The sequence below is a fragment of the Rhodobacter maritimus genome (assembly GCF_058747975.1).
In genome coordinates, this window is the sequence record NZ_CM179095.1 from 3,282,251 (window position 1) to 3,397,593 (window position 115,343).

Here is a 115,343-nt window from a genome sequence, read left to right on the forward strand (position 1 = left end):
CGGGCTGTCGGCACCGAAGGTCGGAGGCAAGCTCTCACTCCGGGCTTCGGTGACCGGCGAGATCGTGATGAAGGATGTCGAGGTGGGCGAGGATGCCCTGCTGCCCGGCGTCGAGGGGCTGAAGGGCCCGTTCGGCTGCCTCAACCGGGCCCGCTATGGCATCGCCTGGGGCGTGATGGGCGCGGCCGAGTTCTGCCTGAATGCCGCGCGACAATACGGCCTTGACCGCAAGCAGTTCGACCGCCCCCTTGCCCAGACCCAGCTTTTCCAGCTGAAACTGGCCAACATGCTGACCGATGTAAGCCTTGGCCTCCAGGCCTGCCTGCGCGTCGGCCGTCTGATGGACGAGGCCAATGCCGCGCCCGAGATGATCTCGATCATCAAGCGCAACAACTGCGGCAAGGCGCTTGAGGCCGCGCGCCACGCCCGCGACATGCATGGCGGCAACGGCATCCAGGAGGATTTCCAGGTGATCCGCCATATGGTCAACCTGGAGACGGTGAATACCTATGAAGGCACGCATGACGTGCACGCCCTCATCATCGGGCGGGCCATCACGGGGTTGCAGGCCTTCTACTGAGAACGACAGAAAGGGATTTATGCCACGTTCCCAGATCGTCCATGACAATTTCCTGCGTCGCGTTGCGGCGCAGGATTTTCCCGTTGGAAAAGACCCTGTTGCAGGGCTTTCGGCCCCAGAGGCGGTGGCGCTGTTTCGCGCGCAATGCCTTAGCCGGGCGCTGGACCGCACCAGCCGGGCGATGCAGAAGGCGGGCCAGGGGTTCTACACGATCGGCTCGTCGGGGCATGAGGGGATGGCGGCGGTCGCCCATGCGCTCAGCCCCGCGGACATGGCCTTCCTGCATTACCGCGACGCGGCCTTCCAGATCGCGCGCGCCGATCAGGTGCCGGGGCAAAGCATCACCTGGGACATGCTGTTGTCCTTCGCCTCGTCCTGCGAAGATCCGATTTCGGGCGGGCGGCACAAGGTGCTGGGCTCGGCCGCGCTGAACATTCCGCCGCAGACATCGACGATTGCCAGCCACCTGCCCAAGGCGGTGGGCGTGGCCCATTCCATCGGCCTTGCGCGCCGCCACCCGCCCGAACACCGCGTGCTTGGGGACGACGCCATCGTGATGTGCTCGTTCGGAGATGCCTCGGCCAATCACTCGACCGCGCAGGGGGCGTTCAACACGGCAAGCTGGACGGCCTATCAGGCGCTTCCGATGCCGATCCTCTTCGTGTGCGAGGATAACGGGATCGGCATTTCCACGAAAACGCCGAAAGGCTGGATCGCCGCCGCGATGCAGGCGCGTCCGGGGATACGCTATTTCCATGCCGACGGGCTGGATCTTTACGACACGTTCCGCGTGGCCTCGGAGGCGGCCGATTTCGTGCGCCGCCGCCGCAAGCCCGCCTTCCTGCATCTGCGCACCGTGCGGCTTTACGGCCATGCCGGGGCCGACATGCCCACCACCTACATGGCCCGCGAAGAGGTCGAGGCAGAGGAAGCCAACGATCCGCTGCTGCATTCGGTGCGCCTGCTGCACCAGGCCGGCGCGCTTTCGCCCCAGGAGGCGCTGAAGATCTATACCGAAACCCAGGATCGCGTGACCCGCGTGGCCGACAGGGCCGTGACCCGGCCGCGGCTGAAAAGTGCTGCCGATGTCATGGCCAGCCTGATCCCGCCGCCGCGCCGGTGCAGGCCCGACAACGGCCCCGGCACCGACACCCGCGCGGCCGCCTTCGGCCCCGAGCTTGCCGCCATGGCCGAGCCGCAGCCGATGTCGAAGCTGATCAACTGGGCGCTGACCGACCTGATGCTGGAACACCGGGAAATTGCCCTGATGGGCGAGGATGTGGGCCGCAAGGGCGGGGTCTATGGCGTGACGCAGCGGCTTCAGGCGCGCTTTGGCCCCGACCGGGTGATCGACACGCTGCTGGACGAGCAATCCATCCTTGGCCTTGGCATCGGCATGGCCCAGAACGGTTTCCTGCCGATCCCCGAGATCCAGTTCCTGGCCTATCTGCACAATGCCGAGGATCAGATCCGCGGCGAGGCGGCGACGCTGCCCTTCTTCTCGAACGGGCAATACACGAACCCTATGGTCCTGCGCATCGCGGGGCTGGGCTATCAGAAGGGGTTCGGCGGGCATTTCCACAACGACAACAGCCTTGCCGTGCTGCGCGACATTCCGGGGCTGATCCTTGCCTGCCCCTCGAACGGCGCCGACGCGGCCATGATGCTGCGCGAATGCGTGCGCCTTGCGCGCGAAGAACAACGCCTTGTGGTCTTTCTTGAACCCATCGCGCTTTACCCGATGCGCGACCTGCTGGCCGAGAAGGACGGTGGCTGGATGCGGCTCTATCCCGCCCCGGATACGCGGATCGGGCTGGGGCAGACCGGCCAGCACGGCACCGGGCGCGACGTGGCGATCGTCACCTATGGCAATGGCTGCTACCTGTCGCATCAGGCGATGGCCGCACTTGCGCAAAAGGGCGTGCAGGCCCGCGTGATTGACATCCGCTGGCTTGCGCCGCTGCCCGTCGACGCGATCCTGCGCGCAACCGAAGACTGCGCGCATGTGCTGGTGGTGGACGAATGCCGGCGCAGCGGAAACCTGTCCGAGGCGTTGATGACGCATCTTGCCGAAGCGGGGCGGCGGTCCTTCGCGCGCCTCACCGCCGAGGACAGCTTCATCGCCACCGGCCCCGCCTACGCGGCCACGCTGCCCTCGGCCGAAGGCATCGCAGAGGCCGCGCTGCGGTTGGCGGGCAAATGAGGGCGGTCGTGATCTGCCCCGGCCGGGGCACCTATACCAAGACGGAACTGGGCGTCCTGTCGCGCCATTTCCATGACCGCGCCCTTCTGGCCCGCTTCGATGCGCGGCGCGCAGCACTTGGCCTGGAAAGCCTGACGGCGCTTGATGGCGCGGCAAGCTATTCCGTGGCGCGCCACACGCGGGGGGACAATGCCTCGGCGCTGATCTATGCCGCGACGCTGGCCGACTTCCGCGCCCTTCGCGAGGTCGAGGTGGTGGCGGTCACCGGCAATTCCATGGGCTGGTATTCCGCGCTTGCCTGCGGTGGCGCGCTTGATCCCGAGGGCGGCTTCGAGGTGGTCAATACCATGGGCACCCTGATGCAGGAGGCGCTGATCGGCGGCCAGATCATCCATCCCTTCGTGGAAGAGGACTGGCGCCCGAATCCCGCCCGCAAGGCCGCGCTGCTTGCGCTGGTTGCCGAGATCGCCGCCCGGCCCGGCCATGTTCTGGGCCTGTCGATCGACCTTGGCGGGATGCTGGTCCTGGCCGGGAACGCGGCGGGGCTTGCGGCCTTCGAAGCCGCCGTTCCGCCTGAACAGGGCCGCTTTCCGATGCGGCTTGCCAATCACGCGGCCTTCCACAGTGCCCTTCAGGCGCCCGTGGCGCGCGCGGGGCGCGAACGGATTTCGCCCGGCCTGTTCGGGCAGCCGCAGATCCCGCTGATCGACGGGCGCGGGGCGATCTGGTGGCCCGGCGCGACCGATCCTCAGGCGCTTTGGGACTATACGCTTGGCCATCAGGTGCTGGAGCCCTACGATTTCACCCGTGCCGTCACCATCGCCGCGCGGGAATTCGCACCCGACCTCTTCATCGTCACCGGCCCCGGCACAACGCTTGGCGGCGCGGTGGCGCAATCACTCATCCTGGCCGACTGGGCCGGAATAGGGTCGAAATCCGCATTTCAGGCGCGCCAGAAGGAACGTCCCATCCTTGTCTCGATGGGGCTTGGGGAGCAGCGCGCCACCGTCACAACACAGGGAGAATGACATGACCACAGACGAGATCTTCAAAGCCCTCGGCCTTGATGCTTCGCAGGTAACGGGCGGCACGCTGGCGGTGCATTCTCCGGTCGACGGGGCCACGCTTGCGACGCTGCGCGAAACCCCCGCGGCCGAAATGCCCGCCGTGATCGCCCGCGCCCAGGCCGCCTTCCGCGCCTGGCGCGAGGTGCCCGCCCCCCGGCGGGGCGAGCTGGTGCGCCTTCTGGGCGAGGAGTTGCGCGCCTCGAAAGACGCGCTTGGCGCGCTTGTGACGCTGGAGGCGGGCAAGATCACCTCGGAAGGGCTTGGCGAGGTGCAGGAGATGATCGACATCTGCGATTTCGCCGTGGGCCTGTCGCGCCAGCTTTACGGCCTGACCATCGCAAGCGAGCGTCCGGGCCACCGGATGATGGAAAGCTGGCACCCGATCGGGCCGGTCGGCATCATCTCGGCCTTCAACTTCCCCGTCGCGGTCTGGAGCTGGAACGCCGCGCTTGCGCTGGTCTGCGGCGATCCGATCATCTGGAAGCCCTCCGAAAAGGCGCCGCTGACGGCCATGGCCTCGATGAAGATCCTTGAACGCGCCATCCGCCGCTTTGGCGCCGACGCGCCCGAAGGCCTTGCGCAACTGGTCATCGGCGGGCCGGATCTGGGCGAGGCGCTGGTGACCTCGCCCGAGGTTCCGGTGATCTCGGCCACCGGATCGACGCGGATGGGGCGGATCGTGGGGCCGAAAGTGGCCGAACGCTTCGGCCGCTCGATCCTGGAGCTGGGCGGAAACAACGCGATGATCGTGGCGGAATCGGCCGATCTCGACATGGCGGTGCGGGCCATCGTGTTCTCTGCCGTGGGCACGGCGGGGCAGCGCTGCACCTCGCTGAGGCGGCTGATCGTGCAGAACCCGATCCGCGCGGCGCTGGTGGAGCGGCTGACCAGGGCCTATGCCAGCCTGCCCGTCGGCGATCCGCGCAAGGCCACCACGCTTGTCGGCCCGCTGATCGACCATGCCGCGCGCGACCGGATGCTGGGCGTGCTGGAACAGGCCCGCGCCGAGGGCGGCACGGTGCATGGCGGGCGCGCCGTGGCCGAAGGCGTGCCGCAGGGCGGCGCCTATGTCGAGCCCGCCATCGTCGAGATGCCCGGCCAGAGCGCCTGCGTGCGCGAAGAGACCTTCGCCCCGATCCTTTACGTCATGGGCTACGACACGCTGGAAGAGGCGCTTGCGATGCAGAACGACGTGCCGCAGGGCCTGTCCTCGTGCATCTTCACGCTGAACATGCGCGAAGCGGGGGCCTTCCTGTCCGCGGCCGGTTCGGATTGCGGCATCGCCAATGTGAATATCGGCCCCTCGGGCGCCGAGATCGGTGGCGCCTTCGGCGGCGAGAAGGAAACCGGCGGCGGGCGTGAATCCGGCTCGGACGCCTGGAAGGGCTATATGCGGCGCCAGACCAATACGGTGAACTACTCGGCCGCGCTGCCGCTGGCGCAGGGCGTGAAGTTCGACTTCTAGGCCCCCGGTCCGGCCGCGCGGCGCCCCCGCGCGGCCAGTTCCGCATTCAGCGCGGCCCCCAGAAGAACCGAAAAAGCCGAGAGATAGAGCCACATCAGAAGCGCGATGACCGCCCCGATAGAGCCGTAGATCTTGTTGTAGGCGCCGAAATTGGTCAGGTAGAAAGTGAAGCCCAGCGACACCAGCGCCCAGACCAGCGTGGCCACGACCGCACCATAGGTCAGGAACGGATCGCGGTGCCCCTCGGTATTGGGGCCGTAGCGGTAAAGGATGCCAAGCGCACTCAGCATCAAAAGCAGCATCGCCCCCCATGGCAGCGCCGAAAGAAGCCAGCCCGTGAACGCCCCCAGCGGCAGGAACTTCAACGCGACGGGAACCACGACCACGGTTGCCAGCGCCGCGAGCATCACCGCCACAAGGGCCAGCGTCATGACATAGCCGGTGATCAGGGTCCAAAGCGTGGTGCGCTGACGCGTGCCATGGATCACGTTGAGTGCGCGCACCAGCGCCCCCACCCCCGCCCGTGCCGAGAAAAGCGCGATGGCGACGGGAAAGATCGTGGTCAGGCCGATCCTTGCGCGCGGCGCCGCCAGCAGGGACATGATCTGTTCGTTCAGGATCTCATAGGCCTCGGGCGGGATGAAATCATCGGCAACCGCAAGGTAGGATTCGATCACCGCCGGGTCGGCCACCATGCCCCAGACCGATATGGTCGCCGTCAGGCCCGGAAAGACGGCAAACATCGCGTAAAACGCGACCCCGGCCGCGACGAGCGAAAGGTTCGTGGCCTCGACCCGGCCCGAAAGCCCCCGCAGAAACGCCCAAACTTGCAATAATGCCGACACCATCGGTCCCCCTTTGGGCCAACTTGGCAAAGCCGTGATGCAAGCGCAACTTGAACGCGGCCTGCCGCTGTGGTCTGTTTACGCTATCACCGATTGGGGGGATGGAATGGGCTACACTCCGGCCGCGGATCGTTACGAACGCATGCAATACCTGGCCTGCGGCAGGTCGGGCCTGAGGCTGCCGCGCATATCCCTGGGCCTGTGGCACAATTTCGGCCATGACACCGCGCATGCGACAAAGCAGACGATCTGCCGCACGGCCTTTGACCACGGCATCACCCATTTCGACCTGGCCAACAATTACGGCCCGCCCCCCGGCAGCGCCGAAGCGGCGTTCGGGGAAATCCTGCGCACCGATTTCGCCGGATACCGCGATGAGCTGATCATCTCGTCCAAGGCCGGCTACGACATGTGGCCGGGGCCCTATGGCGAATGGGGCAGCCGCAAATACCTGATCGCCTCTTGCGACCAGTCGCTCCGGCGCATGGGGCTCGATTACGTCGACATCTTCTATTCGCACCGCTTCGATCCCGACACCCCGCTGGAAGAGACGATGGGCGCGCTGGAGCACATCTGGCGTTCGGGGCGCGCGCTTTACATCGGGATCTCGTCCTACAACGCCCACCGCACGCGCGAGGCGGCGCGGATCCTGATGGATCTGGGCGTGCCCCTGCTGATCCACCAGCCCAGCTACAACATGCTCAACCGCTGGATCGAACGCGACGGGCTGAAAGAAACCCTGGCCGGGCTGGGCACCGGGGCGATTGCCTTCACGCCGCTGGCGCAGGGGATGCTGACGCGGAAATACCTTGGCGGCGTGCCGCAGGGGTCGCGCGCCACACAGGGAAAATCGCTGCCCCCCGAGGCGCTGAGCCCCGCCGCGATCGACAAGATCCGCGCGCTGAACGCCATCGCCGAGCGGCGCGGGCAAAGCCTTGCGCAGATGGCCATCGCCTGGGTGCTGCGCGACGATGCGATCACCAGCGCGCTGATCGGCGCCTCGCGCCCCGAGCAGGTGGTGGATTGCGCCGGCGCCATCGGCAATCTTCGTTTCAGCGATGCCGAACTGGCCGAGATCGACCTTCACGCAACCGACGAGGCAATCAACCTTTGGGCAAGATCCTCGGAAACCGAATAGCGCTTTGGGCCGCGGGCCTGATGCTGGGCGGCCCGCTGCTGGCCCAACCGGCGGACCTGCCCCTGCCGCGCGCCGTCATGGATGCCGATTACGCCCCCGTCGACATGGCCGAGGCGATGCTGGGGCGCGATCTGTTTTTCGACCCTGTCCTGTCGGGAAATCGCAATATCTCTTGCGCAAGCTGCCATCATCCGCGCTTTGCCACCTCGGACGGGTTGCCGCTTGGGCTTGGCGAAGGCGGCATCGGCCTTGGGCCTGCGCGCCGGGCCGATCCGGCCAACCTGCCCGAGCAGCGGATTCCGCGAAACTCCCCCGCGCTGTTCAATCTTGGCGCGCTGGAGTTCACGCGCCTCTTCCATGACGGCCGGATCGAGGCCGATCCCGCCCGCCCCTCGGGCCTGCGCACCCCGATGGAGGAAGAGATGGTCACGGGCTTCGTCTCGGTCCTGTCCGCGCAGACGATGTTTCCCGTGCTGTCACCCGACGAGATGGCCGGCCATTACAGCGAGAACGATATCTCGAAGGCCGTCCGCTCGGGCCGGATCACGGGGCCGGGCGGGGCCTGGGACCGGATTTCCGCGCGGGTGGCGGCCCTGCCCGCCTATCGCACGCGGTTCGAAGAGATCTACCCCGAGATCGCCGCCGGGCGCCCCATCGCCTTTACCGACATTTCGAACGCAATCGCCGCCTTCATCGCCGCGGAATGGCGTTCGGACAGCAGCAGGTTCGATGCGGTTTTGCGCGGAACAGAGACGTTTTCAGCGACCGAAGCGGAAGGGGCTGCCCTGTTCTTCGGCCCAAAGGGATGTTCGGAATGCCATTCGGGCCCGTTCCAGACGGATCACGATTTCCATGCCATGGCCGCGCCCCAGATCGGGCCGGGCAAGGCCGAACGCTTCGAGAACCACAGCCGCGATGACGGGCGGTTCCGCGTGACCGGGCAGCCCGGCGATCGCTTTGCCTTCCGCACGCCTTCGCTGCGCAATGTCGTGCAGACCGGCCCCTGGGGGCATGCCGGGGCGCATGCCGACCTGCGCGCCTTTCTGGCCGATCACGCCGCGCGGTCCGAAGGGCTTGCGCAGTATCGCCGCGATGCGCCCCTGCCCGATCTGCCGGGAACCAAGCCGGACTGGGCCATCCTTGACGCCCCCGCCGAGGTTGCCGTGATCGCCGCCGCCGCCGGTCCGGGCCAGATGCTGAGCACGGCCGAGCTGGACGCGCTGATGGCCTTTCTTGCCACGCTGTCCGATCCGGTGGCCCTCAGGGGGCGCATGGGCATTCCCGAAACCGTGCCAAGCGGCCTGCCCGTCGACCGCTAACCCCCGCGGGGGATCGCGGTGACGCGGTTCAGCGGAACGACCTGCCACGGCCCGGCGGTGCCATCAGGCCAGATCACGCGAACCTCGGCCCGGTCGGCCCGGCCCAGCCCGAAATGCAGCGGTAGGGCCTGCCCGCCCGCGTGACCGCCGCCCACGGTGACCTCTTGCGCCTGAACGCCCGCTTCGCTTCGCAGCTCCACCCAGGCGCCGACGGCGTTGCGGTTGGGGGCAGGCATCATAGGCTCTATTCCAGCCCAATTTCCCGTTTCCACCGTGGTATTGCGCCAGATTTCCATTGCGGCGCGGCGGTTGACCACGACGATATCCAGGCGCCCGTCACCGTTCAGATCGGCAAGCGCCGCGCCCCTTGCCCGCGCGGTGGTGGCGATGCCGGCATCAAGCGCCGCTTCGGTGAAACTGCCATCGCTGCGCTGCATCAGCAGGTTGTTCGGGTCGTGCATCGCGTTGCCGGGCATCTGATCCACATTCCCCTTGGCGATGAACAGATCCGCACGGCCGTCATTGTCGACATCGCCGAATTCGGCATGCCACCCGGTCGAGGGGCGCCCGTCATCGCCCAGAAACGGGCGCTGCGCATAAGTGCCGATCGTGTAGGGCGCGTTCTCGAACCTGTCCCCGCGATTGATCTGCAAAAGCTGATCGCCCATCGAGGTCATCATAACCTCGGGCAGGCCATCGCCGGTCAGATCCCGGCTTGCGATGCCCATGCCCCAAAGCGACACGCGCGCCCAGTCCTCACGCTCAGACAGGGGCGACAGGCGGAACATCTGCTCGTATCCGCCGCGCACATAGTAATGCCGGTCGTTCGAAATGCGCAGCTCGGGCGTGCCCGCGCGCCGCCAGTCCGAGATCAGCATGGAAAGCGCGCAATATCCCGGCGAAATCGGCTCTGTTTCGGCATAATTTGTGCTGTCTGGCCGCAGGATGTCATGGCTGTCACAGGCCTCGAAGGGGCCGTCCGGGTTGCTTCTGTCGACATAATTTCCAAAGACCAGCGTGGGGCGGGCCTGCCCCTTCTCCCATGTCGCGCTGAAGGCGGTGGTCCAGGCGTCGCGCGGGGGCAGACCCCAGCTTTCGGTGGCATCGGCAAAGCTGCAATCGCCACCGCCGCGCAGGATCAGGTTCGGACCGACCCGCAGCACCACCAGATCCATCGCCCCGTCGCTGTCGATATCCAGCGGATAGGCGCCCGTCACGCCGGTCAGATCGGCCCGGCCCGCGCGGTCGAAGCGGATCGGGCCGTCCGGGGCGCTGCGGTTGACGAAAAGCGCCGCGGGCCCGGCCCCGCCCGCCGCGAAAAGATCAGGCAGCGCATCGCCGTTGCAATCGAAGACGGCCACGCCGCCGCCCACGAAATGCTCCCACCCGCCGGAATAGACATGCGGGGCGGGCAGGCCGGCGCTGTCATCGGTGAAAACCGGGCCGGCCGCGGCAGGAAAGGCCAGAAAGAGGCCCCAGACCCCCTTCATTGCGCGGCCATTTCCCGCGCCGGGCCAAGCAGGCCCGCCGTCACCTCTTGCAGCGCCAGGGCTGCGGCGCCATGCGCCCACAGAAGATCGCCCCAGGCATGGGTCTCGATCCGCGGGGCGGGGCGGCCGGTATTGAGGCACATGCCCGTCATCTCGGACAGGGTTTCCTTGGCATAGAGATAGTCATAGCGCATCCGCTCGCCCGACAGGATGATCAGCTCGGGGTCGAAAAGGTTCACGACATTCGACAGGCCAAGCGCCAGATAGCGCCCGGCGCGGTGAAAGATCGAACGCGCCGCGGCATTGCCGGCCTTGGCATGGTCGTAAAGGCTTTCCAGCAGAATCCCCACGGACTGGGTTTCACGATGGGTCAGGTTCAGCGCGGTCTGCGCCTCGCGCACAAGGGCGTAATCGGCGACATAGGCCTCGAGGCAGCCCCGCTGGCCGCAACGGCACAGCGCGCCGTCAAGCTGCACCTTGGTATGGCCAAGCTCCATCCCAAGGCCCTGCGCCCCGCGATAAAGCCGGTGGTTGATGACGAAGCCCATGCCCAGGCCATGCTCGATCGTGACCACGGCGAAATCCGAAAGCGTCCGCCCAGCCCCGAACCACAGCTCGGCCAGGGTCACGAGGTTGGCATCGTTGTCGATATGCACGGGCAGGCCGAACCGGGCGGTGGCCGCAGCGGCCAGCGGCACACGCCGGGTGGACAGGACCGGGGACCAGTGCACGATCCCGCCAGGGCTGTCGACAAAGCCCGGCACGCCAAGGCCGACCGCGCTCAGATCCGCGCGGACGATCCCGGCTTTTGCGCAGATCCGGTTCAAAAGCGTCTCTGTTGCATCCAGAATTGCGGCAAGATCCATCGCGCCGGGCACGCGCGCAATCGCCTCGTCGGCAACCAGGTTCCCGGCGAAATCCACGATCACCGCGGTATGTTCACGATCCGAAAGCTTGATCCCCGCCACATAATGCGCCCCCGCCCGCACCCCGAGCGCGGTGGGCGGGCGGCCGCGCCCGCCCTCTGCCTCGCGCGCGGTGCGGACCTCTTCGAGATAGCCCGCCTCGATCAGTTCCGAGGTGATCGTGGTGACCGATGCGGGGCTGACCGAAAGCTCCTTGGCAAGCTGGACCCGCGCGATCTGCCCCGCGGCGCGCACACGCTCGAATATCTGCTGGCGCAGGGGGCGCGCGGTTTCCGACAGGGGCGGAATCAGCGGGCCGCAACCCGGCGCGGGTTTGCGCCTGCGTGGCATGGCGCTTCTTTCGGCCCGCTCCATTAGTTCACCCCGCAAATAAAAGTTATCGCATGTAGCCCATTATTCATACTATCCATGCCGCAATGCGGCAGATTTTCAGTCATCACGCGCATATTCCCAGATTGCCCCGGCATTTTTATTTTGACAACTAAATTTATTACGCGCAGGCTCCTATCATCCCCGCGAATCTGCCGGGGCAGGCCTCCGTGGCCGTGTAACGGGAGGAAAACATGCACAAGACCATTCTGGCCGCCGTCGCCCTGACGGCAGGCTTTGCAAGTTCCGCATTCGCCGACATGACGGTCGGCGTGTCCTGGTCCAACTTTCAGGAAGAGCGCTGGAAGACCGACGAGGCGGCGATCAAGTCGGCGCTGGAAGCGGCCGGGGCCACCTATGTCTCGGCCGATGCGCAATCGTCCTCGGCCAAGCAGCTGTCGGATATCGAATCGCTGATGGCGCAGGGCGTCAACGCGCTGATCATCCTTGCGCAGGACACCGCCGCAATCGGCCCCGCCGTCCAGGCCGCCGCCGACGAGGGCATCCCCGTCATCGCCTATGACCGCCTGATCGAAGACCCCCGCGCCTTCTACCTGACCTTCGACAATGTCGAGGTCGGCCGGATGCAGGCCCGCGCGGTGTTCGAGGCCGCGCCCAAGGGCAATTACGTCATGATCAAGGGCTCGCCCACCGATCCGAACGCCGATTTCCTGCGCGGCGGCCAGCAAGAGGTGCTGCAAGCCGCCATCGACGCGGGCGACATCACCATCGTGGGCGAGGCCTATACCGACGGCTGGCTGCCCGCCAACGCGCAGCGCAACATGGAACAGATCCTGACCGCGCAGGACAACAAGGTCGATGCGGTCGTCGCCTCGAATGACGGCACGGCGGGCGGCGCCATCGCGGCGCTGACGGCGCAGGGCATGGTCGTTCCGGTCTCGGGCCAGGACGGGGATCACGCCGCGCTGAACCGGGTGGCGCTTGGCACCCAGACGGTCTCGGTCTGGAAGGACGCGCGCGAGCTGGGCAAGGCCGCGGGCGAGATCGCCGTGGCCCTTGCCGGCGGCACCGAGATGACGGCGGTCGACGGCGCGATGGAATGGACCTCTCCGGCGGGCACCACCATGACCGCGAAATTCCTGGCCCCGATGCCCGTCACCAAGGACAACCTCGGCGCGGTTGTCGATGCGGGCTGGATCACCAAGGAAGCACTTTGCCAGGGCGTGAGCGGCGGCCCCGCCCCCTGCAACTGAGCCCGAAGGCGGCCCCGGCATTTCCGGGGCCGCCACGCCAGGACGGCCCCCGGCCGCACCTTTTTTGCGGGAACATACCATGACCCAATCGGCCAATCGCCAGACACAGGGCGCAAAGCGCAGCCTTTTCCAGACACTCGAACTCGACACCCGGCTTCTGGGCATGATCGGCGCCTTCGTGCTGCTGTGTCTGGTGTTCAACATCGTGACCGACGGGCGCTTCCTGACGCCGCGCAACATCTTCAACCTGTCGATCCAGACCGTCTCGGTGGCGATCATGGCCACGGGAATGGTGTTCGTGATCGTGACGCGCCACATCGACCTGTCGGTGGGGGCGCTGCTGGCAACCTGCTCGGCGGTCATGGGCGTGTTCCAGGTGCAGCTTTTGCCGCAGGCGCTTGGCCTTGGCATCGGCCATCCGCTGATCGCGCCCGTGACGATGGTGGCGGGCATGGCGACGGGGGCGCTGATCGGCGCGTTCAACGGCTGGCTGGTGGGGTATCAGCGCATTCCGGCCTTCATCGTGACGCTTGGCGGGCTTCTGGTGTGGCGCAATGTCGGCTGGTATCTGACCGACGGGCAGACGCTTGGCCCGCTGGATTCGCATTTCCTGCTGTTCGGCGGGATCGAAGGCACCCTTGGCGCGACGCTGTCCTGGATCGTGGGGATCGCGGGGGCCGGTTTCGCGGTCTGGGTGATCTGGCGCGCACGGGCCGACAAGCTGCGCCACGAATTCCCGGTCAAGCCCGCCTGGGCCGAGGTCACGCTGGCCGGGATCGCCAGTGCCGCGATCCTTGGCTTCATCTGGATCCTGAATTCCTACGAGGTGCCCGCCGCGCGCCTGCGCCGCGCCTTCGAGGCCCGCGGCGAGACCATGCCCGAGGGCCATTCCGAAGCCTTCGGCCTGCCGGTTTCGGTTCTTCTTCTGCTGATCGTGGCGGTGGCCATGACGATCGTGGCGCGGCGCACGCGGCTGGGGCGCTATATCTTCGCCACCGGCGGCAACCCGGACGCAGCCGAGCTGTCGGGGATCAACACGCGCCTCCTGACGGTGAAGGTCTTCGCGCTCATGGGGTTTCTGTGCGGCCTTTCGGCGATTGTCGCGCAGGCCCGCCTTGCCAACCACACCAATGACATCGGCACGCTGGACGAGCTGCGCGTGATCGCCGCCGCCGTCATCGGGGGCACCGCGCTTGCCGGCGGGATCGGCACGATCTACGGCGCGATCCTGGGGGCGGTCATCATGCAGTCGCTGCAATCGGGCATGGCGATGGTGGGGGTCGACGCGCCCTTCCAGAACATCGTCGTTGGGGCGGTTCTGGTCTTCGCGGTCTGGGTCGACATCCAGTATCGCAAACGCACGGGGGAAAAGGTATGAGCACCGAACGCGGCACGCCTCTGGTCGAGATGCGCGACATCTCGATCGCCTTCGGCGGCATCAAGGCGGTGGACCATGTGTCCATCGACCTGCATCCCGGCGAGGTCGTGGGCCTTCTGGGCCATAACGGCGCGGGCAAGTCCACGCTGATCAAATGCCTCTCGGGCGCCTATCAGATGGATACGGGCGAGATCTTCATCAATGGCGCAAGGGCCGAGATCCGCAATCCGCGCGACGCGCGCGCGCTCAATATCGAGACGATCTACCAGACGCTGGCGCTTGCCGACAATCTCGATGCCGCCTCGAACCTGTTTCTGGGGCGCGAGCTGGTGACACCGGCGGGATTTGTCGACGACGCCCGGATGGAGGCCGAGACGCGGCGGATCATGGGGCGGCTCAACCCCAATTTCCGCAAGTTCAAGGACCCGGTCAAAGCGCTTTCCGGCGGCCAGCGGCAATCCGTGGCGATCGCGCGCGCGGTCTATTTCAACGCCAGGATCCTGATCATGGACGAGCCGACGGCCGCCCTTGGCCCGCAGGAAACCCAGATGGTGGCCGAGCTGATCGAGGAGTTGAAGGCCCAGGGCCTTGGCATCTTCCTGATCGAGCATGACATCCACAACGTCATGAAGCTGTGCGACCGCGCCAGCGTGATGAAGAACGGCCAGCTTGTCGGCACCGTCAACGTCAACGAGGTCACCGACGAGGATATCCTGGGCATGATCATCCTGGGCAAGAAGCCCGACGGGGTGGCAGGCTGATGTATCTCGGGCTGGATCTTGGCACCTCGGGGCTGAAGGCCGTCCTGATCGACGCGGATCAGAGCGTGCTGGCCGAGGCGTCGGCGCCCCTCAAGGTCTCGCGCCCGGCGGATGGCTGGTCCGAGCAGGCCCCCGCGGACTGGATCGGCGCGGCCGAGACGGTTCTGGGACAGCTGGCCGCGCATGGCCTTGGCGCGGTGCGCGGGATCGGGCTTTCGGGGCAGATGCACGGGGCGACGCTGCTTTCGGCCTCGGACGATGTGCTGCGGCCCTGCATCCTGTGGAACGACACCCGCGCCCATGAAGAGGCCGCCGAACTGGACGGTGATCCGATCTTCCGGCGGCTGAGCGGCAATATCGTCTTTGCGGGCTTTACCGCGCCGAAACTGGTCTGGGTCGCGCGGCACGAACCCGCGATCTTCGAACAGGTGACCCGCGTGCTTCTGCCCAAGGATTACCTGCGCCTGTGGCTAAGCGGCGAGCATGTGGCCGAGATGTCCGATGCCGCCGGCACAAGCTGGTTTGATACCGGCGCGCGCGACTGGTCGGACGATCTTCTGGCCGCGTCGCGGATGACGCGCGCGCAGATGCCCCGGCTGGTCGAAGGCTCCGAGGTGTCGGGCACGCTGCGCGCCGAGCTGGCGCAGCGTTTCGGCATGCGCCGCGATGTAGTGATTGCCGGCGGCGGGGGCGACAATGCCGCCTCGGGCATCGGGGTGGGGGTGGTGCATGCGGGGCAGGCCTTCGTGTCGCTTGGCACCTCGGGCGTGCTTTTTGCCGCCAATGACGGCTATCGGCCCGATGCGGCCAGCGCGGTGCACACCTTCTGCCATGCGCTGCCCGGCACATGGCACCAGATGGGCGTGATCCTGGCCGCAACCGATGCGCTGAACTGGTTTTCGCAGCTTGCGGGCGTTCCGGCACAGGATCTGACCTCGGGGCTCGGCGCACTTGCGGCACCCGGAAAGACCCGCTTCCTGCCCTATCTGGGCGGAGAGCGGACCCCCTTGAACGATGCCGCGATCCGCGGCGCCTTCATCGGCCTGGAACATGCCACGGACCGCGCGGCCGCAACGCGCGCCGTGCTTGAAGGGGTGACCTTCGCCATCCGTGACTGCCGCGATGCGCTTGCCAGCACCGGAACCACGCTTGCAAGCCTTCTGGCGGTGGGGGGCGGATCGCATTCGGACTACTGGTTGCAGGCCATTGCGACCGCGCTCGACATGCCGGTATCGGTTCCGGTCGCGGGCGATTTCGGCGGGGCCTTCGGCGCGGCGCGGCTTGGGCTGATGGCGGCCACCGGCGCAGGGGCCGAAATCGCCACCCAACCCCCCGTTTCCCGCGAGATAGAGCCTGTTTCGGCCCTGAAATCCGCATTTGACGACGGCCATGCCCGCTATCGCGCGGCAGCGGCAGCAATCCGAGGACTGACATGACCGAGTTTTTCAAGGGCATCCCGCATCTGCGTTACGAGGGGCCAGACAGCCGCAACGAATTCGCCTTCCGCCACTACGACCCGGACGAGATCGTCATGGGCCGCCGGATGGAGGATCAGCTGCGCTTCGCCGTTGCCTGGTGGCACAGCTTCGCCTGGCCCGGCGGCGATCCGTTCGGCGGCCAGACATTCGAGCGGCCCTGGTTCGGCGACACCATCGCCCTTGCCAGGATGAAGGCCGATGTCGCCTTCGAGATGTTCGACATCCTGCAAGCGCCCTTCTTCTGTTTCCACGATGCCGATATCCGCCCCGAGGGCCGGGATTTCGCGGAGAACACCCGCAATCTTGAAGAGATCACCGACTATATCGGCACGAAGATGGAAACCTCGCGCACCAAGCTGCTTTGGGGCACGGCGAACCTCTTTTCCAACCGCCGCTTCATGGCCGGCGCCGCCACCAACCCGGACCCCGAGGTCTTTGCCTGGTCGGCCGCGACGGTGAAGACCTGCATGGATGCCACGCAAAAGCTGGGCGGGCAGAACTATGTCCTGTGGGGCGGGCGCGAGGGCTACGAGACGCTTCTGAACACCGATCTGGGCCGCGAAACCGAACAGATGGGCCGGTTCCTGAGCATGGTCGTCGATTACAAGCACAAGATCGGCTTCAAGGGCGCGATCCTGATCGAGCCAAAGCCGCAGGAGCCCTCAAAGCATCAGTATGATTACGACGTGGCCACGGTTTACGGTTTCCTCAGGCGTTTCGGCCTTGAAAACGAGGTGAAGGTGAATATCGAACAGGGCCACGCCATTCTGGCCGGTCACAGTTTCGAGCATGAGCTGGCGCTTGCGGCAAGCCTCGGGATCCTCGGCTCGATCGACATGAACCGCAACGACTATCAGTCGGGCTGGGATACGGACCAGTTCCCCGACAGCGTCCCCGAGATGGCCCGCGCCTATTACGAGATCCTGCGGGCGGGCGGATTCACCTCGGGCGGGACGAATTTCGACGCCAAGCTGCGCCGCCAGAGCCTTGATCCCGAGGATCTGATCCTGGCCCATTCCGGCGCGATGGATGTTTGCGCGCGGGCGCTGAAGGCCGCGGCCGCCCTGCTGGAAGACGGTGCGCTGGAGGAAAACCGCCGCGCCCGCTATGCCGCGTGGGACACCCCCGAGAACAAGGCGATGCTGCATTCGGACCTTGCCACGATCGAGGCGCGCGTGCGCGGCGAAGGCATCAACCCGCAGCCGAAATCGGGCCGGCAGGAGCGCCTTGAGAACCTGTGGAACCGCTTCGTCTGAGCGCAGGTTTCCCGCCATTTCCTGCCGGAACAGAGACGAAAAGGCCCCGGACGGATGCCGGGGCCTTTCCTGTTTCTGGATGCGTCAAGGTCATTTCAGGCGCGACACGACATTGTCGGCGAAAGCCTCGATCATCGCGCTGTAATATTGCGCGCTGTCCATCGTCAGCGTCGAGATATCCGTGCCCTCGGGCAGGAACACCATCGCATCCTTGAAGGCGACATCCAGCGAATAGGAATCGAACTTGGAGTTGTCGCTTTCGCTGGTGATGTTCACCTGCCCGACAAGGCGCGATTCCGCCATGTCGGTAACGTTGGCCCAGGTGCTTGCCAGCTCGATCTCGTCGATATCGACATGGATCTCGGAGCCGTCGGCATCGGGGCCGACAAGGCGCTCGGGCGCCAGACGGGCCGCGATCGCGGTTTCAAGATCGGGCTCGAGATTGGTCCAGTAGGTGGCCGCAGCGGGGTTCTCGATCGCGGTCAGGTCGGTGGTCACGTCGATCAGCTTGACCGGCGTGTCCTGGGCCTGGGCGGCGCTTGCAAGGAACAGGGCGGCGATACCTGCGGAAACGGATTTTCTAAGCATGGTCTTCTCCTGCATCGTTGGGGGCGGCATGTGCCCGCCCGGATGCAGATAAAACGCGTCAGCCCCGGCACGGTTCCCGCACGATGCATCACGAAAACAAGAGAAAACCCCGAACTTCTTCGGGGTTTCAAATGCTTGCAAAAAGGCGCGCGTCAGGATGCCAGGGTCTCGGTCGAGGCAAAGAACATCGCCTGGCTCAGCGCCGAGCGGACCTGATCCTCGCTATAGGGCTTGGTGATCAGGAAGGCCGGCTCGGGCCTGTCGCCGGTCAGCAGCCGTTCGGGGAAGGCCGTGATGAAGACCACGGGAAGCGTGTCGAACTGCCCGAAGATGTCCAGCACCGCGTCGATGCCGGACGAATTGTCGGCCAGGTGGATATCGGCCAGGATCAGGTCCGGGCGGTCCTTCGCGGCCAGGCGCACGGCCTCGTCGCGGGTGCGGGCGATGCCGGTGACGGCGTGGCCCATCTCTTCTACGATCGAGCGGATGTCCATGGCGATGATCGCCTCATCCTCGATGATCATGACGCGGCCCGCGATCGCGCGCTCCATCTCGCGCTGCGCGATGGCGATCAGTTCGGCGGCCTCATCGGCATCACAGCCCATGATCGCGCCGATCTGGTCAGGGCGAAACCCCTCGATCGTGTGCAGCAAAAGCGCCTCGCGCGTGTTCGGGGTCAGTTGCGCCATATGCTCCTGCGCGCGGGCGGAAAGGGGATCGTCGGGTGTGCCCAAAGGCGCCCCGGCCGAGGTCCAGACAAGGTGAAAGGCCCGGAACAGGGCCTGTTTTACCTCCGAAGCGGGGTCGAAGGGCCGGTCTTCCGCCAGGATCGCCTCGAGCGTGGCGGCCGCGAAAAGATCCCCGGTCTGCTGGCTGCCGGTCAGCGCGCGCGCATATCGGCGCAGGTAGGGAAGGCTGGCGCCGATGGCACCGGCGATGTCGTTGGGCATGAAAACTCCCCTTTCATGTTTTTCGGGAACCGAACGCCGTGGCGGAACGTTCGGTTCCGTGCAAAGTTGACGGGATCGGAATTCAGGTATGGCATCGGGCATGGCGGACGAGAAGGCTAAGGCCAGGATCGAAAAACAGATCAACGAGAATCTGAGGCGCGTCTATGAAGAGACGCTGACCGAGGAAATCCCGGATCGGTTCAAGGATCTGCTGGCAAAGCTGAAGGAAAAGGAGAGCGGCAAATGACGTCGCGCACCGCACAGGCGGATGGCACGGCGCCGCGCCCCGAAGTGATGGACCCGCGCGACGAACTGCCCGATCACCTTGGCGCGCTGCGCGCCTTCGCGCTGTCGCTGACCCGCAATTCCGCCGCGGCGGACGATCTGGTGCAGGACACGATCGTCAAGGCCTGGACCAATATCGACAAGTTCCGGCAAGGCACCAACCTCAGGGCCTGGCTGTTCACCATCCTGCGCAACACCTTCTATTCCAACCGCCGCAAGCTGAAGCGCGAAGTGGCGGACCCCGACGGGATCCTTGCCGCCACGCTTTACGAAAAGCCCGCGCATGACGGGCGCCTTGCCATGGGCGATTTCCTTCAGGCCTTCGACCAGCTGAGCCCGGAACACCGCGAGGTGCTGATCCTTGTCGGGGCCTCGGGCTTTTCCTACGAGGAAACCGCCGGGATGCTCGGGGTGGCCGTGGGCACGGTCAAAAGCCGGGCGAACCGGGCGCGGGCGCGGCTGGCAGAGTTGCTGCACCTTGACGAGGGCGAAGATATCCTGTCGCAGGCCGATGCGGGATCGCTTGCCATGATGGGGCGGTCAGGCGCAGCCGCTTCATGACCGGCACGCCAGAGCGGCCACGGCTGTTCGAACGGCTGGGGGTGCGGCTGGCGGTTATGCTGGCCATCGCGCTGTTTCCGGTTCTGCTGATCTCGATCCTGCAAAGCCGCACGCTGCTGAACGAGGCCCGCGCGCGTTCCGAGGCCGCGCTGATGGGCGAAACGATGCGCGCCGTGGCAGGCGAGACACGCCTGATCCAGGAAGCCCAAGGCACCGCACGGGTGCTGGCGCGGGTGCTTAACACCGGCCTTCTTGACCCAGGTGCGGCGGATTGCTCGGCGTTGATGCGCAGCGTGACCGAGGGGGCGCCGTTCATCTCGTTGGCGGCTTTCGTGCCGATGTCGGGGAAGATGACCTGCTCTTCGAACGACACTCCCTATGATTTTTCGGGCAATCCACTGTTCAACGAGATGGCTGCGAAGGACACGCCTTCCTTCGTCGTGAATCGCAACGGCCCGGTTTCCGGAACATCGGTTCTGGGCATCCTTCACCCGGTTTTCGATGCTGCCGGGCAAAAGACCGGGATGGTTTCGCTGTCTATTCCGCATTCGGCGCTTCAGGTATCCGAAGACGGCCCACTTCTGGAAGGCTCCCGCCCGCTTGTCATCATGACCTTCGATCATCAGGGCACGATCCTCACCTCATCGAGCGGGCTGGATTTCGCCGAGGACCAGCTGCCCCGGAACCGGTCGCTGAAGGCACTTGCGGGGCCGGTGGCCGCGACCTTCTCGGAGACCTCCCGTCTTGGCCTCGACAGGGTCTATTCCGTGGTCGAGCTGGCACCCGGCCTGCTTTATGCGCTGGGAAGCTGGCCCGCGGTCGACGCGGTGTCCTTCGGGCCGATGAACACGCTTCCGCCGATCCTGTTTCCCGTGGCGATGTGGCTTGGTAGCCTTCTTGTGGCCTATTTCGCGGTCAAGCGGCTGGTGATCCAGCATATCCGAAACCTGGGTACCGCCATTCTGGGCTTTGCCAGCGGAAACCGGATCGTCGGCGATCTGGACATGGAGGGCGCCCCGCTTGAAATCCGCCAGCTTGCCGCCGCCTATGACCGCATGACCGACACCATCCTGCGCGACGAGGCCGAACTGGAGGATCTTCTGCATCACAAGGAGGTGTTGTTGCGTGAAGTCCATCACCGGGTGAAGAACAACCTGCAACTGATCGCCTCGATCATGAACCTTCAGGCGCGGCAGGCCCGCACCCCCGAAGCCAAGGAGCTGATGCGCGGCCTTCAGGAGCGCGTCATGAGCCTGGCGACGATTCACCGCGGCCTTTACCAGACCACCGGGCTTGGCGATATCAGCGCGGCCGAGCTGTTCCCCGACATCGTGAACCAGATCCTGAAACTGGGAACCGGGCCGGGGCACCATTTCGATGTCTCGACCGAGGTGGACGATATCCGCCTGACGCCCGATCAGGCGGTTCCGCTGGCGCTTTTGCTGACCGAGGCGATGACCAACGCGCTGAAATATGCCGGCAGCGAAACCGGCACGCCCTGGATCCGGGTATCGCTGAGCCACCCGGCCGGGGAGACCGGGGCAGAGCTGCGCATCGCCAACAGCCTCGGCCCGCGTGCCGCGGGTAGTGACGTGTCCACAGACGAGGGCAGCGGGCTTGGCACGCAACTGTTGCGCGCCTTCGTGCAGCAGATCGAGGGCACCCAGAGTGTCACCGAAAGTGACGGCGTTTACGACCTGCGCGTCCGCTTCTCGCTGCGTCCGCTGAATGAGTCCGAGGCGCGCTTTGACGAAAGAGCCAGGGAAAGGGGCGCCGGGCAATAGCTTTTCGGAACCGATATGCCGCATGCGGCGTTCGGTGATACGGGAGGGGACGGGCAAGGCGACGGGAAGTACGATGGAAAGGCTTATCAGGGCAGGGATCAGGGCAGCACCAAGAACCCGCATCCTTTTGACCGCGGCCGAGGCCTATCCCGCGCTGGAACGCGCTTTTCTGGACGCCCGTCATGAAATCTGGGCAAGCTTTCGCGTGTTCGACCCGGCGACGAAGCTGCATTCGGCCCGCGCGAAGGCAATTGGCACGACATGGTTCGACCTTGTGCAGCATGTCCTTGCGCGCGGCGTGCGGCTCAATCTTGTGATCGCGGATTTCGACCCCTGCGCGCGGCCCGATCTGCATCGCGGCACCTGGCGCAGCCTGCGCATGCTTCATGCCGCGGCCGAGCTTGCAGGACCGGGCGCGCGGCTGACTCTGCGCGCGGCGCTGCATCCTGCACGCACGGGGATCTTACCGCGCCTGCTGTTCTGGCCGGTGGTGGCGCGCAAGCTTTTGCACGAGGCCGCAAGCCTCAACGATCTTGATCCAGCCCGGCGCAGGGCGGCGCTGCGCGACATGCCGGGGCTTGCGCGACTGATGCGGCATGGCGTTCAGGGGAAATGCACGCCGAATCTTCTGGGTTTTCCGCAGCTTTGGCCCGCGACGCATCACCAGAAGCTGGCCGTTTTCGACCGCAGGCAGCTTTATATCGGCGGGCTGGATCTGGACGATCGCCGCTTCGACACGCCCGAGCACCGGCGCGAAGGCTCTGACACATGGCACGATGTGCAGCTGATGATGGAAGGCCCGGTGGTGGCCGAGGCGCAGGCCCATCTTGAAAGCTTCGCGGATGTGGTGGCCGGCAAGGCCGATCCGCCCCCGCAACGCCGGCTGCTGCGCACGCTGGCGCGCAAGCGGCGCTTCAACCTGTTCCGGTTCGGCCCCCATCCCGTCGCGCAGGAGATCCTTTCGGGCCATGAAATGCTGATCCGCCGCAGCCGGAAGCTGATCTACCTCGAAACCCAGTATTTTCGGGATACCGGGCTTGCACGCGCACTTGCCCGCGCGGCACGCGCCAATCCCGATCTGGGGTTGATCCTGATCCTGCCCGCCGCGCCCGACGATGTGGCCTTCGAGGGCGCCGACAGCCTTGATGCGCGCTATGGCGAGTTTCTTCAGGCCCGCGCGTTGCGCATCATCGGGTCGGCCTTCGGGCCACGGCTGTTCGTCGGCGGCGCGGCCCAGCCCCGCCATGCGGCACCCCTGCCCGACGGCAACGGCCGTGACAGGATGAACGGCGCGCCGCTGGTCTATATTCACGCCAAGGTCTCGGTCTTCGACGATACGGCGGCCATCGTGTCCTCGGCCAATCTCAACGGCCGGTCGCTGCACTGGGATACCGAGGCGGGCGTCTTCCTGCACCGGCGCGAGGATGCCGCGGCCCTGCGCGAACGCACGATGCGGCACTGGCTGCCCCGCGATGCGGGCCCCGGGTTCCTGTCGCTGGACGAGGGGGTGGCGCACTGGCGCGCGCTTGCACTGTCGAATGCCCGCAAGCCGCCCGATGCCCGCAAGGGGTTCATTCTGCCCTACGATCTGCGCGCCGCCGAGGAATTCGGCCAGGCGGTCCCGATCGTTCCCGAAGCGATGGTCTGACCGCTAAACCTGGGTGCGCGATCTGTCGGGCAGCGCATCGTTCAGCACCAGCACCCAAAGCAGCAACGGAATGGCCACGATGCCTCCGATCGGACCCCAGAGCCAGATCCCGAAGACAAGCGCCAGGAACACCAGAAGCGGGTTCAGCGACATGTGCCGGCCAACCATTGTGGGCGTGACGAACTGACCCTCGATCGCGTTCAGCGCCATGAAGGCCAGCGCGGGCAAGGCTGCCTGGCTGCCGTCGAAGGCGGCAACCCCTGCAAACAGCAGCGATACCGCAACCAGTGCGGGCCCAAGATAGAGAACGAAATTCATCAGGAACGCCACAAGCCCCCATAGCGGCGCACCGGGCAAACCGATGAATTGCAGTGCAATCGCCGTAAAGACCCCAAGCCCCGCATTCACCAGCGTGATCGTCAGGAAATAACGCGACACCCGCCGTTCCGCCTGCCGCAGGCGCGCGGCGGTATCGGCACGTTTCGACGGCTCGACCAGGCGGCTTGCGGCCCAGGAATAGATCTCGTTCCGGCTGAGCAGAAAGAAGAAAAGCGCCCCGGCAAAGATCATGATCTGCCCCAGAACGGATGGCGCGATAAGGATTGCGTCGGTCAGGCTGGGCAAGGCGACCTCCTCGCCCGACGATGCCGGGGCGGCGGCGGCCGAAGCATCGGGGGAGATGGCCTGCGCAACTTCTCCGGTGGCGTCGCGAAGGCCCTGAAGCATATCGCGCAGCCCCCAGATCGTCATGCGCATGTCGGACCAGACCTTCGGCGCCTGATCGACCAGTTGCATGACGATCGGCTGCAGCACAAGGATCAGCCCGCCCGCCAGCACAAGCGTCAGGACAAGCGAACTGAGCGCCCCCCAGGCCGGCGGAAACCCGACCCTTTCCCATGCATCCGAAATCGGTGACAGAACGACACCTGCCACAAGCGCAAGCGCGAGGGGGGCGAAAATACCCTCTACATGGTCAAGAGCCGCAACCAGTGCTACGGCGCCGATCACGACAACCGAGGCGCGCGAGAGGGATTCCAGTCGACGCATTATGCATTCCTCATGGGTGGGCGGCCAACGCCCGAAGCTGCATCTGGTTCCACGAAGTTTTCAAATACTTTCCGGAACATACCGCCGGATTTCCGCGTTCTTCCGATATCGAGACATGAAACCCACGAACTGGAGGACATCATGAACTGGGATCAGATCGAAGGAAAGTGGAAGCAATACAAAGGCAAGGCCAAGGCCAAATGGGGCGAGCTGACCGATGACGAGCTTGACCGGATCGAGGGCCGCCGCGAAGAGCTGGTGGGCCTTGTGCAGGAACGCTATGGCCAGGCACGCGAAGCCGCCGAGAAAGAGGTCGACGACTGGCTGCGCGACGCCTGATCGCCCTTCGCCATGAAATCACGGTGCGCGCCGATACTGGCGCGCACTTTACGTTTGCGGCCCTTCGGTTTTGGCGATTCAGGCTGGAACAGAGCCTTTTTGTGGCCCCGTGCTGGCCCGCACGATCAGCTCCACCTCGATGATCTCGGACGGGCAGGTGGTTGCGCCCGCGTCGATCATGCCCAAAAGCAGCTCTGCCGCGCGCAGGCCGATATCGGTGCGCGGCTGCCGGATCGTGGTCAGCGCCGGTGTCAGGTGGCCGACCACCTCGATATTGTCGAAGCCGATCACCGAAACATCGCCGGGCACGTCGAAGCCCGCATGCTGCACCGCCCCCATGAATCCGATCGCCATCTCGTCGGACGAAAAGAACAGCGCGCTTGGACGGTCGGGCGCATTCAGCCACCGCTTCGCCGCAAGCGCCCCGGAATCCATGCTGAAATCGCCGCCATAGATCCAGTCTTCGCGCAACGTCAGGCCCCGGCGACCAAGCGCCCGGGTGAACCCCCTCAGCCGCGCATCGGTCAGCACGTTGCCGCGCGGGCCGGTGACATGGCCGATGCGTTGATGCCCCAGCCCTGCCAGATGCGCCACGGCCAGCTCGGCCCCGTGTTCGTTATCGACCCGGACATAGGGGATTCCGGTCTCCAGCCACTCGCAGGCGGAAATGATCGGCGGGCGGCCAAGGATGCGGCGGCTGTCCAGCGACAGCGCGGCATCGAACAGGATCAGCCCGTCCGCCACCCCGTTTCTGAGGTAATGCTCCAGCCGTTCGTGCGGATCGGGGCCGAACTGGGTGTCGGCAATCAGCAGACTATACATCGCCGGCGTCAGGACCGACGAAATCCCCGCCATGATCTGGGAAAAGAACGGGTTGGCCAGGTTCGGCACCAGCGCGATCACGCTGCCGGTGCGCTGACGGCGCAGGTTGCTGGCAAGGTGGTTCACGCGATAGCCGGTTTGCTCGACCGCCTGCAAGACGGCGGTCTGAGTCGCCTCGGCCACCACGGAGGGGTTCGACAGGGTGCGGCTGACGGTGGCGGTGGAAACCCCCGCCGCCCTGGCAACATCCTGAATCGTGGCGATTTTGCGGTCCATGTCCGGCCTGTGCTGTTGGCCGGAGGATGGCGCAAAAAAAAGTTGTTGTAAACGTTTGCACCTTCTGCAAGCCTTTCATGCAAACGATTACACGCGCGGCCGGGATCGCCCGCGGAATCGCCACAGGGAGGAGAGCCTGTGAAGACAATCAAGGGGCCTGCGCTGTTTCTGGCGCAGTTCGCCGGTGACTCGGCGCCGTTCGACAGCTGGGATGGCATCACCCGATGGGCGGCCGATTGCGGCTATCTTGGCGTTCAGGTGCCGGGCTGGGACAAGCGTCTGTTCGATCTTGAGACCGCCGCCGCCTCGAAGGACTATTGCGACACGTTCAAGGGCCGGGCCGAAGAGAACGGCGTTGTCGTGACCGAGCTTTCCTCGCATCTGCAAGGCCAGCTTGTCGCGGTGCACCCGGCCTATGACCTGGCCTTCGACGGCTTTGCCGCGCCGCAGGTGCGCGGCAATCCGGCGGCCCGGCAGGAATGGGCGGTCGATCAGGTGCGCAAGACGCTGACGGCCTCGCGCAACATGGGGCTGGGGGCGATGGCCACGTTTTCGGGCGCGCTTGCCTGGCCCTATGTCTATCCCTGGCCGCAACGCCCCGCCGGGCTGATCGAGGCCGCTTTCGACACGCTTGCCGCCCGCTGGCGCCCGATCCTCGATCATGCCGAAGAGATGGGCGTGGATGTCTGCTACGAAATCCACCCCGGCGAGGATCTGCATGACGGGATCTCGTTCGAGATGTTCCTGGACCGGCTGGGCGGGCATGCGCGCTGCAACATGCTTTACGATCCCAGCCATTACGTCCTGCAATGCCTCGATTACCTCGACAATCTGGACATCTATGCCGAAAGGGTCCGGATGGTCCACGTCAAGGACGCCGAGTTCAACCCGACCGGGCGGCAGGGCGTCTATGGCGGCTATCAGGGCTGGGTGAACCGCGCGGGGCGCTTCCGCTCGCTTGGCGACGGGCAGGTGGATTTCGGGGCGATCTTCTCGAAGCTGGCCGCGATGGATTTCGACGGCTGGGCGGTGGTCGAATGGGAATGCGCCCTGAAGCACCCCGAGGACGGGGCGCGCGAAGGCGCGCGCTTCGTGCGCGACCATATCATCCGCGTGACCGATCATGCCTTCGACGATTTCGCCGCCGCGGGCACGGATGCCGCGCTCAACCGCCGAATGCTGGGGATCGACAGATGACGGGGGACGCGCCGATCCGGCTGGGAATGGTGGGCGGCGGCATCGGGGCCTTCATCGGGCAGGTGCACCGCATCGCCGCCCGCATCGACGGGCATTACACGCTGGTGGCGGGGGCGCTGTCCTCTGCGCCCGAGCGCGCACAGGCCTCGGGTCAGGCCCTCGGGCTGGCGCCCGGGCGGATCTATGACGATTTCGCCCGGATGGCCCGGCACGAGGCCCGCCGCAAGGACGGGATCGAGGCGGTGGCGATCGTCACGCCCAACCACATGCATTACCCCGTCGCGCGCGAATTCCTGAAGCGCGGCATCCATGTGATCTGCGACAAGCCCCTGACCGCCACCCTGCCCGAGGCGCGCAAGCTGGTTCAGCTGGCCGAAAGTTCGGGCGCGATCTTCGCGCTGACGCATAACTATACCGGCTATCCGCTGATCCGGCAGGCCCGCGCGCTGGTGCAGGCCGGCGATCTGGGCCGGATCAGGGTCGTACAGGTGGAATATCCGCAGGACTGGCTGGCCATGCCCGCCGCGCCGGGAAACAAGCAGGCCGAATGGCGCACCGATCCCGCGCGCAGCGGGCCGGGCGGGGCAACCGGCGATATCGGCACCCACGCCTACAACCTTGCGCGGTTCGTCACGGGGCTGAAGCTCGAGGCGCTTGCCGCCGATCTGCAAAGTTTCGTCGCGGGCCGGGCGCTGGATGACAATGCCCATGTCATGCTGCGCTTCGAAGGCGGCGCGCGCGGCATCCTGTGGTGCAGCCAGGTCGCCACCGGCCATGAAAACGGCCTGCGCCTGCGCGTCTATGGCGAAAAGGCCGGGCTGCAATGGGCGCAGGAAAACCCCAACGAGATGTGGCTCACGCCGCTTGGCGAACCGGCGCGCCGCCTGACCCGCGGCGGCCCCGGAACCGGGCCCGAGGCCGCCCGGCTGACCCGCATCCCCGCGGGCCACCCCGAGGGGTTCCTGGAAGCCTTCGGCAATATCTATGCCGAGGTCGCCCAGGCCATCCGCGCCCGCAGGGACGGCCGCGACATCCCCCCCGAGGTGTTGTTTCCCGGCCTTGCCGACGGGCTTGAGGGGGTGTCCTTCGTCGATGCCTGCGTGCGCTCTTCGGCGCGCAACGCGGCATGGGTGGCGCCAAGATGACCCATCCGGTTCTTGCCGCGCATCAGGTGACACGGTGCTTCGGCCCGATCGAGGTGCTGCACGGCGTGGATTTCGCGCTGAACGCCGGAGAGGTCCATGCCCTGATCGGCGAGAACGGGGCGGGAAAATCCACGCTGATGAAGATCCTGGGCGGCTATCTGGCGCCCAGCGGCGGCACGCTGCGGCTGGACGGCGCGCCGGTGCAGTTTTCCAGCCAGCGCGCGGCCGAAGAGGCCGGGATCATCATGATCCACCAGGAATTCAACCTCGCCATGCAGCTTACGGTCGAGGAGAACATCTTCCTTGGCCGCGAGATCCGCCGCGGCCCGTTTCTCGATCATCGCGCGATGCAGGCGCGCGCGCGCCGGCTTCTGGCGCGGCTTGAATGCGATGTCGATCCCCTGGCGCGGATCGCCGATCTTTCGGTGCCCGACCGCCAGATGGTCGAGATCGCAAAGGCGCTTGGCCGCGCGGCGCGCGTGCTGATCATGGATGAACCCACGGCGGTTCTGACCAACCGCGAAACCGACATCCTGCTGGCCCAGATCGAGCGGCTGCGCGCGGCGGGGACGGCGGTGCTTTATACCTCGCACAAGCTGGGCGAGGTGTCGCGGATCGCGGACCGGATCACCGTGCTGCGCGATGGCCACCATATCCTGACCGCGCCCGCCGCCGATCTGGACGTGGACCGCATGGCCACCGCCATGGTCGGCCGCGAGATGACCGACCTTTTCCCCGCCCGCGCAAGGCCGCAGGACGAGACGGTGCTGGAGGTGCGCGGGCTAAGCGTTCCGGGGCGCGTGCAGGACGCCAGCTTCTCGTTGCGCCGGGGCGAGGTTCTGGGCTTTGCCGGGCTTGTCGGCGCGGGCCGGACCGAGCTGATGGAGGGCATCGTCGGCCTGCGCCCGGCCACGGGGCAGGTCCTTGTGAACGGCACCCCCCTGAAGCCCGGATCGGTTCTTGCCGCGCGCGAGGCCGGGCTGGTCTACCTGACCGAGGACCGCAAGGAAAAGGGTCTGTTGCTGGGCAAATCGCTGACTGAGAACCTCACCATCCTTGCACTGGACAAGTTCGCCCGGATCCGGATCGACACCCGGGCCGAGGATCGCGCGCTTGACCGCGCGATCGCGGAATTCGACATCCGGGTGAACGACCGGGCGATGACCGCGGGCAGCCTTTCGGGCGGCAACCAGCAAAAGCTGCTTCTGGCAAAGACGATGCTGGCCGAGCCCGACATCGTGATCATCGACGAACCGACGCGCGGCATCGACATCGGCACCAAGCAGCAGATCTACGGCTTCATCGCGGATCTCGCCGCGGCGGGCAAAAGCGTCATCGTGGTCTCGTCCGAACTGCCCGAGGTGATCGGCCTTGCCGGGCGGGTGGTTGTGATGGCCTCGGGGCGCATCGCGGGCGAGCTTTCGGGGCCGAAGATCACCGAGGACGCCATCCTGAGGCTGGCAATGGAACTGGGCGAGGAAAGGACCGGCACGGCATGACAGACGCGACGAACGCGGCGCAGGGCAGCAGATCGCGCCGCAGGATCAACTTCCACATTCTCGGCCCGCTTCTGGCGCTGGTGGCCCTTGTGGCGCTTGGCGCGGCGCTGAATTCGAACTTTCTCAGCTATGGCAACGTGACGAACGTGCTGGCGCGCTCGGCCTTCATCGGGATCATTGCGGTGGGCATGACCTTCGTCATCACCGCGGGCGGGATCGACCTTTCGGTGGGCTCCATGGCGGCCTTCGTGGCGGGGGTGATGATCCTTGCGATGAATTCGCTGATCCCGGTGATGGGGGTGGGCGTGCCGATCATCCTTGCGGGGATGGCGGTGGCGCTTCTGACCGGGCTTGCGGCGGGCTGGCTGAACGGCTTTCTGATCGCCAAGGTGCGCATCGAGGCCTTCATCGTCACGCTCGGCTCGATGGGGATCTATCGCAGCCTTGTCACATGGCTGGCCGATGGCGGCACGCTGTCGCTGAACTTCGATCTGCGCGGGCTTTACCGTCCGGTCTATTACGACGGGCTTCTGGGCGTCAGCTGGCCCATCATCGTCTTCGCCCTTGTCGCCCTTTTGGGTGAGCTTGCGATGCGCCACACGCCCTTCGGGCGGCATTGTGCGGCCCTTGGCGCCAATGAGCAGGTGGCGCGCTATTCCGCCGTCAAGGTCGACCGCGCGCGCATGCTGACCTATGCGCTGCTGGGCATGCTCGTGGGGCTGGCCACCATCATGTATGTGCCGCGGCTCGGCTCGGCCTCGGGTTCGACCGGGGTTCTGTGGGAACTGGAGGCGATCGCCGCGGTGATCATCGGCGGCACCGTCCTCAAGGGCGGTTACGGCCGGGTCTGGGGCACCGTGGTCGGCGTCCTGATCCTGAGCCTGATCGACAACATCCTCAACCTCGCCTCGATCGTGAGCCCCTATCTGAACGGCGCGATCCAGGGCGTGATCGTCATCCTCGCTGTCGTGTTGCAGCGGGAGAACAAGGCCGCTGAGTAGCGGCGAAACCTGAAGGGAGCGAGATCATGAAACGCAGACATTTCCTGACCGGAACCGCGCTTGCGGCGGCGCTTGTCACCGCGGCCCCGGTCCTGGCCCAGGACGAGACGAAGACCATCGGCGTGGCCATCCCCTCGGCCACGCATGGCTTCATGGGCGGGCTGAACTTCCACGCGCAAGAAACGATCAAGCGGCTTGAGGAAACCTATCCGCAGCTGGATTTCGTTCTGGCGACGGCAGGCGAGGCCGGCAAGATGGTCAACGACATCGAGGACATGGTGGCCACCCGCAATATCGACGCGCTGGTCGTCCTGCCCTTCGAGAGCGAGCCGCTGACCTCTCCGGTGCAGGCGGTCAAGGAGCAGGGCATCTGGGTCACCGTGGTGGACCGGGGCCTTTCGGTTCCGGGGATCGAGGATCTTTATGTCGCGGGCGACAATCCCGGCTTCGGTCGCACGGCGGGCGAGTATTTCGCCGCAAATCTGGAGGCGGGGCAGAAAATCGTGGTGCTGCGCGGCATTCCCACCACGCTCGATAACGAACGCGTCGATGCCTTCATGGCGGCGATCGACGGCTCGGGCATCGAGGTGCTCGACATGCAGCACGGCAACTGGAACCGCGACGACGCCTTCAACGTGATGCAGGATTTCCTGTCGAAATACGATCACATCGACGCGGTCTGGGCGGCCGATGACGACATGGCCATCGGCGTGCTCGAGGCGATCGCGCAGGCCGGGCGGACCGAAGAGATGTGGGTCGTGGGCGGCGCCGGGATGAAAGAGATCATCAAGCGCATCATGGACGGCGATCCGCAACTGCCCGTGAACGTGACCTACCCGCCGGCGCAGATCTCGACGGCGATCGAGCTGACGGCGCTTGGGCTGGTGTCCAACACGCCGGTTTCGGGCCGCTTCATCATCGGCTCGCAGATCGTCACGCCCGAGAATGCAGAGAACTACTACTTCCCCGACAGCCCGTTCTGATCCCCTGCGTATCCCAAGGTGCGGCCTTCGGGCCGCACCCGCCCCCGGCCCTGCTGTCCGAGCACCTGCGCAACCTTTCGCGCAGCCGACAACCGCGATTCGACGCGGCAGCGATTTTCCGATAGGCTCGTGCCGAAAATAACCCCGGCGGCGTCATCCACGGGCCATATTTTTTGTGTCTGTTAGCGTATCCCGGTGAAGCGGAAGCCATCGCCATGCCCACGAGTTATACTGACCAGTTCTTCATTATCGACCCCGGGAACCCTCCTCCGCGGGGCACAACGCTGACGGTTCAGAACTATGGCCTGCTGGATCAGAACGACGACGGGTTGATCTCTGTCGGGGTCGGCGACCAGGTGAACGGGCTGACCGTAACCTCGGTCTGGTTTGGCGACCAGATCCGCGTGGTGATGGACGGAACGTTGCAATGGATCACCGGCGTCACCTTCTATCTCAGCGGCGGGCAGGCGATCTTCACACCCACCGATGGCACGATCCTGTCGACTGCCACATACAGAAGCTCGAACTACGTCAGCACGTCGACCCAGGTTCCGGTCAGTGCGTTGGGCCCGCCCTGTTTTACGCCGGGCACGATGATCCTGACCCCCGCGGGCGAGGTACCGGTCGAGGATCTGGTGCCCGGCGACCTGGTCCTGACGCGCGATGACGGGGCCCGGCCGCTGCGCTGGACCGGCAGGCGCCGGGTCGATGCAACGGGGGATTTCGCGCCGGTCCGCTTTGCAAAAGGCGCAATCGGGAATTCCCGCCCGCTTCTTGTATCGCCGCAGCACCGCATCCTGATCACCGGGTGGCAGGCCGAACTGGCCTGCGGCATCGCCGAAGTTTTCGTTGCCGCCAAGCATCTTGTCGACGGCCGCCGGATCACCCGCGCACCGCAGGACAGCATCGACTATATCCACCTGATGTTCGACCGCCACCAGATCGTCACCTCGAACGGCGCACCCACGGAAAGCTTCTTTCCCGGCGATGTCATTCTTGACGGAGATCGCGCGATCCGCGCCGAACTGAACGCGCTTTTCCCCCTCCTGGAGGCGATGCGCCCCCCAGAAGAGTGGCAAACCGCGCGGCCGGTTGCGCGTGGGGCAGAACTTCATTGCCTGGCCGCTTGACCATCGCGCAGGCGCATGACTTATGGCCGCATGGCGCGAAAAACGAAAACTTCTTCTCGCAAATCGAAACGGGCCCGAAGCCGCGGCCTGTTCGTCCGGCCGCTTGTCGACTGGCTGAGCCACTGGGCCACGCGGATCGGGCTTGCCATCGCGGCCGGGGTGCTGGCGCTGATCGTGCTGTTCAGCTTCGTCAACCCGCCCACCACCCTGACGATCCTGTCCGAGGCACGCCGCCTTGGCACGGTGGACCGGCAATGGACCCCGATCGAAGAGATCGCGCCGGTCATGCTTCGTTCGGTCGTGGCGGCGGAGGATGCGAATTTCTGCGCACACTGGGGTTTCGACATGAAGGAAATCCGCAAGGCAATGGACGATGGCGGCACGCGGGGCGCCTCGACGCTCAGCCAGCAGGTGGTGAAGAACGTCTTCCTGTGGCAGGGGCGCAGCTGGCTTCGCAAGGCGCTGGAGGCCGCGCTGACCCCCGCGGTCGAGGCGATCTGGTCCAAGCGGCGCATCGTGGAGGTCTATCTGAACGTGGCCGAGTTCGACGAGGGCGTGTTCGGCATCAACGCCGCCGCCTTCCGCTATTTCCGCACCACCCCCGATCAGCTGAGCGCACGCCAAGCGGCGCTTCTGGCCGCGGTCCTGCCCGATCCGAAGGGCCGCAGCGCCGCGAAGCCCTCGAATTTCGTCTCCCGCCGCGCCCATCAGATCGAGGACGGCGCGGCAACCATCCTGAAGGACGGGCGCGCCGCCTGTCTGGATTGACGCGGCCGGACTGGCCCTTGCCAGCGGGGCGCGCATCGCGCACAACTTGCATCGCCATGGCGGAGTAGAGGTATGAAGTTACTTGTTACGGGTGGGGCGGGTTTCATCGGTTCGGCCGTGGTGCGCCGCGCCATCGGAATGGGCCATGAGGTGGTCAACCTTGACGCGCTGACCTATGCGGCCTGTCTGGAAAACGTGGCCAGCGTGGCGGATGCCCCCGGCTACAGCTTCGAGAAGGCCGATATCCGCGACCGCGCGGCGCTGGGCGCGATCTTCGCGCGACACGCGCCCGACGCGGTGATGCATCTTGCCGCCGAAAGCCATGTCGACCGCTCAATCGACGGCCCGGCGGCCTTTATCGAGACCAATCTCGTGGGCACGTTCAACATGCTTGATGCCGCGCGCGCCTATTGGCAGGACAGGGGCCGACCCGAGGGCTTTCGCTTCCACCACATCTCGACCGACGAGGTTTATGGCTCGCTCGGGGCCGAGGGCAAGTTCACCGAAACCACGCCCTATGATCCGCGTTCGCCCTATTCGGCCTCGAAGGCGGGGTCGGATCATCTGGTGCGGGCCTGGGCCGAAACCTACGGGCTGCCGGTTCTGGTGACGAATTGCTCCAACAATTACGGGCCGTTCCACTTTCCCGAAAAGCTGATCCCGGTGGTGATCCTGAATGCCCTGGCCGGAAAGCCGATCCCGGTTTACGGCGATGGCGGCAATGTGCGCGACTGGCTTTACGTCGAGGATCATGCCGATGCCCTGCTGACGGTGCTTGCGCGGGGCAAGGTCGGCCGCAGCTACAACATCGGCGGCGAGAACGAAGCCCGCAACATCGACCTCGTGCACATGATCTGCGCCGAGCTGGACCGGCTGCGCCCCGGCGGCGCACCGCATGCGCGGCTGATCACCTTCGTTACCGACCGCCCCGGCCATGACCGGCGCTACGCGATCGACCCCGGCCGCATCCGCGAAGAGCTGGGCTGGCGGCCCTCGGTCACGCTGGCCGAAGGGCTGGTGCGCACCGTCGCATGGTATCTTGCGAACGAGGACTGGTGGCGCCCGCTTCAGGCACGGCAGGGCGTGGGCGAGCGGCTTGGGGTTGCGAAATGACGCTGCTGGTTTTCGGCGCAACGGGGCAGGTCGCGCGTGAATTGCAGCGACTTGCGCCCGATGCGCAGTATCTTGGCCGCGACCGGGCCGATCTGTCCGATCCCGCCGCCTGCGCGCGCGCCCTTCGGGACAGCGATGCCGACTGCGTCATCAACGCCGCCGCATGGACCGCCGTCGACGCGGCCGAAACCGCCGAGGCCGAGGCCTTTGCCGTCAATGCCGACGCCCCCGGCGCAATGGCCCGCGCGGCGGCCGAAAAGGGCGTGCCTTTCGTCCATATCTCGACCGATTACGTCTTCGACGGCACGGGCGACGGGCCGCGCGCGGAAGATGCGCCCACCGCGCCGCTCGGGGCCTATGGCCGCTCCAAGCTGGCGGGCGAGGCGGCGGTGCGCGCGGCAGGCGGCGCCCATGCCATTCTGCGCACTTCCTGGGTGTTCTCGGCCCATGGCGCGAATTTCGTGAAGACCATGCTGCGCCTGTCGCAAAGCCGCGACCGGCTGGGCATCGTCTCGGACCAGATCGGCGGGCCGACCCCGGCGGCGGCCATCGCGCAGGCGGTGCTGCGCGTCGCGGCAGGGCTGCGCGACGGCGCGCCCTCGGGGCTTTGGCATTTTTCCGGGGCGCCCGATATTTCCTGGGCCGGTTTCGCGCGCGAGATCTTTGCCCAGGCCGGGCGCGACGTGACGATCGACGAGATCCCGACCGCCGATTACCCCACCCCGGCGCGGCGGCCGCTGAACTCGCGGCTTGATTGCAGCGCCATCCTGGCGGATTTCGGAATTGAACGGCCGGACTGGCGCAAGGCGCTGTCCGATGTATTGCGTGAACTGGAGGTGTAGGATGCAGCGCAAGGGGATCATTCTGGCGGGCGGCACCGGATCGCGGCTTTACCCGATCACGCTTGGCATCTCCAAGCAGCTTCTGCCGATCTATGACAAGCCGATGATCTATTATCCGGTCTCGGTCCTGATGCTGTCGGGCATCCGCGAGATCGCCATCATCACGACACCCGAGGATCAGCAGCAGTTCCAGCGCCTTCTGGGCGATGGCAGCCAGTGGGGCCTGTCCTTCACCTGGATCGTGCAGCCTCGCCCCGAAGGCCTTGCGCAGGCCTATATCCTGGCGGAAGAGTTCCTGGCGGGCGCGCCCTCGGCGATGGTGCTGGGCGACAACATCTTCTTCGGCCATGGCCTGTCCGAGCTTTTGACTCGCGCGAATGCGCGCGACACGGGCGGCACCGTCTTCGGCTATCGCGTCTCGGACCCGGAACGCTATGGCGTGGTGGATTTCGATGCCGACGGAACCGCCCGCGCGATCGTCGAAAAACCCGCCGTGCCGCCCTCGAACTATGCGGTGACGGGGCTATACTTCCTTGACGGCAGCGCGCCCGCCCGCGCCCGCGACGTGCACCCCTCGGATCGGGGCGAGCTTGAGATCGTGACATTGCTGGAAATGTATCTGAGCGATGGCAGCCTGACGGTAGAGCGGATGGGCCGCGGCTATGCCTGGCTTGATACCGGCACCCATGCGAGCCTTCTGGACGCGGGCAATTTCGTGCGCACGCTGGAACAGCGGCAGGGCATGCAGACCGGCTGTCCTGAAGAGATCGCCTTCATGCAGGGCTGGATCACGCGCGAAAAGCTTCTGCAAGAGGCCGCGCGCTATTCCAAAAACTCCTACGGGGCCTACCTGTCGCGGCTTTGACCCCTCAATCCTTGAAAAAGACGACCCCGGGCTGGCCTGATAGCCGCCCGTCCGCAAAATCCAGGCCCAGATCGGCAAGATCCGCGCGGCCAAGCGCGCGCAAAAGCCCTGTGCGCGTCAGATCGCGCCCGCCTTCTGCAAGTGCCCGTGTCAGGATCTGGACGACAAGCCCGGCATAGACCTCTTCGGCGGAGCCCGGATGCACCGCCCCGGCACGCAAAAGGGCGCCACCGCCAAAGCCCGCCACCACGGGAACACCGCGCGCCTGTAGCGCCGGGCGATGTTGCGCAACGACCTCGAGCGGGGCGTAAAGCGGAATACCCGACGGCAGGCGAGCAAGATCGCCGGGCGTAAGTTCGGCGGCCAGAACCGCCACCGCCGCCGTCGTAACCCGCCCCCCCGGCGCGACGGGCAGGGCGCGGCCACCCAGCCGGGCCAGAAGGGCCCCCGTCAATGCCGGATCTCCAACCGGTAAAACCGCCACCGGCCCATCGCCATCATCCAGCGCCCGCGCGGCAAGGGCCTGTATGACCTCGGCCTCGGTCGCGGCAAGGCTGCGAAGCACCGTAGGATCCTCGGCCCCGCTCAGGGCGGGCAAAGGGAAAAGCACGGGCAGCCCCGCACCACTTGCCACCGTCAGGCTGATCCTGTCCGAGGCCACAAGACCGACCATCGCCGCCGCCTCGTTCGCAATGGTCGGGATCATCGTGTCCGGCCCGCCCGCAATGCTCCGGATCTCAAGCCGGCGGCCAAAGATGCCTGCCTCGGGCACGGCTTCGGCGGCGCGCGACAAGGCCTCTGCGATCTGCGTGGCGCGGGCCGCATTGTCGGGGGGAATCGGCACGGCAAGGACGATCCGATCGGGCAGGATCCCGCGCCGTTCCAGCGAAGGCAGGGTTGAAAGATGCTGGATTAGAGACGAAACTGTGGGATCATCCAGCCTGTATCGCGGCATTTGCCGACTGAGCGCGCGGCCCGCCGGATCCTCACCCGACGACAAGAGCCGCGCAAAGGCGCGCGCGTCATACTGCGGCCGGTTGGCCGCGGGCCGCGCAAGAACATCCCAGGTGATCGGCGGCACATCGCCTTCCGTCCCGCCCGCTCCGTCGCGCCCGTGGCAGTTGCGGCAGGCAAAGCGCGTGGCCTCGGTCGGGGTATTCCCGATCAGCGCCTGGCCCGGCGCGCCGGAAAGTCCGTCAAACAGCGCCCGGCCAGCAGAGGGCGGTTCGGCCCGCACGGCATGCGCCAGGCAAAGAACGGCAAGCGCAACAAATACGGCTTTCATGACCGCAGGCTGGTCAGCATCGCAATCAGCTCATCGGCATCCGGCATCGAGAGAGAACGATAGAATCGCCCCGAGTCCGGGTTTCCCACAAGAAAAATCGGATCATGAAGCTGGATATCGGCCACGTTCGCCCCCGCACTTCTGAGCACCCGGTCAATGGCCGCCCCGCTGCCGGTCAACCAGTACCAGTCGGCGCTTGCGCCGAAGCTGCGGGCGGCCGCATCCATCCGTTCGGGCGTGTCGGTCGTGGGGTCGATGGTGATCGAGACAAGCCTGACCGGCTGACCGACCTCGGTCCGGCGTTCGTCCACGAATTGCAGGATCTGATTGCCAAGCGGGCAGATCGACTCGCATGTCGTGTAGCTGAAATTGACCACGACAAGGGCATCATCGGGTAACAGCGCGGCCAGTTTCACCGGCCGTGCATGGCGATCCAGCAATTCGACATCGGGCAATTCGATTCGGGTCTGACGGAAATTGTCGCTGGCGACCGGCGCCCCCGAAAGGGTCAGCACGGCCGTGCCCACGATGGCAATCAGGACGGCAAGCCCGGCCAGAACGGGGCCGATCGTATTCCTGACGATCTTGCGCATCACTTCACCTCCAGCAAGACGGCACTGCCGAGCTTCAGATCGGGCGGCAGGCCCACGGGATAGACGGCAAAGGGCCCGGCATGTGGAAAGCGCAACCGCGCTTGCAAACGCCCGTCCGGGCCAAGGCGCGCCACCAGCCGCCCCACCCATGAGGTGGACAGGCTGGGCACCACGAACTCGGCCCGTTCCACCCGGATAGGTGTTCCCGAGATGTCTTGGAAGATGAAGCTCAACGCCTCTTCCCGTCCGGCCCGATAGCCACCGTCGGCCGAGACAACGCTAAGCATGATCGCCTGGGCCTGTGCGCGATCTGCCCCGCCCCGCACGTCGAAGCCAAGGCAGGCGGTCAGCCCACCGATCCCGGTGGTCAGGATCAGCTCATGCGGGCCGCCGGCGATCACCCCGACAGTTTCAAAAACACCGCCTTGCACCTCGCGAAAGCTGCGATCGGCCACGGCAACCTTCTGTGGAATGCCGCTGCGCAGGCGCAGCGATTCCATCGGAGGCATCTCTCCGACAGCCTGCGCATCATGCAGGATCCAGCCGGTCTGGGTTTCGGGATCGACTGCCAGAACTTGCGGCGAAGGCCAAAGCGGCATCAGAAGCTGCGCGCCGGCGGGCGGGGTGGCGGATTTCCGGCCCAGATCAACCTTGCGGATCTGAGCCCCCACCCCTTGACGGATCGAGCCAAGGTCGATCAACCCGGCAAAGCCGCCATCAAGCGAAAGCAGGTAACCTGCATCATCGGTAAAGACGAAATCCGTCACCCCGCCGTCGGTCAGCTCAAGTGCCTGAAGAACCTGCGCACGCGCCGGATCAAGAAGAGCGATGCCGCGCCCGCCGGGGGCGAAGGCCGCGGCAAAGCGCCCGTCGGGACTTATCCGCAGCCGCGCGGCCCTAAAGCCGAGCGGAACCGTGATCTCGCGTCCCGGATCGTCGGGAAAGAGGATCCGGCCCTGACGCCCGTCCCCGGACAGGCCAAGCACGGTGCCATCGGGCAGAACACCCAGATCGGCAAAGGGCGCGCGGGCCGGATCGGACAACACGATCCTGCCCGTCGCCCCTTCGACGACCACAAGGCCGCCCCCACGACCAAAACCCGCAAGCAACCCCGCATCGGGATCAGCGGGCAGGCGCAATTCCACCGGCCCGGGACCGGGGGCAACCGCAATCGGCGCAAGTGCCGGGCCGCCGATGCGACGGATGGTGCCATCCCCGGAAGCCGCCCAGACCCCGATCCCGTCCGAGGCGACAATGTCCGAAGGCTGCGAAAGATCCGGCGCAACCGGCGTGACCGCACCCGTCAGCAGCGAAAACGCCGTCAGACCGTCCTTCCCGGCAAAGCGCAACAGCGCACGCATCCGCGCAGTATCGACCGCAATCGTGTCCGGCACCTGCGTCTGCACCGCCGCCGCGATCATGTTCGAACTTTGCAGATTGAGCTTCGGGTCGATCACGCCAAGGCTTCCGTCCCGGTTCGCACTAAGCAAAAGCACACCGTTCAGATCCGTTGCACCAAGGGGAATGCGCCGTGTGACACGAAAGCCGCGTGCGGCATCCTCGCAGCTTGTATTCCCCGCGGAATCGGGCCGAATCCAGCCCGCAAGCGCAACCCCGCGCGGTGCACGTCCGGTCACGGCGTCGCGCAACGTCACCCGCAGACCCACCGGGCGGCCGCTTTCGGGCCGCATCACCGCGCCGGTATCGGGATCGAAGAACTCCAGCCCCGCGGTCAGGCTGGCGACGCGGTCTTCTGCCCGCGCCGCGCCTGGCGTCAAGCAGACTAGGGCGGCAATCATCGCCGCGCGGATCGCCTCAGGGACAGCTGGACGCATCGGCATTGCCGAACTCCGCCTCTGGTACGACATCGAGAAGCCCCCAGGTGCCGCCCGCGCGCAAATGCGTGGGTCCATCATGCCACAGATAGCAGCCCTCCCGCATCGACTCATGCAGCGACGCGGTCAGGGATTTTCCGGGCGCCAGCAGTGCGGCATGGGGGAACCCGAAGCCCGGGAAAAGATCGTTGTAATCCTGACCGATGGTGATGAAGGCCCGTTGGCGCGCCCGGCCGCCCGGATGCACGAGGTGGATCACCACCTCTTCGCCGGCGGCTGCCCGCAACACTGGGACCGGCTGATCCTTGCGGAACACGCCCGCACCGAAATCGAACGCATTCAGGTTGAAGTGCCGCTCGGCCAGGGCGCCATTGCCCTGCGTGCCACGCAAGGCACGCGCAAAGCTTGCACTGCGATAGTTCACGCCCTGCTCACCCCAGTCATAGCTGTCATCGCAGACCTGGCAATTCGCAACCAGACGGGGGAAGACCGCCTGCGTCATGGCGGGCGGCAGATAACCCTCGAACCGGTCGGCAGAACCATTGTCGCGCAGGTTCAGCCCATCCTGCCAGAACAGGGTGAACTGGCGAATCCGGTGTTCCTGACCGGCCTCGGGGCGGGTCACGATCCGGCTTTCCCAAGGTTTGCTGTCGGGTCCAGGAACCAGCACGAAATCGCGGCAACCGTTCGGCACCTCTCCCGCCTCGCACGGCAGAAGATCTGTCCCGCCCTCAAGCTCGATCCGCGACACGTCCCCCGACAACTCGGCGCTTTGCGGATTGACGTTCACCGCACCGAAAAGCCCGTGCGTGCCATGCCCGATGACATCGCCCGCGGATTTGAGCGGCAGTGCCCCATAAGCATAGGGAATGAAGTGAATCCCGCCTGATGCCGCACCCGCGGCGAAATTCGCCAGAAGCAGGGCCATGTTCCCCCGATCGGCTTGCGCCACCAGCGCGGCCCCGTCCGAAGGCCCGGCCCCTGTCAACACGGTCATGGCAACCGGCCGGCCGGCGGCAAAAAGCGGAAAAGCGGGGTCAGGTGCGGGAATTGGGCGGATCTCGGCACTGATCGCGCCCAATGCACCAAGACTTGCAACCAGCGGATGCGGCACGCCCGACGGCGCCTGGAACGCGGCCTGCAAGGCGGTATTCGTGACCGCCACGGGATCGTAATCCCTGGGCGCCGAGGCGCGGCCCGCATAGAAGCTCAGAAGCTCGATCTGGCCGCTGCGCGGCGCGTCGGGAGCATCGGGCACCATCGACAGCGGCGCATCCGGCCCCGCCGCCAGACCAATCCCCGCAAGGGCCCAAGTCGCATTTGCACCGAAGGGCATCGCCACCGATTGGCGATGGTTCAGCACCGGCAACGGCAGCACAAGTGCGAAGCGCGCCGAAGGCCGGACATTCGCGGCATCCTGCTGCACGAAGGTGGCGGGTTGGTTCCCTTCGCCCTCGGGCCCGGACCAGTCCGGCTCGATGTTCAGCGGCACGATCTTCGGCATCGGAGCATCGCCCAGATCGTCCAGAAGCCCTGTGCTGCGCCCCTCCCCCGTGTCGCGCAACGCGTTCAGCACGGCAAGCTTCACGCAATCGCCCGCATTGACGGGCAATACGAAAGGCTCTGGCCGGGCATAGGCTGCACGTACCGCGGCCCGCACGCGCGACAACGGAATGTTCTGCCAGCTTGCGGGATCTTCAAGCATGGCGGGGGAAACACCGGCCTCGGCCCCCGGCGCGATCAGGGTGCGCGGATCGACCAGCGCCAGAAACAGCCCGTTGCGGTCAAACAACCCCGGCGCGTAAGGGGTGCCCGTGGCGCCCGTTTCGGGGAAGGGCGAGAAGACGGCCGCGACCTCGATCGCAACGGCGGCGGCATGAACGACAGGGGCGCGATAATCGCAACCCGCGACGATATTCACCGGCTCCCGCGCGGGGGTCGGGCTGGCGGCCTCGGCCCCGCCACCGGTCCGCGCGATACCTGCGCGGGCGGCCACTTCATCGAGCGTGGGAATCTTGCGCGCGGCAACACAGGCGGCGCGCGCCGCGGAGTCCTCGCCTGCCTCCGCCGCGCATGCCTGCTCGGTCCGGGCAAGGGCGGCCATGCGGCCGGCATGGACACGAAACAGCCCCCAAGCCCCGTTCCAAAGCGCGTCGACCGATCCGAAATGCAGCAGTGTATCGCTCGGCCCGTCTTGCGGAGCGGTGGCCTGCGGCGGACGCAGGGCGCGTTCGATCATAATGTCCTGGCGAAAAGCGCTCTTGAACTCGAAATGCTCCGAGATACCCACTTCTTGCGCGGCAATCCTGCCCTCTGCATTGAAACACTCGGCCAGGAAGGCCTCGTGCCGGTGCCAGAAGGGCGCATCCGCCGCCCCGACCCCGCCCGGGCCAAAGCCATGGCGCAGCCAGGTGGAATACTGGTCGGGCCGCCCCGCGCGGGCGGCGGCCAACCCTTCGCAGGCCTGCGTCAGGGTGTTGCCGGACGATACATCCTCAAGCGGGGGCATCGCCGCGGCGAAGGCCTGATCGACGTGACGCGGCCATGTAAAACCTTCGAGTGTAAAGCTGTGCTGAACCTCTTGTGCGCCCTGGATCAGGCGGAACTGCACCTTGTCTCCCGACAGGCTTTCCAGAACCGGCGTTTCGGGATCACCGTGCAACGCCGACAGGAAGACATTGGCCATATCACCCTGCGCACCCGCCCTCTGGCGGTGAACCGAACAATGCTCCTCCACGCCTTGGGCAAGCCCCTCGACCCAATGTTCCAGCGGCCTGAGCGCACAATCCTCGCCTTCCGACAACCCCTCGCCAATGCGCAGCGGAATGGGCGCGCCGCGATAGTTCACAAGATAGGGGTCGTGGTGATCGACCGAGATGCTTTCAGGTCGTTGCGGGGCGGCGATGGGGCGAGCCAAGGGCGCCGTGGGCGCAGGCGCAAAGCCCGCGGCCTTCTGGCGATAGGCCAGCAGGTGCTGTTCCAGCGCGGCGGCCTCGGCAGCGGTCACAAGATCGGGAATCAGCCCATCGCGATGCGCGGCGAGATCGCCGGGCCGCCCCGCCGCTAGCCAGGCCGGGGGCAGATTTCCGGCAAGGCCGTGGCTGGTCGCGGCTCCGACCTCGACAGCCGCGCCGCACACCGATTTCAACGCCTGCGGATCGCCGGCATGACGCAGTTCGCATGCCAGCGTGGCCATGCCCTTGAGGGTCGTTTCCGACCCTGTTCCACCCGAAAGTGCCGCCTCCAGCGCGGCAGGGGTCGTCTTGTCCCGCGGATCGTAGAGCGTGGCGAAATCGGCCACGGCAAGGGCAAACTCGCGGTAGCTGCGGTCATCCCCGTCGATCGCATCGGGATCGAGGATCACCTTGCGCGCACCCACATCGCCCGCACCCGCCACCACAAGTGCGCGGTCATTGCGCTGCGCCGTGCAGGCACCGTCGCCCCTGTCCGGGCAGGTCTGAGAGCGTTGTGGCTCGATCACCAGGGCGGTGTAGAAACCGTGCTGCTGGATCGAGGAGGGGCCGAAATGGTCATGGCTGAAGACCGTCTTCAGCGTCCGGTCCGCCTGTCCGCCCGTCCCGTCGCCATCGGCGCGCGTGGCGCTGAGGATCGGATCGGCGAACCAGCGCTGCACCGTGGTCTGGAACAGGCGCGGATCGGCACCGCGCGGGCGGCGCCAGATTTCCTTGAACCCGTCCGAGACGACCCAATGCGTGGTGCCACTTTCAGGGTCCGTGACCTCGGTGCAAAGCCCCGCCACCTCGCGCAGTTCAAGCGCGAAGGGCGCGCGGGCGGGGTTGGTGGTCATCCCGGCCTCTTTCGCGGCGCAAATCCGGGCGGCGATCTCATCGGCGGCCAACGTGCCGTCTTCGTAATTGAAGCCGTTGCCCGAGCCGTCCGAAGAGGTCACGTCGAATTTCACCAGATGGATATGCTGGCCGATCGTGTCGGTCGGGGTTCTGACCTGGAAATCGTCCAGTTCAAGGTCTTTGGGCAGTTCGTTGGTGTGGCGGAACTCGATACACTCGCCCGAGAGCGCGCGGAAAAAGAACGGTTCCTCCCCGGCACTGATACGCGGCGAAATACGGCCCGTGCCTTCCTTGTAGCTGTCCGAAACCGCCGTCAGTACGTTGATGCGCGCCTGCGGATCGTGCCAGCCCGCGCGATTGGTCACCAGATCGAGCTGCACAGCCGAAGCCGCATAGCGCCTGTATCCGATCACGCCGGGGTCCGAGGTAAAGCTGGCCGGAAGATCCGTTCCGGTCACGAACGGATCGGCTTCATGCAGAAGGACGGGGCCGGATAGCGGCTCTGTTACACCGGAATTCACCGTATAGAGGATTGGCCGGTCTGCCTCGGAGGGCAGCAGTTTGCGCACCCAGTTCGACACTTCCCGCGGTGTGGCACGCACGCGCTCTGCCTCGGGGATGCCGGCGGGATCGGTGCCGGCCGCGGAAAAGAAGACCGGACGGCCCTGATGGCTGTAACCATCGGCCTCTTCGGTCAGGGTCGCAAGGCTGTCGGGCGCCCCACAGGGGTCGGCGAAGGGAGCACCAGGCTTGGGAGGCGCGCCATTCACCGCGAAAACCCCGCCGGCCGAAGCATAGCCCCCCAACAGCCTGTCAAACACCGACGGAGTGCCGTCGGGCTGCGCAAGGTTGGGCCCCGCCGCCCCGGCATGGAACGCCATGGCCGCGCGCTCCAGCGCGGTACCGTCATAAGGCAGAAGCTCCAGCTCCAGCTCTTCGGGGTGCATCGTCATGTCCCCAAGCGCGAGCGCCTTTGCCACGATCTGCGAAAGCTGCTTTTCGCGGGGCGTCTTCTGACCGCCGTTGCGGGCCTCGGACATGGCCCCGGCATCGGGGACAGCCGGCAGTTCGGGCACCGAGAAGGGGAAAACCCGCGTGCCACCCGCAACCACATGGCGCGGCAGACCGCCATCAAGGAAGCCGTCCTCCCCGGTCGGATCGACATTGCGCGCAAGGTCCATCGGCGCCTGCGGAGGGCGATGCCCCGGTCGGCCCGCGACATAGAACGGATAACCCGGCATCGCATCAAGTGATTCAGGCTCTGTTCCAGCGATTTCTGGCACATTTCCATAGCTGGGAAGAATCGGCCAAGGCTGCCCCGGAAGCGGAACGACAGCCGGTATCGGGGTGCCAAGCGCGCTTGCAGCACCTTCGGCGGGCGCGATCCAGACCCCGTTTTGTGGATCGACCGAACCGCTGCGTTTCATCGCCCTTGTCTCGGCGCTCATCTCAGCCAGTGACAGGGCGGGCTCATGCTGGCCATCGGGCAGCTTGCGGCTGCCATCCTCCAGAACGTCATGCACGCGCCACAGCTCCCACATGCCTTGGGCGAAGTGGGGGTAAAGGTGGCAATGGAAAATGGAATCGCCCACCGTGCGGTTGCGATTCCCTGCCCCAAGCGTGTCATACCATCCCTGCGCCCCGTCCGTTCCACGGCGATACAGCTCGGCCCCGCCGCCATAGATGCGATAGGTGAAGCCTTGCTGCGGCGCCACCGTCTGCGAATCGAGGTAGGCCCCGCGATTGGCGTCATTGCCGCTGAACCATTGATGCGCATGAAGGTGGAAGACATGCGTCTCTTTGGGGCCCGCATGAAAATTGCGAAACACCACCGGATCGTTGAGATAGGAGTGGTGGACATTCGACGGATCGTCGCTGAACTGTTCCAGCAGGGCGGGGTCGCCATTGGCCCAGGATGTCAGGAAGAACTCCTCATAGAGGCATTCGATGCAGTCGGCCGCAGGCCCAATACCCTTGCGATTGGCCAGAAGCATCGCCCCCATGCCGCTTGCACCGTAATTTATCGCAAACCCGTCGCGCACTCCGGCCAGTTGGCCCTCGGCAAAGTCGTTCAACTCTTCGAAATTGCGGGTAACGAAGGTTTTCAGCTCATCATGGAAGAAAACCGAGAACTCGCGGAAGATAACCCCTTCGCGCGTGCCTTCGGGCGGGCGATGCACGATCGCGTTCAGGTCCGAATGCACCAGTTCGTAAGCGCCCGCACCTGCATCGCGCAACATGTTGAGAATGGGGATACCGTCCTGCGCGGCCTCATAGGCGGCAAGATCCTGGGCGTTCTCGACCGCGTCCAGCCGTCCATCGGCGGTACGCGTCAGTTGCCAAGCATGCGCAAAGGCCGCGCGGGTCAGCTGGCTGCGATACCATTGCGTTCCGCCCGGTTCGGCAACGATCGCACCGAAAAGGCCATGCGTGATCGAGCCACCACCGCCCTCACCCCCCGAGGGCGCCGCGTTCGAGGCCATGAAATACGGCCCCTCTCGCTTGACCGCATAAAAACAATCCACCGCTTCGCCGGGGGCAAGCGCGCCAAACCCGGTGCAACGCATGTCCGGCATTGCATCCGCGGTCCGGCCAACCGGGGTCAGCCCCTGCAACGAAAAGCTGACCCCGCGCGTGCGAGGCCAATCACCATCAGCGGAAAGCGGATCCGTGCCGTCGACATCCTGGGCAGGCTGCGCCGCCTGTGCAGTATCGCAAGCTGCTTCGCCATGCTGGACCTCGGCCGAGTCGCCCCAGGAAACCCAGTCCCGAAGGGTCTGGAACAGCGCGCCGGGATGGGCCGCGGGCATGCGGCAGAAGGTCTGTGAAAAACCCGGCTGACCGGGACGCAACAGGTTGGTGACGCGAATATGCAGCAAGTCGCCGACATTGGCGCGCAACGTCAGCGGACGGGGCCGCTTGCAATCCTTCAGCCGCACCGCCCCAGCCTCGAGCGGTGCATCGAGGCTTTCCGTGCCCAGCATCGCATCGCAATCGTCGGCGTTGATGGCGGTCGGCGCTACAGTCATCGGCACCACGTCCCGGCGCAACGCGAAGATCATCCCGAAGGGATTGAACGATCCGAACCGATTATAGACCAGCGCCTGATCCAGCGCGACGACATCGGCACAGACGGTCCGGCCAAGCCCCTCATGCCCGCCATGCAACGGCGCGCAATCCAGCACCGACATATCGTCGGAATCGGTTTTCGCCGCAGCCTGAGCAGCACCCGGAACGGCGCCGAAAGAGGCGGCAAGAAGTAATGCAGAAAGCGAAGCATAACGCATTTTAATCTTCTCCAGGTTTAGTCAATCCGGAGGCGCCTGATCGTGAATATCATCACTAAATCAGTGAAATTGGCGTCACTATTCGGAAATCCTACTCCGAACTTGACGTTAGGTCAAATTCGGAGAACTCTACCTATTCTAGAAAAGCCAGATTCCGCCGGATTTGCAGGGGGGTGCAGATCATGCCGAACCGCAAGGAAAAGGCCGTCCGAAAGCTTGTCACGCAATTGCGGCCCGGCGTCCCGCTAAGCCGCGTCGTGCCGCAGGAAATCCGGCGGCGTCACCTGACACGCGCATCGGAACTCGACCGGCTGGGAGAGGCGGTTCTGGCGGGCCGGCCGCTGGACGAAACGGAAAGCCGGATCATGTTCTCGATCCTCTCGCCGGGGTTGCGGCCGCTGATCGAGGTGCTGGACGATCTGCCCGCCGACACCGGACATCCGCTGTGGCCCGAACTGACCGAGGCGCCGGTGCAGTCGGTGATTGCGCAGGTAGCCAAAGCGACCGGCCGGATCGAATTCAGCGGCGGGGCCGAGTTTCGAAACGCCGGGTCGGGGTTTCTGGTAGGCGATCGGCTGATCGCAACCAACCGCCATGTGGCCGAGATCTTCTGTGTGGAATTCGCCGGCTTCGGCAGCTTCCTTCGCCCGCAATTCAGCGCACGCATCAACTTCTGCCGCGAAGCACGCCGTTGGGACACCAATCCGACACGGACATTCTTGATCACCCGGGTCGAGATGATGCATCCCTGGTTCGACCTGGCATTGCTGCGGCTTGGCGATGCGCCCGACGATATTGCGCCACTGAAACTTGCCACCGGCGATGCGGCCGAGGGGCAGAAATGTTGCGTAATCGGCTATCCATCCTTCAACCCTGACGAAGATACCGACATTCAGCGCGAGGCGATCACCGAGTTCGATGCCAAGCACCTCTCGCCGGGCCTGATCGACACGATCACCTCCTTGACCCTGCGCGGGCGGCACATGCGAGCCCTTGGTCATGACAGCTCCACCCTGACCGGAAATTCCGGCGCACCTGTGGCCGATCTTGCGACCGGCACCGTTCTGGGGCTGCATTTCAACGGAAATGTGGAGGGCCTGAACTGGGCCATCCCGGCGGCGGATATCGCCGCGGACGCGCGGATCATCGACGCGGGCGTCGCCTTCGATGGCGTACCGGTCCCATCTGACGGGCCATGGGCCACCGCCTGGGCGGCATAGCCATCCGAAAACCCGCCCACCCGCTGTCGCGGAGGGGCGGCTTACCCTTGGCCGGGGCGATCAGAACTTCGCGACGATGTTCAGGAAGACACCCCTGTCATCATAGGTCAGATCGGTCAGATCGTCCGAGAAAGATCCGAAGTTATAGCCGATCCCCGCTTTGATGCTATTGCCGAAATGGCGATAGACCGCGACCAGCGCTCCGGTTTCGCGCGTATTGGCCTGAACGGTGTTCAGCTGGCGCAGCTCGAACAGCATGTCCCAGTTGTGCACGACATGATAGCGCGCGTTGAACACACCCAGCCAGGCATCGTTATCGGCATAGATAGTGCTGCCCACATCCGCGCTTTTGGATTTGCGGTAGCCAAGCTTGCCGCCGATCGTCCAGTGATCGTTCAGATCGTATTCCGCGTCGATGCTGAACACATGGCTGACCTGCTTGGGCCCACGCGCATCCGTACCGTCCAGATCCTGGCCGTATTTGTCGTAAAGGAAGCGGTATTTCGCAAGGATGTTCAGCTTGTCATTATCCACGGGACGCAGCGCATAGCCGATGACCGCATCGGCATAGGTGCTGTCGGGCAGAGAGCTTTCATCCGTGTCCGAATCCACGGCATCGAGGCTGAACAGAAACCGCTGGCTTTCGTCGATCTGGTAGCGCGCCTTGGCGGTCAGCGCGACGGTGCGCCCATCGCGGTTCGTGCCGTTCAGCATGCCATCGTCCTGCCGATATTCAAGGCGTCCGCTTGCGGCGATCTTCTGATCCTCATAGCGCGCACCGAAGGAAATCGCCCAACGGTCCATCTCGCTTCCGACGGTGTCGTCGATCAGCCTGGCCTTCTCGAAACTGGCCGAATAGGTCAGGTAGTCGGACTGCTGATATTCGACCCCGTAGGAATTGGTCAGGGTGCGGGCCTCACCCAGCAGGTCGTAGCTGCTTTCACCCGTGAAGCTGAGCGAATCGTTGATCTGATCGCGCGCACCGATGACGAAACGGCCGTGATCCTCGCCATCGAGTTCGTCGCCCGCGATGGTGCTGTCGGGATCGAACTCATATCCGAACCAGCGCGAACGCCTCTCGCCGTCGCGGTAGGTGGCCAGAACCCGGCCTCCGGCCCCCAGCGTGCCGTCGGAGACCTCTCCCTCCACGGCCCATTTGTCGTTGATCTTGTAGCTTGCGCCAAAGCCAAGGCGGTTGTTCTTGCGCAGACCGTCCGTCACCGCCGAGGCCTGGCCCAGAACGAACCAGCTGAAATCGGCAGATTGCTTGCGGTCGAACCGCACGGCCACATCGGTGCGCGTGCCCGTCTCCGACGAGGTATCGCGGTCGATCTGCTCGATCCCGACCGAGACAGTATCGCGCGCATTAAGTGCGTAAGACAGCTCCAGCCCGCTTTCACGTTCCTTCTTGCCGTCATCGTTCTTGTACTGGTCGTTATAAAGAACCCAACGCAGCTTCTCGGACTGCTGCACATCAAGCGCGAAACCCCACAGCTTCTCGTCATAGAGCGACGAGTAATCCAGGGTCGAGAAGCCTGCATCCCGGCTTTCGCCATAGGCAGTGAAGGTGCCGTCCAGATCCAGCCCAAGCTCGCGCAGTTCCATAAGCGTCTCGAAACGGCGGGCAGCACCTGTGCCGGCGGTGGCGGGATCGGTTTCAAGGATCAGGCCGCCGTCATAGGAATAGGTGCTGCCAAAACCGGGACCGTCGCTTTCGGCGTATTCCAGCTCGATATAGCTACGCTCGCCCAGCCGGTAGTGCAGGTCGACCCCACGGGATTTCTGATCCGCATCGCCGGTCGTTTCATTCTGCACGGTCACGCCGATGCGCAGATCGTCCGTCGCCCAGGCTTCGACACGCCCGCCCGTGGAATAGCCGTCGATATCGGTCGCAACGGGGGTGTATTCGTATTGCACGATAAGGTTGACGTCGAAATCGCCGCCCGGATTGGTGATCACCACCCCTTCGGACGCGCTGCTTGAAAGCGGCGCGTTCAGCGACACGATGCCCTGAACGTAGTTGATCGTGTAGTCGGTGGTATAGGTCAGATACTGATAGCTGACAACGCGCCCCGTCGTCCGGTCGCGCAGCTCGGCGATGACCGTTTCCGACCCGCGCGAGATATCCTGGCGGCTGAGGAAATAGACCGAGCCGCCGGTGCCGCGGAACACGTCCCGCTGTGGCAGGTTATCGGGCTGCGCGACATAGCCGCTCAGCGCAACGCGTGGCTCACCCCGGCTGGTCTGCTGCTTCGAGGCCCATTTCCCGCTCAGCCCGTAAAGCATGCGTTCGTTGCGCAGATATTCCGAGCCGGCAACCTCGGACTTGCCATTGCCCCACATCAGGTAATTGCCATCCTTCTCGACGCGCAGGTAGAAACGCCCCGAGGTCGGCGCGTCCTCGGTAAAGGTCGAGTCGTCGCCATAGACCGGGTAATATTCCGCGGGATCGATGCGCAACAGAAGGCTGCGCGGATCCTTCTCGTCAAGCATGCTGAAGATGTCGCCCAGATCCTCTTCCTGGGTATCGACCGATCCGGTGATCGTATAGCCACCCGCGGTGATCCCCTTGGCATAGCCCGAAAGCCGCCCGCGCTTGTAGGTTTCAAAGCCGGCGCCATCGGTCTTGTGCCGCCCCAACGTCAGGTCGGCAACGCCGAAGCGGAACCATTCCGACTGCGGGATCTGCACCTCGCGCGACAGGCTGAGCGGACGGGACGCCCCATCCACCGAGACCGCAACCTGATGATCGCCCGGCGGCAGAATGCGCTGGATCACGAAGCGGCCGCTCGGGTCCGGGCGGATGGCCTCGCCCAGAGTGTGGACAACCGCCCCGCCCTGCACGGACTCGCCCGAGACGGTGACAGACCCTCCGCGCACCGGGATGCGGTCCACCGCCATCGCGTTCGAGCCGTCTTCGACGCCAGGGACAAGGCCACGGTCATCTGGGCTTTCGAGCGAAAGCGCGATGGTTTCGTCATAACGTCCCGCAGCATCGTAGACGCGGTGAATGACGCTGAGGTTATCGCCCTCGGGCAGATCGACCGTGACCGCCCCGTTGGGCGCGACCGGCACCACCGCGACGGTGGCCGGACCGCCGCGCGCGGCAAGATCGATCACGCGCATCTCGGCGCGGGAAATGTAACCCGGATAGTTCAGACGGCTTTGCAGCATGACCCGGTGGCCCCTGCGGTCGAACTCCAGATCGAGCCGCTTCTTCGTCTCCAGCCCGTCGAACCGGATCTGGATGTCGGCGGCCTCGAGGGCAAGGTCCGTGGCGCGGATCCTGTCCTCGATACGGGCGTCCCCGACAAAGGTATCGCCGTCGATGGACAGCACGAAGCCTTCGGGCGCCCGAGGGGACGAACGGTCCCATTCGGAGCCTTGCCCGGTAGGCATGTCTACGGCCGTGCCCTGATTGGTGCGGGTGCAGGCATCGGTCTGCATCCCGTCCACCAACACGCAATCGGCTTCGTCGGCACGCAAGGCCCCCGAAACGACCCCGGTCCCGAACACCACCAGGGTCAGCGCAGTCGAGCCTTTGAGCATGGAGTGCAGGAGAGATTTCATCGTGACACGCTGTTTCATCTTACTGCCTCACTTCACTGCACATACTTGATCGTGCGTTCCACGATCAGCTTGCCACGGCCCACGCGCTTCCACTCTTCACGCATCAGCCTTTCCACCACATCAAGCCGTTCGCGGATCAGCGCGCTGTCCTCGCCCTGCTTGAAGTAGGAAATCCTGAGCACCGCAGGGGTATTGGCGAATTTCGCCACAAACGGGCCGATCGCCTGTTTCAGCGCGGCTTTCGGTTCGCTGCTGCCCGATGCGAAGGCCGCATCCATCAGGTCGATATCCACGACCTTGCCGATGCTGACACCGAAGTTCAGCTTGGCCATCTTACCGGCGGTCAGGCGGACAGTGCGCGGGTTCTCGGTTGTCACGCGGTAGCCGGTGGGCAGCGACCGGGTGTCGAGCTTCATCGTGAAGTTCGAACCGATATCCTTCGGCAGTTCCGCGCAAGGTACATGGAAGCGTCCATGCTCGTCGGTGGTGATGATTACACCCCGCGTGGTGACCACACGAACATGCGGCATCCCCGGTTCGCCTTCGCGCAGCACCTGGTCGCGGCTGGTATCGCGGCCGGCCAGAAGCGCGGTCAGAATGCTGCGATCGGTGATCTGGCGGCCGTGGTCGTCATAGACCTTGCCGCCCCGCAGAACGATGGGCCCGTCCTGATAGCCGTCGCGATCACGGTCGTCGAAGACCTTGCCGATCACGTCCGAACAGTCGAACACATGCTCGGGCGCAAGCCGCACGGTCGCCGTTGCCGTGGGCGCAAGGGCCGCGCCGCTTACCGCACCCAGCGCATCGGCACGGTTCACCAGATCGCCCGGCTCTGCCGTCGAGGCGACGCGCGCGCTCAGCATGATCGTGACGGTTTCTTCCGGGGCTAGGGTGATCGCATCGAATGTCAGGCTTTGGCCGGACTGATCGGGCGTGACCGCCACACCGCGCAAGGTTGCGCTGCCGGGCGTGAACAACATCCCCACCGGCAGCGTATCGCGCACGACCAGCGGCCCGATGCCGAACAGGGTATTGTTCGTCACGGTGATCGTATACGGCACCGTCTGACCAATCAGCACCGTATCCACGGGGGTGCTCTTCTCGATGGTGACATCGCTTTCGTCCGCGGGCACCAGCTCCGGATCCACCGGGATATGGTTGCCAACGACGTCGGGATCGCCCGCTGCGAGCAGGAAGGCCAGGTAATAGGGCACGCTGGTACCCGCCGGAGGCGCACTGCTCGAGGACGAGACGTTGCACGCTCCGCCCGGAACCGCGTCGATGGCACAGCTCGTTGCGTCCAGTGCTCCGCTCTGCGCCGGATAAACCGTCGATTCCCCGAGGATGAAGCCCGACGGTACGCTGAACAGTTCGATCAGATACTCGGTTTCACCCACCGGACAGGCTGCTGCCGCACCGGACAGGATATCGAAGCGATATTGCCCGTTGGCGGTGGTTACCTGCGGTTGCTGACCCGGCAGAAGGCAAGCGTCGGGCAACGGCGTGCCCGCGGTATCGGTAACCCGCAGCGTGACGCCCGCGATGGGCGCGCCCGTGGCCGAGTTGTAGATGACGCCCGAAGGGTCGACCGGCTGGTTCACATCGGTCATCACCGTACCGGCCACGAAGACAAGGTCGGTGATCTGACCGACCGCGCGGGAAGGCGTGGCCGGATTTCCATCGTCCGGTTCCAGGAACAGAAGCGAATAGGTTCCCGTCGGGAAGCCCTCGAAGCTGTATGCACCATCCGCATCGGTGAAAACCGTGTCTATCACATCGCCAGCGGAATCGACCAACCGGACCTCGTAACCCGGCAAAGTCGTTTCGCCCGGCGAATAAAGGCCGTCACCGTTTCCATCGAGGAAGACGGTGCCGCTCAGGGCAAGACTCGAGGGTTCCAGCGGAACGCGGGTGACAGTCGGGTCATTGGCCGGATTGCCATCCGTGGCCCCCGTGCCATCGGGCGTTTCGGTCGTCAGCGGGTCGATAACCGGGTTCAGGACCGGGTCGCTGCCTGCATCCGAAACCACGCTCGCGCTCAGGGAAGCACCGCCCGGGCCGGGATAGGGCACGCCGCCCTCGTCCACGCCCGTCGCGTCCGCAATGGCCGAGTTTTCGACATAGCCGCGGGTCTCGTCACCGGCGGTAAAGACATAATCCACTTCGACCGAAGCCGCCGCCCCCGGATCCAGCGTGCCGGCAATCACCAACCCGGCCACGCCAATCACCGGATCATCCAGCGTCACCGGCGACAGACGTACATTGCCCGTATTGGTGACGGTGAAACGATAGGTCACCGTATCGCCGGCGTCGCCGCGGATCTCATTGGCATTGGTATCGACAACATCGATCGCAGCCTTCACCAGCGTCAATCTGGCCAGCTGATCGTAATCGAGCGTGATCGTTGCCTCGTTCGAGACGTTGCCGTTGTTATCCGCAACGGTATAGCCCACCGGCGTTGGATCCGAGGTGAAATCCGGCTCGGGGGTGAAGGCCACCTCGCCGGTCACCGGATCGGCGCTCCAGACACCTTCGTCCGGCACGGTCAGCGTATCGGCATAGCCGTCGCCATTGGTGTCGATCGCGGCCGGATCGGTGAAGGACACGGTCGTCGGGTCGATCGAGCCATCGACATCGGTATCGTTGCCGATCACGTCGATGCTGGCGGCGGAACCGACGGTCAGCCCGCTTTCGGAATCATCCACGGCAACCGGTGCTTCGGCCTGGACCGTTACGGTGGCTGTCGTCGTCGCACAATTCGTCGGGTTCAGGATCTCGCAGATCTCGTAGGTGATCACGTAGACACCCTGCGGCGTGCCCGCGGGCACATCCACCGTCCCGTCGGTCACGTCAAGCACCGGAACCGGGTTGCCGCCGATCGGCGTTGCCGGGGTCACCACCGAGATCGCAGTATCGCTCAGATCCGTCAGATCGACACCGTTCAGCGAGTCGTTGGTAAAGACCGTCAGAACGTCGTCCGCACCTGCCTGACCGTCGACATCGGAAACCGCGTCGGGCAGTGCCACAATTGTCGCCGCATCGACCTGGACAATGGCCGTCGCCGTGTCACACATGCCCGGGCTGGCCTCGGAACAGATCTGGTAGGTCAGGGTATAGCTGCCCGCCGGCGTACCGGCAGGTACAGTGATTGTGCCGTCATCGTCCAAGGTAACGCCCGTCAGCCCGCCATCGGCAACGATCGAGATGATCGTATCCGAACCGTCGATGGTGACGGGACTGCCGTTCAACCGGTCATTGTCCAGCACCGAACCAAGCGTTCCACCGTCAAAACCGTTCAGCGGAGTTGCAGTATAGTCGTCGTCTACCGCATCGATGACAGCCGGCGTCGCGGTGTCGCTGTTATTGCCCGGATCGGGATCCGCCGTGCCCGAACTCGCCGTCGCGGTATTGGCGTAATCGCCCGATGCAAGCACCGTCGCCTCGATCACGAGGCTCGCCCCCGCTCCGTCGGCAAGATCGCCCACCGTCCAGATCCCGGTCCCCGCGTCATAGGCCCCCGCCCCGTCATCCGAGACATAGACATAGCCCGAGGGCAGAAGGTCGCTCACCGAGACCGACGTCGCCGTCGAGGGGCCCGCATTCGTCACGCTCAGCGTGAAGCTGACCGTGTCGCCCACCGCCGGCGTCGCGGCATCGACCGCCTTCGCCATCGAAAGATCCGCCTGCGCAACAGGAACGGTTGCCGTGATCTGGTTGTTTCCGGCGGTCGGGTCAGTTCCACCGTTCTGGTCATTGCTCGAGGTGGTCTGGCCGGTGAAGATGACTTCGGTTGCGGAGCCGGGCGTGCCGAGGGTGAAATCGAAGGTGCAGACACTTGCGGCGCCCGGCACGATGGTGGCCGGAAGGGCGGGAGAGCAGCTGAGATTGGAGATGGTGCCGATATTCGCTGCGGGCACACAAGTAGCCGCCAGGGCCGAAACCGGCCCGGCATTCGTGCAGCTGAGGGTGAGGTCCGTATAGGTCGTACCTGCCACGATCTCGGAGGGAAGACCCGAAAGCACAGGCGACATGTCGGCATCAATATTGAACTCGAAATCCGAGACACCGATAACCTGACTACCCGGGTTAGACGAGCCGTCATTGCCGCTGAAGTAGTTGATACGGATGGCGGAAACCAACGCGGTTCCGAAATCGACGATCACGTTGCCTGCGGCTGAGTTGGACGGAACAGAGCTGTTGCCCTCATAGCCTTCGCCGAAGCTTTCATTGTCGGCAACGACGCCGCTTCCGCCCAGGGCCACGTAGGGAGTTCCCTTGATGTTGACCAGTCCGGCGCCGAAATCGGCATAGATCTCGACGAAATCATCCCACGAGGACTGATCGACATCGAGGATCGAGAAGGACAGTTGCTGAACCGGAACCGAGAAGGTCGTATTGATGATGAAGCGGTCGGTCGGATCGGTCGAGCTGTTGTCGAAGCCGAGCGCCATAAACCCGGTATGCGTGCCGAAGCTTCCCGAACCGAATTCCACATACTGGCCCGTGACGCCGCCATTGGTCACCCATGTCCAGGACGAGGTGACGGTCACGCCGCTGATACTGGCGGAGAGGCTGGGCGGTATGGATGCCCCATCCGCCAGACCCCGTTCTTACCAGCGGAAGGCCACATCCTGGGCATGGCGAACGGAGGTCATAAGAAGCATTGCCGCAACAATATATGCGAAAATCCCGCGCAGAGAGCGGAGGAGGTGCGAAGCCCTGGGTAGTTTGCGATGGCCGGGGGTGATGGGGGCGGGACGCTTGTCGGAGGAGTTGCGGGTATCATCCGTCAACATCACCAGGTTCACCATTATCGCACCTCAAACTTCGGGCTTCATACACATGCAGGGCAGCGCGGACGCAGTCGCATCCGATTTTGTTCAAATTGTGCGGGCAATATGAAAATATTGTCCGTTTTATTGCTTACCAGACCGAGCAATTAACGTTTTGTTAACACTTGATAAAGGGGAAAAGCCGATTTCCCGAATCATACAACTTTTCCGTGCGCCAGATTCGGCGGATCAACTGTATGTGCGGCATGCGCTCTGCGGCGCGACATGATCACCAGGAACACGCGATGATGGCATCCCTCCGGGCAGGACACGGCACGCATGTGTCGACATGGCTGCCGGGGGCGTGCACGTCACCGGGTCCGAGCCGGGCCCAGACCGCAGAGCAAGGCGAGGCCCTCCAGCCGGTCGAATTTCATAAACATATGTAACTATTTATGAATTCATGAAATAGTCACAAAGTGGAAAACTCTTGCGGCCAGATCGACCATAAGGAGACCGGCACGATGCGCGCGTTTTTTCGATTCCTGTTCGGGTTCACTCTGACTGCGGCGGTTCTGGTGATGGGTGCCCGCTGGCTGTTTCCCTTGCCGGACATTTCGTCGCGCCCCGCAGAGTTGGCGTTGCCCGCACGGACGGACACGCGCCTTGGGCAGCTTATGGTGGCGGGGCAAGGCGCCCATCCCGATCTGTCGGGTGTCGTGCCGCTGGCCGACGGCCATGACGCCCTGGCAAGCCGATTGGCCATTGTCGAGACGGCTCAGGTCAGCCTCGATGTGCAATATTACATCTGGCATGACGATACCTCGGGCATTCTGCTGCTCGATGCGCTCGACCGTGCCGCGAAGCGTGGGGTTCGCGTACGGCTGTTACTGGACGATAACGGCGTGCCGGGCCTAGATCCGGTCCTTGCCGCGCTGGTGGGCGATCCGAACTTTCACATCCGGCTTTTCAACCCCTCGACCGTGCGGCGCCCGAAGATGCTGGGTTATGCCTTCGACTTCTTTCGCATGAACCGGCGGATGCACAACAAGTCGATGATTGCGGATGGCGCGGCAGCGATCATCGGCGGGCGGAATATCGGCAACGAGTATTTCGAAATCGGCGAGGCTTTCTACAAGGACATGGATGCGCTTGCGATCGGCGCCGTGGTGCCGGATGCGGCGGCCGTCTTCGACCAATACTGGAACAGCGGCTCGGTTTTTGCCGTCGAAACCGTCATAGATGGCGGGGGCGACCGTACGGGGTTCGACGCCCGCGTCACCGAGGTCCGGCAAAGCGACGAGGCCCGCACCCTTCTGGGCGATCTGCAAAGCAGCGCGGCACGTTATGCAGGCGGCGGACTGGTTCCCGAATGGACACGGGTTCAGCTTGTGGCGGACGATCCGGTGAAGGGCGAAGGCATCGCAAGCCGGGATCAGCTGATGATCTCGCGGTTGGGCAAGATCCTGGGCGAGGTTCGCACGCGGCTGGATCTGGTCAGTGCCTATTTCATTCCGGGCAAGCCGGGGACCGAATATTTTATCGGCCTTGCCCGGTCCGGCGTTCGGGTGAACATTCTGACCAACGCCATGAACACCACCGACGTGCTGCTGGTGCATGCCGGCTACACGAAATATCGCCGCGAATTGCTGCGCGCCGGCGTCAACCTTTACGAATTGAAGCTGCGCGGCGGGGTATCGCCGGAATCCGATTTGCAGCTGATGCCCCTGGGTCTTTCGGGCGCATCGCTTCACGCCAAGACATTCGCCATTGACGATGAACGGGTCTTCATCGGTTCGTTCAACTTCGATCCCCGCTCTGCCCTGCTGAACTGCGAGATGGGCCTGCTGATCGACAGTCCGGCGATGGCCCGCCAGATCAGCGCCGGTTTCGAGGGGCCGCTTGCGCGGGTAAGCTACCGCCCCGCGCTTGGCGGCGACAACCGCATGGTCTGGCAGGAAACCGACGCCAGCGGAAAGCCGGTCATATGGCAGCAAGAGCCCGGAGCAAGCTGGCTGAAGCAGGTCATGCTGGCCATTGTCGGGGTGCTGCCGGTGGAATGGATGCTCTGATCCCCCACAAGGGAGACGCCCGGGACCGGAAGCATCGCCCCGGGCGCCATGTCCTTTCAGACCGTGAACCGAGGCCTATTCGGCCGCGTCGCGCCGCGGCAGAACCCAGTCCGGGCGGATGTAGTGGCAGGTATAGCCGTGGGGAATGCGCTCAAGGTAATCCTGATGCTCGGGCTCGGCCTCCCAGAAATCGCCCGCGGGTTTCACCTCGGTCACCACCTTTCCCGGCCAAAGCCCCGAGGCATTCACATCCGCGATCGTCCCTTCGGCGATCCGGCATTGTTCGTCCGAGGTGTAGTAGATCCCCGAGCGATAGCTGGTGCCGCGGTCATTGCCCTGCCGGTCGGGCGTGGTCGGGTCGTGGATCTGGAAGAAGAACTCCAGAAGCCTGCGATAGCTGATCCGTTCAGGATCGAAGAGGATCTCGATCCCCTCGGCATGGGTGCCGTGGTTGCGATAGGTGGCGAATTGCACATCGCCCCCGGTATAGCCCACGCGGGTTGCGCTTACGCCGGGCAGCTTGCGGATCAGATCCTGCATGCCCCAGAAGCAGCCCCCCGCCAGAATGGCGCGTTCGTTCATCATCCTTCCTCCACCTGATCAAGATATTCGCCGTATCCTTCGGCTTCCATCCGCTCTTTCGGCACGAAGCGCAGGCTGGCCGAATTGATGCAATAGCGCATTCCGCCCCGGTCGCGCGGCCCGTCGGGAAAGACATGGCCCAGATGGCTGTCGCCCTGGGCCGAGCGGACCTCGACCCGCTCCATCCCGTGCGAGGTGTCGCGGAACTCGGCCACCATGGCGGGGGCGATGGGCTTGGTGAAGGCAGGCCAGCCGCAGCCGGAATCGTATTTGTCGGCCGAGGCGAAAAGCGGCGCCCCCGAGACGATGTCGACATAGATGCCGGGCGCGAAATGCTTGTCATAGGCGCCGGTAAAGGCGCGCTCGGTGCCGCTTTGCTGCGTGACGCGGTATTGTTCGGGCGTCAGGCGGGACAGGGCGGCTTCGGTTTTCTCGTATGTCATGTCTTCTCCCACTCTCAAGGGCAGCACTGATCCATAGATGGCGCATCGGCGCGAAAACTCCAGCCTGGCGCAGGCCATTGCCGGGGTTTCACGCCATGCTCTTCGTTGCGCGGGGCGGATTGTTTCATCCTTGGCCGCGCGCCCATGCGGTTCGCAGCGCCCAGATCCCGAAACCGGGCCCCAGCGCCATCAGGACCAACACCCCCGGCCAGCCGATCGCGGCCGCGAGAACCGGCGCAAGCTGCACGGTAAGGATCGTCAGCGCAAAGCCAAGCGCGTTCTGCATCGCCATGAGGCTGCCCACGACATGCGGCGGCGCATGATCCGCGATCAACGAGGAAAATTGCGCGCTGTCGGGAATGACTGCCGCGCCCCAGGCCAGCAGCAGCAGAAACGAAAGCCAGACCGGCCCGCCGAAAGCCGCCGCATTGGCCAGTGCCGCACCGCCCGACAGCCACATCACCCCCGAGGCGATGCGCGCCTTGCCGATGCGATCGGCAAGCCTGCCCGCCGGGATGCAGAAGAACGCCCCGATGGCAATCGCACAGAATGCCGTCAGCGCGGCCAGCCTTTCGGCCTCGGGAAGGGGCATGCCGGCGCTGTAGCTTGCGGCAGCAATCACGCCGATCCAGCCCCAAAGGGCATAAAGCTCCCACATATGGCCAAGATAGCCGCCGGTTGCCGCACGGATATGGCGGTTCGTCCACATCAGGCGGATGGCGCGGAAATCGAAGGATTGCGCGCGCGCGTGGTAGGGCCCTACCCGAAGCAGCAACGAAAGCGCCCCCCCGATCAGCGAGGCAAGCGCCGTCGCCCCGACCACGATGCGCCAGTCGGTGCCGCCGAAATAGGCGGCAAGATGCGGGGTGGCGCTGCCGAAGGTCAGCGCACCCACAAGCAGGCCGACCAGATAGCCGCGGTCGCGCTGCCCCCATCCCACCATCACCTTCATGCCCACCGGATAGATCCCAGCAAAACCCATCCCCGTGGCAAAGCGCAGCGCGACGGCAGCGGCCGATCCCGGCGGAACGATCAGCAGCGCCGCGGTTGTCGCGGCATTCAACACCGCCGCAAGCGCCATGACCCGGCGCGGGTCGAAACGGTCCGCGATGCCGGTGACCGAAAAGCCAAGCGCCCCGATCACGAACCCCGCCTGAACCGCCGAGGAAAGCATCGCCTGCAAGACCGGGCTTATACCGCTTTCGCGCGCGATCCCGGCCATGGCCGCGCCCGCGGCAAACCAGGGCGACATCCCGCAGATCACGACAAGGCACAGAAGGAAGACGGCAAGACTTTTCGACATATGGCCCCCCATGCAGGGCCAAAGCCTGCCATGTCCGCCGCGCCATCTGAACCTTGAATCGTCGGGCGTGCGGCAGATAGGTTGCACGAGACCCATCTGCACGGAAACCCACAAATGCCTGTCAGTCCTCCCGTCCGCCCTGTCGTCGCCGTTCTGGCGGTGGTGATCCGCGGCGGCCGGGTTCTTCTGGTGCAGCGCGCCAATCCACCTGACGCGGGGCTGTGGGGCTTTCCCGGCGGCAAGGTGGAATTCGGCGAGACACTGGAACAGGCGGCCGAGCGCGAGTTGCTGGAGGAAACCGGCGTCACCGCCACGGCAGGGGGCGCGTTCGCCGCGCTGGACGCCTATGACCGGGCCGGGGACGGCACGCTGCGACAGCATTTCGTTCTGGTCGCCGTTCAATGTGAGTGGAAAGCAGGCGAGCCCGTCGCCGCGGACGACGCCCTCGATGCCAGATGGGTGCGGCTTGCCGATATGGAGTCCGGGCTGATCCTGAGCCGCGATGTCGCGCGCATCGCCCGGCAGGCGGCAGGGCCGATCCGCGTCTAGGCCGTGCTTGGGATGCGGAATTGCCGCTCGATCTCAAGCAGCTTCTGCTTGCGCCACAACCCGCCCCCGTAACCCGTCAAGGAACCGTCGGCCCCGATGACGCGGTGGCAGGGCACGACAAGTGCGATCTGGTTGGCACCATTGGCGCGCGCGACGGCGCGCGTGGCCGTTGGCCGCCCGATACGCGCGGCGATATCGGAATAGCTGCGGGTGACACCGGGCGGAATCTGCCGCAGTTCCTCCCAGACGGCCTGCGCGAAGGGCGACCCGGAATAGGCCAGCGGTGTGCGGAATTCGGCACAGCGACCGGCAAAGAATGCCTCAAGCTCAGCTCGGATCTGTTCACCCGGAGCGGTCTTGCCGATACCAAGCGCACCTTGACTTCGGGTTTCAAGCCGCGCGGCCTCTGCCCTCAGCGCCTTGCGACCCACGAATTCAAGCAGATGCAGATGCGACCGGCTGCAGATCGAGATCATGTCGCCAAGCGGCGTCGTCACCCAGTCGGCCAGCAGCAGCGCGCCCTGATCGAAGCTTCCCGGCGCGCGCCCCAGAAGCCGGGCGAACGCCGCCCGGAATGCACTGGCCGAGTCGAAGCGCGCGTCAAGCTGTGCCTCGATCACCTTGCCTCCGCCCCGGATCGTCTCGAACCCGTCGCGCAACCGCCTTTGCCGTGCCATTTCCAGAAAGGTCATCCCGAACTGCCGCTTGAAGCCGCGCCGGACCGTGGACGGATCAAACCCCATGCGGGCGACATCCTCTTCGGACCAGCGATGTTCGGGGCGCTCCTCCAGCGCGCCAAGCAGAGTGGCGATGGCCGGATCGGACGCGGCCATCGGGGCCAGCGGCTTGCACCGCTTGCACGGCCGGTAGCCTGCGGTGATACATTCGCCGGCGGTAGCGTAGAACGTGCAGTTTTCCGGCTTTGGCTTGCGGGCAGGGCAGGTGAGGCGGCAAAAGATCCCGGTCGAGACCACGCAGACATAGGCCTGCCCGTCATAGGCCGAATCACGCCCCTGAAGCGCGCGATAGAGTGTGGCGTGGTCTGGCAGATCGAACAACATGCCCGGAATGTAGCATTGCCCCGAACCTTCGCCGCCGGAAATCGGGCGCCTATTGCGAAAATCCCGCGCCAGGGTTCGACCCGGTGCCGCTCAGGCCGCCGGTATGGCGGGCTGGCTTGTCAGACGGCCCGAAACCAGCGCCGCAAGCGCCACCATGGCGGCTGCAGTTCCCAGCATGAGGGAAAGCCCGCCAATCTGATAAGTCAACCCGGACAGAAGCGTGCCGATCAGCCGCCCGCCCGCATTGGCCATGTAGTAGAAACCCACGTCCATCGTGACCCTCTCTGATCTGCTGAAGGCCAGGATCAGGTAAGAGTGTAGCGCGGAGTTGACCGCGAAGAGCGCCCCGAAAACCAGAAGGCCCGCGACAAGCGTGACCGTCAGCCACGGCGCGGGTTCCGGGGACAGCAGGCTTGCAACGCACAGCGCCGCGGGCACCGTGAAAAGAAGGCCCGCCCAGTTGCGCGCGGCCCCGATCAGCGCGCTTTCGGGGCGGCTGGCGGCATGCAGGATCTTCGGCGCGCTTGCCTGAACCGCGCCGTAAAGCATGACCCAGACCGCCATGAAACCGCCAATCAGGAAGAAGGCCGCGCGGTCGCCCGCCTCGGTGCCGTCCGAAAGCACCGCGTGGAAATAGATCGGGATGCCGACAACGAACCACACGTCCCGCGCGCCGAACAGGAACACCCGCGCCGCCGAAAGCCAGTTCACATTGGCCGATTTCGAGAAGACCTCGGAGAAGCGCGCGCCCTTGCGGCCCCCCGGCAAGCCCGGCGGCATGAACGCCACGACAAGCATCAGGATCACGGCCAGAACGGCGGCCATGCCCAGCACCGCCCCCCTGAACCCCAGGCTGGCAAGCAGCGCAGCCCCCAGAAGAAAGCCCGCGCCCTTGATCGCGTTCTTCGATCCCGTCAGCAGCGCGACCCAGCGAAACAGCCCGCCGCCATCGCCCGGCGCCAGAAGCTTCACCGCAGATTTCGACGACATCTTGGCCAGGTCCTTCGCCACCCCGCTTGCCCCCTGCACGCACATTACGAAGATGACCGAAGCGCCGACCGCCCAGGACGGATCAAGCCGGCTCAGCGCCAGAAGTGCGGCCACCTGCAAGGCAAGGCCCGCGTAAAGCGTCGCGGCCAGCCCGAAACGCGCGGCGATCCAGCCCGCGGCAAGGTTGGTCACCATGCCCGCGACCTCGTAAAGGATGAAGAGGTTGGCCAGTTGCACCGGCGAGAAGCCCAAAGTGTGGAAGTGCAGCAGCACCAGCATCCTGAGGCCGCCATCGGTCAGCATGAACGCCCAATAGGCCGCCGTGACCGCGATATAGGCGGACAGGCCCTCGGGCTTGCGGCTCATGCCCTGGCCCCGACCATCAGCGCGACATCCACCAACCGGTTGGCATAGCCGGATTCGTTGTCGTACCAGGCATAGATCTTTGCCTGCGTGCCATTCACCACCATGGTCGAAAGTGCATCGACGATCGCAGAGCGGGGGTCGTTGGTATAATCGGCCGAAACCAGCGGCCGCGGCTCATACCCCAGGATGCCGTTCAGCGGACCATCGGCGGCCGCCTTCAGCGCGGCATTGACCTCCTCCGCGGTGGTCGCGCGCTCCAACTCGAAGACGCAATCGGTCAGCGAGGCGTTGAGCAGCGGCACCCGCACCGCATGGCCGTTCAGCCGGCCCGCAAGTTCGGGATAGATCAGCGTGATCGCCGTGGCCGACCCCGTCGTCGTCGGGATCAGCGAATTCAGCGCGGAACGCGCGCGCCGCAGATCCTTTGCCGGGCGGTCCACGATGGTCTGGGTGTTGGTCACATCATGGATCGTCGTGATCGAGCCGTGGCGGATCCCGAAGGTCTCGTGGATGACCTTCACCACCGGGGCAAGGCAGTTCGTGGTGCAGGACGCCGCCGTCACGATCCGGTGGCGGGCGGGATCATAGCTGTCATGATTGACACCATAGACGATATTGGCGGCAGACCCGTCCCTGACCGGGGCGGACACCACGACCTTCTTCACGCCGGCCTTGAAATAGGGCGCAAGCTTTTCCTCTGTCTTGAAGGCGCCGGTGCAGTCGATGACCACATCCACCCCGTCCAGGGGAAGCTCCGCAAGGTTCCGGGTGCCGATGAAGGGCAGCCGGTCGCCATTGATCACCACGCCGCCGACATCGTGCGAAAACGCTGCATCCCAACGGCCATGGACGCTATCGAATTCCAGAAGATGCGCGTGCATCGCGGCGTCACCCACCGCATCGTTGATCCAGGCGATGCGCGCGCCGCGTTCAAGCAGGGGCCTGAGGGCAAGCTTTCCGATGCGGCCAAGGCCGTTCAGTGCATAGGTGGTCATCAAAGCCCCTCCGCGGGGGTGCGGCCGATCTCGTCCACCGCGGATTGAAGGGCGATACGGTCGAGGCTTGCGACCGGAAGGGCCGCGAACGCCTCGATCCGGTGCTTCAGCGCGCCATAGGCCTGCTGGAAGGCCAGGGCCTTCTCGGCATCCGTGCCGCCGGCCTTCACCGGATCGGGCATGCCCCAATGGCTGCTGATGGGTTGCCCGTCCCAGGCGGGGCATTCCTCGTTGGCGGCTTGGTTGCAGACGGTGAACACGAAATCAAGCTCCGGCGCATCCGGCCCCGAAAATTCCGAAATGTTCTTGGACCGCAACCCGGAGATATCATGCCCCTTGTCCCGCAGCACCCGCAACGCGAAGGGGTTGAGCTCCGAATAGGGTTTCATCCCTGCGGAATAGGCATTGAACCGGTCTCCTGCGGCCTTGCGCAGAAGCGATTCGGCAAAGATCGAGCGGGCGGAATTTCCGGTGCAGATGAAAAGGACATTGTATTTGCGATCCGTCATGGGCAGCCCCCCTGAGATCGGCGATGCGCAAAGCCCGTGGCGGCCGCGGCAGCAGTCGCCAAGCAGGTATTGAAATACCCCTTGCACATTGGCCATGTGAACGGCGTAGAGAATCGAGGTTCCCGCACGCGCCTGCGCCACCAGCCCCACGCGATGCAGCGCGGCAAGATAGCTGGACATCGTGCTAGCCTTGACGCCAAGCGCGGCGGCCAGCTCCCCGGCCGGAACGCGGTCGGGGTAGCGGCGCATGAGCAGGCGAAACACCGCGAGCCTTTGCGGATGGCCAAGAGCGGTCAGCTGTTCGGGAATCTCTTTTTCCATATTTCACATAATAATGAAATAATGGCTGGTTGCATGTGAATTTTCGATGACAAGCAGATTGCGGTGGCCCGGCAGAGGCACGCAAGACCATTCACCGGAAGGTTTTAGCGGCCATCGCCTCTTTCCGCGGCAAAGGGGCGCTCAGGCCCGTTTGGGGTGGATCAGATACCTTGGACGGTGCGGCACGTCCGGCTCAGGGCCCCTCATCCGAACGCCTGATGCATTCCATGCGCGCCAGTTCATCCGACAGGATTTCATAGACCAGCCGGATACGCCTGCTGGTGTTCAATTCGCGATGCGTGACCAGCCAGACCGGAAACCTGACCAACGGGGTATCGGGAAACAACTCGACGATCCCTTCTGTCCGTATCGCGATCTCTTGTGCCATGACGCCGACCCCCAGGCCGCGCTTCACCATTTCCCACACGGCGACACCGCTTTCCGACAAGAGCCGCAGGCCCCTGGCTGTCACATTCAGGCCCGCATCTCGCATATGCAGGACGAACCGTTCGGCGTCTTCGAAGCCGATCAAATCGTGATCGGCGACATCTTCGATGTGGGCCGGATAACCATTGCGTTCGATCCATGTCTGCGCGGCATAGAGATGGGCTGAGCTTTCATGCACGAGCTTGCCAATCAACCCCTCACCATCCGGCCTGACGTGACGGATCGCGATATCCGCCTCTCGCCGGTGCAGGTTGCTCAGCGTGTTGCTGGACACGATAACCAGTGTAATCTGCGGCGCTTCGCGGCGGATGCGTTCGATAATTGCGGGCAGGATATAGGCGGCGTAAGCGTCGCTTGCCGAAATGCTGACGCGGCCTTCGATGGCCTCCACGCGACCCGAGGCAGCGATGGTCACGGCATTCGCCGCCTCACCCATGGCGCGGACCTTCTGCAACAGATGTGCGCCGGTTTCGGTCAACACAAGCCGTTTGCCGATCCGCTCGAACAGGGTCACGTCAAGCTCTGCCTCGAAGGCCGCGATCTGGCGCGAGAGTGTGGGCTGGGTCAGGCCAAGCTGCCGGGCCGCCGCTGAAAGCGAGCCGGTCTCAGCCGTGGCAAGGAAAGCGCGGGCATGATTCCAGTTAAGCTCATTCATGAGTATTTGCATATCGTATCTACAAATAAGCTCAATTCAATTCGTAAATGTATATGTTAAAGCTGGCCGCACAGGAGAGCGCGATGTTTGACACGGCTAAAGACGCAAGGTTCTGGGACCGGATCGCCCGGAAATACGCCACCGGCCCGATTGCCGATCCGGCAGGATATGAGCGCACGGTCGAGCGTGCACGCCATTATCTGCGTGCCGACGATGCGGTTTTCGAACTTGGATGCGGCACGGGAACGACCGCGCTCAGGCTTGCGTCATCGGTCAGGCATATGGTCGCAACCGACCTCTCGCGCGAGATGATCGCAATCGCTCGGGAAAAGGCCAGGGCGGAAGGCTGCACCAATATCCGTTTCGAGGTTGCCACACCGGATGAGGCGCGCTGGAGCGGCGAGAATTTCGACGCCGCCCTGGGCTTCAACGTGCTGCATCTGATCGCCGCCCGCGAAGCGGCCCTGCGCGGTGTGCATCGGCTTTTGAAACCCGGCGGGCTTTTCATTTCCAAGACACCAAGCCTTGCGGAAATGAACATCCTCGTGCGCATGGCAATCCCCGTCATGCAGCTTATCGGAAAGGCGCCTTTCGTGGCGACATTCTCGGCCGAAGGCCTTGAGCAAGAGATCGAGGCCGCAGGGTTCGACATTATCGAACGCGCCCGCCACGGTAGCCGCGGCAGAGACGTGCGGCCGTTCCTTGTGGCAAGAAAGCGGTAACATGCGTCTGCCTCCCGGTTGATGACGCATCTTCCGGAGTATCGCAAGCGTCCGCCATGCAATGAAAGACCCGTTCCAGATCATGGGTCGCCCGATACGTCTCGACACCGGCAGAGATGTGGGACCATTCGCAGCTGCTGCAGGCTGCCCGGGAAGCGCACGACGACCCTTGTCAATGAACGACTGTCCGGGGCCGCCATCCGAAAGGCGAAATGTCGCTGTTATGGGTACCCAAGCACAGCCCCTTCATCTTGCCGCAACATCTTCCTGGAGCAACCGGCAGTATTGTTGGGCGAAGCAGCTTCTCGCAGACAGCAGCCTTCAGCTCGCCGCCGCTGCCCGAACCGAATGCTGCGAGCGGAAACCAACAGCGAAGCGGTTCCAAGCATTTATGGTCGTGATGACGAGCGTAAGCTCAACCCGCTCCTGCTCGTTGAAAGCTGCGGCCAGTGCCGCATAATCCGAATCCGGCGCACCGCTTGCTTCGATACGGGTCAGAGCCTCGGCCCATCCAAGCGCCGCTCTCTCTTTCGTGTCGAATACAGGGCTTTCACGCCAAGCGCTTAGAACATCGAGTTTCTGCTGCGAGATTCCGGCAGCGAGGGCTTCCGGCGCATGCAGGTTCAAGCAAAAGGCGCAGCCATTTATCTGCGACACGCGCATCTTGATAAGTTCGCGCAGAGCCGGGGGAACCGAAATTTCTTTCGTTGCCTCATCCAGCGCCATCATTGCCTTCATGGCCGAGGGCGCTGCTTTGTAATAGTTCATCCTTGCCGACATCATCACACCTCTTTTCATCGTCTCCCCCAATATCTTCAGCCGGGCTCGTCCGCAAAAGGGGGCGGGTAGAACTATTTGCTGCTGAAGGCTGTGAAAATGGTCGATGCCGAGTAATCGCCACTCAGGACACGCGGGGTTCACGCGCCAAGGTGCGGGCCTCCGGGGCGGAGAGTCGCGCCAGCGCCACCGCCTCGCAGCCACTTTCGCGTAGTGCTTGCGTCCACAGCCGCGCCACCGAGGTCGCCGACCAGGGCAGCACCGCCTGCGCCACCCAAGCTCGCGCGGGGGCGGGCAGGCGGTCATAGGCCGCCATAGAGTTGTCCCGCGTACGGACACGTAGCCGGGTTGCGAGATTGCGCCTCACGCGGCGCTACCCCAGCGCGGAAAGGGATCTGCCAACCCGGTCCATGCTGTGGGGATGAAACGGGTTTCAGGCACGAGGCAGCGGTCAAGAATCGCCTCGATCCGGGTGCGGTCCATCTGCCCCAGAAGACCAATGAAGACCATCTCTTGCCGCCGGTCTCCGAATTCCCGCGACGCGACGCCGGCCATCCGCACGCGCGCCTCTTCGGGCCAATGCTGCTCGGGCACAGCGGCCCACCACAGACCCAAACCCCGCACCTCCATCATCGGCCCGGCCATCGAGAATTCGCCCGCCCAGTCGGGTCGCGTGGCGATCCAGAAATGCCCCTTTGCGCGGATCACCCCGGGCAGCGGGGTTTCGAAGAACTCGGCCAACCGGGTTGGGTCAAAGGGGCGCTCGGCGCGATAGACAAAGGAAGTAATGCCGTATTCCGTATCCTCGGGGATGTGATCGGCAAAGCCGTAAAGCTCCTGCACCCAGGTCGGATGGCGATGCGCCGCCTCAAAGCTAAATAGGCCCGTCCCGAGAATTTCGGCGGGTGCCACATTGCCGTGATCTGTCTCAATGATCCTCGCATCGGCGTTGAGCGCGCGGACGATCGCGCGGGCGGTATCGCGCTCGGAGGGACTGGCCGATCCGATCTTGTTGAGCACGATCACGTCGGCGAATTCGATCTGCTCGGTCAAAAGGTGCACCAGGCTGCGTTCGTCCTCTGGACCCAGTTCCACGTCGCGATCGGCCAAGAAGTCCTGCGCCGAGAAATCCCGCGTGAGGTTCGCAGCATCGACCACCGTTACCATCGTGTCGAGTCTGGCGACATCGTCAAGCGCCTGTCCTGCTTCGTCGCGGAATTCGAACGTGGCGGCGACAGGCAGGGGCTCAGATACTCCTGTCGATTCGATCAACAGGTAGTCGAAGCGACCTTCCTCGGCCAAACGACGCACCTCGGTCAGAAGGTCGTCGCGCAGCGTGCAGCAGATGCAGCCATTGGTCATCTCGACCAGCTTTTCCTGGCCCCGAGTCAGGCTGCCATCCGCACGGATCAGATCGGCGTCGATGTTCACCTCGGACATATCATTGACAATCACCGCGACGCGCAGGCCATCGCGATTGGCGAGGATATGGTTGAGAAGCGTGGTCTTTCCGGCGCCAAGAAATCCGGAAAGCACGGTTACGGGAAGACGGTCTGACACGATTGCCTCCTGTTATACAATAACATTTGTTATAAGATAACATCTACTCAAAACAAGGTCTATCTTCTTGTCCAGCACAAATCCGATGCGATAGATCGGGGCATGATCCGTCTGCATGCTCTTTTCCCTGCGGCCTTGCTGACCGTTCTTGCTGCGCTTGCCCCACCGCCGGTGCAGGCTCATCCGCATAATTTCGTCGATGTGATGCGTACACCGCCAGTCAACGATCAGCTGCGGCTTGTCGAACTGTGCGCGCCGGACCTATGAAGACATGTTCATGCTTATGGTGGTCGAGGCAGGCAAACACGACAGCGACAGCGAGATGGTCGAACTCAAGCTGGAGCGCTTCCAACGCTGGACTACGGTGGTGATCTGGAAATCGCGCTGGATGGCGAAACCGCAACATTTAACGTCCCGAACGACTGGACGGCGAAATGGCAGGGCGGTCGGGCAGTCTCGATCCACACCCGGCGACTGGTTGCACCGTTCGACGTGACTGGAAAGACGTTGAAACTCCGGCCCTAAGGCCCGGCTTTCTACTTCGATTATCCGATCGTCGCGTTGCTTGCCTATTCCGGCCGCGACGATTGCGAGGACTGCGTCTTCAAGCCCGACGCGGCACCCATTCCGCAGGAACTGGCCAAAGCCACCGCCTCGCTTGGTGCCGATACGCCCCCTGCATGGCCGAGCTTCCCGCTATGGGAAGGCTCTATTCCGATGTCGAGTGGATCCCTTACCGCAGCCGAGCGCCTTGGCCCTGACCGTGGCGCTGAGATGCTCGCAACATTGCGCGGCAAACTGGCCGATGCTCAGCGCTCCTTCCAGTCGGTGCTGGCGGTTGCGGGGTTGGTGCCGCACTTGCGAAGCGCTGCAGCCGATCCGGCAGCCGAACGCGCCGGCTGCCGGAAGATCCTCAGTTTGCGCCCGCGTCGGACGCGTTGCGCATCAGGAAGTCGGTGACAAGCGCCATCTCGGTCTCGTCCAGCCCGGCGCGCGGGAACATCGAGGGCGTGATCCCCTTCCACTGAAGCTGCGTGAAACCGCCCGGATCGCGCGGACCGTGGCACACCGTGCAGCGTTCGTAGAAGATCTTCTCACCCGGCTCCATGTTGGCATAAAGCGCGGCCACCAGATCGTAGATCCGGTCAAGACCCAGCTTGTCGTCGTCGATCGCGGCGATCTCGACATCCTCCAGGATCGGCGGCTTGTCATAGGCCATGTTCGGGCCTTCCGGGTCTTCGCATTTGCGCATGCTGACAAGGCAGGTATTGGCCGTCGTCGCCTGGCTCAGCCCCGAGGCGCGCTGCGTCGAGGTGATGAAGTTCACCAGACCCGAGTTGCAGCGCCCCTTGCTGTCAAGCTGCGGCCAGCCGCCCTCGTAGATCGAGACCACGCCGGGCATGATGTCATCGCTGACCACCGCCCCGGCAATCACCGTGCCGCGCTCGTTGTAAAGCTCGACCAGATCGCCATCGGCGATCCCGCGGGCCTCGGCGTCCTGCGTGCTGATCCGCACCGGCTCGCGGCCCTGGACCATGTAGAGATCGCGCAGCCGCTCCGAGTTCCCCATCTGGCTGTGCAGGCGGAACCACGGGTGCGGGCTGACGACGTGAAGCTGCCCTTCGCTGGCATTGCCCAGATATTCATGCGGCTCCTGCCACATCGGCATGCCGGGCATGTCGTCGATCCCGAGCTTGGCGATGCCTTCGCAATACATCTCGATCTTGCCCGACTCGGTATGCAGGTGGTTCGCTTCCGGGTCGGCATAGAAATCGCCGTGGCGCACCCATTGGCGGGCTTCCTGCGGGGGTTTCTGCCAAGCGTAGCCCTTTTCCCAGAACTCCTCAAAGGGGGTGTCCTCCGCGGCCGAGGTCCGGCCATAGGCGAATTTCAGGATGTCCATGTATTCGGGGAACTGTTCCCATTCGTAATACTGGCCCGCCACCCCGAGAAGATCGGCCAGGCCGCCGAAGATCTCGAAGTCGTCGCGGCTTTCGGCCACCGGCTCGATCACCTTCTTCATCGCGTAGATGCGGTCGTTCGAGTAGGTGCCGCCGACCGAGATGTCATCGCGCTCCAGCGAGGATGTCGCGGGCAGCACAATATCGGCCCAGCGCGTGGCCGCCGTCCACCAGACATCCTGGCTGACGATGGTCTCGACCCTTTGCAGCGCGCGGATCAGCCGGTTCGTATCCTGCTGGTGCGACATGAAGTTGTTGCCGGCGTTGTAGATCATCTTGACGTCGGGATAGACGCCCTTGTTGCCGTTGTAGGAAAACTCCATGCCCGGGTTTTCCAGCATCTCGGTGATGCGCGAGGCCGGGCAGATGCCCTTGACCAGGTTCTTGCCCTGGCTGAGGCCCGCCGGCGTCGCCTTGCCCGATTGCGGCATGCCGCCATTGCCATAGTGCCAGCTGAAGCCGACCCCTTCGCCGGGCTTGCCGATCTTGCCGGTCAGCGCGGCGAAGTTCACGATCGCCCAATAGGGCATCTCGCCATGATGCGCGCGCTGGATCGCCCAGGAACCCGCGATCTCGGTCTTCGAGGTCGCCAGCAGTTCGGCCAGTTCGCGGATCTTTCCGGCCTCGATCCCGGTGATCGCGGCGGCCCATTCGGGCGTTTTCGGCGTGCCGTCGGTCTCGCCCTTGACATAGGCGATCCACTTGTCCGAACCCACGGTGTATTTCGCCATATAGGCATCGTCCTGAAGGCCCTGTTCAAGCACATGGAAGGCCATGGCGGTGAACAGCGCCACATCGGTATTAGGGATGATGCGGATCGATTCCGCATTCAGGAATTCGTCCGAAGCCGTCCGCTGCGGGTTGATCGAGATGAACTTGCAGCCGTTGTCCCGGATCTGTTCCCAGGGCTGATACATGCCGTGATCGGCAACCGTGTATTCCACGCGGTTGTTCTTGATCGGGTCGCATCCGACCAGCACGAAGACCTCGGTATTGTCACGGATGACTTCCCATGCGGTCTGACCCGAATAGACCTCCATGTCGCCGATGATACGGGGCATGACGATCTGACCGGCCCCGGCCGACCAGTCGCCCTGCGTGTTGGTGCAGCCGCCGATCAGGTTGAACAGGCGCCCCTGAAGCACGTTCGGGCGCATCAGGCCGGCATGGCTCCAGCCGCCATAGGACGACGAGAAGATCGCCTGGTTGCCGTGATCCGCGATGGTGTCGACGATGGCCTTGGCCGCCAGCTTCAGCGCGGTGTCCCAGTCGGTGCGGACATATTCTTCCTTGCCGCGCAGTTCCGGCCTGGTATCGCCGCTTTCCCAGCCCTCAAGATAGGATTTGCGCACCATCGGATGGTTGATGCGGGTCTTGTCATAGGTGCGGTCAAGCACCCCGTAGGTCAGCATCTCGGTCGGGCGCTGGTCAAGCTCGATCATCGGCGACAGGCCGACAAGCTTGCCGTCGCGCACAATGGCTTCGAAGGGGCCGTAATGCGTGGCGTGGAAGATGCGTCCGCCATGCGAGTTCGGGTCCACCGCGGCAAGCGCGGTGCTGCCCATCAGGCTGCCGACACCGAATGCGGCGGCACCGCCCTGCAAAAAGGCGCGGCGGGTGGGTCTTGCGAATGTCATTGTTGCCTCCATTGGCTGCGCGTCTGGCAGGACATTACGTCCGCCCCCGCCCGGCCCCGTTGACATTGCGCAATTCCCGTTGTGCCAAGATGTAAAGAAATGTAAACACCGCTTCATGCGCCATCACATCCTGATCGTCGAAGATGACCGCGTGACGCGGATGCGGCTTGCGGGTTACCTGCGCTCTTTGGGCTATCGGGTGTCGGAGACCGAGGATGCCGAGGCGATGGAGCACATGATCGCGGTCGATCCGCCCGAACTGCTGCTTGTGGACATCAACCTTGAAGGCAAGGACGGGCTGACGATCACCCGCGAACAGCGCGCAAAATCCAAGGTGGGGATCATCCTGCTGACCGCGCGATCGGATCAGGTCGACAAGATCGTCGGGCTGGAGATGGGCGCGGACGATTATGTCACCAAACCCTACGACCCGCGCGAACTGGCCGCCCGCGTCAAGAACCTGCTGGCGCGGATCTCGGATCTCGGGCAGGCCCCCGAAGGTCCGGGGCCGACCGACCGGATCGGGCCGTGGCGGCTGGACCGGATCCGGCGGCGGCTGGTATCGCCGGTCGATGCGCAGCCCCTGACCCCGCAGGAATTCCAGGTCCTTGAAGTGCTTGCGAACCATCCCGGCCTGACGCTGAGCCGCGCCCGCATCGCCGAGGCGCTCGGGCGGGCGGATCTGCGCCCGAACGACCGGATGATCGACGTGGTGATCGGGCGGCTGCGCAAGAAGATCGAGGCCAACCCGGTCAATCCCGACTGGCTCCTGACGATCCATGGCGAAGGCTACAGGCTGGTGCCCCTGGAAAAGGAGTGAAGCCCCAGCGCGCGCGCCGCACCTTCCAGATCGGACCGCGCCGCCTGCGCCAGCGCCCCCAGATCGTCGCAGGGCTGGTCCGGGGTCTTCTCGATCTCGGCCAGCCGCGCGCAGAAGCGGTGCAGCGCGAAATTCGAGGCCGCCCCCTTCAGGCGATGCGCGGCGCGCGCGCGTTCCGCCCCGCTGGCCGCCGCCAGCGCGGCCAGCCCCTCGGGAAGATCGCTCAGGAACGCCGCAAGGATCTGCTGCACCGTTTCGGCCCCCATCGTGTCGATATCGCCGCGCAGCACGGCCAGAACAGAGGCATCCGGGCGCTCTTCGGGTTCGGGCGCTTCGGGTTCGGGCGCGCGGGCGGCAAGGGCCTGCCCGGCCACCCCCTCCAGCAGGCCCACAAGGGCGCGCGGCGAAACCGGCTTGCCAAGAATAGCATCGACCCCGATCCGCTCTCGCTCATCAGGGGTGTCATCAATCAGATGGGCCGTCAACGCGGCCATTCTGGGCGGATCGGGCCGCGCACGCAGCTCACGCGCCACACGCTCCCCGTCGATATCGGGCAGACCCAGATCGATCAGCACCAGATCGAAGCGCACCTTTGCTGCCAGATCCAACCCGGTCCGCCCGTCCGGCGCGTCGGTCACCCGGCAGCCGAGCTTCTCAAGCAGACCACGCGCCACAAGAAGATTGACCGGATGATCCTCGATCACCAGCACGTCAAGGTCGAATTGGCTATTTGTCTCAACGGCGCTCTCCGTCTCGATCTGCGCAGGGTCCCCCAGCCTCAATGGAACCGTCAGTACGAACCGTGTCCCCTGCCCTTGCTCGCTCTCAAAATGCAGGCCGCCCCCGATAGCTTCGGTCAATTGCCGCGCGATCGCCAACCCCAGACCGACTCCCTCGGTGCCTGACCGCCACGCCGTATCTGCGCGCCCATAAGCCTCGAAGGCTCTGCGGGCATCCTCCGGGCTTAGCCCTATGCCGGTATCCTCGACCGCAAAGCTCAGCACAACCTCGCCCGGCTGAGCGCCTGTCGCATGGTCGACGCGCAGCCGCACCGACCCGCGCGGCGTATATTTCACCGCGTTCGAAATCAGGTTGATCAGAATTTGCCTGATCTTTACCACATCGCCCAAAAGCACCGGCGGGGCACCCTCGGCCAGATCAACCTCGGTCTCGAGCCCCTTTTCCCGCGCCAAACCTAAAGCCTGCTGGCCAAGCTGACCGACCAGACTGCGTAGATAGAAATGCATGGCACCCCGGCCGGGCCCGCTCTCCTCGGTGCTGGTGAAGGTCAGGATATCATTGGTGATTTCAAGAAGCTCCCGCGCTGAACGCGACGCTACTACGATACGTTCCTTGCCGGGCCCCGGAGGCGTTTCAAGTCCAAGCAGATCGAGCATGCCAATAATACCATTGAGCGGGGTGCGTATTTCGTGGCTCATTCGCGCGAGAAAGGCCGTCTTCTTCCGGTTAGCCTCAACGGCCTCGGCGCGGGCAGCATCGGACTCGCGCATTTCGTTAAGCACGTCACCGGTGCGCTGCAAAACAGCCTCCTCGAGATGGCCACGTAGGCGCGCAGCCTCTGCAGAGCGCCGGCGCAACACATTGAGCGCCTTTTCCATCCGACCGATCTCATCATGGCCGCTGATCGGAATTCGCGTCTCGAAATCGCCTTCTGCAACCGCCACGATTCGCTGTGACACTGCGCCAAGCCGGGTCACCAAACGCTTGCGTGCATAAACCCAGACCAGTGTCGCGACACCCAGCGCCAGCAAGACAAAGACGACCAAAGCAACCGAAAGCCAGACCAGCACCCGGTCGGCATGCGCGATCTCGGCAAGACTGCGCGCCTGCGCCTGATCACGCAGCAGCCCCGCTTCGTTCACCAGCTTCTCCACATACGCACGCAGCGACTGCGCATCACGCGCCAATTGCATCTGTGCGACACCCAGCTGTAACTGAAGGTCGAATGCCCCTCCCGCCTCGAGCGCAGCACCATACTGCGCCAACAGTTCTGCAACCTCGGTTCGCGCCGAAAGGCTCGGCAGGTAGCTCGACCGGCGCTGTGCGATCTGCAAAGCCTCGACGATCTCCTCACGGCTTCGCGACACCTGATCTTCGGTCATCGGAGCAACTTCCGCCGGGATATGCAATCGCAATGCATCAACGACACGGACAAGCTCGGCAAGCCGGTCAAAGGCAAAGAAATATCGGTCTGCAAGGCCGTCGATCCGCGGGTCCGCGGCGTCGAATGGCTGCGCATATAGTTCTGCAAGGCCCGCTGTCATCCGCAATCGCGCGAGATCAACCTGAGCGGACATCAATTCTTCGAGCCGCTCACCTACCGCCCCAATCCGTGCATAAAGTGCTTTGAGTTCGCCCTGAGTGGACGTGGTTAGCTGTGCAGTCTCGACCATCCGAGCCAGCGTCGTCTCCGGTGGCTCGGCCGTCGCCGACACTACCCGCACGGCACCAAGCTGTTCAAATCCCGCCTCGATTTCTGTCAGGAGCATCGCCACCGACCCGGCCGCACGCGCGAGATCGGCGTCGCTTTGCGCGATGGCCAGCGCATCCGTCAACGGTCCGATCAACCCGGCCTGCGCGTCCACCCGCGCAGCGAGTTCCCTAGCCGGAAGATTTCCGTCTATGATCTGATCATGGGTGCGCACGAGATACCAGTTCACGGCCATCGCGAGCCCCCCGACCATGACCGTCAGGGCAACAAGAATGGCAAAAACCAAGAGAAACTGGGTATCGAAGCGCGCCTTTCGCATGGCTCAGTGTTACGGACTGTCGATCGGCCAATCAATCGTGCTTTGGGCCGCAGTCTTGCTCATGCCAGCCAGCATCGCTGGAGCGCAAACCGAGGGGCTGACGCGGCTCTGCGTTCTGGTCCCGCATTTCAAGGACGAATACTGGCTGAGCGTTGGCTATGGGTTGGAGACCGAAGCCGCCCGGCAAGGCACCGAACTCATTTTTTTCGAGGCCGGCGGCTACAGCGCCCGGGAGAGCCAGATATCGCAGCTTTCGGAATGCCTGGCAGATGGCGTAGACGCAATTCTCATCGGCACGGTAAGCTTCGACCATCCGGACCTGCTTGAAGCTGTCGCCGGAGCGGCGGAGCAACGGCCGGTTTTCGGCCTTGTGAATGCACTCGCCTCACCCGAATTGTCCGGGCGGATCGGTGTCGACTGGCATGACATGGGATACAGCGTGGGCAGCTATCTGGCCGCGCGCCATCCGGCCGGCAGCCCCCCTGTCTCCGCAGTCCTGATTTCCGGGCCCGAAGAGGCGGGCTGGACCGGACCATTAGAAACAGGGCTGCGCAAGGCCATCGAAGCCAGCAGCCTGAAGATCAGCGCCGTGTTGGGCTCGGATACGGGCCTCCGAGAGCAATTGAGACTGGTTGAGGACGCATTGGCCGCTTGGCCAGAGAGCGATTACCTAATCGGCTCCGCACCCGCTATCGAGGCTGCAATGGGCCATTTCGCCCAACAGGATCTGGGAATGGCTCTCCATCCGCGACTAATAGCTACATATGTGAATCATACCATCAAACGAGGCTTGATCGGAAGCCAGGTGATGGCCGCGCCATTCGATGATCCCATGGAACAGGGGCGAATGGCTGTGCGGCAGGCACTCGGCGTATTGACTGGCGAAGATGTCGCCGTTTCAGACGGGCCGGTTATCCGCCTGATGGAACCCAACTCAGAGGAGCTTCAAACGCTCAAGATGTCTCCGCCCACTTACTTTCCGACGATCGAATAAGACGGGCGGGACAGCGGAAAAAGAAGCTATACTTGGCATCCCTTATATGCCCCAGGATTTGTAGACACTTAAACATGCCCTGCCGAATCCGTTGTGAAATCTACACCCGGAAATCCTCCGAAGAAGGGCGCGAACAGGACTTCAACTAGCTTGATGCCTGGCACGAAGGCAGGCTCTGTCACCGCCGAGCCTTGGGATGTGCTCGGCGCGTCCATCAGGTCGCCTGAGAGTGCCAGCCGACTCTATCGAGCATTGCGACGCCAATCTGACAGATGACGGGGCAGAATGTCATAGCGCCGCCAGATCGGTGACCCGAACTCCCGGCTGAAGGTTTTCGGCGACGATCCGCGCCTTGACCTCATCAGGCCTGCGCCGTTTGCCTCGCCGGTGGCTCGACACCCTCGCACCCCTCCATAAATCCATCGCTGCTATTCACCATCCGCAACCTTCGTCTGCTCTGACCGATCCTCTCGCAGGCGCGTCAAGAATAGCGCATAGTAATGGGTTGGAACCGCCGCTAACGATCGGCTCGATGCCGCCGACGCTTCTTCATCTCGGGCGCGCAAGCCTTCAAGACAGCTACGCACATGGGACGGTTTCCCGTACAAAAATCCAAAGTTTTGTTTGAGATCGCAGCGCCAGCTTTTCCGCGTCGCAGAAAATTCCCCCAGGCAAGTCATTTCATGACGGTCGGCAAACAGATTTTAAACCAACTGTTTCTGCTGATCGCAGCGCCTTCCAGACACGACAGAGTAACTGCTCCACGACAAAACAGTCAAAGAAGGCTGACTTGATTTCTAGCCAACGCCAATACGGCCACAACAACCTTCACTAGGCCTCTCTTGTTTCACCGCGGTAGAGCAACTTTAAAATGGGCGCACACAGATATGAGACCACCTAAAATCTAACTCAGAAGTTCGCGGGCGATGATGGTTCGCTGGATCTCCGAGGAACCCTCGTAAATTCGGAAGATCCGCAAGTCGCGCAGGTAGCGTTCCAGCGGAAAGTCGCGGGTGTAGCCGTATCCGCCGTGGATTTGCAGCGCCCGGTCCGCGATGCGCCATGCCGCCTCGCTCGCGTATAGCTTGGCAAAGGCAGAGTCCCTCGAATATCGTTCTCCCGTCCCGCGCTTGCGGGCGGCCTGCAATCCCAGGGCACGCGCCGCCGCCAGCTCGGTGGCACTGTCCGCCAGCATCCATTGCAGTCCCTGGAAGCTGGCGATCGGCTGTCCGCCGACCTCGCGCTCCCTGGCATAGGACACGGCCGCATCCAGCGCGGCGCGCGCAATGCCGGTGGCCTGCGCGGCCACTTCAATACGGCCATTGTCCAGCACCTTCATCGCGGTGCGAAACCCCGTGCCCTCGTCGCCCAACCGGTTTTCCGCAGGCACATGGCAGTCGAACGATATCGGGAACACATGACCGCCGCGCAGGCCCATGGTTTCCTCGTGCCGGCCGATCTCCACCCCGTCGGTCTTGGCCGGTTCCACGACAAAGGCGCTGACCCCGCGCGCGCCGGCGGCGTTGTCCGTCTTGGCGTAGACCACGATGAAATCCGCCTCCCCTGCATTGGAGATAAAGCATTTGGCCCCCTTCAGCCGGTAACCGTCACCATCGCGGGCGGCGGTACTGCGCATGTCCGCCGGGTTGGAACCCGCCATCGGTTCCGTAAGGGCAAAGGCCCCCAGGGTCTTCCCCGCCGCCGCAGCAGGTAAAATGCGCTGCTTCAACGTCTCATCTGCCCCCAGAAGCAGCGAATCCGTAGCAAGGAAATGCGCCGTCAGCATCGAGGCGGTAGAGCCGCAGGCCCCCGCGATCGCCTCCACCGCGCAATAAAGCGCGGTCCCGGACAGACCGATACCGCCATAAGCCTCGGGCAGGTTCATCCCCATGATGCCCATCTCGGCCAGCGCCGGACGGTGCAGGGTTGCGAATTGGGATCTTGCGTCGATTGCGGCGGCGGCAGGGGCCAGAACCTCGCTGGAAAACCGCTCAATCTGGTTGATGACGGCCTGTTCTTCACTGTTCAGATCAACGCTCATCGGGGTTCTCCCTGTTTGTGCCGCAGCTGTTGCAGAATGTCCTGGGTGTGGGCGCCCAAGGCGGGCGCTGGCTGGCGCCCGCCCCGTGGGGCACCGCTGAAATGCACTGGCTGCTCCGGCACCGTGACCGTGCCAAGGGCGGGATGCTCGACTGCCGAGGTCAGGCCGCGCGCCTGCGCCTGCGGCGAGCCCCAGGCCTCTGACACCGAACACAGGGCCGCGGCCGGAATGCCGGCCTCGGACAAAACCGCCACCGCGTCTTGAGCGGTGCGGGCAGCGGCCCAGCATTCGATATGCTGCGCCAGCGCCGGTTCGTTCTGCCGCCGCAAGGCATCGCTGGCAAAACGCGGATCGTCCGCCAGGCCCGGCGCGCCGATGGCCGCTGAGAAACGCGCAAACAGCCGGTCATTCAGCACCGCAACGGTGAAACCGCCATCGCTGGCCGAATAGGCGCCGAAAGGGGCCGACAGCGCATGCTTGTTGCCCGTCCGTCTTGGCGCCTCGCCCGCCATCAACGCCCGGCAGGCCGCCACCGGCATCATCGACACCAACGAGTCATAAAGCGCCAGATCGACATGCCGCCCCCTGCCGCTGCGGCTGCGGTCGAACAGCGCCACCATCGCCCCGAAAGCCGCGAACATGCCACCTGCCACATCGGCAAAAGCTTCTCCGACCATCATGGGTGGGCCATCCTCGGCGCCGGTCATATCCATCAGCCCGCTCATCGCCTGGATGATGATGTCATAGGCCGGCTGCATCCGGTTCGGACCCGTCTGGCCGAACCCGGACACGGACACATAGACCAGCCGGGGACAGGCTGCGCACAGCATCTCTGCCCCCAGCCCGAACCGCGCCATCACGCCGGGGCGGAAGTTTTCGACCAGCACATCGCACTCTGCCGCCAACGCCCGGGCCGCCGCCGCGCCTTCCTTGGATTTCAGATCCAGAACGATCGATTTCTTGCCGCGGTTCACCGATTGAAACAGCAGGCTCTCGCCGTCCCTGAACGGACCGATATGGCGGTAATCATCGCCCGCGGGGGGTTCGACCTTGATCACCTCCGCGCCCAGATCGGCCATCAGCGCCGTGCAGTAGGGCCCGGCCAGAACGCGGGAGAAATCCAGCACTCGAACACCTTCGAGCGGCCTGCGGCCAACTGCCTTGTCAGTTTCGAACATGCATCCACCCTCATTTGCTTGCTGGAGGATAGCGTCCACTAAGGTATACTCGGAAATAAGAGATACATATAAAGGGTATTCCAACTTGAATATACCGCTGAACTTCCGCCAGGTCGAAATCCTGCTGGCGGTCGCGGACACCGGCAGCACCGCTGCGGCAAGCCGCGTGCTGAATACCTCGCAGCCGTCGGTTTCGCTGGCCATTGCCCGTTGCGAAGAGGTGTTCGGACAGAAACTTTTCCTCCGCATCCCCGGGCGCGGGATGGAGCTGACCCCTTTTGGTCAGCACAAGCTTGCCCAACTGCGCGAATTGGAGACACAGGCGCGTCGGGTGCTGAGCGGCGGAGACAACACGCCGGAGTTCCTGAAACTGGGGGTGTTTTCTACCCTCGGCGCGCGCTATGCGCCGCAGTTGGTCCGCCGCTTTCTGGCCACCCGCCCCGACGCCGAAGTCCGCATCCTTGAAGGCGATCTGCAAACGCTGTTCGACTGGCTCAGCGAGGGCCGGATCGACCTGGCACTGCTCTATGATTTCGGCATTCCGTCCGATTTCGTCATCATACCCCTGATCGCGGCCGAGCCCTATGCCCTGCTACCGCAGGGCCACAGGCTCGCCGGGCAGAGCAGCCTGCGCGCCGAAGACCTGGCGCAGGAGCCGGTAATCCTGGTGAACCTGCCGCACAGCCGTGGCTATTTCCTGTCGCTGTTGCAAAATGCCAGTGTCCCGGTGCGCGTGGCCCACGAAACCGGCTCGATTGAAATGCTGCGATCAATGGTGGCCAATGGGTTCGGTGTCGGCCTGTTGGCAACCGACCTGCCAGATGGCCCCTGCTACGATGGCAGTCCGATCGTCCGTGTGCCCCTTGCCGGCCACCCGCCGCGGCATCAGATCGCGCTCGCCCATCGCGGGGCGGCACTCAAACGGCCAATCACCCAGGCTTTTACGGCCTTTGCCAAAACCTATTTCAGCCCGGCCCCTTGAACGCCGGAGCCTCCGAGGCAAATCAACGGCCCGGTGAATTGCACCTCCCGTTTTGAATCCAGTATGTTAGGACGTTCTAGAGATGGACGCCCATCATGATAGCGGTGCTGCGATGCGGCTGCGAGAAGACAATCAGGTACTGGGCGGATCCCATTCGAAAGGCCATCGAGACCGATCGGCACACCGCGCTCAACATCGCCTCTGGCCATGCTAATCCGCGCCACAAACCCCACCAGACGCGCCACGTTCGCCCAGTCATCACAGCGTCGTTCCGGAAAAACCCAAAAATCAGCGATTTTAGATAACACTTCGGCTAAGTCGTTTCGAAGAAGTGAATAAGACAATTCATGTTAGAGCGCGCTCACTGAGCACCATGTAACAATTATGAGCCTTTCAAGCCGTTCCTGAATCGGATCTGAGCCTACAATGTTGCCTTCTACTCCGAAATGTAGCCTGACGATATCTATCAGGTTACACTTAGAGCGCCATGTAGACGCGTGTTTCGGCGTCTTGGGAAAACCGCTCGATATCCTACCACCACCACCTCTTCCGGCAGCGCAAACGCGCTGAACCCGAAGGGCTCGACCGCCCGGAGTCGTGGCGCCAGAACGCATCCCCATCAAGCGAGCTCGTTTCTTCTAAGACTTCGACTTCCCTATGCGCGACCACGTAGTCCCACCCGACCCGCGCAAGCGCGCACGGTATCACGATGTCACAGCTTCAACGCACAGGAGATACTGTGAAGAACACGCCTTACGGAGGCAGCCCCGGCACCCGTTTCATTGCCAAGTGCGTTCGCGATCTGAAACACAAGAAATCCTACAAGGAGATCACCCATGAAGCCGGCTTCGTGAACGCGAACATACCGGGCCTTCTGAAATCCGGCGCGAACAAGATCCCGCTTGAACGTGTGCCCGCGTCGGCGAAAGCCCTGAAAGCAGGTTCCGCCCTGCTGATGCATCTTGTGCTCGAAGAGTCTGTCGGCGTCACAGCGGCGACTGCGATCCTCAAGGTGTTCGGCACGGCCGTCAGCGAGAACGAGAAGGCTGGATCGAGTTCATTCGCGTCATCTCAGGCGAGCGCGAGCAGAAGATCACCCCTGAGCGCGTGAGAGCGCAGTGTCAACTGCTCGACGGAACCTCAGGACGTTCGCCTCTCTGTCTACAAGTGTCGGCCGCGGAGCAGTTACCGGACTGCAGGCAAGATATCGTCGAATCGACATGTGCGCGAGATGAGCGCACTTCGAGATTATGTAGCTCAAGCTAAGCCCAACAAGTCCGATACGCTTGTTTGGTCCGCTTTTATGGTCCGTAAAAGTGTTCTGGACACGAAAAACTGGTAACTTTAAATCATTGATATTTCGGGATAATTTTAATGGTCGGAGCGAGAGGATTCGAACCTCCGACCCCCTGCTCCCGAAGCAGGTGCGCTACCAGGCTGCGCTACGCTCCGACCGTGTGGGCGGGGGTTACCGATTCCCCGCGGCATTTGCAAGGGGTTTTGACCGCGCGCCCTCGCGGCTCAGCACGCGTTGCAGGACCGAAGCGCGGGGCGCGGTGGTGCCGGTTTCGCCACGGCCGCGCGTATGCAGCACGGGGCGGTTCTCGGACACGTTCCGGCGGCCCTCTCGGAAGACGATATAGAGGCCCGATGCAATGATGATCGCGGCGCCCGTCACGGTGGCAAGATCGACGGTCTCTCCGAACAGGAACCAGCCATAGCCCGTCGCCCAGAGGATCTGCGAATATTGCATCGGCGCGACGATCACCGCCTCGGCCGAGCGATAGGCAAGGATCGTCAGGAACGAGGCGGTCAGGCCGAACAGCGCAATCACCCCCATCAGGCCGAAATCGGTGATCTGCATCGGCACATAGACGAAGGGCAGGATCGCCCCCATCGTCAGGAAATTCGCCATCATCGGATAAAGCAGCAGCACGACAGAGCGTTCCTCGGAGCCGATCTTGCGCACCACGACCGAGGCGGTCGCGCTGCTGACCGCGGCCGTCAACGCCGCCAGGTGGCCGGGGCCCAGATCGGCCTCGGTCGGACGCAGGACCACGATCACACCCAGAAGACCCACGACCACCGCGGCCCAGCGATGGATGCCCACCCGCTCGCCCAGGACGGGGATGGCCAGAACCGTGATCAGAAGCGGCGTGGCAAAGAGGATGCTGTAGGTCTGCGCCAGCGGCAGTTCCGAAAACGCATAGAAGGCCGAGGCGCCGGTGACCACGGCGCAGCAGGTGCGCAACAAAACCCACCAGGGGTGGATCGGGCGCAGATGCGCCTCGCGCCGGTCGTTCAGCAGGATCAGCGTCATGATCGGAAAACTGAGCAGCGCCGCGAAGAACAGGATCTGGAAGGCCGTGAAGGTCCCGCCCAGGGTTTTGACGACAACGTCATGCGTGGCAAAGATCGCCATTGCCAGAAGGCCCAGAAGCGCCCCCCTGATATTGCTGCCGCCCATCGTGCCGCCCTTGCCCCCTGTTTGCGCTAACCCGGCCAACATCGCAGATTTCGCACAGGGCCTCAACGGCCCCGGCACGGGCATGTTCACGACAGGAAGGATGCAGAGAGAAAGAGCAGACCCCGCGGCGCGTCGTCGGGAAGAGAATGCGCCGCGCCGCATGGCCCGCGATGACGACATGAAGGCCCTTGCCGGTCCTGGGCCAGAGGCCGGCGACGAAAAGATGCCGGGCAGGGCCGAACTTCATGGCGTCGGCAAAGCCCGGCCCGGCCTCACGACACAGACCCGCCCTGCCGTCGTGATGCGGGCAAGGGCGCGGCCGGCCCACGGGGAGGCCGGCCTTTCGCAAAGGCTCAGAGGCTTGCGTTCAGGGCCGCGACGATCTTGTCGCCCATCTCGGAGGTGGAAACGGCAGTGCCGCCCTCGGGGCCCATCAGGTCGGCGGTGCGCACGCCGTCGGCCAGCACCTTCTCGACCGCCTGTTCCAGACGGTCGGCCTCGGCGCCCAGATCGAAGCTGTAGCGCAGCGCCATGGCGAAGCTGAGGATGCAGGCGATCGGGTTGGCCTTGCCCTGCCCCGCGATATCGGGCGCGGAACCGTGCACCGGCTCATAAAGCGCCTTGGGGCGGCCGTTCTCCATCGGCGCGCCGAGCGAGGCCGAAGGCAGCATGCCAAGGCTGCCGGTCAGCATGGCGGCGCAATCGGACAGGATGTCGCCGAACAGGTTGTCGGTCACGATCACGTCGAACTGCTTGGGCCAGCGCACAAGCTGCATGGCGCCGTTATCGGCATACATGTGGCTCAGCTCCACATCGGGGTATTCCTCGTCATGGACCTTCTGGACGACCTCGCGCCACAGAATGCCCGATTCCATGACATTGGCCTTCTCCATCGAGCAGACCTTGTTGCCCCGGCGGCGGGCAAGCTCGAAGGCCGAGCGGGCGGCGCGGGCGATCTCGCTTTCGGTATAGCGCTGCGTGTTGATGCCCACGCGTTCGTTGCCTTCGTTGAAGATGCCGCGCGGCTCTCCGAAATAGACGCCCGAGGTCAGTTCGCGCACGATCATGATATCGAGCCCCGCGACGACCTCCTTCTTGAGCGAACTGAAATCGGCCAGCGCGTCGAAGCATTGCGCCGGGCGCAGGTTGGCGAAAAGGTCCATCTCCTTGCGCAGGCGCAGAAGGCCGCGTTCGGGTTTGACCGAGAAATCGAGGTTGTCGTATTTCGGGCCGCCCACGGCCCCCAGAAGCACCGCATCGGCCGCCTGCGCGCGGGCCATGGTTTCGTCGGTCAGCGGCGTGCCATGCGCGTCATAGGCGCTGCCCCCCACCAGATCCTCGCTGACGTCGAACGCGATGTCGCGCTTTTCACCGAACCAGCCGATGATCTTTTTCACCTCGGCCATGACTTCGGGGCCAATGCCGTCGCCGGCAAGGATGAGGATGGAAGGATTAGCCATGAACGCCTCCGGAAAAATGGGTCGAAAGCGGCGTATCCAATGGCGGACGCGGGGTCAAGCGCCACGGCCGGGCGGGGCGCTCGGCAGGGATTGGCCGACGGTTGGGCAAAGTTTCGCCCGGGCGCCGAATGGCGGGTCGCGCAGGGCGCGCCAAGCGGTCATCCTGCATCCGCAAGTTGTAGCGGCGAAAAAGGGGCAGGATGGGACACCGGGTTCTGATACTGGGCATGGGCGGCACGTTCGGCACGGCCGCGGGCCGGGCTTTCCGCGCGGCGGGATGGGATGTGGCGCGCTATCACCGCGGCACCGACATGGCGGTGGCCGCGCGGGGCGTGCAATGGATCGTGAACGCGATGAGCCCGCCGGACTACCACGCCTGGGACAGGTTCCTGCCCGAAATCACGACCCAGGTTCTGGCCGCCGCGCATGCCAGCGGCGCGCGCATCATGCTGCCCGGCAATGTCTATGTGTTCGGGCGCCAGCCCGGCCTCTGGGGCGCCGCCACCCCGCATGAGCCCTGTTCGCGCAAGGGACGCCTGCGCGCCGAGATGGAGGCCCGCTATCGCGCCGCCACCGAAGCGGGCACGAAGGTCCTGATCCTGCGGGCGGGCGATTTCGTGCAGGCCGACGCGCCCGCGACCATCCTCAACCGGGTGATGCTGAAATCGGTGGCCAAGGGCCGGGTCACCGCCATGGGCAAGCCCGACGTGCCGCGCGCCTATGCCGATCTGGCGGATCTGACCCGCGCCGCGGTGGCGCTTGCGGAAACCGGCGATGCGCTGCCCGATTTCCTTGACCTCGGCTTTCCCGGCACGACCTTCTCGACGCAGGAGCTTGCCGATGAGATCGGCCGCCAGCTTACGCGCGAGATCCGCGTGGACGTCTTTGCGTGGTGGGCGCTGCGTCTTGCCGCGCCGGTATGGGAGCTGGGGCGCGAACTGCTTGAGATGCGCTATCTTTACGACACGCCGCATTCGATCGACGGGGCGGATTTCCGGACGCTTTTCCCCGACTTCACGCTCAAGACAACCGAGCGGATCGTCTACGAGCATCTGTTCATGAAGGGGCTCAGGGTAGGGTGATGTCCACCCAGACTGGCCAGTGGCGCGTGGCCGGGTCCGCATTACCCAGCGGGTCGGGGCGCAGAACCCCGGCCGCCACGACCGTCACCCCCGCCGAGGGCAGGACGTAATCAACCCGCCGCGCGCCCTCCAGGCCAATCTCGGACCAGTCGACCGTGGGGCCGCTATCCACATCCTGCACGCGCGGGTGGGATAGCAACGCTCGCAGGGCGGCATGGCGCCCCTCGCCCCGGTCGGGATCAAGGTTCGCATCGCCCAGGATGACGAACGGCGCCGGGGCGGGGGCCGCGGGCAGCTCTGCCTCCAGATAGCGCAGCCAGAAGGCGGTTTCGTCATGGTTGCGCCGGCCGTTGCGATCCTCTGGCCCGTCGAAGACCGGGGGCGTTGCGTGATAGGCCCAAAGATGCAGCACGCCCCCGTCGGGCAACGTCAGGGGCACGTCCCAATGGCCGGTGGAGGACAGCCGCTGGACGCCCGCCGCGGCCCCGGACAGCCCCGCCCCCGCAATCAGCGCGCCCGGAAGATCGGCCCAGAGCAGATCCGAAAAATCGCGCACGCCCGCCCGATCCACCGGCAGGCGGGACAAAAGCGCCATGCCCCCCTCGCCCAGAAAGCGGCCATAGCCCTGCGCGTCGCGCGGATCGCCCAGGCGGCCGTCCCCGTCCAGATCCTGCCCGCTTGCCAGCCCGCTATTGGGGCGCAGCGCGAACAGATGCGGATACTCCTGCCCGCGGGCCGAAAGCCGCGCGGCAAGGGCACGCAACGCCAGAAGATCGTGATCCCAGTCGAACCCGGTCAGCAGGAGCACATCGGGGCCGAGTGCCGCAAGCGTATCGGCCACGACTTCGACCTGCGGGTCCTTCCCGCTCTGGATGGCGCGGAAAAGAAGGCCGGGGCCTTTGCGCGAAAGCTCGGCGTTATAGGTGGCAATGCGCAGCCGCTCAGCCAATACCGGTCCGGCCGCGCAAAGCGCCAGTGCGGCAAGGATCAGGCGGTTGCGTATTCCTCGGCCCGGCTTGCGGCGCGCTTCTCCTCGATCATCGAGGCCACGCGGCCCATCGCAATGCCGCGCATGAAAAGGCTTGCGGGAAGAAATGCCCATGCCGCCACCGTCCAGATCATCGTCTGCGGGGATTCCAGCGTGACCGGCGTGAAACCTGCCGACACGGTCTTGACCACCGCGGGGATAAGGAAGGGCAAAAGGAAGCCCAGTGCCACGTTGAACCACGCATCGCGGCGCAAGCGATCGACGACATCACCCCCTGCGGTCGGGTCGAACGTCGGCAGATTGACCCAGACATTGAAGCCGCTATTGGCATTGGGCCAGCCGATCGTGCGCAGGATCAGCACGAAATAGCCCAGCGTGATCAGCGAAATCAGGTAGCTGATCCCACCCGCAGTGCGGACCATTTCCAGATGTGCGGGATGTGCGTCCTTGGGCAGCATCAGCACCAGTAGCCGCACCGGGCTGTAGGGAAAGTCGATCGAGCGGGACACCGCCGCGCCCAACACCTGGATGAAGCGGGTCAGCGTGGTCGGGTGATAGGCCGACAGAACAACCACGGACAGCAGCAGCACCGTGATAAACAGCGAAACGTAGCGCACGCGATTGAACGGAGGGGCATCGCGGAATTCAACTATGCCGGGATAGACGGATACATATTCGAAGAAGGTCAGGCCCGCTGCGAACAAGGCGACAAGCGCCACGATCTGCTTCGTATCCGAGGTCACAACCGGAAGGATCAAGGATGGCGCCACGATCAGGAACACCATCAATACAGCGCGCACGAGCGCCCCTGTGAGTCGCGAAACCACTGCTCTATCCCTCTGCCTCGGTCGGGGTTGATACGATGCCAACCCCTTGTTCCGTATCGTCTCCGCCGTTTGCGGCGGTCTGCCTTGTTATGAAGATAATTCTGCGCATTCCGAGCCCCCAGGCAATCCGGCTTCTAGGTTAACGGGGGCATTGGGGCAATTTCGTGGTCGAACTGGTGCGGCTTTGCATCAATTTCAGCGCAACAAAAAGGCCGCCCATAGCGGGCGGCCCATATGTTGTGTCAGGGCAAAGAAACAGCCATAGGCGCCCTCAGACCCAGGGGCGGCTCTGCGCGGCTTTCGCCTCGAACGTGTCGATCGCGGCAGCCTTCTCGAGCGTCAGGCCGATATCGTCCAGACCGTTCAGCAGACAATGCTTCTTGAACGCATCGACCTCGAAGCCGAAGGACTGGCCGTCCGAACTGGTGACGGTCTGCGATTCCAGATCGACCGTCATACGCGCGTTGGACCCTTTGCGCGCATCGTCCATGAGCACCTCGACCGCCTCTTGCGGCAGGACGATCGGCAGGATGCCGTTCTTGAAGCAGTTGTTGAAGAAGATGTCGGCAAAGCTGGTCGAGATCACGCAGCGAATCCCGAAATCCAGAAGCGCCCAGGGCGCATGTTCGCGCGACGAACCGCAGCCGAAATTATCCCCGGCGACAAGGATCTCGGCGTTGCGGTATTGCGGCTGGTTCAGCACGAAATCCGCAATCTCGTTGCCGTCGCGGTCATAGCGCATCTCGTCGAACAGGTTCTTGCCCAGCCCCGAGCGCTCGATCGTCTTCAGGAACTGCTTGGGGATGATCATGTCGGTGTCGATATTGACCAGCGGCATGGGCGCCGCGACGCCGGTAACAGTGGTGAATTTGTCCATGATCGTCTCCTCAGACCGTCTCGGCCATGAATTCGCGCACGTCGGTCAGGTGGCCGGTCACGGCCGCCGCCGCCGCCATTGCGGGGCTCATCAGGTGGGTGCGGCCCTTGTAGCCCTGCCGCCCCTCGAAGTTGCGGTTCGAGGTCGAGGCGCAGCGCTCTTCCGGGGCAAGCTGGTCGGGGTTCATCGCCAGGCACATCGAGCAACCGGCCAGGCGCCATTCGAATCCGGCATCCTTGAAGATCTGGTCCAGACCCTCTTCCTCGGCCTGTGCGCGCACAAGCCCCGAACCGGGCACCACCATGCCGCGCACGCCCGGCGCGATCTTGTGACCTTTGAGGATGGCCGCGGCGGCGCGCAGATCCTCGATCCGCCCGTTGGTGCACGATCCGATGAACACCGCGTCAATCTTGATGTCGGTCAGCTTCATGCCCGGAGCCAGCCCCATATAGTCGATCGAGCGGCGCGCGGCCTCGACCTTGCCGCCGGTGAAATCTTCGGGCGCCGGAACCGTGGCCGAAATCGGCAGCACGTCCTCGGGGCTGGTGCCCCAGGTCACCACGGGCTGGATCTCTTCGCCCTTCAGGGTGACGACCTTGTCGAAATGCGCGCCTTCGTCGGTGTAAAGCGTCTTCCACCAGTTCAGCGCGGCCTCGAACTGTGCGCCTTTGGGGGCGTGCGGGCGGCCCTTGACATAGTCGAAGGTCTTCTCGTCCGGTGCGATGAGGCCCGCGCGAGCGCCGCCCTCAATCGCCATGTTGCACACGGTCATGCGGCCTTCCATCGACAGGTCGCGGATCGCCTCGCCGCAATATTCGATGACATAGCCGGTGCCGCCGGCTGTGCCGGTCGCGCCGATCACCGCAAGGGTGATGTCCTTGGCGGTGACGCCCGGATGCAGCTTGCCGGTGATTTCCACCTTCATGTTCTTGGATTTCTTCTGGATCAGCGTCTGGGTGGCCAGGACGTGCTCCACCTCGGAGGTGCCGATGCCGTGGGCAAGCGCCCCGAAGGCGCCATGCGTGGCGGTGTGGCTGTCGCCGCAGACCACCGTCATGCCCGGCAGCGTCCAGCCCTGTTCGGGGCCGACGATATGCACGATGCCCTGACGGATATCGGAAACCGGGTAATAGTTGATCCCGAAATCCCTGGCGTTCTTGTCCAGCGCATCGACCTGGATGCGGCTTTCCTCGTTGTCGATGCCTTTTTCGCGGTCCAGCGTGGTGGGCACGTTGTGGTCCGGCACGGCAATGGTCTTTTCGGGGGCGCGCACGTTGCGGCCCGTCATCCGCAGCCCTTCGAAGGCTTGCGGGCTGGTCACCTCGTGAACCAGGTGGCGGTCGATATAGAGCAGGCAGGTGCCGTCATCGGAGGTATCGACGACATGGGCGTCCCAGATCTTGTCATAGAGGGTTTTCGGAGCGGACATGGCTCTCACTTTCGCAGGATGGCTTTGAAACATTCGTGACGTGGCGGCTGACAACGCGGCAGCGCTGCCCCGGCGTCAAAGTCGCGCGAGGATGGACCGGCTCTCACCGTAAAAGCGCCAGGGAAGACGGGCGCGGTCGTCCATATCGAAATAGCGGATCATGGGCGGTAAATAAGCGACGAAACCGAGTCTGGCAATCGAAACCGTCGCCATGCGTTTTGCATCGTGGCGCCCGTTGTGCAAGGCTGATCCCGCAAGGCCTGACAATGCGAGGGGACGATGGATCTGCTCGACGCGCAAACCATGCGGACACTGGACGAGATCCTGTCGCAATTGCAGATCTTTGCCGGTTCGATGCTGTTGCCCACACGGCTTTGGCAATTCGCGATCATCGCCGTGGCCTTTGCCATCGCGCATCTGGTCGCGCATTGGGCAAGCCCGCGTTTCGATGACTGGGTAAGACGGCAAAAGGGGCTGCGCCCCTGGCAGTTGCGCGCGCTGGTGCTGCTGCGCAAGCGCTTTCGCGGTATCGTCTTCGTTATGCTGACCTGGTCCGCCGTCTTGGTGCTGCAACAGATCTCGCCCTTTCCCTCGCGGCGTTTCATCGTGGTTTTCGCGGCAACCCTGGCGACGGCCTGGATACTGGTGGGGCTTCTGGCGCGGATCATCCGCAACCGCTTTCTGCGCCGGATCGTGACATGGGGGGCCTGGACCTATGTCACGCTTTACTATCTTGGCCTGACCGGGACGGTGGGCGCATTCCTCGACCGTTTCGCAATCGAGCTGGGCGGGTTCCGGCTGTCGGCGCTTGCGGTGCTGAAGGCGCTGGTGCTGACGGGCGTTCTGTTCACCGGCGCGCGGTTGATGACGCAGCGCGCCGCGACGCAGATCCGCAGCAACGAGGACATCTCGCCCTCGATGCGGGTGCTGGTGGTCAAGTTCCTTCAGGTGCTGCTTTACGGCGCGGCCTTCTTCATCGGCCTGAAGGCCGTGGGGTTCGACCTTACAGGGCTTGCGGTCCTGTCGGGGGCGATCGGCGTGGGGCTGGGTTTCGGTTTGCAGAAGGTGGTCTCGAACCTCGTTTCGGGCATCATCATCCTGCTCGACAAATCGGTGAAGCCCGGCGACGTGATCAGCCTTGGCGACACGTTCGGCTGGATCGAAAGCCTGGGCGCGCGCTATGTCAGCGTGGTCACGCGCGACGGCAAGGAATACCTCATCCCGAACGAGGACCTGATCACCGGGCAGGTGGTGAACTGGTCCCATTCCAACGAATTCGTCCGGATCGACCTGTTCTTCGGCACCTCGTATCACGACGATCCGCACAAGGTGCGCCCGCTTGCGATCGAGGCCGCCAAAAGCGTCAACCGCGTGCTGAAGGACAGGCCCGCCGTGTGCCATATCGTCGGCTTCGGCGACAGCTCGGTCGACTATATCCTGCGCTTCTGGATCACCGACCCGGCCGACGGGCTGACCAATGTGCGCGGGGCGGTCTATCTGGCGCTGTGGGATGCGTTCCGCGCCAACGGCATCTCGATCCCGTTCCCGCAGCGTGAAGTTCGGCTCTTGCCCGATGCGCCGCCAACCGCTAAGGCGAACGACTGAATTGCGGGCGCGCGGATCGTTGAGATTGCGGCCCGTCGATGTTACCTTGGTATCATGCCCGGCGCCGGGGCGGCATTCGGCGCGCAACCCAGGAGGACTATGTCCTGTATCAGACAACTCCGGCAGCCGGATCGCAGGCTGCAAAGGCGGCGCCCATGACGACGAAGGTCAGGGCGTCAGGGTCGGATTTGACAAGCGAACAGCTGCTTGCCCGCGTGATCGCCTCTCTCGAAGACGACAAGGCCGAGGATATCGTGACGATCGACCTGCGCGGGCGGTCGTCCGTGGCGGATCACATGGTGATCTGCTCGGGTCGTTCGTCGCGTCAGGTCGGTGCGATCGCGGAAAAGCTGATGGACCGGCTCAAGCAGGAATTCGGCCGCCAGTGCCGGATCGAGGGCAAGGATCAAGGCGATTGGGTGCTGATCGACACGCAGGACGTGATCGTCCATGTGTTCCGCCCCGAAGTGCGCGAGTTCTATCAGCTTGAGAAGATGTGGATGCCCGCGGGCGGCGCCGTCTGAGGGCGGCGCATGAAGGTGACGATCTGCGCGGTCGGGCGGCTGCGCAAGGGCCCCGAGCTTGAGCTGATCTCGGATTATCTGGAGCGTTTCGGCAAGGCCGGGCGCAGTCTCGGGCTGGGCCCCGCGCAGGTGATCGAGGTCGAGGACCGCAAGAACCTGGGGATGGAGGCCGAGGCCGCCCTGCTGGAGCGCGCGGTTCCCGCCGGTGCCGTCCTGATCGTGCTGGACGAGCGCGGCGAGGTGATCTCTTCGCCGGAATTCGCCGCGAAGCTGGGCGGCTGGCGCGACGGGGCGCGCGATCTGGCCTTCGTGATCGGCGGCGCGGACGGGATTGCCCCCGCGCTGCGCGCGCGGGCGGATTGCGCAATCAGTTTCGGGCGGATGGTCTGGCCGCATATGCTGGTGCGGGTGATGCTGGCAGAACAGCTTTACCGTGCGGGCCAGATCCTGGCCGGGACGCCCTATCATCGCGCCTGAGGGGGCGCTGCCCCGTCGCCTGCGGCGACTCCCCGGGATATTTACGCTCTGGTGAAAGCGGGGGCTGTTGCCCGGCGCGCGTGCCGGGCCTATGTAGGGGGCGCTGTTCTTGCAGGAGGTGCCGATGTCCGGTCCGAAACCCGTCGTTCTTTGCATTCTCGATGGCTGGGGCGCGCGGTCCGAGACCGAGGGCAATGCGCCGCTGCTGGCCCGGACGCCGAATTTCGACCGCATCATGGCAAGCTGCCCCAATGCGACGCTGATCACCCATGGCCATGACGTGGGGCTGCCGGCTGGGCAGATGGGCAATTCCGAGGTGGGCCATACCAATATCGGCGCGGGCCGGGTCGTGGCGATGGATCTTGGCGCGATCGACCTGGCGATCGAGGACGGATCGTTCTTCGAAAACGGGTCGATCCTTGCGTTCATCGCAGCGCTGAAAGCCTCGGGCGGGGCGGCGCATCTGATGGGGGTGGTTTCGGACGGGGGCGTGCACGGACATATCGAGCATGTGCTGGCGGCCTGCCGCATGATCGCGGGTGCCGGGGTGCCGGTCTTGCTGCATGCGATCACCGACGGGCGCGACGTGGCGCCCGACAGTGCGAAGGGATTTGTCCGCGACCTGGTTGCGCGCGTGCCTGCGGGCTGCACCGTCGCCACGGTGATCGGGCGCTACTGGGCGATGGACCGCGACAACCGCTGGGAGCGGGTGAGCCGCGCCTATGAGGCGATGATCCGGGGCAAGGGCGTGCAGGCGGCGGACCCGGTGGCGGCGGTTGCCGCATCCTACGACAAGGGCGAGATGGACGAGTTCATCGCGCCCACGGTGATCGGCGGCTATGCCGGTGCGAAGGATGGCGACGGTGTCTTCTGTCTCAACTTCCGGGCCGACCGGGCGCGCGAGATCCTGCGCGCGATCGGCGCGCCGGGCTTTGCCGAATTCGACACCGGTCCGCGCCCGCAATGGGCGGCGCTGCTGGGCATGGTCGAGTATTCAGAGGCGCACAGCGCCTATATGGCAACGGCCTATCCCAAGCGCGAGATCGTCAACACGCTTGGCGAGTGGGTGGCCCGGCAGGGCAAGACGCAATACCGCCTGGCCGAGACCGAGAAATACCCCCATGTCACCTTCTTCCTGAACGGCGGCAAGGAGGAACCTGAGGCGGGCGAGGATCGTTTCATGCCGAAATCGCCCAAGGTCGCCACCTATGACCTTCAGCCCGAGATGTCGGCGCCCGAGGTGACGGACCGTTTCGTCGCCGCGATCGCGCATGGCTATGACCTGATCGTGGTGAATTTCGCCAATCCCGACATGGTCGGCCATACCGGATCGCTGCCCGCGGCCATCGCGGCCTGCGAAGAGATCGACCGCGATCTGGGCCGCGTGCTTGCCGCGCTGGAGAGGGCCGGGGGCGCAATGCTACTGACCGCCGATCACGGGAATTGCGAAACGATGATCGACCCGGAGACTGGCGGGCCGCATACCGCGCATACCACCAACCCAGTTCCCGTGGCCCTGATCGGCGGGCCGCCGGGGGTGCGGCTGCGCAAGGGGCGGTTGGCCGATATAGCGCCGACATTGCTGGACCTGATGCAACTGCCCGTGCCGCCCGAAATGACCGGCAAGACGCTGATCGAGAGATGAGGGCCCGCGCGATCCTTCTGGCCCTGTGCCTGGGCGCGGGGACGGCGGGGGCCGAAAGCCCCGCCACCGAAAGCGCGCTTCAGGCGGCCGAGGCCCTGCGCGCGGTGATCGGACAGCTGGATGCGGCCCAGACCAAGGCCGACCGGGTGGCCGCGCTGACCGAAACCATCCGCGCCTATGAGGCGGGGCTTGGCGCGATGCGCGACGGGCTGCGCCGCGCCGCGATCCGCGAACGCGAGATCCGGGCCGAATTCGAGGCGCGGCGCGATCACGTTGGCCGGCTTCTGGGCGTGATGTCGACGATGGAACAATCCGAAGGGCCGCTTTTGCTTCTGCATCCGGCGGGGCCGGTCGGCTCTGCCCGTTCGGGCATGGTGCTTTCGGCGGTGACGCCCGCCCTGCAAGGCGAGGCCGAGGCGATGCGCGGCGCGCTGGAAGAGATTTCCGCCCTGCGCCTGTTGCAGCAAAGCGCGGCCGGGGTTCTGCAAGACGGCCTGCATTCGGTGCAGGAGGCGCGCACCGCCCTGTCGCAGGCTGTGGCCGACCGCACCGCCCTGCCCGGCCGTTACCTGGAAGACCCCGAGGATCTGCGCCAGCTGGTGCAAAGCGCCGACACGCTGGAGGGGTTCGCGCTTGGCCTGGCGGATCTCGATACCGATATCGGCGCCCCGCTAGAGGATTTCGCAGGTGCAAGGGGCGGCCTGTCGCTTCCCGCGATGGGCACGGTGCTGCGCCGCTTCGATGAGGCGGATGCCGCAGGGATCCGCCGCCCCGGCCTGGTCCTTGCAACCGCCCCGGCCGCGCTTGTCACCGCGCCGTGGCCCGCCACCATCCGCTACCGCGGACCTTTGCTTGACTACGGAAATGTGATGATCGTGGAGCCCGCAGAAGGCTATCTTCTGGTTCTGGCCGGGCTTGGCACGGTCTATGGTGAGACTGGAGACGTGCTGCCGCGCGGGGCGCCGATCGGCCTGATGGGCGGCGCAGAACCCGCGGCCGAGGAATTCGGGGCGGAATTTGTGGCCGCGGCGGCAGAAGGTGGTGGCGCAGGCAGGGCCGAGACGCTTTATATTGAACTTCGGATGAACGGCGAACCCGTGGACCCCGGCGAGTGGTTCACCGAAACCAGGAAAGACCAGGGATAAACGATGCGAAAGTTTCTGATTGCCGCGGCGGGCGGCACCATTGCCGGGGCGCTGATGACCACGCAGGTGGCCGCCCCCCTGCTGGCGCAAGAGGCAGATAAATCCTCGTCGGTCTATGAACAGCTCGACCTGTTCGGCGACATCTTCGAAAGGATCCGCGCGGATTACGTCGAAGAGGTCGACGAGCGCGATCTGGTGCAGGCGGCGATCAACGGCATGCTGTCCTCGCTCGATCCGCATTCAAGCTATCTGCCCCCCGACGATTACGACGACATGCGCGTGCAGACCCGTGGCACCTTCGGCGGCCTCGGGATCGAGGTCACGCAGGAGGAGGGTTTCGTGAAGGTCGTGGCACCGATGGACGACACCCCCGCCGCCGCCGCCGGCATCGAGGCGGGCGACTACATCACCCATGTCGACGGCGAATCCGTCCTGGGCCTGACGCTGGATCAGGCGGTGGACAAGATGCGCGGCCCGGTCGGGTCCGAGATCATCATCACCGTGGTGCGCGAAGGCACGGCCGAGCCCTTCGACGTGTCGATCATCCGCGATACGATCAAGCTGACGGCGGTGCGTGGGCGCACCGAGGGATCGACCGTGGTGCTGCGCGTCACCACCTTCAACGACCAGACCTATGACAACCTTCAGGACAGCCTGAAGAAATCGGTCGAGGAGCTGGGCGGGATCGACAAGGTCAACGGCTTTGTCATCGACCTGCGCAACAACCCCGGCGGGCTTCTGAACCAGGCGATCGAAGTGTCCGACGCCTTCCTCGACGTGGGCGAGATCGTCTCGACCCGTGGCCGCCGCCCCGAGGAAAGCGAGCGTTTCAACGCAACGCCGGGCGATCTGGCGCAGGGCAAGCCGATCGTGGTGCTGATCAACAACGGCTCGGCCTCGGCCTCGGAAATCGTCACGGGGGCGTTGCAGGACCATCGCCGCGCCATCGTGGTGGGCACCAAGTCCTTCGGCAAGGGCTCGGTCCAGACCGTCATGCCGATCCGCGGCGACGGGGCGATGCGGCTGACCACGGCGCGCTATTACACGCCGTCCGGCCGCTCGATCCAGGCATTGGGCATCGCGCCCGACATCGTGGTGGAACAGCCCCCGCGCGCGCCCGAAAGCACCGAGGACGAGGCCGGGGCCGCGAACCATGACCGGTCCGAGGCCGATCTGCGCGGCTCGCTTGAAAACGACTCGTTGACCGAGGATGAAAAGCGCCAGGCCGAAGAGGAACTCTCGCGCGCCGAAGAGGCCGCGAAGCTGCGCCTTGAAGATTACCAGCTTGCCTATGCGATCGACATTCTCAAGGGCCTGTCGGCGATTTCGGTGGGCGCGGCCCCCACGCTGCCGCTGGCCGAAGCGCCGAAGAACTGAGGGACCGGGGGGCTTCGGCCCCCCTTTTCACGGATGACGATCCCGATGACCGAAGACGAACGCGACGCCCTGCCCTACCGGCCCTGCGTGGGCGTGATGCTGATGAACCCTGCGGGCCTGATCTTTGCCGGGCAGCGCATCGACAATCCCGGCGCGGCCTGGCAGATGCCGCAGGGCGGGATCGACGACGGCGAAAAGCCCCGTGCCGCCGCGCTGCGCGAGCTGTGGGAGGAAACCGGCGTCACCGGCGATCTTGTGGAATTCGTGGAGAAGACGCCGGGCTGGGTCAGCTATGACCTGCCGCCCGAGCTTTTGGGCAAGGTCTGGAAGGGCAAATATCGCGGCCAGCGGCAGAAATGGTTCCTGTTCCGCTTTCTCGGCCAGGACGACCAGATCCGCATCGAGACGGAGCACCCGGAATTCGCCTGCTGGCGCTGGATCGACGCCGACGAGATGCTGGCCTCGATCGTGCCGTTCAAGCGCGCGGTCTATCAGGAGGTGATCGCGGCGTTCCGCCCGCATCTGGCCTGAGGCGGGTGGTTCTCAGAAATCGAGGCCCAGGTCCAGCGTGCGCGCCGAATGCGTCAGCGCCCCGGACGAGATGTAATCCACCCCGGTCTGCGCTACTTCGGCGATCCGCTCCAGCCGCATGTTGCCCGAGGCTTCCAGCACGGCGCGCCCGGCATTGATCGCCACCGCCGCACGCAACGTGGGCGTATCCATGTTGTCGAGCAGCATGACATCCGCGCCGCCGGTCTCCAGCGCCTCTTCAAGTTGGCGCAGGCTGTCGACCTCCAGTTCCACGCGCATCATGTGGCTGCGCGCGGCGCGGGCGGCCTCAAGCACCTTGCGCACGCCGCCGGCGGCGGCGATGTGATTGTCCTTGATCAGGATCGCGTCCGACAGCCCGAAGCGATGGTTCGACCCGCCGCCATGGGTCACGGCCATTTTCTCGACCGCGCGCAGGCCCGGCGTCGTCTTGCGGGTGCAGGTGATGCGGGTCTTCGTGCCCTGGGTTTCGGCAACGAATGCCGCGGTCAGCGTGGCGATGCCGGTCAGCCGGCCCGCGAAGTTCAGCGCGACGCGCTCGGCCATCAGGATCGCGGCGGCCGCGCCCTCGATCCGCATCAGGGTCTGGCCGGGCGTGCAGGGCTGGCCATCCGCGACAAGGGTTTCGATCTTCAGCGCCGGATCGACGATGCGAAAGGCCAGTGCCGCGATCTGCATGCCCGAGACCACGCCCGCCTCGCGCGCGTTCAGCCGGGCCTTGTAGCGCGCGCCCGCGGGGATCACCGCGCGGGTGGTGACATCGCCCATGGGCGAGAGGTCTTCGCTCAGCGCGGCACGGACAAGGGGTTCGAGGATGAAATCCGGCAGGGCGGCTGTCATGGCGTCTCCTTCACGGCGCGGGCGCGGATCCCGAGCGCCTCGTCAAGCGTCAGGCGCGAGCGATGCGCCTGCGCGGGATCGGTCTGCGGGAAATCGGCGCGGAAATGCCCGCCCCGGCTTTCACGGCGCATCAGCGCGGCGGCGGCGATCAGCGTGGCCGTGGCGGTCATGTTGCGCAGCGCCTCCGAGGTGGTTTCGGCCTCGATCCCGGCGATGATGCGCAAGGTGCGGCGGATGCCATCTGCGTCGCGCACGACACCCACGCCATCGGTCATCGCGTGGCGCAGGCGGGCGATCGCGGCCTCGTCGGGCGTGTCGCCGCCATCGGGGAAGTCCAGCGCAACTTCGGGCGCGGGGGTGACCGGGCCAAGAAGCGCGTCGATCCCGAGGCCGCAGATCCGGGCATAGACCAGCGCCTCCAGCAACCCGTTCGAGGCCAGCCGGTTCGCACCGTGCAGGCCCGTCGAAGACGCCTCGCCACAGACCCAGAGCCGGCCGAGGCTGGCCCGGCCATGGGCATCGGTCTCGATCCCGCCCATGTGGTAATGCGCGGCGGCAGCCACCGGAATGGGCTGCGAAACAGGGTCTATTCCGGCCCTTTTGCAGGCTTCTGCAACGGCGGGAAAGCGCGTCAGCACCTTTTCGCCCAGAACCGCGCGGGTATCGAGCATGGGTCGCTTGCCCGCCTGGGTCTGGCTGTAGACGGCGCGGGCGACGATGTCGCGCGGGGCAAGTTCCGCATCGGGGTGAACCTGAAGCATGAAGCGTTCGCCCGCGGCATTGACCAGCACCGCACCCTCGCCGCGCAGGGCCTCGGTCGCAAGCGGCGCGGGGTCCTCGCCCGAGGCGATGGCGGTGGGGTGGAACTGCACGAATTCGGCATCCGCGATCACCGCACCCGCGCGCGCCGCAAGGCCGATGACCTGCCCGCGAATGCGCGGCGGGTTCGTCGTCACCGCAAAAAGCCCGCCCGACCCGCCACCCGCCAGCAGAACCGCGGGTGCGCGCACCAGAACCCGGCCCGACCCCTTGCCCGAGCGTTCGACCCAGACGCCGGTGACATCGCCGTCCACGACCTCCAGCCCCGAGGCCATGACCCCTTCGGCCAATTGGACCGAGGGCGTGCCGCGCACCGCGCCGATCAGCGCCTGCATGATTTCTCGTCCGGCCTGATCGCCCTTCACGCGCACCACGCGGGCCATGGAATGCGCCGCCTCGCGCGACATGACGTAGCCGCCCTTCGCGTCACGGTCGAAGGGGGTGCCAAGATCGGTCAGGTTCAGGATATGCGCGCGCGCCTCGGCGGTGACCATGCGCGCGATTTCCGGGTCGACCGTGCCGGCGCCCGCACGCAACGTGTCCTGCGCATGGGATTCGGGCGTGTCGCCCTGCGACATCGCGGCGGCAACGCCCCCCTGCGCCCAGCCCGAGGACGCACCTTCGCCCAAGGGCTCGGGAGAGATCACCAGAACCGGGCGCGGCGCAAGCTTCAGCGCGGCGTAAAGCGCACCCAGCCCCGCGCCCACGATCACCACACGATCGGTCGAGACGGTGCTCACTTCGTGATTTTCCGCGACAGCTCGATCATCCGCTCGACCGCGATGCGGGCCTTTTCGGCCACCGCCGGATCGACCGTGACCTCTTCGGTCATCGTGTGCAGCGACCACAGGATCTTTTCCAGCGTGATCTTCTTCATGTAGGGGCACATGTTGCACGGGCCCACGAATTCGACCTCGGGCAATTCATCCGAGATGTTCGAGGCCATCGAGCATTCCGTCACCAGCATGGCGCGCGCCGGCTTGTTGCGGTGCACATAGTCGATGATGCCCGAGGTGGAGCCCGAGAAATCGGCCTCGGCAATCACGGCGGGCGGGCATTCGGGATGCGCGATGATCGTGGTGTCGGGCCAATGCGTGCGGAAATCGCGCAGATCCTGCGGCGTGAACTGTTCGTGCACGATGCAGGAGCCGGCCCACCAGACGACGTTCTTCTGCGGCACCTGCCGCGCGACGTTCTGCGCCAGATACTGGTCGGGCGTCATGATGATCGTGTCCTCGGGCAGGGCCGCCACGATCTGCGCGGCATTGGACGAGGTGCAGCAGATATCCGAGGCGGCCTTCACCTCGGCCGTGGTGTTCACATAGGACACGACCGGCGCGCCGGGATATTTCGCGCGCATCTCGGCGATGCCGTCGGCGGTGATCGACTCGGCCAGCGAACAGCCCGCCTCCATGTCGGGGATCAGCACCGTCTTGGCGGGATTGAGGATCTTCGAGGTCTCGGCCATGAAATGCACGCCGCATTGCACGATCGTGCCGGCGGTCACCTTCGTCGCCTCGATCGCAAGCTGAAGGCTGTCGCCCACCACGTCGGAAACGCCGTGGAAAATTTCGGGCGTCATGTAGTTATGCGCAAGGATCACCGCATCGCGTTCGCGCTTCAGCCGGTTGATCGCGCGGATATAGGGCGCGTATCGGGCGAAATCGGGCAGCGGCACCACGCGATCCATGCGGGCATGGATGTCGCGCATCTCCTCGGCGAGCGTCAGGGACGGCGCGAGGTCATAGGCCTCGGCCAGGGTGGCGCGCATCGCGGCAAAGTCCAGCATGGGTTCCTCCCCCCAGGACGAAGACGGATTTGCATTTAAGGGCATGTGCCCCCGAGTGCCATGGGAAAAATGCCGATTTTGGTGCTTTTTATGCGCCCGGCACCCGTTTGGCGGCAGATCCGCGGGGATGGAACGCGGTCATCTTGCCTTGCGGCGGCGCTTGAACGCCGCGCGGAAGCGCTGCGCGCGGTCATCCTGGCCGCGGCTGGTCAGGGCGGCAGCCATCGCTTCGCGGTAAAGAAAGATGTCCTTGCGCGCGCGGATCAGCCGGTAGAACTCGGCTTCGGTCAGGGTGCCCTCGATCCCCTTCTCCATGATCAGTTTCAAAAGTCCCATCCGGTTTGCCACCAGCGCGGTCTTGTGGCCGAAGCCAAAGGCCTTGAGGTGGATCACCTCTGGCCCCTGAAGGCGGGTCGCGTGCATCCGGTCGGGCACAAAGAAGGGATCGTGGACGATATAGGCACGCCCCACCGGCGCGATCGTTTCCGCCGCGTCCGAGAAGGGCAGGCTCCAATCCGCGGCCCGGCCGTTCGCAAAGCGTTTCTCCCAGGGAACCAGCGCAGAATTCAGCGTCGATTGCGGGCTGAAGGCGATGACGTTGCAGCCCGGCGCCAGTGCCGCAAAGCTGAGCGCGCCGAACCCGCCCATCGAGGTTCCGGCGAAACAGACCCGGTCGAACTGCGCGAAGAACCCGTCGCGCGCGAGCTTGGCGAAAAAGTCGATCAGGGCGGCGTCGCGGAACCAGTCGGACGATTGCGACATGATCCCCAGATGCGAGAAGTTCCGCTCGGCGCAGAATTTCGCGGCCCATGGGTCGCGCTCTGGCCGGGCGTCGCCGACATTGTGCAGGTTGTCGAAGGTGACGACCAGCTGCGCGGCCGAGCGTTGCACGAAGGCCGCGCCGTGATTGCCCAGCCAGTGAAAGAAGCCCTGCCGCGATCCTGCGGGCGTGATCTCGGAAAACCAGATCGGATAGGCCGGCGGCGGGGCGGGCTCGGCCTCGGGCGGGGCGGCCGGTTCGGGCACGGGTTCAGCGGCGACGGTAGCGGCGGCCCGCGCCTCGGCAGCTTCCACCGCCGCGCGATGACGGTTCTGCAGGGCGCGCGCAAGGGCAAGCGCGCCGGCATGGGAACGCCGCGCGATGGCCTCGGGAGCAAGGGCGGGGCTTTCGGCCGTGTCGTCCAGATCGGAGAGGTCGAAAAGCTGCGCGGTATCGGGCAGATACCGGCGGCGCAGCGCCTCGTTATCCTCGGCGACGTGGCGCATCACCGAAAGCCGGTCGGCCTTGGAAAACGTGTCGCGCGACGAGATCAGATCGGGATCGTCCATCTCGCCAAGTTCGCGGATCAGCTCGCGCACATTGACCAGACGGTCATGCGCGATCCGGCCCAGCATCTCGGTCAGCTCGACCGAGAGCGAGGGGTTGGCCCTGGCAGGCGGAAGCGCGAACCCCTCCAGGTCCGGCAGCCCCAGCATGCCTTCCGCGAAATCCTGCACGACATCGCCGCCCCTGAAGTTCCGCCGCTCGAACGGGCGGATCACCATGTTCCCGGCCCCGACCAGATCGGCATAGCTGGCAAGCAGCGGCGAATATCTGAGCTTGGGCATCTGCGCGGCAAGGAATGCCTGACGGTCCACCTTTACCAGGCCGTTCTTGGCGCGCTGTTTATAGATTGCCTCGGCATAGTGATCCTGCCGGCGGATGTAGCAGATGACCTTCGTCTCGGCGCGCAAATCCGCGGGAAAAACTTCATGAAACCTTTGCGCCACGAGGATCCGGAACATGACCTCGCTTGAAACGACATGGGTCGCATCGGGATCGCGTCGGTATTCATCAAGGATGGCGCGCAGCAGGGCCTCATCGCGCCGCTGCGTAACTGCGATGGGCAGCGGATTATGCGCGATATGCGAACGCGCGGCGCGCATATAGTTGATCCCGCCCTCGCGCAGCCGGTCCTCATTGAGGTTGAGGAATTGCTGAAGCGATGTCGTGCCGGTTTTCGGAGAGCCGATGTGAAGGATCAGCATGTCAGAGCCTCATCAGCTTGAACCCGAGCGCCTGGCCCCAATGCAGATGGCAGCCGACACAGCGAAATCCGTGGCGATCGAAGTCACGCAGATCGGCGCGGGCCTTGTGGAAAGCCTGCGCATAGACCGGATCGGCGGTCATTTCCGGCATCATCGGGTTGAGAAGCAGGAAGACCCCCTGACGGGCGATGCGGCACATCTCGTCCACGATCGTCATCCAGTCCTGCGGGTGGCAGTAATGCTCGATCGCCTGCATCGACAGCACATAGTCGAAGCTTTGGGCCTCTAGCGGATAGGGCGTCCTGCCCGCGTCGAACAGCGCCATGGGAATGCCGATGGAGTCGATGATCGGGCGATAGGGCCAATCCACGATCTGATCGCCGGAGGGGATCGGCAGGCCGTAATCGTCCGTGTCACGCACGAAACCCGGATCGTTCACCCGGCGGTAAATGGCGCGCTGTTCGGGCGTATCGCCGCTGACCATGTTCACATAGTCGTTGCCCATCACCTCATGGCCGTAATGCCGCAACACCTCAAGGATGGCGCCATGGGCGGTGGAAAGCTCGAAGATCCGCTTCGGCGCGCCGCCCAGAAGCTCCGGCAGGAAAAGCTGGATGCGGTTCATCGCGCGGCGCAGGTTGCGCTTGCGGTTAAGATATTTGCCCTGAGGCGGGCGCGACATGCCGGTCCAGTCTGTCTCGGTGACGGTGTAGGGCTGGTTGAACTCGGCGGGCACCGGCGTTTCGAAATGCCGCCCGATATCTGCAACGCGCACCATCTTCATGTAGGCGCGGCGAATATCCTCGACATCCTGCATACGCCCGACGCCAAGCGGATCGCCCCCGCCCGTCGGCAGTTCGGTCGGATCGTCGGTCATGGCGCCCCTTTCCGGCCCGGCACCTTGCGGCCCTGGCGCAACAGCTCGGCATTGGCGGCGTTCAGATGCTTGCGAAACATCGGGCCGCGCCGCGTGGCCAGATAGTGCTGGCAGAACACCGACATCAGCCACGGATTCCCGCGCTGATCCAGCCTTTGCAGCAGCTCTTTGAGATAGCGTGTGAATTCGCGCCGCTTGCGCAGCAGGCGGTAGAATTCGGTTTCGCTCAGCGTGCCCTCGATCGCGCCCTCGATGACCGGTTTCAAAACCCCCATACCCTGCATGGCCGAGGCGATGCGATGCCCCATCATGCGGCAACCGAGCCGGGTGACATGGGCGCCGTGGAAAAGTGCCGCGTGCCCCGCATCCAGCGGTGCCAGCGGATCGTGGAACAGATAGACCCTTTCGGCGGCCATCGCACAATCGGGGGCATAGCCGTAGCGGTCGTTGAAATCCCGGTCCCACGCCTTGGAATAGCGCGTTTCCCACGGCACCACGGTCTTGTCGAGCGTGGCCTGCGGGCTGATCGTGATGACCGTCGCGCCGGGGGCCGCGGCGGAAAAGGCCGCGGCGGCATATCCACCCATCGAGGCGCCGTAGAAGACCACGCGCGAGAACTGCTCGAAAAAGCCCTCGTCGCGCAGCATGTCGAAAAAGTCGTGCACCGCCGCGTCACGATACCATGTCCAGTCATGGGCCATCAGGCCAAGGATCGACCAGCCGTGCGAGCGGATGAAATCGAACCCCCAGGGCAGGCGGCTGCCGCCATGTTCGAAGACGTGATCAAGGTTCTCGAAGGTCACGACAAGGGTGTCGCCCGCGCGCACATGAAGCGCGGTGTGCTGGGTGCCGAGTTCGCGGAAAAAACCGCCCTCGTCGCCGATGCGGATCAGCTCCTGGCGCCATTCGTCCCTGGAAAGGGCGGAAAGGTCGCGGTTCATGCGGTCTCTTCCTTTCCGGCAAGCGTGTCATACATCTGAACGATCGGCTCGATCTTCATCGCTTCGGCGATCCGGCCGCGATGCCAGTCACAGGCGGCGGCGTGCAGCTCGGCCAGCCGCGCATCCGACATCAGGCGGTCATGATGCGCGCGCATCGCCGGAAGGGCCGGAGCGATGGTCAGGTCTTCCTCCTCGTTGCGGTTCATGCGGGTCCAGTAGTCGAGGTTGCGGTCGATGCCGCCATGCACCGTCCCCTTGAGCGACTTGAGCAGGAAGGACTGGCGCGAGCGCAGGGCATAATGGTTCACCTGCGCCAGATCGTAGCCGACACTGTCGGTACCGCTGCGCCAGTTGCCCTTGGTCAGTTCGCGATAGCGGTCCGGCATCGGGGTGCCGGAACCATTCACCCAGGTCACCGCATCCCAGTCCCCGCCCACGGGCGCAAGCGGGCGATGTGTGCCCAGCCGTTCATAGGCGCCGGTGCGAAACAGCGTCTTAAGGCCCCAGGCCTGCGCCGGACGGCGGCAATTCAGCGGCGCGGCGCGATGGAAGGTTTCGGTCAGGAAATCGGGCGTGAACGCATCCACCCCCGCATTGCCGAACACCCGCCAAGTGAGCGAGATCGTATCGGCCTGCGGAACCGCATCGACCAGATCGCGCAACCGTTTCCTGCCCGCATGGACGTTGAGGTATTCGTCCACATCCATGATCATCGCCCAGTCATACGCGTGGTAGACCGGTTCTTTCAGCGCACGGCGGAAGGCGCGGATCTGATAGCTCGCGCGCTGGTTCGCGCCGCGCGTATTGTCGCGATGGGTGGCGATGCCAAGCTCTTGCAGGCGCTGGACCATCAGATCCGTGCCGTCCGAGCAGTCGTTGGTGTAGATCAGGAAATGATCAAAGCCGATCGACTGGTGATAGGCGATCCATTCGGGAATGAAGACGCCTTCGTCCTTCATGCAGGTGATGGCCAGAAATTTCGGATCGCGGGCCGGGGGGCGCGGCTTGCGCGCAGGCTGCGGTGCGGCGGGGGCCTCAGGGGGAAGGGGGGCATCCTCGGCGCGCATGCCGTGGCGCTTCAGCAGCCGGTCGATCAGGCAGCCCTCCGGCGGAATACCCCCGTGGCGCCGGGTCAGCATCCGACGCATCCGGCTGCCGTAGAAATGGATCGAGGCCGTCTCGGGCCCGAAATCTTCGGGGCGGGGGCCGTTCGGGTCCAGCATGCGCCCGCGCTCGGCAAAGCCCACGGGATAGAGAACCTCTTGCGGTAGGGCAAAACGAATTTCGCCGGTCTTCTTCAGGAAATGGTTGACCGCCGTCGGCCCCCAAACCCCCCATGGCAGTTCCGAGACGTGAACGGGGGCGCCCGCATCCTGCGCAGCCCGAAGCGCCCGTTTCTCGCGCGGGGGAAACCATTCGGGGATCGGGTATTCGGTGCGGGTCAGATCGGCCAGCGCCTGCAACGTTTCGCTGGATGGCGGCAGGGCCAGGACGCCGCTGGCAACGCTGCCCGGCGCCTGAAACGCGTGGTAATGTCCGTCTTGTGGCCGGAATGGCCGCAGGCAATAGGCATCGGTATCGGCCCAGATCACATCGCTTTCCTGTTCCAGCAGGTGCAGGCGGAAAAGATCGGAATGCAAGGTCACGCTGTTGGTGCGGGCATGGCGCAGAAAGGGCGGGCCTGCCAGCACGTCGCGCGCATCGGCCAGCACCGTGCCTTCGGGCACATTCCCCACCGGATCATAGCTGTAAAGCCGCACCTCATGGCCCGCGTCCAGGAACGACTGCACGCAAAGGCGCTCCAGAAAGCTGAGGCTTCCGCCGATCCAGAGCATTGCGATCTTGTGGCTCAGCATGGCCGGCCCCTAGCGTTTGTGAATGACCGCGACCTGATCCTTCTTGCCCTTCAGGTAATGCACCTGATGGACGAACACACCGGAAAGATCGGGGCGCAGCGCGTTGAATTCTGCGGCGATGGCCGGGTCGGAATGGCGAAACGCGCGGTCTTGCAGGTAGGACTGGAACAGGTCTGCCGTCTTGGTGATGCCCGGCCGTTCATATGTGGCGGGCTGCCAGCGCAGATCCTCGATGATGTAGAGGCCGCCGGGCTTCAGCCTGGGAAACAGCTCCAGGAACGCGAATTGCTGGTGATGCGAGGCATGCGAGGCATCGTCGATGATAATGTCGAAACCGTCCTCGTCCCCCAGCGCGGTGGCGATATTCTCGCGCCGGTCCATATCGCAGCGCAGGAAGGTGAAACGCGGATCCTTGAACCAGGAGAAATCCGAAACATCGAGCCCGAAGATCCGGCCCTTGGGAAAGAATTCCAGCCACATGCGGACCGAGGGCAGATCGGTGGTTTCCCGGTCGGCGCTGACGCCGTGTTCCGGCCCGCCGATGAACAGGCCCATCTCCAGGAACTTGACCGCGCGGCCCCGGTAGGGGTGGAACAGCATGTTGTAAAGTTCGGAATAGCGGTGCTTGGACGATCCCTTGTCCGAGCCGTATTTGTCCGCAAGGTCGGTCAGGTTGACACCGGCCGTGGTTGCCTTGCGCGGCGGGGTTTCGGGCACCTCGGGGGGCGGGGGCTCTTTCGGGCGGGGGATGGGCGCGGCTTCGGGGTCGATCCCGTGGCGGGTCAGAAGACGCCCGATCAGGCTTTGCGGATGCGGAACGCCGCCAGTCTCTTTCTCGATCAGGCGCTTGCGCATCCGCCGGCCGTAGAAATGCACCGAAAACGTGTCCGGCCGAATGAAATCAGCCGTGTCCAGACCGGGTTTGAGCATCATGCGCCGCTGCTTGAAGCTGAAGGGGTAAAGCGCGTGGCGCGGCAGCGAATGGCGGATCTCTCCGGTCTTGGTCAGGAAATGGGTAAGCGCGTGGGGGCCCCAGACGCCCCAGGGCATCTCTCCGGCATGGACGGGCGTGCCACGATCGGCGGCGGCGCGCAGCTCGGCCGCGTAGTCGGGGCCATACCATTCCGGAATGGCGAATTCGTCGGAGGTGAATTCCAGCAGCGCGCGCAGCGTTTCGCTGTCACGCGGCAGGCCCAGAACGCCGCCATTCACATGGGTGTCAGATTCCCAGCCGTGGAAATGGCCCGTCGCGGTTTCGAACGGGCGCATGCAATAGGCATCGGTATCGGCCCAGATCATGTTGTCATGCTCTGCCAGCAGGCGATAACGGAACAGATCGGAATGCAGCGCCGGGCTTCCGGTGCGCTCATGCTTGAGGAAATTCGTGCGCGGCAGGATTTCGTCGGCCGGGGCAACCTCGATCCCCTCGGGGATCCGCGTCACCTCGCCATAGGTATAAAGCCTGACCGGGTGCCCGGCATCCCGAAAGGATGCGATGCAAAGCTGTTCAAGGTAGCTGAGCGGCCCTTCGACCCAAAGCATGGCGATCTGAATATCACTCGGCAAAATTCGCCCCATTTCACTGTGGCGATGTCAACGCATTGGCACCGCCCCAAGGCCTGACGCCGCCGCACCACCATCACCATATTCTTTATCATTGCGGAACGAACTGCCCGTGCGCGTCCCGGATGGTCTTAGGCAAGGCTTTGCCGATTGCCTGGCGGGGGTCAAGCTTTCTGTCGTGAGCCGCGGGCGATGCCATGCCGCAGAAGCGTTATTGCAACGCCGGGGACGGGGCCTAACCGTAGCGCTTCCAGACCGCGTCCTCGCCCAGGGTGGCGATGAAGGCGGCATGAGACTCGGCCTCGGCCTCGGTGATGCGGGGGGGCAAGGGGGCGGGGCGGGGCCGCGGTCGCCAGTCATCGGATCCGCCGCCCCCTGCATCGTGACCATGGCCCGCGGACAGCCCGAAATCGGGCTGACGGCCACCGATCAGTTCAAGATAGACCTCGGCCAGGATCTCGGAGTCGAGCAGCGCCCCGTGCTTTTCGCGCATCGAGTTGTCGATCCCGAAACGCCGGCACAACGCGTCGAGCGACGCGGGCGAGCCGGGATACTTGCGCCGCGCGATCAGCAGGGTGTCGATCGCGCGATCATTCGGGATCTGGGAAAGCCCCGCCCAGCCCAGTTCGGCATTGAGGAATTTCATGTCGAAGCTGGCATTGTGGATCACGAGCTTCGCATCCGCCCCGATGAAATCCAGAAACGCCTGCCCGACCTGTCCGAAACGCGGCTTGTCGGCAAGGAAATCGTCGCCAAGCCCGTGCACCTCGAAGGCCTCTTTCGGCATGGTGCGGTCGGGGTTGATATACTGGTGATAGGTGCGGCCGGTCGGCACATGGTTCAACAGCTCGACCGCACCGATCTCTACGATGCGGTGGCCCTCGGCGGGTTCGAACCCCGTGGTTTCGGTGTCCAGAACGATCTCACGCATGGCTGCCCCCCAGTTTCGTCACAAGGTCTTGCACGGCGGCGCGGGCGGCTTCGAGGGTGACGGTCTCGATCAGGTAATCGGCGCGGGCGCGCTTTTCGGCATCGGGCATCTGGCGCGCAAGGATCAGCGCCAGCTGCGCCTCGGTCATGCCCGGACGATCAAGAACGCGGGCGCGCTGCACCGCGGGCGGGGCGGTCACGACAACGGTGGCATCGCAAAGCGCATCGGCCCCGGTTTCATAAAGCAGCGGGATATCCAGCACGATCAGCGGCGCGTCGGCATGTTGCGCGATGAAGGCAGTGCGCGCGGCGCTGGTCAGCGGATGCACGATCGCCTCAAGCCGGGCAAGGGCCGAAGGGTCCCTGGCCAGGATACGTTTCAGCGCGGCGCGGTCCACGCCATCGGCCCCCACCGCAGCCGGGAAGGCCGCGCCGATCGGCCCGACCGCGGCACCGCCCGGACGATACATCGCATGAACCGCCGCATCGGCATCCCAGACCGGCACGCCCGCATCGGAAAACATCGCCGCCGTAGTCGATTTGCCCATCCCGATGGATCCGGTCAGGCCAAGAAGGAAGGGGCGGCGTTTCACAGCCCAAGCACCACGTTGCGCAGGTTTTCGGTGACTTCGGGGCGATGTCCGAACCAGCGCTCGAACCCCGGCACGGCCTGGTGCAAAAGCATCCCGAGCCCGTCGACGGTGGTGCAGCCGATCGCCGCCGCCTCTTCCAGCAAATGCGTGCGCAGGGGCGTGTAAACCAGGTCCGAAACCACCGCGGCGGGCGAGAGCGCATCCAGCGGCACGCGGAACTCGGGCTTGCCTTCCATCCCCAGGGACGAGGTGTTGACCACGGTGGTCGCATCTTCAAGCATGTTGCCCGCCTGCACCCAGTCATAGACCACGACGCGCGCGCCGAATTCCGAACGCAGCGTATCGGCCCGCGCACGGGTGCGGTTCGACACGCGGATCTCGGGGGCGCCGACCTCAAGCAGCGATGCGACGACCGCGCGCGCAGCGCCCCCCGCACCGATCACCGCCGCGGGGCCAGCCGCCGGGTTCCAATCCGGCGCATGCTGGCGCAGGTTGGCGATGAACCCGTATCCATCGGTATTGTCGGCATGGATCTTTCCGTCCTGGCGAAAGACCAGCGTGTTCGCGGCCCCGATCAGCGCCGCACGGTCCGAGATCACATCGGCCAGCGCCAACACGGTTTCCTTGTGCGGAATGGTCACGTTGCAGCCGACGAACCCGGCCTTGGGCAGGGCGCGCAAGACCTCGGGCAGGTCATCGGCGGCAATGCCCATCGGGATGTAATAGCCCCGGATACCATAGGCGCGCAGCCAGTGACCGTGAAGGATGGGCGAGCGGGAATGCGCGATCGGAGAGCCGATGACGCCGGCCAGAGGAATGCGGGGATGATCGTTCATGTGCTCAGCTCTCCTCTTGCGCGCAGCCAGTTCAGGAACTCGGTCAGCGGCAGACCCAGAACGGCGAAGTAATCGCCCTCGATCTTCGAGAACAGCCGCACGCCTTCCTCTTCCAGCTTGTAGCACCCGACCGCGTGGCGAATGCTGTCCCAGTTCCTGTCAACATAGCTTTCGATGAAGGCGGGCGAAAGCGGGTGCATGGCAAGGCGCACCTCTGCGACATGACGCCAGAGCGGCACGCCGTCGCGCAACACGACCAGCGCCGAAAGCAGCCGATGCGTCCGCCCTGACAGCGCGGCAAGCTGATCGCGGGCCTCTTGCGGCGTTCCGGGCTTGGAGAAGACCCGGCCCTTCAGATCCAGGATCTGGTCGGCCCCAAGCACCATCGCGCCGGGCGCACGGGCGGCGATTTTCGCGGCCTTCATCTCGGCCAATGCATCGGCCAGATCGCGGGGGGTTGCGCCTTCGGCCTCCAGGGCGGCGCGGATCGCATCCTCGTCGATCCGGGCGGGGCAGATCTCGACCTCAAGGCCCGCGTTGCGAAGCAGGCTTGCCCGGATCTGGGAGGAAGAGGCGAGGGTGATGTGCATGGATCTGTGGAAAAGCGCGCTGACAATTTTGGCGCAATCTTGGGGAAAAGCCGCGCCATGACAAGGCATCCATGATGCGGCGGGGATTCACCGTCCCGTCACGGGGCATCCTCCACCTGTGGGATTCCGGATTCCCCGGATGTGGATGGTTGGGATTCTCCATGCGCTTCCGGTATTTCATGCACAGGATCACCCACAGATGAAATAAGTATAACATATTGTAATACATAAGTTATTCATGATTTTCCACAAGATTCAGGATCAGCCCGGCCCCGGTCTTCCCCCTTGTGGCGGATCTGTTGGCAAAACGGTAATCCCCAGTTTCCACAGGGCTTACATCATCAACATCTTTTCTTTTCTTATTTCTTTTCTTTAAGAAGGGCCGGTTCCCAAAGGGTGTTCCCATGACCGACCTGCTTGCCTCTGGCTACCTCTGGATCAAGGCCTTTCATGTCATGTCCGTGCTGGCATGGATGGCGGGGCTGTTCTACCTGCCGCGCCTTTTCGTCTATCACGTCGAAGGGCTGAGAAAGCAGGGCGTGGCACGCGGTTCCGATATGGACCTTCTGTTCCAGCATCAGGAACGGCTGCTTTTGAAGGCGATCATGAACCCGGCGATGATCTCGAGCTGGGTTTTCGGCCTTTTGCTGGTGTTCACGCCCGGCATCGTGGACTGGTCGATGGCCTGGCCTTGGGCGAAGGCCGCGGCGGTGATCGGGATGACGTGGTTTCACATGTGGTGCGCGGCGCGGCGCAAGGATCTGATGGCGGGCAGCAACGCGATTACCGGCCGGGGCTACCGCATGATGAACGAGGTGCCGACGCTTTTCATGATCGTCATCGTGCTTGCCGTCATCCTCAAATTCTGAGGATTCATTGACTCCGCCCCTTTGCGGGGCTAAAGGACGCGCAAGCCCGGATCGTCCGATCCAGGGGTTCTTCTGACATATCTTCCGATTGCGCCCTGCCGGGTGCCAAAGCGAATGGGCCTTTCCATGACCAAAGAGCGTTTGAATCTGTCCGACCTGAAGGCGAAAAGCCCGGCCGACCTTCTGGCGATGGCCGAGGAATGGGAAATCGAGAACGCCTCGACCATGCGCAAGGGCGAGATGATGTTCTCGATCCTGAAAGAGCATGCCGAGGAAGAGATCGAGATCGGCGGCGATGGCGTGCTTGAGGTGTTGCAGGACGGGTTCGGTTTTCTGCGCTCGACCGAGGCGAACTATCTGCCCGGCCCCGACGACATCTATGTCTCGCCCGACATGATCCGCCAATATTCGCTGCGCACCGGCGATACGGTCGAGGGGATCATCCGCGCGCCCGGCGAGAATGAGCGTTACTTCGCCCTGACCACGGTCGAGAAGATCAACTTCACCGATCCCGAGAAGGCGCGCCACAAGGTTGCCTTCGACAACCTCACCCCGCTTTACCCCAATGAGCGGCTGAAGATGGAGATCGAGGACCCGACGATCAAGGACCGCTCGGCCCGGATCATCGACCTCGTGGCGCCGATCGGGAAGGGACAGCGGAGCCTGATCGTGGCGCCGCCGCGCACAGGTAAAACGGTGCTCTTGCAGAACATCGCGCATTCGATCGAGAAAAATCACCCCGAATGCTATCTGATCGTGCTGCTGATCGACGAGCGTCCCGAAGAGGTGACGGACATGCAGCGCTCGGTGAAGGGCGAGGTGATTTCCTCGACCTTCGACGAACCGGCCACCCGCCACGTTGCGGTCTCGGAAATGGTGATCGAAAAGGCCAAGCGCCTGGTCGAGCACAAGCGCGACGTGGTGATCCTGCTTGATTCGATCACCCGCCTGGGCCGGGCGTTCAACACCGTCGTGCCCAGCTCGGGCAAGGTGCTGACGGGCGGCGTGGATGCCAATGCGCTGCAACGTCCCAAGCGCTTCTTCGGTGCGGCCCGGAACATCGAAGAGGGCGGCTCGCTGACCATCATCGCCACCGCGCTGATCGACACCGGCTCGCGCATGGACGAGGTGATCTTCGAAGAGTTTAAGGGCACCGGCAACTCCGAGATCGTGCTGGACCGCAAGGTGGCCGACAAGCGCGTCTTCCCGGCGATGGATATCCTCAAATCCGGCACCCGGAAGGAGGAGCTGCTGGTCGATCAGAAGGATCTGCAAAAGACCTATCTGCTGCGCCGCATCCTGAACCCGATGGGCACGACCGATGCGATCGAGTTCCTGATCTCGAAGCTCAAGCAGACCAAGACCAACGGCGAATTCTTCGATTCGATGAACGGCTGAGGCCGGTTTATCATTTTCCCATAAGGGGTTATGGCGGTGGATACGATATTTGCGCAGGCAACCGCCCGCGGCAAAGCGGGCGTGTCCGTCATTCGGGTGTCCGGGCCGCGCGCCTGGGCGGCGGGCCGCGCGCTTGCCGGAAGCCTGCCGCCACCGCGTGTGGCGGGGTTGCGCCGGCTGTCTGCGGGCGGCGAGTTTCTGGATGAGGCGGTGGTGCTGTGCTTCGCGCGCGGGGCAAGCTTTACCGACGAAGAACTGGTCGAATTTCAGGTGCATGGCGCCGTGGCGACCGTTGCCACGATCCTGCGCGCGCTTTCTGTAATGCCCGGCCTGCGCATGGCCGAGCCGGGGGAATTTACGCGCCGCGCGCTTGAAAACGGGCGGCTGGATCTTGCGCAGGTCGAAGGGCTTTCCGATCTGATCGAGGCCGAGACCGAGGCGCAGCGCAAGCAGGCGCTGAAGGTTCTGACCGGCTCGGTCGGAGAGATCGTGGACCGCTGGCGCGCCGATCTGATCCGTGCCG

The 115,343-nt window shown here is 64.6% G+C and carries 93 protein-coding genes and 1 tRNA gene (2 of these 94 running past the window's edge); 47 read left to right on the forward strand and 47 right to left on the reverse strand.

Annotation, left to right across the window (positions count from 1 at the left end; genetic code table 11):
• The 4 genes in view from AC4PTO_RS16420 to amaB are tightly spaced (at most 19 nt apart) and all read left to right on the forward strand, a layout consistent with a single transcriptional unit that may run on beyond the window.
• Positions 1-580, forward strand: partial view of an acyl-CoA dehydrogenase gene (locus AC4PTO_RS16420; RefSeq protein ID WP_492730312.1) — the 3' portion only. The gene continues 629 nt to the left of window position 1, outside the view; the window shows 580 of its 1,209 coding nt (coding positions 630-1,209); its start codon lies beyond the left edge, outside the window; it ends in the stop codon at positions 578-580.
• A gap of 19 nt (positions 581-599) precedes the next feature.
• Entirely contained in the window at positions 600-2,783 is a 2,184-nt protein-coding gene (locus AC4PTO_RS16425; protein WP_492730314.1) for a thiamine pyrophosphate-dependent enzyme, read from the forward strand.
• Entirely contained in the window at positions 2,780-3,811 is a 1,032-nt protein-coding gene (locus tag AC4PTO_RS16430) for an ACP S-malonyltransferase (protein ID WP_492730315.1), read from the forward strand. Before AC4PTO_RS16425 ends, AC4PTO_RS16430 begins: the two co-directional genes overlap by 4 nt.
• A 1-nt stretch (position 3,812) precedes the next feature.
• On the forward strand, positions 3,813-5,315 hold the full coding sequence (amaB, locus tag AC4PTO_RS16435) for an L-piperidine-6-carboxylate dehydrogenase (protein ID WP_492730317.1): 1,503 nt from the start codon (positions 3,813-3,815) through the stop codon (positions 5,313-5,315).
• Here amaB and AC4PTO_RS16440 read toward each other — a convergent pair.
• Positions 5,312-6,163, reverse strand: coding sequence for a YihY/virulence factor BrkB family protein (locus AC4PTO_RS16440; protein WP_492730319.1), 852 nt, complete (start codon positions 6,161-6,163; stop codon positions 5,312-5,314). The genes amaB and AC4PTO_RS16440 overlap by 4 nt on opposite strands.
• 103 nt (positions 6,164-6,266) lie before the next feature.
• Between AC4PTO_RS16440 and mgrA the strand changes: the two genes are divergently transcribed.
• Positions 6,267-7,298 carry an L-glyceraldehyde 3-phosphate reductase gene (gene mgrA, locus AC4PTO_RS16445; protein WP_492733665.1) on the forward strand — a complete coding sequence of 344 codons (1,032 nt, stop codon included), beginning with the start codon at positions 6,267-6,269 and terminating at the stop codon, positions 7,296-7,298.
• Positions 7,299-7,318: 20 nt separating this feature from the next.
• A complete protein-coding gene (locus AC4PTO_RS16450) occupies positions 7,319-8,617 on the forward strand; it encodes a cytochrome-c peroxidase (protein WP_492730321.1) in 1,299 nt (432 codons plus the stop codon).
• On the opposite strand, the gene AC4PTO_RS16455 is transcribed toward AC4PTO_RS16450, so the two are convergent.
• Complete coding sequence (locus tag AC4PTO_RS16455) at positions 8,614-10,107, reverse strand: CRTAC1 family protein (RefSeq protein WP_492730322.1); 1,494 nt, start codon at positions 10,105-10,107, stop codon at positions 8,614-8,616. The two genes, AC4PTO_RS16450 and AC4PTO_RS16455, sit on opposite strands and share 4 nt — an antisense overlap.
• Positions 10,104-11,363 (reverse strand): ROK family protein, encoded by a 1,260-nt coding sequence (locus AC4PTO_RS16460; RefSeq protein ID WP_492730324.1) that lies wholly within the window; start codon positions 11,361-11,363, stop codon positions 10,104-10,106. The genes AC4PTO_RS16455 and AC4PTO_RS16460 overlap by 4 nt, the downstream gene beginning before the upstream one ends.
• Before the next feature lie 233 nt (positions 11,364-11,596).
• Here AC4PTO_RS16460 and xylF point away from each other — a divergent pair, with 233 nt between their 5' ends.
• The 5 genes from xylF to xylA all read left to right on the forward strand — a co-directional run bounded on the left by xylF (position 11,597) and on the right by xylA (position 17,489).
• Complete coding sequence (xylF, locus tag AC4PTO_RS16465) at positions 11,597-12,616, forward strand: D-xylose ABC transporter substrate-binding protein (protein ID WP_492730326.1); 1,020 nt, start codon at positions 11,597-11,599, stop codon at positions 12,614-12,616.
• Between the two features lie 79 nt (positions 12,617-12,695).
• On the forward strand, positions 12,696-13,994 hold the full coding sequence (locus AC4PTO_RS16470) for a sugar ABC transporter permease (protein WP_492730328.1): 1,299 nt from the start codon (positions 12,696-12,698) through the stop codon (positions 13,992-13,994).
• Positions 13,991-14,755: an ATP-binding cassette domain-containing protein gene (locus AC4PTO_RS16475; RefSeq protein ID WP_492730330.1), complete on the forward strand. Its 765-nt coding sequence runs from the start codon at positions 13,991-13,993 to the stop codon at positions 14,753-14,755. The genes AC4PTO_RS16470 and AC4PTO_RS16475 overlap by 4 nt, the downstream gene beginning before the upstream one ends.
• A complete protein-coding gene (gene xylB, locus AC4PTO_RS16480) occupies positions 14,755-16,191 on the forward strand; it encodes a xylulokinase (RefSeq protein ID WP_492730332.1) in 1,437 nt (478 codons plus the stop codon). Before AC4PTO_RS16475 ends, xylB begins: the two co-directional genes overlap by 1 nt.
• Positions 16,188-17,489, forward strand: a complete 1,302-nt coding sequence (gene xylA, locus AC4PTO_RS16485; RefSeq protein ID WP_492730334.1) for a xylose isomerase — start codon at positions 16,188-16,190, stop codon at positions 17,487-17,489. Before xylB ends, xylA begins: the two co-directional genes overlap by 4 nt.
• 90 nt (positions 17,490-17,579) lie before the next feature.
• Here the strand turns inward: xylA and AC4PTO_RS16490 are convergent, their stop codons facing one another.
• Together AC4PTO_RS16490 and AC4PTO_RS16495 are read right to left on the reverse strand one after the other, a co-directional pair.
• Positions 17,580-18,077 carry a hypothetical protein gene (locus AC4PTO_RS16490; RefSeq protein ID WP_492730336.1) on the reverse strand — a complete coding sequence of 166 codons (498 nt, stop codon included), beginning with the start codon at positions 18,075-18,077 and terminating at the stop codon, positions 17,580-17,582.
• A 152-nt stretch (positions 18,078-18,229) separates the two neighbouring features.
• The gene (locus tag AC4PTO_RS16495) at positions 18,230-19,027 is read right to left on the reverse strand and encodes a response regulator (protein WP_492730337.1); all 798 of its coding nucleotides are present in this window, start codon (positions 19,025-19,027) and stop codon (positions 18,230-18,232) included.
• Positions 19,028-19,127: 100 nt separating this feature from the next.
• On the opposite strand from AC4PTO_RS16495, the gene AC4PTO_RS16500 reads away from it, so the two are divergent.
• From AC4PTO_RS16500 to AC4PTO_RS16515, 4 genes are all read left to right on the forward strand, one after another.
• Positions 19,128-19,274, forward strand: coding sequence for a NepR family anti-sigma factor (locus AC4PTO_RS16500; protein WP_492730339.1), 147 nt, complete (start codon positions 19,128-19,130; stop codon positions 19,272-19,274).
• The gene (locus AC4PTO_RS16505; protein ID WP_492730341.1) at positions 19,271-19,873 is read left to right on the forward strand and encodes an RNA polymerase sigma factor; all 603 of its coding nucleotides are present in this window, start codon (positions 19,271-19,273) and stop codon (positions 19,871-19,873) included. The genes AC4PTO_RS16500 and AC4PTO_RS16505 overlap by 4 nt, the downstream gene beginning before the upstream one ends.
• Entirely contained in the window at positions 19,870-21,657 is a 1,788-nt protein-coding gene (locus AC4PTO_RS16510; RefSeq protein ID WP_492730344.1) for a sensor histidine kinase, read from the forward strand. Before AC4PTO_RS16505 ends, AC4PTO_RS16510 begins: the two co-directional genes overlap by 4 nt.
• Before the next feature lie 73 nt (positions 21,658-21,730).
• Positions 21,731-23,305, forward strand: coding sequence for a phospholipase D-like domain-containing protein (locus tag AC4PTO_RS16515; RefSeq protein ID WP_492730349.1), 1,575 nt, complete (start codon positions 21,731-21,733; stop codon positions 23,303-23,305).
• A 3-nt stretch (positions 23,306-23,308) separates the two neighbouring features.
• On the opposite strand, the gene AC4PTO_RS16520 is transcribed toward AC4PTO_RS16515, so the two are convergent.
• Positions 23,309-24,352: an AI-2E family transporter gene (locus tag AC4PTO_RS16520; RefSeq protein WP_492730352.1), complete on the reverse strand. Its 1,044-nt coding sequence runs from the start codon at positions 24,350-24,352 to the stop codon at positions 23,309-23,311.
• Positions 24,353-24,493: 141 nt separating this feature from the next.
• Between AC4PTO_RS16520 and AC4PTO_RS16525 the strand changes: the two genes are divergently transcribed.
• Positions 24,494-24,691, forward strand: a complete 198-nt coding sequence (locus AC4PTO_RS16525) for a CsbD family protein (RefSeq protein WP_492730354.1) — start codon at positions 24,494-24,496, stop codon at positions 24,689-24,691.
• A 78-nt stretch (positions 24,692-24,769) separates the two neighbouring features.
• Here the strand turns inward: AC4PTO_RS16525 and AC4PTO_RS16530 are convergent, their stop codons facing one another.
• Entirely contained in the window at positions 24,770-25,789 is a 1,020-nt protein-coding gene (locus AC4PTO_RS16530; protein ID WP_492730356.1) for a LacI family DNA-binding transcriptional regulator, read from the reverse strand.
• Between the two features lie 138 nt (positions 25,790-25,927).
• Between AC4PTO_RS16530 and AC4PTO_RS16535 the strand changes: the two genes are divergently transcribed.
• The 10 genes from AC4PTO_RS16535 to rfbA all read left to right on the forward strand — a co-directional run bounded on the left by AC4PTO_RS16535 (position 25,928) and on the right by rfbA (position 36,332).
• A complete protein-coding gene (locus tag AC4PTO_RS16535; protein WP_492730358.1) occupies positions 25,928-26,986 on the forward strand; it encodes a sugar phosphate isomerase/epimerase family protein in 1,059 nt (352 codons plus the stop codon).
• Complete coding sequence (locus AC4PTO_RS16540) at positions 26,983-28,131, forward strand: Gfo/Idh/MocA family protein (protein WP_492730360.1); 1,149 nt, start codon at positions 26,983-26,985, stop codon at positions 28,129-28,131. Before AC4PTO_RS16535 ends, AC4PTO_RS16540 begins: the two co-directional genes overlap by 4 nt.
• Positions 28,128-29,630, forward strand: coding sequence for a sugar ABC transporter ATP-binding protein (locus AC4PTO_RS16545; protein ID WP_492730362.1), 1,503 nt, complete (start codon positions 28,128-28,130; stop codon positions 29,628-29,630). Before AC4PTO_RS16540 ends, AC4PTO_RS16545 begins: the two co-directional genes overlap by 4 nt.
• Complete coding sequence (locus AC4PTO_RS16550; RefSeq protein ID WP_492730364.1) at positions 29,627-30,631, forward strand: ABC transporter permease; 1,005 nt, start codon at positions 29,627-29,629, stop codon at positions 30,629-30,631. The genes AC4PTO_RS16545 and AC4PTO_RS16550 overlap by 4 nt, the downstream gene beginning before the upstream one ends.
• A 26-nt stretch (positions 30,632-30,657) precedes the next feature.
• On the forward strand, positions 30,658-31,614 hold the full coding sequence (locus tag AC4PTO_RS16555) for an ABC transporter substrate-binding protein (RefSeq protein WP_492730366.1): 957 nt from the start codon (positions 30,658-30,660) through the stop codon (positions 31,612-31,614).
• 215 nt (positions 31,615-31,829) lie between these two features.
• The gene (locus AC4PTO_RS16560; protein ID WP_492730368.1) at positions 31,830-32,744 is read left to right on the forward strand and encodes a Hint domain-containing protein; all 915 of its coding nucleotides are present in this window, start codon (positions 31,830-31,832) and stop codon (positions 32,742-32,744) included.
• Between the two features lie 30 nt (positions 32,745-32,774).
• Positions 32,775-33,512 carry a monofunctional biosynthetic peptidoglycan transglycosylase gene (gene mtgA, locus AC4PTO_RS16565; protein ID WP_492730370.1) on the forward strand — a complete coding sequence of 246 codons (738 nt, stop codon included), beginning with the start codon at positions 32,775-32,777 and terminating at the stop codon, positions 33,510-33,512.
• A gap of 72 nt (positions 33,513-33,584) precedes the next feature.
• Complete coding sequence (gene rfbB, locus AC4PTO_RS16570; protein ID WP_492730372.1) at positions 33,585-34,625, forward strand: dTDP-glucose 4,6-dehydratase; 1,041 nt, start codon at positions 33,585-33,587, stop codon at positions 34,623-34,625.
• Entirely contained in the window at positions 34,622-35,467 is an 846-nt protein-coding gene (gene rfbD, locus AC4PTO_RS16575; protein ID WP_492730374.1) for a dTDP-4-dehydrorhamnose reductase, read from the forward strand. Before rfbB ends, rfbD begins: the two co-directional genes overlap by 4 nt.
• A 1-nt stretch (position 35,468) precedes the next feature.
• Complete coding sequence (gene rfbA / locus AC4PTO_RS16580) at positions 35,469-36,332, forward strand: glucose-1-phosphate thymidylyltransferase RfbA (protein WP_492730376.1); 864 nt, start codon at positions 35,469-35,471, stop codon at positions 36,330-36,332.
• 4 nt (positions 36,333-36,336) lie between these two features.
• Here rfbA and AC4PTO_RS16585 read toward each other — a convergent pair whose 3' ends face one another.
• From AC4PTO_RS16585 to AC4PTO_RS16600, 4 genes are read right to left on the reverse strand one after another with little or no spacing between them, the layout of a single operon-like run.
• Entirely contained in the window at positions 36,337-37,617 is a 1,281-nt protein-coding gene (locus AC4PTO_RS16585) for a hypothetical protein (RefSeq protein WP_492730378.1), read from the reverse strand.
• Entirely contained in the window at positions 37,614-38,210 is a 597-nt protein-coding gene (locus AC4PTO_RS16590; RefSeq protein WP_492730380.1) for an SCO family protein, read from the reverse strand. The genes AC4PTO_RS16585 and AC4PTO_RS16590 overlap by 4 nt, the downstream gene beginning before the upstream one ends.
• Entirely contained in the window at positions 38,210-40,045 is a 1,836-nt protein-coding gene (locus AC4PTO_RS16595) for a WD40 repeat domain-containing protein (RefSeq protein WP_492730382.1), read from the reverse strand. Before AC4PTO_RS16595 ends, AC4PTO_RS16590 begins: the two co-directional genes overlap by 1 nt.
• Positions 40,026-47,141, reverse strand: a complete 7,116-nt coding sequence (locus AC4PTO_RS16600; RefSeq protein ID WP_492730383.1) for a hypothetical protein — start codon at positions 47,139-47,141, stop codon at positions 40,026-40,028. The genes AC4PTO_RS16595 and AC4PTO_RS16600 overlap by 20 nt, the downstream gene beginning before the upstream one ends.
• Before the next feature lie 182 nt (positions 47,142-47,323).
• Here AC4PTO_RS16600 and AC4PTO_RS16605 point away from each other — a divergent pair, with 182 nt between their 5' ends.
• The gene (locus tag AC4PTO_RS16605; RefSeq protein ID WP_492730385.1) at positions 47,324-48,361 is read left to right on the forward strand and encodes a trypsin-like serine peptidase; all 1,038 of its coding nucleotides are present in this window, start codon (positions 47,324-47,326) and stop codon (positions 48,359-48,361) included.
• Between the two features lie 60 nt (positions 48,362-48,421).
• Here AC4PTO_RS16605 and AC4PTO_RS16610 read toward each other — a convergent pair whose 3' ends face one another.
• Both AC4PTO_RS16610 and AC4PTO_RS16615 read right to left on the reverse strand, forming a co-directional pair.
• Positions 48,422-51,949 carry a hypothetical protein gene (locus AC4PTO_RS16610; RefSeq protein WP_492730386.1) on the reverse strand — a complete coding sequence of 1,176 codons (3,528 nt, stop codon included), beginning with the start codon at positions 51,947-51,949 and terminating at the stop codon, positions 48,422-48,424.
• A gap of 14 nt (positions 51,950-51,963) precedes the next feature.
• Positions 51,964-56,481 carry a DUF7507 domain-containing protein gene (locus AC4PTO_RS16615; protein ID WP_492730388.1) on the reverse strand — a complete coding sequence of 1,506 codons (4,518 nt, stop codon included), beginning with the start codon at positions 56,479-56,481 and terminating at the stop codon, positions 51,964-51,966.
• A gap of 746 nt (positions 56,482-57,227) precedes the next feature.
• Between AC4PTO_RS16615 and AC4PTO_RS16620 the strand changes: the two genes are divergently transcribed.
• Positions 57,228-58,775, forward strand: a complete 1,548-nt coding sequence (locus tag AC4PTO_RS16620) for a phospholipase D family protein (protein WP_492730390.1) — start codon at positions 57,228-57,230, stop codon at positions 58,773-58,775.
• Between the two features lie 75 nt (positions 58,776-58,850).
• Here AC4PTO_RS16620 and msrA read toward each other — a convergent pair whose 3' ends face one another.
• The 3 genes from msrA to AC4PTO_RS16635 all read right to left on the reverse strand — a co-directional run bounded on the left by msrA (position 58,851) and on the right by AC4PTO_RS16635 (position 61,103).
• On the reverse strand, positions 58,851-59,357 hold the full coding sequence (gene msrA, locus AC4PTO_RS16625) for a peptide-methionine (S)-S-oxide reductase MsrA (RefSeq protein WP_492733667.1): 507 nt from the start codon (positions 59,355-59,357) through the stop codon (positions 58,851-58,853).
• Positions 59,357-59,800, reverse strand: coding sequence for a peptide-methionine (R)-S-oxide reductase MsrB (msrB, locus tag AC4PTO_RS16630; protein ID WP_492730394.1), 444 nt, complete (start codon positions 59,798-59,800; stop codon positions 59,357-59,359). Before msrB ends, msrA begins: the two co-directional genes overlap by 1 nt.
• Positions 59,801-59,924: 124 nt before the next feature.
• Positions 59,925-61,103, reverse strand: coding sequence for an MFS transporter (locus AC4PTO_RS16635; protein ID WP_492730397.1), 1,179 nt, complete (start codon positions 61,101-61,103; stop codon positions 59,925-59,927).
• Positions 61,104-61,217: 114 nt separating this feature from the next.
• Between AC4PTO_RS16635 and AC4PTO_RS16640 the strand changes: the two genes are divergently transcribed.
• The gene (locus tag AC4PTO_RS16640) at positions 61,218-61,652 is read left to right on the forward strand and encodes an NUDIX hydrolase (protein WP_492730399.1); all 435 of its coding nucleotides are present in this window, start codon (positions 61,218-61,220) and stop codon (positions 61,650-61,652) included.
• On the opposite strand, the gene AC4PTO_RS16645 is transcribed toward AC4PTO_RS16640, so the two are convergent.
• The 5 genes from AC4PTO_RS16645 to AC4PTO_RS16665 form a co-directional block, all read right to left on the reverse strand.
• A complete protein-coding gene (locus tag AC4PTO_RS16645) occupies positions 61,649-62,713 on the reverse strand; it encodes a bifunctional transcriptional activator/DNA repair enzyme AdaA (protein WP_492730401.1) in 1,065 nt (354 codons plus the stop codon). The two genes, AC4PTO_RS16640 and AC4PTO_RS16645, sit on opposite strands and share 4 nt — an antisense overlap.
• A gap of 90 nt (positions 62,714-62,803) precedes the next feature.
• Positions 62,804-64,069, reverse strand: a complete 1,266-nt coding sequence (arsJ, locus tag AC4PTO_RS16650; RefSeq protein ID WP_492730403.1) for an organoarsenical effux MFS transporter ArsJ — start codon at positions 64,067-64,069, stop codon at positions 62,804-62,806.
• The gene (locus AC4PTO_RS16655) at positions 64,066-65,064 is read right to left on the reverse strand and encodes an ArsJ-associated glyceraldehyde-3-phosphate dehydrogenase (protein WP_492730404.1); all 999 of its coding nucleotides are present in this window, start codon (positions 65,062-65,064) and stop codon (positions 64,066-64,068) included. The genes arsJ and AC4PTO_RS16655 overlap by 4 nt, the downstream gene beginning before the upstream one ends.
• Entirely contained in the window at positions 65,064-65,894 is an 831-nt protein-coding gene (locus tag AC4PTO_RS16660) for an arsenate reductase/protein-tyrosine-phosphatase family protein (protein WP_492730406.1), read from the reverse strand. Before AC4PTO_RS16660 ends, AC4PTO_RS16655 begins: the two co-directional genes overlap by 1 nt.
• Before the next feature lie 193 nt (positions 65,895-66,087).
• Positions 66,088-66,996, reverse strand: a complete 909-nt coding sequence (locus AC4PTO_RS16665) for a LysR family transcriptional regulator (protein ID WP_492730408.1) — start codon at positions 66,994-66,996, stop codon at positions 66,088-66,090.
• An 83-nt stretch (positions 66,997-67,079) separates the two neighbouring features.
• Here AC4PTO_RS16665 and AC4PTO_RS16670 point away from each other — a divergent pair, with 83 nt between their 5' ends.
• Entirely contained in the window at positions 67,080-67,718 is a 639-nt protein-coding gene (locus AC4PTO_RS16670; RefSeq protein ID WP_492730409.1) for a class I SAM-dependent methyltransferase, read from the forward strand.
• A 321-nt stretch (positions 67,719-68,039) separates the two neighbouring features.
• On the opposite strand, the gene AC4PTO_RS16675 is transcribed toward AC4PTO_RS16670, so the two are convergent.
• From AC4PTO_RS16675 to AC4PTO_RS16685, 3 genes are all read right to left on the reverse strand, one after another.
• The gene (locus tag AC4PTO_RS16675; RefSeq protein ID WP_492730410.1) at positions 68,040-68,516 is read right to left on the reverse strand and encodes a carboxymuconolactone decarboxylase family protein; all 477 of its coding nucleotides are present in this window, start codon (positions 68,514-68,516) and stop codon (positions 68,040-68,042) included.
• 103 nt (positions 68,517-68,619) lie between these two features.
• Positions 68,620-68,862, reverse strand: a complete 243-nt coding sequence (locus tag AC4PTO_RS16680) for a DUF6525 family protein (RefSeq protein ID WP_492730411.1) — start codon at positions 68,860-68,862, stop codon at positions 68,620-68,622.
• Positions 68,859-70,058 carry a GTP-binding protein gene (locus AC4PTO_RS16685; RefSeq protein WP_492733669.1) on the reverse strand — a complete coding sequence of 400 codons (1,200 nt, stop codon included), beginning with the start codon at positions 70,056-70,058 and terminating at the stop codon, positions 68,859-68,861. Before AC4PTO_RS16685 ends, AC4PTO_RS16680 begins: the two co-directional genes overlap by 4 nt.
• 99 nt (positions 70,059-70,157) lie before the next feature.
• Here AC4PTO_RS16685 and AC4PTO_RS16690 point away from each other — a divergent pair, with 99 nt between their 5' ends.
• A complete protein-coding gene (locus tag AC4PTO_RS16690; protein ID WP_492730413.1) occupies positions 70,158-70,322 on the forward strand; it encodes a hypothetical protein in 165 nt (54 codons plus the stop codon).
• Positions 70,323-70,332: 10 nt separating this feature from the next.
• Positions 70,333-70,551 (forward strand): hypothetical protein, encoded by a 219-nt coding sequence (locus AC4PTO_RS16695; protein ID WP_492730414.1) that lies wholly within the window; start codon positions 70,333-70,335, stop codon positions 70,549-70,551.
• A gap of 417 nt (positions 70,552-70,968) precedes the next feature.
• Here AC4PTO_RS16695 and AC4PTO_RS16700 read toward each other — a convergent pair whose 3' ends face one another.
• On the reverse strand, positions 70,969-73,653 hold the full coding sequence (locus tag AC4PTO_RS16700) for a molybdopterin-dependent oxidoreductase (protein WP_492730415.1): 2,685 nt from the start codon (positions 73,651-73,653) through the stop codon (positions 70,969-70,971).
• A 115-nt stretch (positions 73,654-73,768) separates the two neighbouring features.
• On the opposite strand from AC4PTO_RS16700, the gene AC4PTO_RS16705 reads away from it, so the two are divergent.
• Entirely contained in the window at positions 73,769-74,473 is a 705-nt protein-coding gene (locus tag AC4PTO_RS16705) for a response regulator (protein ID WP_492730417.1), read from the forward strand.
• Here the strand turns inward: AC4PTO_RS16705 and AC4PTO_RS16710 are convergent.
• Positions 74,443-77,244 (reverse strand): ATP-binding protein, encoded by a 2,802-nt coding sequence (locus AC4PTO_RS16710; protein ID WP_492730419.1) that lies wholly within the window; start codon positions 77,242-77,244, stop codon positions 74,443-74,445. The genes AC4PTO_RS16705 and AC4PTO_RS16710 overlap by 31 nt on opposite strands.
• Between AC4PTO_RS16710 and torT the strand changes: the two genes are divergently transcribed.
• The gene (torT, locus tag AC4PTO_RS16715) at positions 77,198-78,238 is read left to right on the forward strand and encodes a TMAO reductase system periplasmic protein TorT (protein ID WP_492730421.1); all 1,041 of its coding nucleotides are present in this window, start codon (positions 77,198-77,200) and stop codon (positions 78,236-78,238) included. The genes AC4PTO_RS16710 and torT overlap by 47 nt on opposite strands.
• A 904-nt stretch (positions 78,239-79,142) precedes the next feature.
• On the opposite strand, the gene AC4PTO_RS16720 is transcribed toward torT, so the two are convergent.
• Both AC4PTO_RS16720 and AC4PTO_RS16725 read right to left on the reverse strand, forming a co-directional pair.
• Positions 79,143-80,279: an acyl-CoA dehydrogenase family protein gene (locus AC4PTO_RS16720; RefSeq protein ID WP_492730422.1), complete on the reverse strand. Its 1,137-nt coding sequence runs from the start codon at positions 80,277-80,279 to the stop codon at positions 79,143-79,145.
• The gene (locus tag AC4PTO_RS16725; protein WP_492730424.1) at positions 80,276-81,457 is read right to left on the reverse strand and encodes a CaiB/BaiF CoA transferase family protein; all 1,182 of its coding nucleotides are present in this window, start codon (positions 81,455-81,457) and stop codon (positions 80,276-80,278) included. Before AC4PTO_RS16725 ends, AC4PTO_RS16720 begins: the two co-directional genes overlap by 4 nt.
• Before the next feature lie 85 nt (positions 81,458-81,542).
• On the opposite strand from AC4PTO_RS16725, the gene AC4PTO_RS16730 reads away from it, so the two are divergent.
• Both AC4PTO_RS16730 and AC4PTO_RS16735 read left to right on the forward strand, forming a co-directional pair.
• On the forward strand, positions 81,543-82,439 hold the full coding sequence (locus tag AC4PTO_RS16730) for a LysR family transcriptional regulator (protein WP_492730427.1): 897 nt from the start codon (positions 81,543-81,545) through the stop codon (positions 82,437-82,439).
• Between the two features lie 739 nt (positions 82,440-83,178).
• Complete coding sequence (locus AC4PTO_RS16735; protein WP_492730430.1) at positions 83,179-83,550, forward strand: XRE family transcriptional regulator; 372 nt, start codon at positions 83,179-83,181, stop codon at positions 83,548-83,550.
• Positions 83,551-83,814: 264 nt separating this feature from the next.
• Here AC4PTO_RS16735 and AC4PTO_RS16740 read toward each other — a convergent pair.
• From AC4PTO_RS16740 to leuB, 3 genes are all read right to left on the reverse strand, one after another.
• Positions 83,815-83,891, reverse strand: a tRNA-Pro gene (locus AC4PTO_RS16740).
• Positions 83,892-83,907: 16 nt separating this feature from the next.
• Positions 83,908-84,906 carry a DMT family transporter gene (locus AC4PTO_RS16745; protein ID WP_492730434.1) on the reverse strand — a complete coding sequence of 333 codons (999 nt, stop codon included), beginning with the start codon at positions 84,904-84,906 and terminating at the stop codon, positions 83,908-83,910.
• A gap of 353 nt (positions 84,907-85,259) precedes the next feature.
• Positions 85,260-86,366 carry a 3-isopropylmalate dehydrogenase gene (leuB, locus tag AC4PTO_RS16750; RefSeq protein ID WP_492730436.1) on the reverse strand — a complete coding sequence of 369 codons (1,107 nt, stop codon included), beginning with the start codon at positions 86,364-86,366 and terminating at the stop codon, positions 85,260-85,262.
• A gap of 200 nt (positions 86,367-86,566) precedes the next feature.
• Between leuB and AC4PTO_RS16755 the strand changes: the two genes are divergently transcribed.
• Positions 86,567-87,448 carry a Rossmann-fold NAD(P)-binding domain-containing protein gene (locus AC4PTO_RS16755; RefSeq protein WP_492730438.1) on the forward strand — a complete coding sequence of 294 codons (882 nt, stop codon included), beginning with the start codon at positions 86,567-86,569 and terminating at the stop codon, positions 87,446-87,448.
• Here the strand turns inward: AC4PTO_RS16755 and AC4PTO_RS16760 are convergent.
• The 4 genes from AC4PTO_RS16760 to leuC form a co-directional block, all read right to left on the reverse strand.
• Positions 87,435-88,397, reverse strand: coding sequence for an endonuclease/exonuclease/phosphatase family protein (locus AC4PTO_RS16760; protein ID WP_492730439.1), 963 nt, complete (start codon positions 88,395-88,397; stop codon positions 87,435-87,437). The genes AC4PTO_RS16755 and AC4PTO_RS16760 overlap by 14 nt on opposite strands.
• Before the next feature lie 38 nt (positions 88,398-88,435).
• Complete coding sequence (locus AC4PTO_RS16765) at positions 88,436-89,263, reverse strand: hypothetical protein (protein ID WP_492730441.1); 828 nt, start codon at positions 89,261-89,263, stop codon at positions 88,436-88,438.
• Positions 89,264-89,534: 271 nt separating this feature from the next.
• Complete coding sequence (gene leuD, locus AC4PTO_RS16770; protein ID WP_492730443.1) at positions 89,535-90,140, reverse strand: 3-isopropylmalate dehydratase small subunit; 606 nt, start codon at positions 90,138-90,140, stop codon at positions 89,535-89,537.
• 10 nt (positions 90,141-90,150) lie between these two features.
• The gene (gene leuC / locus AC4PTO_RS16775; protein ID WP_492730445.1) at positions 90,151-91,569 is read right to left on the reverse strand and encodes a 3-isopropylmalate dehydratase large subunit; all 1,419 of its coding nucleotides are present in this window, start codon (positions 91,567-91,569) and stop codon (positions 90,151-90,153) included.
• Positions 91,570-91,848: 279 nt separating this feature from the next.
• On the opposite strand from leuC, the gene AC4PTO_RS16780 reads away from it, so the two are divergent.
• From AC4PTO_RS16780 to AC4PTO_RS16810, 7 genes are all read left to right on the forward strand, one after another.
• The gene (locus AC4PTO_RS16780) at positions 91,849-93,174 is read left to right on the forward strand and encodes a mechanosensitive ion channel family protein (RefSeq protein ID WP_492730447.1); all 1,326 of its coding nucleotides are present in this window, start codon (positions 91,849-91,851) and stop codon (positions 93,172-93,174) included.
• A 155-nt stretch (positions 93,175-93,329) separates the two neighbouring features.
• Positions 93,330-93,698, forward strand: coding sequence for a ribosome silencing factor (rsfS, locus tag AC4PTO_RS16785; protein WP_492730449.1), 369 nt, complete (start codon positions 93,330-93,332; stop codon positions 93,696-93,698).
• A 9-nt stretch (positions 93,699-93,707) separates the two neighbouring features.
• The gene (gene rlmH / locus AC4PTO_RS16790) at positions 93,708-94,175 is read left to right on the forward strand and encodes a 23S rRNA (pseudouridine(1915)-N(3))-methyltransferase RlmH (protein WP_492730451.1); all 468 of its coding nucleotides are present in this window, start codon (positions 93,708-93,710) and stop codon (positions 94,173-94,175) included.
• 124 nt (positions 94,176-94,299) lie between these two features.
• A complete protein-coding gene (gene gpmI / locus AC4PTO_RS16795) occupies positions 94,300-95,820 on the forward strand; it encodes a 2,3-bisphosphoglycerate-independent phosphoglycerate mutase (RefSeq protein ID WP_492730453.1) in 1,521 nt (506 codons plus the stop codon).
• Entirely contained in the window at positions 95,817-96,965 is a 1,149-nt protein-coding gene (locus AC4PTO_RS16800; RefSeq protein WP_492730455.1) for a murein hydrolase activator EnvC family protein, read from the forward strand. Before gpmI ends, AC4PTO_RS16800 begins: the two co-directional genes overlap by 4 nt.
• A 3-nt stretch (positions 96,966-96,968) precedes the next feature.
• Positions 96,969-98,342, forward strand: coding sequence for a S41 family peptidase (locus AC4PTO_RS16805; RefSeq protein ID WP_492730457.1), 1,374 nt, complete (start codon positions 96,969-96,971; stop codon positions 98,340-98,342).
• Between the two features lie 45 nt (positions 98,343-98,387).
• Positions 98,388-98,873 (forward strand): RNA pyrophosphohydrolase, encoded by a 486-nt coding sequence (locus AC4PTO_RS16810; protein ID WP_492730459.1) that lies wholly within the window; start codon positions 98,388-98,390, stop codon positions 98,871-98,873.
• A gap of 12 nt (positions 98,874-98,885) precedes the next feature.
• Here the strand turns inward: AC4PTO_RS16810 and nadC are convergent, their stop codons facing one another.
• The 12 genes from nadC to AC4PTO_RS16870 all read right to left on the reverse strand — a co-directional run bounded on the left by nadC (position 98,886) and on the right by AC4PTO_RS16870 (position 112,553).
• The gene (gene nadC / locus AC4PTO_RS16815) at positions 98,886-99,731 is read right to left on the reverse strand and encodes a carboxylating nicotinate-nucleotide diphosphorylase (protein WP_492730461.1); all 846 of its coding nucleotides are present in this window, start codon (positions 99,729-99,731) and stop codon (positions 98,886-98,888) included.
• Positions 99,728-101,290, reverse strand: coding sequence for an L-aspartate oxidase (locus AC4PTO_RS16820; RefSeq protein ID WP_492730463.1), 1,563 nt, complete (start codon positions 101,288-101,290; stop codon positions 99,728-99,730). Before AC4PTO_RS16820 ends, nadC begins: the two co-directional genes overlap by 4 nt.
• A complete protein-coding gene (gene nadA, locus AC4PTO_RS16825) occupies positions 101,287-102,339 on the reverse strand; it encodes a quinolinate synthase NadA (protein WP_492730465.1) in 1,053 nt (350 codons plus the stop codon). Before nadA ends, AC4PTO_RS16820 begins: the two co-directional genes overlap by 4 nt.
• Positions 102,340-102,477: 138 nt before the next feature.
• On the reverse strand, positions 102,478-104,367 hold the full coding sequence (locus tag AC4PTO_RS16830; protein WP_492730466.1) for a hypothetical protein: 1,890 nt from the start codon (positions 104,365-104,367) through the stop codon (positions 102,478-102,480).
• Between the two features lies 1 nt (position 104,368).
• Positions 104,369-105,244, reverse strand: coding sequence for a class I SAM-dependent methyltransferase (locus tag AC4PTO_RS16835; protein ID WP_492730468.1), 876 nt, complete (start codon positions 105,242-105,244; stop codon positions 104,369-104,371).
• Complete coding sequence (locus AC4PTO_RS16840) at positions 105,241-106,185, reverse strand: phosphoadenosine phosphosulfate reductase (protein WP_492730470.1); 945 nt, start codon at positions 106,183-106,185, stop codon at positions 105,241-105,243. Before AC4PTO_RS16840 ends, AC4PTO_RS16835 begins: the two co-directional genes overlap by 4 nt.
• The gene (locus AC4PTO_RS16845; protein ID WP_492730472.1) at positions 106,182-108,041 is read right to left on the reverse strand and encodes a glycosyltransferase family 92 protein; all 1,860 of its coding nucleotides are present in this window, start codon (positions 108,039-108,041) and stop codon (positions 106,182-106,184) included. Before AC4PTO_RS16845 ends, AC4PTO_RS16840 begins: the two co-directional genes overlap by 4 nt.
• A gap of 9 nt (positions 108,042-108,050) precedes the next feature.
• Positions 108,051-109,607, reverse strand: coding sequence for a hypothetical protein (locus AC4PTO_RS16850; RefSeq protein WP_492730474.1), 1,557 nt, complete (start codon positions 109,605-109,607; stop codon positions 108,051-108,053).
• 232 nt (positions 109,608-109,839) lie between these two features.
• The gene (gene dnaQ, locus AC4PTO_RS16855; RefSeq protein ID WP_492730476.1) at positions 109,840-110,535 is read right to left on the reverse strand and encodes a DNA polymerase III subunit epsilon; all 696 of its coding nucleotides are present in this window, start codon (positions 110,533-110,535) and stop codon (positions 109,840-109,842) included.
• Positions 110,528-111,082 carry a dephospho-CoA kinase gene (gene coaE, locus AC4PTO_RS16860; RefSeq protein WP_492733671.1) on the reverse strand — a complete coding sequence of 185 codons (555 nt, stop codon included), beginning with the start codon at positions 111,080-111,082 and terminating at the stop codon, positions 110,528-110,530. Before coaE ends, dnaQ begins: the two co-directional genes overlap by 8 nt.
• Positions 111,083-111,123: 41 nt before the next feature.
• The gene (locus tag AC4PTO_RS16865) at positions 111,124-111,963 is read right to left on the reverse strand and encodes a shikimate dehydrogenase (RefSeq protein ID WP_492730478.1); all 840 of its coding nucleotides are present in this window, start codon (positions 111,961-111,963) and stop codon (positions 111,124-111,126) included.
• Positions 111,960-112,553: a Maf family protein gene (locus AC4PTO_RS16870; protein WP_492730480.1), complete on the reverse strand. Its 594-nt coding sequence runs from the start codon at positions 112,551-112,553 to the stop codon at positions 111,960-111,962. The genes AC4PTO_RS16865 and AC4PTO_RS16870 overlap by 4 nt, the downstream gene beginning before the upstream one ends.
• Positions 112,554-112,957: 404 nt before the next feature.
• Between AC4PTO_RS16870 and AC4PTO_RS16875 the strand changes: the two genes are divergently transcribed.
• The 3 genes from AC4PTO_RS16875 to mnmE form a co-directional block, all read left to right on the forward strand.
• A complete protein-coding gene (locus AC4PTO_RS16875; RefSeq protein ID WP_492730482.1) occupies positions 112,958-113,422 on the forward strand; it encodes a CopD family protein in 465 nt (154 codons plus the stop codon).
• A 126-nt stretch (positions 113,423-113,548) separates the two neighbouring features.
• Positions 113,549-114,820: a transcription termination factor Rho gene (gene rho, locus AC4PTO_RS16880; protein WP_492730484.1), complete on the forward strand. Its 1,272-nt coding sequence runs from the start codon at positions 113,549-113,551 to the stop codon at positions 114,818-114,820.
• Between the two features lie 36 nt (positions 114,821-114,856).
• Positions 114,857-115,343, forward strand: partial view of a tRNA uridine-5-carboxymethylaminomethyl(34) synthesis GTPase MnmE gene (mnmE, locus tag AC4PTO_RS16885; RefSeq protein WP_492730486.1) — the beginning only. It continues 797 nt past the right edge of the window; the window shows 487 of its 1,284 coding nt (coding positions 1-487); it begins with the start codon at positions 114,857-114,859; its stop codon lies off the right edge, out of view.

Coding starts and splice junctions, on each gene's coding strand:
- AC4PTO_RS16810 (WP_492730459.1), top strand. CDS start 98,388: ATGACCGAAGACGAACGCGACGCCCTGCCCTACCGGCCCTGCGTGGGC.
- AC4PTO_RS16640 (WP_492730399.1), top strand. CDS start 61,218: ATGCCTGTCAGTCCTCCCGTCCGCCCTGTCGTCGCCGTTCTGGCGGTG.
- AC4PTO_RS16705 (WP_492730417.1), top strand. CDS start 73,769: ATGCGCCATCACATCCTGATCGTCGAAGATGACCGCGTGACGCGGATG.
- AC4PTO_RS16450 (WP_492730321.1), top strand. CDS start 7,319: ATGCTGGGCGGCCCGCTGCTGGCCCAACCGGCGGACCTGCCCCTGCCG.
- AC4PTO_RS16525 (WP_492730354.1), top strand. CDS start 24,494: ATGAACTGGGATCAGATCGAAGGAAAGTGGAAGCAATACAAAGGCAAG.
- nadC (WP_492730461.1), bottom strand. CDS start 99,731: ATGACAGCCGCCCTGCCGGATTTCATCCTCGAACCCCTTGTCCGTGCC.
- AC4PTO_RS16620 (WP_492730390.1), top strand. CDS start 57,228: ATGCGCGCGTTTTTTCGATTCCTGTTCGGGTTCACTCTGACTGCGGCG.
- coaE (WP_492733671.1), bottom strand. CDS start 111,082: ATGGGCAAATCGACTACGGCGGCGATGTTTTCCGATGCGGGCGTGCCG.
- AC4PTO_RS16805 (WP_492730457.1), top strand. CDS start 96,969: ATGCGAAAGTTTCTGATTGCCGCGGCGGGCGGCACCATTGCCGGGGCG.
- AC4PTO_RS16780 (WP_492730447.1), top strand. CDS start 91,849: ATGGATCTGCTCGACGCGCAAACCATGCGGACACTGGACGAGATCCTG.
- mgrA (WP_492733665.1), top strand. CDS start 6,267: ATGGGCTACACTCCGGCCGCGGATCGTTACGAACGCATGCAATACCTG.
- AC4PTO_RS16500 (WP_492730339.1), top strand. CDS start 19,128: ATGGCGGACGAGAAGGCTAAGGCCAGGATCGAAAAACAGATCAACGAG.
- arsJ (WP_492730403.1), bottom strand. CDS start 64,069: ATGAGCCGCAAGCCCGAGGGCCTGTCCGCCTATATCGCGGTCACGGCG.
- AC4PTO_RS16530 (WP_492730356.1), bottom strand. CDS start 25,789: ATGGACCGCAAAATCGCCACGATTCAGGATGTTGCCAGGGCGGCGGGG.
- AC4PTO_RS16495 (WP_492730337.1), bottom strand. CDS start 19,027: ATGCCCAACGACATCGCCGGTGCCATCGGCGCCAGCCTTCCCTACCTG.
- AC4PTO_RS16425 (WP_492730314.1), top strand. CDS start 600: ATGCCACGTTCCCAGATCGTCCATGACAATTTCCTGCGTCGCGTTGCG.
- AC4PTO_RS16440 (WP_492730319.1), bottom strand. CDS start 6,163: ATGGTGTCGGCATTATTGCAAGTTTGGGCGTTTCTGCGGGGGCTTTCG.
- AC4PTO_RS16690 (WP_492730413.1), top strand. CDS start 70,158: ATGATCCGTCTGCATGCTCTTTTCCCTGCGGCCTTGCTGACCGTTCTT.
- AC4PTO_RS16865 (WP_492730478.1), bottom strand. CDS start 111,963: ATGAACGATCATCCCCGCATTCCTCTGGCCGGCGTCATCGGCTCTCCG.
- AC4PTO_RS16505 (WP_492730341.1), top strand. CDS start 19,271: ATGACGTCGCGCACCGCACAGGCGGATGGCACGGCGCCGCGCCCCGAA.
- leuD (WP_492730443.1), bottom strand. CDS start 90,140: ATGGACAAATTCACCACTGTTACCGGCGTCGCGGCGCCCATGCCGCTG.
- mtgA (WP_492730370.1), top strand. CDS start 32,775: ATGGCGCGAAAAACGAAAACTTCTTCTCGCAAATCGAAACGGGCCCGA.
- AC4PTO_RS16475 (WP_492730330.1), top strand. CDS start 13,991: ATGAGCACCGAACGCGGCACGCCTCTGGTCGAGATGCGCGACATCTCG.
- AC4PTO_RS16710 (WP_492730419.1), bottom strand. CDS start 77,244: ATGCGAAAGGCGCGCTTCGATACCCAGTTTCTCTTGGTTTTTGCCATT.
- AC4PTO_RS16455 (WP_492730322.1), bottom strand. CDS start 10,107: ATGAAGGGGGTCTGGGGCCTCTTTCTGGCCTTTCCTGCCGCGGCCGGC.
- rsfS (WP_492730449.1), top strand. CDS start 93,330: ATGACGACGAAGGTCAGGGCGTCAGGGTCGGATTTGACAAGCGAACAG.
- rho (WP_492730484.1), top strand. CDS start 113,549: ATGACCAAAGAGCGTTTGAATCTGTCCGACCTGAAGGCGAAAAGCCCG.
- AC4PTO_RS16460 (WP_492730324.1), bottom strand. CDS start 11,363: ATGCCACGCAGGCGCAAACCCGCGCCGGGTTGCGGCCCGCTGATTCCG.
- AC4PTO_RS16665 (WP_492730408.1), bottom strand. CDS start 66,996: ATGAATGAGCTTAACTGGAATCATGCCCGCGCTTTCCTTGCCACGGCT.
- AC4PTO_RS16835 (WP_492730468.1), bottom strand. CDS start 105,244: ATGACCGACGATCCGACCGAACTGCCGACGGGCGGGGGCGATCCGCTT.
- AC4PTO_RS16635 (WP_492730397.1), bottom strand. CDS start 61,103: ATGTCGAAAAGTCTTGCCGTCTTCCTTCTGTGCCTTGTCGTGATCTGC.
- AC4PTO_RS16645 (WP_492730401.1), bottom strand. CDS start 62,713: ATGTTGTTCGATCTGCCAGACCACGCCACACTCTATCGCGCGCTTCAG.
- rlmH (WP_492730451.1), top strand. CDS start 93,708: ATGAAGGTGACGATCTGCGCGGTCGGGCGGCTGCGCAAGGGCCCCGAG.
- gpmI (WP_492730453.1), top strand. CDS start 94,300: ATGTCCGGTCCGAAACCCGTCGTTCTTTGCATTCTCGATGGCTGGGGC.
- AC4PTO_RS16510 (WP_492730344.1), top strand. CDS start 19,870: ATGACCGGCACGCCAGAGCGGCCACGGCTGTTCGAACGGCTGGGGGTG.
- AC4PTO_RS16515 (WP_492730349.1), top strand. CDS start 21,731: ATGGAAAGGCTTATCAGGGCAGGGATCAGGGCAGCACCAAGAACCCGC.
- torT (WP_492730421.1), top strand. CDS start 77,198: ATGGCAAAAACCAAGAGAAACTGGGTATCGAAGCGCGCCTTTCGCATG.
- leuC (WP_492730445.1), bottom strand. CDS start 91,569: ATGTCCGCTCCGAAAACCCTCTATGACAAGATCTGGGACGCCCATGTC.
- dnaQ (WP_492730476.1), bottom strand. CDS start 110,535: ATGCGTGAGATCGTTCTGGACACCGAAACCACGGGGTTCGAACCCGCC.
- AC4PTO_RS16430 (WP_492730315.1), top strand. CDS start 2,780: ATGAGGGCGGTCGTGATCTGCCCCGGCCGGGGCACCTATACCAAGACG.
- AC4PTO_RS16545 (WP_492730362.1), top strand. CDS start 28,128: ATGACCCATCCGGTTCTTGCCGCGCATCAGGTGACACGGTGCTTCGGC.
- AC4PTO_RS16520 (WP_492730352.1), bottom strand. CDS start 24,352: ATGCGTCGACTGGAATCCCTCTCGCGCGCCTCGGTTGTCGTGATCGGC.
- nadA (WP_492730465.1), bottom strand. CDS start 102,339: ATGCTGGACTTTGCCGCGATGCGCGCCACCCTGGCCGAGGCCTATGAC.
- AC4PTO_RS16725 (WP_492730424.1), bottom strand. CDS start 81,457: ATGTTCGAAACTGACAAGGCAGTTGGCCGCAGGCCGCTCGAAGGTGTT.
- msrA (WP_492733667.1), bottom strand. CDS start 59,357: ATGAACGAACGCGCCATTCTGGCGGGGGGCTGCTTCTGGGGCATGCAG.
- AC4PTO_RS16830 (WP_492730466.1), bottom strand. CDS start 104,367: ATGCTGATCCTTCACATCGGCTCTCCGAAAACCGGCACGACATCGCTT.
- AC4PTO_RS16800 (WP_492730455.1), top strand. CDS start 95,817: ATGAGGGCCCGCGCGATCCTTCTGGCCCTGTGCCTGGGCGCGGGGACG.
- AC4PTO_RS16875 (WP_492730482.1), top strand. CDS start 112,958: ATGACCGACCTGCTTGCCTCTGGCTACCTCTGGATCAAGGCCTTTCAT.
- AC4PTO_RS16745 (WP_492730434.1), bottom strand. CDS start 84,906: ATGGGCGGCAGCAATATCAGGGGGGCGCTTCTGGGCCTTCTGGCAATG.
- AC4PTO_RS16560 (WP_492730368.1), top strand. CDS start 31,830: ATGCCCACGAGTTATACTGACCAGTTCTTCATTATCGACCCCGGGAAC.
- leuB (WP_492730436.1), bottom strand. CDS start 86,366: ATGGCTAATCCTTCCATCCTCATCCTTGCCGGCGACGGCATTGGCCCC.
- AC4PTO_RS16595 (WP_492730382.1), bottom strand. CDS start 40,045: ATGCGTCCAGCTGTCCCTGAGGCGATCCGCGCGGCGATGATTGCCGCC.
- rfbA (WP_492730376.1), top strand. CDS start 35,469: ATGCAGCGCAAGGGGATCATTCTGGCGGGCGGCACCGGATCGCGGCTT.
- AC4PTO_RS16655 (WP_492730404.1), bottom strand. CDS start 65,064: ATGACCACCTATGCACTGAACGGCCTTGGCCGCATCGGAAAGCTTGCC.
- AC4PTO_RS16470 (WP_492730328.1), top strand. CDS start 12,696: ATGACCCAATCGGCCAATCGCCAGACACAGGGCGCAAAGCGCAGCCTT.
- AC4PTO_RS16840 (WP_492730470.1), bottom strand. CDS start 106,185: ATGAACCGCGACCTTTCCGCCCTTTCCAGGGACGAATGGCGCCAGGAG.
- AC4PTO_RS16490 (WP_492730336.1), bottom strand. CDS start 18,077: ATGCTTAGAAAATCCGTTTCCGCAGGTATCGCCGCCCTGTTCCTTGCA.
- AC4PTO_RS16555 (WP_492730366.1), top strand. CDS start 30,658: ATGAAACGCAGACATTTCCTGACCGGAACCGCGCTTGCGGCGGCGCTT.
- AC4PTO_RS16660 (WP_492730406.1), bottom strand. CDS start 65,894: ATGGAAAAAGAGATTCCCGAACAGCTGACCGCTCTTGGCCATCCGCAA.
- msrB (WP_492730394.1), bottom strand. CDS start 59,800: ATGACATACGAGAAAACCGAAGCCGCCCTGTCCCGCCTGACGCCCGAA.
- xylA (WP_492730334.1), top strand. CDS start 16,188: ATGACCGAGTTTTTCAAGGGCATCCCGCATCTGCGTTACGAGGGGCCA.
- AC4PTO_RS16590 (WP_492730380.1), bottom strand. CDS start 38,210: ATGCGCAAGATCGTCAGGAATACGATCGGCCCCGTTCTGGCCGGGCTT.
- AC4PTO_RS16870 (WP_492730480.1), bottom strand. CDS start 112,553: ATGCACATCACCCTCGCCTCTTCCTCCCAGATCCGGGCAAGCCTGCTT.
- xylF (WP_492730326.1), top strand. CDS start 11,597: ATGCACAAGACCATTCTGGCCGCCGTCGCCCTGACGGCAGGCTTTGCA.
- AC4PTO_RS16700 (WP_492730415.1), bottom strand. CDS start 73,653: ATGACATTCGCAAGACCCACCCGCCGCGCCTTTTTGCAGGGCGGTGCC.
- AC4PTO_RS16610 (WP_492730386.1), bottom strand. CDS start 51,949: ATGAAACAGCGTGTCACGATGAAATCTCTCCTGCACTCCATGCTCAAA.
- xylB (WP_492730332.1), top strand. CDS start 14,755: ATGTATCTCGGGCTGGATCTTGGCACCTCGGGGCTGAAGGCCGTCCTG.
- rfbB (WP_492730372.1), top strand. CDS start 33,585: ATGAAGTTACTTGTTACGGGTGGGGCGGGTTTCATCGGTTCGGCCGTG.
- AC4PTO_RS16605 (WP_492730385.1), top strand. CDS start 47,324: ATGCCGAACCGCAAGGAAAAGGCCGTCCGAAAGCTTGTCACGCAATTG.
- AC4PTO_RS16670 (WP_492730409.1), top strand. CDS start 67,080: ATGTTTGACACGGCTAAAGACGCAAGGTTCTGGGACCGGATCGCCCGG.
- AC4PTO_RS16755 (WP_492730438.1), top strand. CDS start 86,567: ATGGGACACCGGGTTCTGATACTGGGCATGGGCGGCACGTTCGGCACG.
- AC4PTO_RS16695 (WP_492730414.1), top strand. CDS start 70,333: ATGCTTATGGTGGTCGAGGCAGGCAAACACGACAGCGACAGCGAGATG.
- AC4PTO_RS16720 (WP_492730422.1), bottom strand. CDS start 80,279: ATGAGCGTTGATCTGAACAGTGAAGAACAGGCCGTCATCAACCAGATT.
- AC4PTO_RS16550 (WP_492730364.1), top strand. CDS start 29,627: ATGACAGACGCGACGAACGCGGCGCAGGGCAGCAGATCGCGCCGCAGG.
- AC4PTO_RS16600 (WP_492730383.1), bottom strand. CDS start 47,141: ATGCGTTATGCTTCGCTTTCTGCATTACTTCTTGCCGCCTCTTTCGGC.
- rfbD (WP_492730374.1), top strand. CDS start 34,622: ATGACGCTGCTGGTTTTCGGCGCAACGGGGCAGGTCGCGCGTGAATTG.
- AC4PTO_RS16585 (WP_492730378.1), bottom strand. CDS start 37,617: ATGAAAGCCGTATTTGTTGCGCTTGCCGTTCTTTGCCTGGCGCATGCC.
- amaB (WP_492730317.1), top strand. CDS start 3,813: ATGACCACAGACGAGATCTTCAAAGCCCTCGGCCTTGATGCTTCGCAG.
- AC4PTO_RS16845 (WP_492730472.1), bottom strand. CDS start 108,041: ATGCTGAGCCACAAGATCGCAATGCTCTGGATCGGCGGAAGCCTCAGC.
- AC4PTO_RS16540 (WP_492730360.1), top strand. CDS start 26,983: ATGACGGGGGACGCGCCGATCCGGCTGGGAATGGTGGGCGGCGGCATC.
- AC4PTO_RS16675 (WP_492730410.1), bottom strand. CDS start 68,516: ATGAAAAGAGGTGTGATGATGTCGGCAAGGATGAACTATTACAAAGCA.